Below are 91,300 nucleotides of genomic sequence, written 5' to 3' on the forward strand. Positions count from 1 at the left end.
ATCCTTGGAAGCTTGAAAAATGGCGAGAAAGTAACAATCCTAGGAAAAGCAAATGGATGGGCGAAGATTAATTACAAAGGAAGAGAAGGGTACATATCACTAGAGTTTGTTCAAATTGGAATGAATCCTACAAACCCAACTGATCCTGGACAAGTTATAGAGGAACGAGCAGTTGTAAATGCTTCTTTATTAAATGTTCGTAAAGGTCCATCTACAGGAACCACAATCATTGGTCATTTGAAAAATGGCGAGACCGTTACTATTGTTGCTAAAGAGAATGGCTGGGCAAAAGTTCGTTTTAGTGGAGGAGAAGGTTATGTTTCATTACAATTCTTAAAAATGACACAAGGTTCTTCTTCGTATGAAATTGTTACTTCATCTCAAAAGATCCAAAAGCCAAATGAAGTAGAAGCTGAGCAAATTATGAAAAATATGAAAGAAGATGCTTACATTACAAGCGGTGGCAAAATTGTGAATATGAAGCAAGGGTTTGTTCGAGCAAATGGTGTCATTAATATTTATGATATTGCAACAGGGAAGAAAGTTACATATGTAAAAGGTGGAGCAGACTTAGAGTTTATAAAAGCAGTAGGTAATCGTATTCATGTGAAAATTGATGGATTGACAGGATATGTGAATACAGATGATGTAACATTACATCCGAAAATGACAGGGGCAGCAACTTCGTATTATTCAGCAAAAAATGGAAAATTGTATCATTATGTGTACAATTCTTCTACTGGTAAATATGCAACGTATCAAATTGGAAATGCGCCAAAGCATTTAAAAGAAGGCGAACGCTATGAGGCATTCGATAAAACAAAAATCGGTGGACAAGATAGCTATCAATACTTTGAATATGTACCGTTACGTGTAACTTCTACGTATACAGGTGAAGAAATTGATAATTTCTTACGCGAATCTAATGCTAATAGTCCTCTGATTGGATTAGGCAAGTATTTTGTAAGTGCGGCAGAGAAATATAAGATGAATGCAGGATACTTGGTATCACATGCAATTTTAGAATCTGGTTGGGGTACGAGTCGCATTGCACAAGAAAAGAAAAATTTATTTGGATTTAGAGCAGTAGATTCGGATCCGTATAACGGAGCAACGGCATTTAAAACATGGGAAGAAGGCATTGATTTTTGTGCAGCATATATTGACAAGCATTACTTGACGCCAAGTGGAAACACGTATAACGGTGGAAACTTAGGAGATAAGGCACAAGGTATGAATGTCATGTATGCGAGTGATGAGAACTGGGGACAACAAATTGCATCGCTTATGTATAGAATAGATTCAATGAATGGTAGCAAAGATTTAAATAAATATCGTCTTGGAACATTGAAAGCAGGTTCTGAAGTGTTCAAAAACTTAGGAAGCGGACAAACTGGATCGACATCTCGCAATATTATGGTAGCTATTAAAAATACGGTTCATACTGCACAAGGAACTTACTATGAAATTGTTTCAGATAATAAAGCCTATAGCAGTGTTTATGTAAAAGCAGAATCAGTAAATCTTATAAACTCTTATTAAACATAGACCTTAAGATTTCATCATTTCAATGCAAGGGAATAAAAGTCATAATGTTAGAGGAAGTGACAGAATGAAACAATATATTGCATTTGATATTGGTGGCACAGAAATTAAGTATGGAATTGTTTCAGAAATAGGAACATTACTAGAGCACCAAACGGTTTCTACAGAGTCGCATTTAGGCGGTGAACAAATTGTTCAAAAGCTAATTTGCTTGTCTCAAGAGCTAATGAATCAACATGCCATTTCTGGAATTGGTATTAGTACAGCAGGAATAGTTGATATTCATAAAGGAATGATAACTGGCGGCGTGGATCATATTCCACGCTATGCCGGAATTCCTATTATTGATAGATTGCAAACTACGTTAACGGTCCCCGCCTCAATTGAGAATGATGTGAATTGTGCAGCATTAGGAGAGACGTGGCAAGGAGTGGGAAGACAAAAGGAAAATTGTATTATGCTTACTCTTGGAACGGGACTTGGTGGGGCTATTGTTATCAAAGAGGAATTATATCGAGGACATTCGTTTAGTGCTGGTGAATGGGGAAACATGTTAGTTGAAGGGAAACGCTTTGAAGAAATCGCATCTATTTCAGGGTTAGTTCATCTTGTGAAGCAATATAAAGGTGAGGGCAATTGGAATGGAAAAACAATTTTTGAGTTATACGATAAAAAGGATACAGAGGTTATACAAGCAGTTCAAGTGTTCTTGAAACATTTGGCAATTGGAATTAGCAATCTTGCCTATATTTTTAACCCGCAAACAATTATTATTGGTGGCGGTATCACAGCGAGAGGTACTAAGTTTTTAGAGGAAGTGAAAGAAGAGGTAAGAAAGTATTTGCAGCCAGAATTTTATAATACATGTGAAATTAGTCTGGCACAAAATCGCAATCATGCCGGAATGATTGGAGCAATTTACCACTTATTATATCGTCATGAATAAGTGACGTAAATGTTTTCGTATAATTGAAAATTTATTCTTTTTTTCAATTGACAAATAGTGCTACAATATAAGAGAAGAATACAATATTTTCCCATTTGGAAAATACCTTGTAGAAAGGAAGAAACTTCATGCCTATTATTTTAGAAAAAGGACAGAAGATTGATTTAACGAAGGGACAACCAAGAGTAGCAAAATTACAGGTCGGCTTAGGATGGGATCCAATTGGACAATCGGGTGGATTTCTATCTTCGTTATTTGGAAGCAAACCAAGCGTCGATTGTGATGCATCTGTTATTATGTTAGAAAAGGATCGTTTTTTAAATAAAAGTGATCTTGTTTACTTTGGGAATAAGCTATCTGCTTGTGGAAGCGTTATTCATTCAGGTGATAATTTAACTGGTGAAGGTGCTGGTGATGACGAAACGATTTTCGTAGAATTACATAAAGTTCCGAGCCGTATTAATCGTTTAGTATTTGTTGTAAATATTTATGATTGTGTGAATCGTCGTCAAGACTTTGGAATGATTCAAAATGCATATATTCGTATTCAAAATCCACAAACACGTGAAGAATTAGCACGTTATAATTTATCGGAAAATTACGGCGGGAAAACAACGTTAGTTGCAGGTGAAATGTATCGTCAAGGCAGTGAGTGGAAGTTTTCTGCAGTTGGAGAAGGTACACAAGATAAAAATTTAAGTGAAATTGTATCGCGTTATCAGTAATACAATTTAAGGAGGAATAATATATGGCATCGATCTCGTTAAAAAAAGGACAGAAGGTAGATTTAACAAAAACAAATCCAGGTCTTTCTAAAGCTCTTGTAGGCCTTGGTTGGGATACAAATCGTTATGATGGGCAAAATGATTTTGATTTAGATGTAAGTATTTTCTTAGTAGGTGCAAACGGTAAAGTATCAGGTCCAGAAGATTTTGTTTTCTATAATAATCCAAAGGGTGCAAACGGTTCTGTAGAGCATTTAGGAGATAATCGTACTGGTGAAGGTGAAGGCGATGATGAAACAATTAAGGTGGACTTAAAGAATGTTCCAGCACATATTGAGCGTATTTGTTTCACAATTACAATTTATGATGGAGAAAGTCGCAGCCAAAACTTTGGACAAGTATCTAATTCTTTCGTACGTATTATAGATGAAGAAAATGGCGCAGAGCTAATTCGTTATGATCTTGGTGAGGACTTCTCAATTGAAACAGCAGTAGTTGTCGGTGAATTATATCGTCATGCTGGTGAATGGAAGTTTAATGCAATTGGAAGTGGATTCCAAGGTGGATTAGGTGCTTTATGTAATAACTTTGGTTTAGATGTAGAGTAATAAGACAGATATACATGAGTGGACATGTGCTTCACTCATGTATATATTTTTAGAATCATAGCATAAGAGGTGAATATATATGGTTATTCAATTACAAAAAGGACAGAAAATTGATCTAGGTAAGACAAGTCCAGGTCTTACAAAAGCAGTTATCGGTCTTGGCTGGGATATTAAATCATATGATGGTGGATCCGATTATGATTTAGATGCATCTGCCTTTTTATTAGATGCAAATGGAAAATGTACGAAAGAAACAAATTTCATTTTCTATAACAACTTACAATCTCCATGTGAATCGGTTTTACATACAGGTGATAACCGCACGGGTGAAGGCGACGGCGACGATGAGCAACTTGTTGTGGATTTAACTAAAGTTCCAGCAGATGTGCACAAAATTGCAATTACAGTTACGATTTATGATGCAGAAGGGCGTAATCAAAACTTTGGACAAGTTGCAAATGCATTTGTTCGTTTAGCAAATGAAGAGACGAATGAAGAAGTTCTTCGTTTTGATTTAGGGGAAGATTTCTCAATTGAAACAGCAGTTGTCTTTTGTGAGTTATACCGTCATAATGGACAGTGGAAGTTTAATGCAGTAGGAAGTGGATTCCAAGGTGGATTAGGTGCGCTTGTAAGAGCGTATGGCTTGGATGCATAAGAAGGAAACGAACTTCGTTTCCTTTTTTTGACCTTTCTATAAATCTAGCAAAGAATAGGGGAAAACAGTAAGATGAGTATTTTACAGGGAATCCTTGATACGTATGCCCAATTTTTTGACTTGGACATGTGGATTAAAGTATTACAAGATCCTGTATCTTGGGGATTAATTGGTACACTTGTTGTACTTGAAGGATTATTATCTGCCGATAACGCTCTTGTGTTAGCCGTAATGGTAAAACATTTACCAGAAGAAAAGCGTAAAAAGGCATTATTTTATGGGTTAATCGGTGCATATGTATTCCGTTTTATTGCGATTGGAATCGGTATGTTCTTAATTAAATTATGGTGGGTAAAAGTATTAGGAGCATTGTACCTTGCATGGCTTTCTGTTAAATACTTCATTGATAAACGAAAAGAAAATGATGAAGAAGAAGAAGAGCATGGCTTGAACCAAAACGGTATTCTCTTTAGAATGTTTGGCGTATTCTGGGGAACAGTTGTAATGGTTGAGCTAATGGATATTGCATTTTCAGTAGATAGCGTTCTTGCAGCATTTGGTGTTTCCAATGAAGTTTGGATTCTACTATTAGGTGGAATGCTTGGTATTTTAATGATGCGTGGTATTGCAGGTGTATTCTTAAGATTACTAGAACGTATTCCAGAGCTTGAATCAACGGCATATATTTTAATTTTAATTATTGCAGCGAAGATGTTGTTATCTGTTATTCACATTGAAGTGCCACACTGGTTATTCTTTATGATTTTAGTTATCGCATTTGGCGTAACATTTATTTTACATTATATGCGACAAGGACAAGCCAGAGAAGAGATTGCAGCTACTAAGAAAGAAGATAAATAATTGAAATGGGTTTGCTCATTATACGAGCGCCCATTTTTTATAACCTAAAATAGTTTATAATAAAGAGATAAGATATTAATTCTTAAAAAGTAAATGTTTTTTGGAGGTGAACTGTCGTGTTTTCGCGTTTTACACTTCATCCACATGCATTAAAAGACGAAGCGGATTTAAAACAATTTGAAACGATTTTAGAAAAGCGCCCGCAGTATGAATTAACAGAGAATGAGATGAAATTTAGCTATATAGCTTGTCGTATTCTTGGTGTCCCAAACGATGTAGATGAATATTTTAATGAATTATTTGATTATAGTGAAGCAAAAGGAATTACTGTACTACACGAACAAAATTTAAATAAAGTGATCGATTCTGAGAAGCTCCGTCATATTCAAGAAGTATTCACACTGCATCAGGAAGCACCGAATGGTCTTACAGTAAATCGTCTTGTTGCGCATTTATCAGGAAAACAGTTGTTGCCTAAAGTTGATAATCCTGATTTACAACACTATATACATACAACATTTATTGCTATATTAACCTTGTATGAGAAACAACATAATCAATCTTTAAAAACAGAAGGTTTTCGTCGTTTCTTAATTGATATAATTAAATTAAGCGAAAATTATGTAGCACAATGGTTTTCGACAATTAATTATAAGAAACAAATGCCTCGCATCATTTGGTATGGGGATGCGAAGGAGAGTCGTATATATTTCTTATATTTCCTTATTATGCTCGGGTGTGATGTGTTATATTATCATCCGGAAGGAAAAGATGGCTTTGAAAGCATTGATAATGAAGAGAAGACCTTTGTTATTTCACATCCAGGTCGTATTTCATTAGAACCATTTCCAGATAGACGCCGGGAGCGAGTTGCAACAGTAGCTTATCAAGCGTCTAAAGAAATTGAACAAGTACTTCATCATGACAATTCCTTATTATATAAACCGTGGCAATTCCGTACGTACACACCCGTAGCACGCACGCTGAAAACAACATACGATGAACTCTTTTTAATTACGAAAGAAAAGGCATTTGTTCGTCCTACGTTCTTTGTAGAAAATAAACATATTTATATTCCATCTTTATTTGCGAAAGTGTCAGGTGTTTCCAAAAACGATAAAGAATATTTTCAGCGACTGAAGGCTGTGACATCATTTGATAATAGTTTATTAATTAATACATTCCCATTTACAAAAGAACAAAAAGCAAATTTTCAATTTCATTATCGTGATGCATTAGACCGCGGGGGGAACCTTCATCCAGATTTAATTATGAATAGTCATTGGTGGCCGCATAAACGCTTGCCAGAAGGCTTGCAACATGGAATTGCAGAAGCGATTATTCACACATGCGAAAGTGAACTTTGTAAACCAGTTGGGAAAGAAACAAAACAAGAGGTAGCTTTGTATGTTTTTGCACAACTTTCCCAAATTCCACCACATATTTTAGAGTTACTTGAGAAATTTGATTATTCGCAAGAAGTGCCAAAAATTGTTATATTTAATAATGAAAAGAGTGGGGAATTAAATCGTTCTGATGCTGTCTTATTATTATTTTTAAATCAAATTGGAATTGATGTACTACACTTTAATCCAACAGGAAGAAATGATATTGAACCATATATTGAAGGAGCAGCATTTGATTCACATTGGCTCGAGGAAGTGAATTTTGATCTTGAATTTCAGGGTCCGTCAGCCTATAAAAATTTATCACAAACAATTAAAGGACTATTTCGTCCATTTTTATAAGGAAAGGGAGAAACACATATGAATAATCCAGTTGTACTAGATTCGAAAACAGAATTGAATGAGCAAACTGCGCAAGATGTTCGTTTGCAGCTAAGACAAGATGCCGAAGTTCAGCGTATTTATAATGCTGTTGATATTAAAGACCAGTTAGAATTAATCGAACTTGGTAAAGAGCCTTCTATGGAGATTTCACGTTTTGCAGATCAGATTTTACATACGATGTCCTTATCCAAGATAGAGGATTCTGGTGAATTATTAAAGCAACTTGGTAAAATTATGGACAGATTTGATAGTAAAGATTTCGCGGAAGAGAAAAGCGGATTTTTCTCTCGTATGTTTAAAAAAGCAGATAAAATGATTGAACAAATCTTTAGTAAGTATCAAACAATGGGCCGTGAAATGGACAAAGTGTACGTGGAAATTACGAAATACCAAGATGAAATGAAAAAATCAATTGGTACGTTAGATGGCTTATATGAACAAAACTTAAAATATTATTTAGACTTAGAGAAATATGTAGTAGCGGGAGAAATGTTATTAGAACGTCTAAATACAGAATTAGTTCCAATGTATGAGGAACGTGTTCGTAATAATGATCAATTGGCAGGTATTGAATTAGAATCTTTGAGAAACTCTGTTGAAATTTTAGAGCAACGCATTGATGACCTAGAAAAGGCTCGTATGGTTGCATTATTAACAGCACCACAAATTCGTATGATACAGCGTGGTAATAACAAATTAATCGGTAAAATTAATACAGCGTTTATTACAACGATTCCTATCTTTAAAAATGGAATTATTCAAGCTGTGAATGCAAAACGTCAAAAGCTTGTTGCTGATTCTATGGCTGAGCTTGATCGTCGTACAAATGAGTTACTTAAGAAAAACGCACAAAATATCGCAACGCAAAGTGTAGAGGTAGCAAGACTTTCTGGCTCTTCTAGTATTAAAATGGAAACACTTGAAGAAACATGGAATATTATTTCAAGAGGTATGCAAGAAACGCAGCAAATTGAAGAGCAAAACAAACGTGAACGTGAAGAAAGTCGTAAACGTATGGCAGAACTAACAGAGAATATTAAAAAAGAATTACAAGGGTAACTAAAAGGCAATGAGGAGATTCCTCATTGCCTTTTAATTTCTTTTAAACACTTTTATAATCTCATTTACAACAAGTGGAATAATACTTAGTACTATAACAAATCCCCAATCTTTTAATGTTAAGGCATGTACCCCAAATATGTTGGCAATTGGCGGTATTGAGATAATACATATTTGCATAAGTACACCGATAAGTAGGGAGAAAACTAAGTATTTATTTGTGAATATTCCAATTGAAAAGATTGATTTCGTATTTGATCGTAAGTTGAATGAATGAACGAGCTGTGAAAAACTGAGTACAACAAACGCCATCGTTTGAGCGTGTAATAAAGCATCATCATCAATTTGCGACGGGAACAGTGGGAAGATATTTGTATCTCCTGTATAGAGCTTTGCTCCAAAGATAAAGGCGATTAAAGTGATGAGTCCTATTACAATCCCGTTTAGAATAAGAAAAGAAACACTACCTTTAAACAAGCTTTCTTTTGCACCACGTGGCTTGTCTTTCATCACATCTGGGTCTTCTGGATCAACACCTAGCGAAAGAGCTGGGAGTGTATCTGTGATCAAATTTACCCATAAAATATGAATAGGACGAAGTGGTGTAGCCCAGCCGAGTAAAATAGCTAAAAATAGTGCAATAATTTCTCCAAAGTTGCAAGAAAGTAAGAACAGAATTGATTTTTTTATGTTGCGATAAATGTTTCTGCCTTCTTCAACCGCTTTTACAATAGATGAGAAGTTATCGTCTGTTAAAACCATGTCAGCTGCTCCTTTAGCCACATCTGTTCCGGTAATCCCCATTGCAACTCCAATATCTGCTTGTTTCAAAGATGGAGCATCATTGACACCATCCCCAGTCATCGAAACAATATTTCCTTTTGCACGTAATGCTCCTACAATTTTCACTTTATGTTCAGGAGAAACACGCGCAAAAACATTTAAATGATCCATTTCATTTGCTAGTTTTTCGTCTGAAATACGATCTAATTCTGTTCCAATCATAACTTCGGATTCTTTTTCAGCAATACCAAGTTCTTTTGCAATGGCAAAAGCGGTATCTTTATGATCACCTGTAATCATAATAGTACGAATCCCCGCGCTCTTACATTCTGCAATAGATGTTTTTACTTCTGTTCGAGGTGGATCTATCATACCAACAAGCCCTATAAATATAAGATTTTCTTCCATGTGATCGGTGTTAACGTTTTGTGTATCATACTGTTTGAAAGCGAAAGATAGTACACGCAAAGCTTTTTGAGACATCATTTGGGCAGCTTCTAATATTTGTTCTTTTTCTGCCTCGGTTAAGATTTCTGCTCTACCATTTATAAAGATATGGGTACAGCGAGGTAAGAGTTTATCAATTGCTCCTTTTGTCATACTGTAATAGTTTTCACCATATTCATGTAGTGTTGACATCATTTTGCGTTCGGAGTCAAATGATAATTCGTTCACACGTCTATGTTGAGCTTCTACAGCAGCTTTTTGAAAGTCAAAGTTGCTACCGGCAACAAGAAGGGCAATTTCTGTTGGATCACCAGTCTGTGAGTCAGCTGTATAAGATGCGTCGTTACATAACATCATATTTTCTAATAATAAGCGTTGAGCATCATTGTTTACGTCTAACTTTTCTAATTTGTCATATGTACGGTCACTATAGAAATGAGTCACTGTCATTTTATTTTGTGTTAATGTACCAGTTTTATCTGAACAAATAATCGTAACAGAACCCAGTGCTTCTACGGCTGGAAGTTTGCGAATGATAACGTTTTGTTTAATCATACGCTGTACACCAATTGCGAGAACGATGGAAACTATTGCTGGTAATCCTTCTGGAATCGCAGCTACAGCTAAGCTAATAGCAGTCATAAACATTTCTAACGTATCTCGACCTTGGAAATATCCAATGAGGAACATAATGATACAAATTGCAACTGCTACAAAACCTAAATATTTTCCGACTTGTGCTAAGCTTTTTTGAAGTGGTGTTGCATCATCATCGGCTTCATGTAAGAGAGTTGCAATTTTTCCAATCTGTGAGTTCATTCCTGTTTCAACAGCAACACCAACGCCTCGGCCATAAGTAACGAGTGTTGACATAAATGCCATATTTTTTTGATCACCTAGTGGTACCTGCTCTCCATTTTGAAGAGAAGGATGATAAAGTGAATCTTTATCAACAGGAACGGACTCACCTGTTAACGCTGATTCTTCAATTTTTAAATTTGCAGTTTCAATAAGTCGTAAGTCACAAGGAATATAGCGCCCTGCATCAAGCATAACAATATCCCCTGGAACAACATCTTCTGATGGAATTTCTTTTTGTTCACCATCACGCTTAACAATTGCCTTTGGTGTTGCCATCTTTTTTAATGCTTCTAAAGCTTGTTCTGCTTTCGATTCTTGAATGACGCCAATTACAGCGTTTAAAACAACAACGAGAGCAATAATGCTAGCATCGGCCCATTCACCTACAAAGGCAGAGATAAGAGCGGCAATTAAAAGAACATAGACGAGAACATCATTAATTTGGGCGAAAATACGTTGCCATAAAGTCCGTCTTTGTTTGGTGGTGAGTTCATTTCGACCATATTTTTTTAACCGAATTTGTACCATATCTTCTGTTAAACCATGCTGTTCATTTGTTTCAAGTTCAAGTATTGTGTGATCTTTCGTTTTACTGTACCAATTGCTCATAGATAAACACCTCCGGTAAACACAGCTGGCAATGGTAATGTGGCGAGTATTAGATGTGGAGTCTATGATGAGGTTCTATTTTTATTGTACAGTATTTGGAAAATAAATGTTGGAAAGCGAAAGGATGTCATGAATTTGTTGGAAATAAAAAAGTCCCTTTGTATAAGGGACTCCTCTTTATTTTTTGATTAATGTACCTAATTCTTCTGTAATAGCTTGCATTTCACTAATGCTAAATGTTTCACGCTTCATTACATGATCATAAATGTCACGTAGATCTTCGTACATTTCTGCATTAAAGCTTTCAGCGCGCATTGCTCCTGCATTTACCATGCGTAACTTTTCCTTAATGGCTTCTACCATATATTCAACATTTTCTTGCGATTTTACGGATAAATCCACCGAAGTGTCCCCCTTTGAAATAACATAAGGATATCTTAACATTTTTTATCATTTTCGTTAATGTAACTTTTCAATCCAATTAAATTAGTAGGGATTTCCTTTATAATTAATAATTGGTTGTTTATACTATACGTATATATAAGAAATGCGCAAGAAAGGAAGAAACAAATATGATTCAAGTATTGTTTGTTTGTCTTGGGAACATTTGTCGTTCTCCGATGGCAGAAGCAATTTTTCGTGATCTTGTCGTGCAAGAGGGATTAGAAGATAAAATTCAAATTGATTCCGCTGGGACAGGCGATTGGCATATTGGTCATCGACCTCATGAAGGAACACAAAAAATTTTAAAAGAAAATGAAGTTTCTTTTGAAGGAATTAAAGCACGTCAAGTAGAAAAAGAAGATTTAACAAAGTTTGATTATATTATTGCCATGGACAACAAGAATATAGCGGATTTAGAAAGTTTAGGTAAAGCTGGAGGCTATATTGGTAGACTGTCCGATTTTGTTCCAGAAGGTGGCTGGACAGATGTTCCTGACCCTTATTTTACAGGGAACTTTCAAGAAGTATATGACCTTGTAACAGAAGGGTGTACAAAATTGTTAGCATTCATTCGAAATGAGCAAGGAATCTGAGAAAGCTTAGAAAGAAATACTTTCTAACATAAGAAACGGAAGGGTGAAGGAATATGGCAAAGAAGAATAAGATAGCTCGAAATATTGCAATTGGGGTAGCAGCAGGTGTAGCTGTTTCCATGCTTAAGAAAGAAAATCGCGAGAAAGTAAAAAATACAGCAGAAAAAGCAAAATCAAAAATGATTGAAATTGGCGAGAATGCAAAGATAAAAGAAAAGGTGCAAACTGTTACAGATAAAGGGCGCGAACTTGCAGATTTTAATGTAGTAAAGGCGAAGGTAGCGGAAATTAAAAAATTAACACCAGCTGTTGTTGAAACACTAAAAGAAACGAAAGAAATTTTTAGTAAGAAAAAAGCTGAGCCAGAAGGAAAAACAGAAACAATTGAAATTCAAACAATTTCTCCAACATTAGAAGAGGTAACGGGAGAAGAACCAGTGATTGCTGAGGAAAAAAAAACAGAAGCATATATTGAGTTGAAGCAAGATAAAGAAGAGAAGCAAAGTGTTTAGAGACATATGAAAAAATTTCTAGAGAAAGCAAGGGGAAATCGTGTCTTTTCGTTTGGGAAGGATTTATACGACCGAACGATGCGAGATGATGTAGCGGGCTTAGCAGCACAGCTCGCTTATTTCTTCTTGCTTGCTATTTTTCCTGGGCTTGTTTTTTTAATTACGCTTCTTGGATTTATTCCCATTCATACAGAGGATGTGCTCAGTTTATTAGAGAATTATGTGCCAGAAGATGCAATGAATTTAATTGAAGTGAACGTTGATAGCGTTGTAAACAAACAAAATGGTGGTCTGTTATCATTTGGTTTATTATCTATGCTATGGTTTGCATCAAATGGTGTAAATGCAGTGATGAATGCTTTTAATCGTGCTTATGACGTAAAAGAAACACGCTCTTACATTACAACGAGAGCGTTATCTATTGTACTTACACTAGCAATAATTTTTATGATTGTCTTTGCATTAATTGTCCCTGTTTTTGGACAGGTAATTGGAGCAGCTGTTTTTAAAGCGCTCGGTTTGTCAGAAAGCTTTTCTTTTGTATGGAGTATTACACGATTAGTAGCCAGCTTTTTAGTGTTATTTGCCTTATTTAGTTTCTTATATACATTTGCGCCTGATCGAAAGTTAAAGAGAAAAGAGGTTGTATCAGGAGCATTATTTGCAACAATTGGATGGATTGTGGTATCGTACTCATTTGCTTATTACGTAGACAAATTTGCAAATTATGCAAATACATATGGTGGTCTCGGTGGTATTATCATTTTAATGTTATGGTTCTATTTAACGGCCTGGGTTATTTTACTTGGTGGTGAAATTAACGGTCTCTTGTATTCTTATCGAGCAAGTGACAATAATTCCCGTGATGGAAAATAGGGTTCTGTTCCATAATAAAAAGGAACAGGGGGGATTTGATATGAGTAACAATAAAAAAAATCACAATAATAAAAACCAAGGTAAAAAAAATAGTAGTTCGCATCCAAAACATAAAACGAGCAGCAGTGCGAATGGGCATAATGGCTACCATTAAAAGTGCAAGCTGTTGAAACTAGATATTAAAAAACGGGTTCCCTTTGGGAACCCGTTAGTTATTTCCTTTTAATAATCGTAATCCATTTAGTATAACAAGGATTGTACTTCCCTCATGGCCGATAACACCAAATGGAAGTGCTAAAAATTGTAAAAAGTTAGAACAAATAAGCATTGCAATTACTGTTAAAGAAAAGATAATGTTTTGTTTCACAATACGATTCATTCGTTTTGATAAACGAATGGCCTGTGCAAGACGAGAGAGTTCATTTTTCATTAAAACAACATCTGCTGTTTCTAAGGCAACGTCTGTCCCCTCACCCATAGCAACGCCAATACTTGCTGTAGCGAGTGCAGGAGCATCGTTAATACCGTCGCCCACCATTGCTACTGTTCCGTATTTTTCTTTTAGTTGTTTCACTGTTTCTACTTTTGTTTCCGGCAAGCATGATGCGTAGTATTCTTTGATGTTGCTTTCATTTGCAATTGCTTTAGCTGTCTGTTCATTATCACCAGTAATCATGATGGCTTCGACACCAATGCTTTGTAAATCGCGAATGGCAGCAATTGTTTCTTGGCGTAACGTATCTTTTAAAGCGATAATCCCAAGAATTCCTTCTTCATCACTGATATAGACAACAGTTTTTCCTTCTTGTTCAAGTGCATTAGCGATACCATTATGAAATACTTTCGCTTCTTCACCAATAAAATCGGCCTTTCCAATTTTATAAGCTGTATTTTCTAAAATTCCTTTTAAGCCGAATCCAGTGATATCTTCTACACTTTCTGGTTTCGTTAATGTAATGTCGTATGCATGTTTTGCGTACTTGACGATAGCTTCTGCAAGCGGGTGTGTGGAGTGACTTTCGATAGAGGCTGTAATATACAACACCTGTTTTTCTGATATTTCATCACGTACGTAAACATCTGTTACAGTCGGCTTTCCTTGTGTTAATGTTCCTGTTTTATCAAAGGCAATTGCTTTCACTGAGGCAAGACGTTCTAGATGGATACCACCTTTAAATAAAATACCGCTTCGCGCACCGTTAGAGATGGCAGATAATATTGCTGGTGTAATCGAAGCAACGAGTGCACAAGGAGAAGCAACAACGAGTAAAATCATAGCGCGATAAAATGTTTCGTTCCAGCTCCAATCTAGTATAAAGTGGGGAACAAACAACATTAGAGCAACAATAATAAGTACACCTTTTACATATGTTCCTTCAAATCTTTCAATAAAAAGTTGTGATGGTGACTTTTCACTTTGCGCATTTTGAACGAGACGAATGATTTTTTGGAACAGTGTTTGATCACTGCGTTTTGTAATTTTAACTTCAATGGCTCCACGTAAGTTTACGGTTCCAGCGAATACTTCATCACCCAATCTTTTCTCATTTGGGATAGGTTCCCCAGTGATAGCTGCTTCATCGATATTCGTTTCACCGCTATGAATTGTACCATCCGCAGGTACGCGTTCACCTGGTTTAATTAAAATGATGTCATCAATTTCTAACTGACCTACCGGAATGCGTTCTTCTGTTCCATGTGAAATGCGTAAAGCTTCTTCAGGCTGTAAATCCAGCAATGCTGAAATTTCCTTTTGGCTTTTACTTAACGTATAAGATTCCATTGCGCCGCTTAGTGCAAAGATAAATATTAAGATTGCACCCTCTGCCCAGTAGCCGATAATAGCGGCACCGATGGCAGCGAAGAGCATTAACATTTCCACATTCAATTCCTTTTCTTCGATCGTATCTTGGATGCCTTCTTTGGCTTTTGCATATCCACCAATTATATAGGCGAGGATATAAAAAACTACTCCAGCAGTTGTTGCTTCGTTTTTTGTGAGTAACCAGCCGGATAAAATGAAAATCCCCGATAGGATTGCAAAGATTAGTTCATAATGTTTTTGAAATGACTGACTCCAAGATGGGCTAGACATATTATTTTTTGATGGTAATGTTTTTACTTCTGAGTTCATTATTACTCGCTCCTTCCAATTTCTTATTGAGAAAAAGAATCAAAATCGAAACCCCTATAAAACGACGAAAGCTGCCATCCGTAAGGATAGCAGCATTTCTATTGAAAAATTTTATCAGTTATTATCTTGTAATTATTACATATTATATCATATCATATGTTGCTACTTGAGGATATGTTTTTACGTATATGAAAAATTGAAAAACTTGTTTTTTTGCTCTTCCTTTGGTATATATGAATCTTGTTCATAAAAAGGTCGGAAAGGAAGACAGCAAGTGAAAACAGAGAAATTTTTTACTCATCCGATTGGTGTATTTGTTGCAGCACTAGCAGCGACATTTCTATGGGGAAGCGCATTTCCTTTTATTAAATTAAGTTATGTTGAGCTTGGAATTCAGCCACATGAAGTTGGCGAGCAAATCTTATTTGCTGGCTATCGCTTCTTCTTATCAGGTGTAATGCTCTTATTCTTTTTTAAAGCAATAGGAAAAGATATGCACTTCAAAAAAGAAACAGGAAAGCAATTAGTGCAAATTGGTTTGTTTCAAACATTCCTACAATATGTGTGTTTTTATATTGGTATGAGTTACAGTTCAGGAATTGAAGGTGCTATTATTTCTGGGACATCATCTTTTTTCCAAATCATACTCGCACATTTTTTGTATAAAGACGATTCATTAAATATTCGCAAAGTGATCGGTGTATCTATCGGTTTCTGTGGTGTGATTCTTGTGAATGTTCCAAGTGATGGGAGTATGGCGTTTCATTTTGGAATTGGTGAATTATTACTTTTGGTGGCCGCGATGATGTATTCATATGGAAATATATTAGCGAAAGAAGGAAGTAAAACATTAGATGTTGGGTATATGACAGCGTACCAGATGATTTTTGGATCTATCGGATTATTATGTATTGGTATTTTTCAAGTTGGATTTATGCCTTTTGTATTTAATACGAAAGCACTATTTATGTTACTGTACTTATCCTTCTTATCAGCGGCAGGTTTCTGTATTTGGAATACAGTTATGAAATATAACAAGGTTGGAAAAGTATCGATGTATATGTTCTTTATACCGGTATTTGGTGTCATGTTATCTAGCCTGATTTTAGGAGAAGCAATCCATTCATTCGTTTTATTTGGATTAGCATGTGTAGCAGCTGGTATTATCGTAGTAAATCGAACACCAAATGTAAAAAAAACGGAACAAGAGAAAAAAGTAGCTTAAAGGAAACGAATTATTCCTTTTAAAAAAGAAGTGTTCTTCTTTTTTTTTTTATTTGGTAAGATAAAAACAGGAAAAAGCAAGTTATATCACGAAGAAACATTATTATCTATTCATTAAGGAGTATATGTTATGAATGAAATTTACATATTATTAATTGGACAGATTATTTTATTTATTGTTGGTGCGCTTTTTGCCATGAAAAAGACAAAGCAAACTATGAAAAATGAGCCATTACCGTTGTTCATCCGTCTTATCCTTAGTTTTTCTTTAACAGGTGGTGCAATCTGGATTTGGTTACAAGATCCATCTGTAGAGTATCGTCAGTGGGCTGCAATTGGTATGACTTTATCTACGCTTGGTGATTTATTTATGGCGGGGCTCATTCCATTTGGGCATCGGTTAATCGGCGGTATGGTTGCCTTTGCAATTGCGCATTGTTTTTATGTAACAGCATTTTTGCAAACAGGTATTTCATGGAGCGGATTCTGGATTGGGGTAGCAGCATACGGTTTATTTTTAATAATTGGCTGGTTCTTTTTTATTCGGAATCAAAAACAAGATAGGCTATTTACAATTGGTGCGCTCGTATATGGTTTATGGGTTGGGGGAATGGCGTGCTTTGCCTTTGCATTATACTATGCACACAACGGAATGTGGTGGATTCCGGCAGTTGGTGGATTGTTATTTGTGATTTCTGATTTTATTATTGGTATAACGGATATTGGTGGTCGCAAAGTAAAGTATGATCCACTTTGGATCTGGGTAACGTATGTTGCTGCACAGATGTGTATTATTTATGCTGAAATATAGGAAATGAAGAACCGCTTGTGAGGGCGGTTCTTTTTTATTCATACTGGACATTGAGTTTGCAATTACCATTTGTTAATGTACGATAAATAATACAAATAATTGACAGATAATATAGAATTTATTTACAAATGAGTTCTATAATAGAAGGACAAGAGAAAGGGGAAATAAATGAAAAAGAAAAATCGCTTTCGTGAGCTTTTTGAAATACTAGCTATTGCGTGTTTGTTGTTTTTTTTAGTGAAGATTTTTGTGTTTTTTCCAACAACTGTGCAGGGAGCATCTATGAGGCCAACATTGCAAGATGGGGATAAAGTAATTATTAATAAGTTAGCAAAGAGATTTGAGACGTATGAGCGTGAAGATATAATTGTAGTAAAGACTGATAATTTTTATGTGAAGAGAATTATTGGGTTACCTGGAGATGTAATTGAGATGAAGAATGATCAATTATATGTAAATCATCAAGTGAAAAGTGAACCTTACCTGGATAAGAATAGAGGGCATGCGAAACAACTTCTTATTAATTTAACTGAAGACTTTGGTCCTATTACAATTCCAAAGGATAAGATTTTTGTTATGGGTGATAATCGGTTAGTAAGTAAAGATAGTCGTAATGGCTTAGGACTTATCGATAAAACAGAAGTGCTTGGAACGCTAAAAGCAATTTATTATCCGTTTGATCATATGAAAATTATAAACTAGAAAGAAGGGACAATATGGAGGATATTATCGGACATATTCTAGTAGGAGTTAGTCGCGGAGCAATTGCATTAGGTGAACTATGTGCTGATGCAGGGAAAGGAATTGTTAGAGGAACAGTCAGTATTGTAAAAGTAGCTGGGGACTTTATGTTAGATGAAGTAGTAGAGGGAGCGTTAGAAAGATTAGCTGAGCGAGAAGAACGGAAAAAGAAAAGGATACAGCGGCATATAGAAAAGCTGAAACAGTATACATGGTTTAAAGTTTTACATGAGAATAAGAGCTGCCAGGAAGTTTTAAATTATAATGAAGCATGTAGGAAGTTATTAAGTAAGCGCCGATATGTTCATAAGTTAATTCATAATGAAGCAGAGAGAAAGAACTTCATTAAGCGTGTGAGAATTGATGCGAAGGTTGATGATGTTATTTGGGATATGTGTGTGAAAGAGAAGAGAGGGAAAAAACCAAGCAATGATTAAGTTGCTTGGTTTTTTGCTTGTAACTCGTCTTAATGGCATGCATTTTGTTTAAACTATTGGTGTTTCGTCAATTATTAATCTTGATGAGGAAGTTGAGTCATTGTTACTATTTTTATTTAACATGAATTTGTATTGTAATAACTGTAATTTAAATAGTGTTAAAGGATCGTGATACGTTTCTGGGTTTGTTCTTAGTTTTGTTAATGTACTTTCGTCCTGCTCTATCTCTAAATGTGCTGCTTCTACAGTTTGTTTTAAGATACTAAGAGGTTCTTTAAAGAACATCATAATATCACGTTCTAATGCACTTTCGAATAATTCAAATTGAAGGAAGAACTGTTCAGAAATAGTTGTTGTTACCTCTGTATAGTCTTCGGTCTCAATATAATTTTTATATTTGTTATAGAGCATAGATTGATTCTTCTGCATGTTACCGAATAATTTCCCAGCACTTTTTAATAGAAATTGTGTTGGTGTAAAGCGTAGTAAAATATTTACGTCACCAACGTTGATTCGGTTTGTCATTCTTGCAACATCTCGGCGCCAATCATCAAGTAATTGAAAATCACACGGCAGTTTCATTCGCTCTTCTTCGTATAAGTTATTAAATGTTTCACTCATTTCATCTAAATAAGATTGACTTTGAATAAATTCATTATGTGCTTTTTCAATCCATTCCTGAATAGAATGCGTAAACTTAGGTAATATCATTTGTTGTAAATGCTTTTGGATTCTTTCATTCATTGCTGCATTTAGTTCTTCATGAACTTGTTTAAAGTCACTATCTTCCTGAATTAAATCAGAACAGCTCTGCAATAATTCAGGAATTTGATTATGAAGATCATGTATAATTTCATCTTTTGTTAAACGATATGAGTCTGTGATAGAACGAGTCTTATCTTTTTCAATAGCAGTCAGGTTATTAATAAAGCCCTTTAGTTTCACTAAAATGTGTTTGTTCCAACGGATTGACTTTACTAATGTATTTTCTAATTGTACGCGTTCATTTAAGAGATATGTAATGGTCTTTTGAATAAACCATAATAGTTTTTCTATGCGCTCTGTTTTTATATCTCTATTCGTAAAGCTTGAAGTAATAGATTCTGTTAAATCACTTAGTTGCCCGTTGTTCTCATCTAAAGATGAGTAAGGGAATACTCTTGCATTTGGGAAATGTACACGTATTTTAGACTCAGTTTCAGTTAGCGTTTTATTTGCTGTTTCATCAGTAAGAATTGTATCGATTGTATTTAAAACAAAATGAACTTGTAAAGTCGGTATTTGTTCACGTATGTACAATAGTGTATTGATTTCTTCATCAAGTAAAGGTGAGGAGACATTAAGAATATATAATAGATTATCGGATACATGTAAGTATTCAAGATTTGTAGTTTCTTTATTGTCATTTCCATCAAAACCTGGTGTAACGATAAATGAGAATTTGTTTTTCCGTAAAAATCTACTTGGTAGTTTAAATTCAATACATTTCTGTTCAGATTCTGATTTTGGAGGGACAGCTATCATCTCATAAAATTCATCTAAATTAGAAGTATTTCTTATTGTTAAATCTGTGAGTTCCGTAATTTCTGTCTGTGCATTATCCTTAAAAGCGATAGCAGCTCTAGAAGTATTTTTTAGTATCCTTTCCCCTAATATAGAATTGATAAAGGCTGATTTACTATCATCATTCGTACCCGTAACGAGAATTTGTTGTACGTTTATATCGGAAAGTTCTCGAACAAGCCATGTGTAAGAATGACCTAAGTCTACATCATTCTTTTCTGCCCATACAACAATAGTTTCAAAAAGATTTGCAGTCTTTTCTAGTTCAACTGTGTTATATATTGTTGAGCTAGAAAGTAGCGTTTCAGCGCTTTTTACAAGTAATGTATCAAGGCTCTTAGGTGAAATCTCATTCCATGCTAATGTCGCAGCGGAAACAAATAGAGAATGTTCTGCTTTTGTTAAGCTAAACCAATTCGTTAACAAGTCTGGAATAAGTTCCTGTAGTTCATGCATCAAGTATTTTCCTGTAATTAATTCACAGTATGTTTCTTGATAAAGAGTAACGATTTCATCCCATGAGTCGTAAGAATCTACCTCGATATGTAAAAATAGGTGATTGATTGTTTGAATCCATACTAAGTTGGTTGACTCATCTTGATAGATTTTCCAAAATGATGAGATAAGTTGCTTAAATTGGTCTGAATCGATTGTATATAAAACTTTTAGTGCCTCATAAAAATATTTTGGTTTCATTTGTTTTGTGAATCCTTGGTTCACATAACTTGTTAAAATTTCAAACCAATGTAATGATTTTGTTCGAATTCCTTCGTGAATAGCAAGATCAATAGCGTTGTTCCAATCCTGCTGTTTTTCATAAAAGGAGCGGGCAATGGCAGTAATATTTGGATAGTCTGGTTGGAATGCAACTGCTTCACTAATGACCTTAAAAGCAAGTCCTAAACGATTTTGTTCAATGTACAGAGAAAGAAGTTGTAATGACACTTCCATTGTCAGTGTTATATCGTCCGTTTGAATTGATGTATAGATTTCTTCTGCGATTGAAAGCAATCCTAATTCAAAATAAGCATCTGCTATATTTTTTTTTGCCCATAGAGAGAGGTCATTGTTTACTTTCTCCCACTTGAAGATAGCTGTTTCAAAATCTTTATGATGATAGTAAACTTCTCCTTGTGCGAAACGAATATTAGCGATATTGGAAAATTCATTTTCAGCTTCATTTACATATGCTTCCCCAAGCGTTTGAGGAGCTTGAACAGAACCCTGTTCAGTTAAGAATGTTTCGTAATATACCTTTTGAATCAATTGTTTTTCTATGGTCATGTTTTTTCCCCCTGTATGATTTAGAAAAATGATTATTATGTAAAAGGGTGCATAGTACTCTACATGGATAGAAGATGCATATTATTGTTTTAAATTATATTTTTTCCTACCTATATCATTTTTCTTGAGAGTCAAACCGATGCTAAATGTAACTTTTCTTTATTGTAACAAAAAACCTGCTTGTGAAGGCGGATTTTCTTATAATTATGAGGCAAAGTATGGATTTATCCCACTATTTACGGGCAGTAAGACTCCAACTTCAAGATTCGGTGAGAAGCAAGGAAGAGAGGCGAGGGTTTTATATAAGTGGAGGATGAAGAAAAAATATTTATGGAAGTTTTACGTTATTCCACTTTGTATAGACAATATGTATCCACATCTCAAGGTTCTGAAAAGTGAAGATTAAAAGCAGTGAAAAGTTTCATTACAGATCAGATGAATAGGAGTAGAGTTCATTATAAAAACGATGTATAGTGAATATGTATACCATGTTTGCTTAAAGGATAGAGAGGGCACAATATGGAATAACGATCGTGCATAGGATGTGTCATCCGAATGGAACAGCATATTGGTGAGTTAATCGCACATTATGGATATTTAGGAATTATTATAGCTCTTGCAGGCGGAATAGTTGGTCTACCGATACCAGATGAGTTTTTGCTGACGTTTGTTGGTTATAATATTTCGAAAGGAACTATGTCAGGGACAGCTGCTTTTCTAAGTGGAATGGCTGGTTCGGTACTTGGAATTACTTTAAGTTACATACTTGGGTTAAAACTTGGACTACCTGTATTAAGAAAGTATGGTCCAAAGATAGGAATTAAAGAACAGCAAATTGATAAAACGCATGTTTTATTTGAAAAATATGGCCCCTTTTTATTAATGATCGGATACTTTATACCAGGAGTTCGTCATTTAACTGCGTATTTTGCTGGTATGTCTAATTTAACGTTATGGAGATTTTGCTTATACGCATACGGTGGTGCTTTCATTTGGATTAGCGTTTTTATTGGGCTTGGATGGAAACTTGGAGAGAAGTGGCGTTTTGTTGAATATAGCCTGCATCATTATGGAATGTTGATTTTAATTATCTCAGTAGTAGTCATACTTATTGTATGGGTCTACATAAGAAGAAAAAAAACCGCTATTTAGCGGTTTTTTAGCTGAAAGCAATGAAGAAAACATCTGATTTAATACATATAACACTTAATTTATCTACAGGAGCAACTTGTGAAACATTTCCTGTTTTTAAGGAGAGAGAATAAAATAGCTGGTGCTTTTTTATTTAATAGAACGTCACTAATATTTTGAAACTTTCTTTGTATCATAATTACACCTATCATGAATAGTGCCGTGATGATGGAACGGGTAGTTGCCGCTACATTGGTATCGATCCCTTCCAATCCAACTTTCCCGAAAATGAACACAAGTGCTGCATCTATTATTCTGCAATTTCTTCATATAAAAAGTACGTTACATTATAAATATGTTCAACTTCATCATCTGTCATAAATAAAAGTTCTTCACGCTCCATTCCTTTTTTCTTTTCAATAAACTCGATCATATTCTTCCGTTCTTCTCTTTTCATCATTGTTATTTCTCCTCCCATTCTGTTTTAATACAGTTTATTTAAGTTGATACTATTATATAACAGAATCTTTAGAATGTTCCACCTTTTTTGTGTTTTTTTTGATGAGAACTTTTCGACAAAACAAGCCCTTTTGAAGGGGCTTGTTTTTGGATTACAGTCGTAAAAACTCTGGCTGAGTCGTACCAGCACTATCAATGTAGTAAATTGTATTGGGATTGATTTTTATAAGTATATAGTTAGGATCTTCGGGACCGAGTAACCAGCGTTTTAAGTTGTTGCTCCAAAATTTATTTTTTAATGTTTGATCTTCTTCAATTGAAGCGATGCCCTCTACTTCAATATAATCTTCATCCCATTTCTTTCCTTCTCTTCCAAGTAGTACGTGCACGTTTGAATTTTGTTCAATATCTGCTACCTTTTTTGAATTACGATCTGTTGGTGCGTATAATACAAAATCTTCATGAAAAAACATCATAAAACAGCTATGTGGCTTATTCTCACGAACGGTAGCTAATACACCTGTTCTTTGTCCTTGAATAATAGTTGCAATTTTTTCTTTTAAATGCATTTTTGATGCTCCTTTCAGTTATCCGTAATTTCACCTTGTAAAAACTTGCCCTTAAAATTTTTTACGATCTTTTATACTTTTTTCTTCAATCCCACTTTTTAAACGTATTTGTGATGAAATGGGACAAGTTAGGAGAAGAATAATAATAGTAGTAGAGAGAAATGCATACGATGGAAGGATGGAAAATATGTTTAATAAAATTTTCTTAATACTTGCACTGGTTGGAGTGCCGCTTTCGATTCTTGGAAATACGCTACATTGGCCACAAACAATCATGTTTGCTGTATATTGCATTACAATTATTGCTCTCGCTGCTTTTATGGGAAGAGCGACAGAAAGTTTAGCTATTGTTTCTGGGCCAAGAATTGGTGGGTTATTAAATGCAACCTTCGGGAATGCGGTTGAACTTATTATTTCAATTTTTGCATTGCAAGCAGGGTTAACTGAAGTTGTACTTGCTTCATTAACTGGTTCTGTTCTTGGAAACTTATTATTAGTTGGAGGTCTTTCCTTTTTTGTAGGAGGGCTTAAGTATAAAAGACAAAGTTTCAATGTGTACGATGCAAGACATAACTCTGCTCTTCTAATATTTGCAGTTGTTGTAGCATTTGTTATTCCAGAAGTTTTTTCAATGAAGATGGGTATAGAGAAGACATATCAATTAAGCATTGGGGTTTCAATCATCATGATTGTCATGTATTTAGCAGCACTATTTTTCAAACTGGTTACACATCGCGGTGTATATCAGCATAAAAGTGATGAAGTAGAACATGAGGAGGAACCTGAATGGTCAAAGAGAAAAGCGCTACTTATTTTAGCGATTGCAACAGCGGCTGTTGCTTACGTATCCGAGGCGCTTGTTCATACATTTGAAACGGTAGCGAAATCATTTGGATGGTCGGAACTATTTATCGGGGTTATCATTGTTGCGATCGTTGGTAATGCCGCGGAGCATGCCTCTGCAATTATTATGGCTTATAAAAATAAAGTGAATATTGCAGTTGAAATTGCAGTCGGTTCAACATTGCAGGTTGCTATGTTTGTTGCCCCTGTTCTCATCATACTTTCGATGTTTTTTACAGTGAAGATGCCCCTTGTATTTACAATGCCGGAACTTGTGTCGATGATTACGGCGGTATTTTTAACAATTGCAATTTCAAATGACGGAGATACGAACTGGTTTGAGGGAGGAACATTATTAGCTGCCTATTTCATTATGGGAATTGGCTTTTACTTGTTATAAAAAATGGGATAACAATGTCATGGAGGGAAAACAATAGGGATAGTTAATTGCTATTTAAATGGTTTATATACTTTTAAATTAGGAAGGGGTAAAGCAGATGAAACGAGTGTGCAGCATATGTTTTTCAACTATGGTCTCGTTTATTTTATTATTTCCTTATAGTAGTTTTGCAAAGACAACAATCAACGTAAAGATGCCGTCATCTGTTTTGAACATTTCAAAAGACAATACGTATCCGAATGCAACGCAAGATTTACCGCGTTTGCAGCCAAGTGAATTTGCGAAAGAACTACTGAAAACGTCAACGACTCGAATAGAAAACCCAGATTTAATTCGGATGTTTAACGAAACTTCGATTTCAAATGCGCCTCTTGCAGTCGGATATAGGGCGAAAATTTATTTAGGTCAATGGCCGTTGAATTATGAATCAACAGATACAACGATAAATTGGGAATATAAGCAAGTAAATCGTAATGTGTATGATAACCGCGGTGTGGAGAGGTTGTATCCGCTTCGGTACAAACAAGAATCACAAAAAACGATAGAAGGTGGTTTAACAGCTTATATTAAAGATGCAGATGATGTGAAAAAGATGATTCTTTTAAAGGCGATGGAGAAAGTACAGCTACCCCTGTCTTTTAAAACAACAATTGGTTATGGTACTGGGAATGAACGTATATATAATATCAGCCCGAAACAACTTGGGTATTTATATGCATATACACCAGCGGTAAATGAAAAAGGAAAAGTTACATTTGGAGAAGTATATCTTGTTTTAAAAGGGAATCAAAAGAGGCTTGTAATTAAAAATATTACTTCCCAAGGAATTGGAGCATCTATTCCTGTACAAGATTATGTATCCTTTAAATTTATTTCATCACCTTATCCGCGATAACATAAAAAACGTCAGCTAAATATGCTGACGTTTTTTGTTACAGTGTGATATTCGATTCTTTTGTTAAGAAGTCCTCAGTTGGATAATAACTGTTTTTTACAAGAATATTTGGTCCAAGGCATTTTACAGCAGGACAGTGACAGCTTAATGATTTCGCTGTTTTCGAGTTGCACCATTTGTCATATGCTTCTTGCAATGTATTTGTTTGAATGTTGCCAAGCAGTGGAATATCACCAAAGTCTGTTACGATAATGTTACCATCAAAAATATTTACATTTAGGCGAGAACGTCCATCTGGATCATTACGTACAGTTACGTTTTTACTTTCGTGTAGTTTTTTTAATGTAACTAAATCACGTTCATCATTACTGCATGCGTAAAATGGTAACGTACCAAATAACATCCACACATTTTCATTACGAATCTCTAATAAGTGCTCAATTGCACTGCGAATTTCATCTTTTGTTAAAATTTCAAGGTTGCTAGCAAAATCACTTGGGTACATCGGATGTACCTCATGACGCTTACAACCCATTTCTTCTACAATTTGGCGATGAATGTGTTCAATATGTGGCAATGTACGTTTGTTTAGCATGGTTTCTGCTGATACGAGAACACCAGCTTCTGATAAAGCTTTACTATTTGTAATCATCCGTTCAAATAGTTTTGCGCGCTGTTCATAAGTAGGTTTGCGCTCCATCATTGCAAAGCCACCCTCAACGAAATCATCAATTGTTCCCCAGTTATGTGAAATATGTAGCACGTCTAGATACGGAACAATTTGTTCATAGCGGGCTAAATCTATAGTTAGGTTTGAATTAATTTGAGTGCGAATGCCTCGTTCATGAGCATATTTTAAGAGTGGTGTTACATAGTTGTCGACGGATTTTTTTGAGAGCATTGGTTCTCCGCCAGTAATACTTAAAGAACGTAAATGAGGAATCTCATCTAATCGTTTTAATAAAAGTTCCATCGGAAGCGGATTTGGATCTTTCGGCTGTAATGTATAACCAACAGCACAATGCTCGCAGCGCATATTGCATAACGTTGTCGTTGTAAACTCAACGTTTGTTAATAGTAATTTGCCGTACTCTTCAAGGTCCATATACGCTTCCCATGGATCGTAAGAAGGAGTAATCGGCTTCATTGTTTGTGATATACTCATATGAAATACTCCTTTGACTATTGAAATAACAATTTGTCCATTCTCTATAATAGAAGAATATAGGCTATTTATAAAGTGAAACTTTTTGTAACAAAGATTTCTCTATCTATAAAATGTGGTAGGGAGTAGTAATTGCTTCAAGATAAAAGGTATGATAAATTTGCTAAAAATTCATGTTCGTGATGCTCATTTTTGCGGTATAATAAAAGTAACTCGAATAAAAAGGAGAGTGCCTTCGTGGGAAAAGCAATTCAAGATAAAGATTCACAACTAGTATATTTAAAAGAACGTTTAAATATGTTCATCGAAGTGATTGATACAATTGAACCGGAAGAAGTGGAATTAGAAGATGTAGATCGTCTTCTTTCAATGCTAGATGAGTTAGAACTAAAATGTGAGCAATTTAAAAAAGATCAATAATATATTTTTAAAGCGGCTGCCAATCCTGTCTTGGTAGCCGCTTTTTATATGGCCAAACTATCCTAACAGAGCGCTACAAACAATCTTTTGGGATAATCTTCAAGAAAGCCTGTTTCAGTTTGCTACTTTACAGTGTGAATAGACAGAAAATATAGTTTATAATATGAAGGTAGGGAGGAGGAATTATATGGAATATCATTTGGTGAAGCCTGTATTACAAGGAAAAAAAGCAAGAGAAACAAAAACGTACAATATTTATAATTTTTTCATAATCGGACTTATTTTTGGGATTATTCCGATTATGATTTTAGGAACTTGCAATGCGATTTGGTTAAAAGAGCCCAAAAAGAAAATATACATACTTCTTATGATAGGAATAATGACTTTATTAGCAATGTTCATCTGTGCCGCTCTAATTGGTGATATATATGTGCTAAAGATTGCTTCTCGAATAGCTGCTGCAGTTGTAACAGGTGTGTATATATATGCGCTGCGGGAACGGTTTCGAATTCATAATTTAGTAAATGAAAGTACGGAGTCATTACGGTGGATAGGTTTAATCATTGGAATAGTTGGGATCATGGCCCAAACGGCATTGTTGGTAGGAGGGGAGATGCTGTATGTCAACTTCACAGAGTGAAACGATGTTGTTACAAGAGGCACTGCATTATTACGGGATTGGTCATATTGAAACAGCACAGCAGAAATTAGAAACACTGCTTTCTTATAATCCACAGCATGCTGAAGCATTGTACAGTTTAGGATGCTGCTATGCAGATTCAGAACAATATGATGAAGCAAAAGAGCTTTGCATATCAGCGTTGCAGCATGGTTTTGAGCCAGAAGAAGTGTATTATACACTTGGACATATATATACATATACGAATGAACTTGAAAAAGCGGAGCAAAGCTTTTTGAGCGTTCTGTATTCAGATCCTTCCCATGCGCAAGCAATGGCGAAATATGCATTTATTTTATTAAAAACAGGTTATATTGAAAAAGCTAAGCAACTCATGCAAAAGGCAGTAGAAATTAACCCCAATCATCCTACCGTTCTTCATTATCAATTTGTTTTATTACTTGCAACAGGAACGAAACAAGAAATAGAGGAATCCTTAAAAGATAATTATTATGGATCAACTAACGAAGTTCACTTTTTAGTACAGTTAGGAATCCATGCAGCAACAAGGAAGAGGTATAGGGAAGCATACAAATATTACCGACAAGCGTTTTTGTTGGCACCTAATAATAAAGAATTACTTGAAATCTTAGAAGAAGCAGAAGAACTGATTCATCCGATTTTCTTTCCGAATGTTCTTGTGAATAAAGTGGGTGGTCCGCTTATCTTTTGGGCAATATCTTTTGGAACATTAGGTTTATTCTCTGCATTAGACTGGGGAAATATGGCTAGTTTTGCTATTTTATTTTATCTCATCATTTGTATATGGAGCTGGCTATCTACACCGATGTACAAATTGTATAAAAAAATAAAAAAATCATGAAGGGAGAGAATACGGTGAATAAAATAGATGTATTAAAGCAAGTGCTAGCACAAGATGAAGAAAATGGATCAATTTGGTATTTAATTGGAGTCGAGTACAAAGAACAGGGAGATATAGCAAATGCGCTGCAAGCTTTATCGAAAGCTCTTCAGTATGGTGATCAAGAATGGAAGAATAAAGTTGCGGCTGAACTGGAAGCTTTATCACAAGTGCTTACAAGTCCGAAAGAAACAATATATGTAACAGAAGAGGAAAGCCAGTGTGAAAACAATGAGGGTCACGTAATAGAGCAAGATCCAGAAAAGGAAAAACAGCTACATGCAGTCTATGCAAATGAAAATATGGAAGAAAATGTGGTTTCGATGAACGTGCTTCAAGGCGGAAGAAGCAAGCAAAAACGGGAACAAGAGCAGATTACATTTGAGGATGTCGGCGGTTTGCATGATGTGAAAAAAGCGATTCAAATGAAAATTATCAAACCGTTTACTTCACCAGGATTATTTGAGCGTTTTAAGAAAAAAGTTGGCGGCGGCATTTTATTATACGGTCCTCCTGGCTGCGGAAAAACATATATTGCCAAGGCAACTGCAGGGGAGTGCAGAGCACATTTTGCAACGATGAGCATTACCGATATTCTTGATCCGTATGTTGGAGTGAGTGAACAAAATGTACGGGAAATTTTTCGATATGCTCGTTCCAAAAAGCCATGTATTTTATTTTTAGATGAAATGGATGCGCTTGGATTTAATCGGAGCAAAGCGTCGGGAAATCCGACACTAAGAACAGTTATAGATCAATTGTTAACAGAGATTGAAGGTATTGATACGAATACAGACAAACTATTGTTAATTGGTGCGACTAATATGCCTTGGGACATTGATCCTGCATTTAAAAGACCGGGGCGCTTTGATAAAATGATTTTCGTTTCCCCACCTGATTTAGAAGCACGGAGCAGTATTTTTCAAATTAAGTTGGCAGGAAAACCGATTTCAACAATAGATTACGATATGTTAGCTAAAGAAACAGAACTGTATTCGGGTGCTGACATTGAAAATGTAGTAGAGCTGGCCGTAGAAAATGTTTTAGGAGAAATTATGACAACAGGTGTGGAGCGAGCGGTTACAATGAAGGACATAACCGATGCTATAGCAGAAACGAAGCCGTCTACGTTGGAGTGGTTTCGTACGATTAAAAATTATATTAAATATGCAAATGAGAGCGGCGCATACGATGATGTACAAGCATATTTAAAAAGATATAAAAAAATATAATCCCGTTCAGACGCTATTGAAATAGAAGGAATAAGAAAAAAAGAGTATAATCAATTGATGAAAGATTTTAAAGCGTTTTGGTAGCGTTCACAATTGAGGGGGAAGTAACAATGGAAAAGCTTCAAGAAAGTATGTATCAACTGATTGTTGAAACATCGACGAATTTACCGAAAGATGTTCGTCGTGCTATTCAACAAGCAAAGGAACGAGAAAATGCAGGGACTCGTTCTGCAATGGCACTTGGCACGATTACAAATAACATTAAAATGGCAGATGAAAACATCTCGCCAATTTGCCAAGATACAGGAATGCCAACTTTCAAAATCTATACACCAGTTGGCGTAAATCAATTACAAATGAAAGAAGCAATTTACAGTGCGCTTGAGCGGGCGACAAAGGACGGAAAACTTCGTCCAAACTCTGTTGATTCTCTTTTCGGGGACAATAGTGGTAACAACTTAGGACCAGGTACGCCTGTCATTAAGTTTGAGCAGTGGGAGAAAGATTATATTGATGCTCGTTTAATTTTAAAAGGAGGTGGCTGTGAGAATAAAAATATTCAGTACAGCTTACCTTGTGAATTGGAAGGACTTGGACGAGCTGGCCGTGATTTAGAAGGGATTCGTAAATGTCTTCTTCATGCGGTATATCAAGCACAAGGACAAGGGTGTAGTGCAGGAGTAATCGGCGTTGGTATCGGGGGAGACCGTACGTCAGGTTATGAATTGGCAAAAAATCAACTATTTCGTACATTAGATGATGTGAATCCAATTCCAGAATTACAAAAGCTTGAAGAATACGTATTAGAGAATGCGAACAAGCTTGGTATTGGTACGATGGGATTTGGCGGTGAAACAACTTTACTTGGTTGTAAAGTTGGTGTATACAATCGTCTGCCGGCGAGTTTCTATGTATCTGTTGCATATAATTGCTGGGCATATCGTCGTCTTGGTATAACAATTCATCCTGAAACGGGTGAGATTATTGATTGGTTATATCAAGAAGGTGAAAATACGCTTCAGCAAGAAGAGGAACAAGACAAAAGTGAACAACGCGAAATTGTACTGCAGGCGCCAATTACAGAAGAGCAAATTCGTGAACTTCGCGTTGGTGATGTTGTAACAATTAATGGCATGATGTACACAGGTCGTGATGCAATCCACAAGCATTTAATGGATAACGATTGTCCAGTAGACTTAAATGGACAAATCATTTATCATTGCGGACCAGTTGTAGTGAAGGATGAAAATGAAAATTGGGAAATTAAAGCGGCAGGCCCCACAACAAGTATTCGTGAAGAACCATATCAAGGGGACATTATGAAGAAATTTGGTATTCGGGCTGTCATCGGTAAAGGCGGTATGGGAGCGAAAACATTAGCAGCACTAGCTGAACATGGCGGCGTATATTTAAATGCAATCGGTGGTGCTGCGCAGTATTATGCAGAATGTATTAAAGAAGTGAAAGATGTTGACTTCTTACAATTTGGTATTCCAGAAGCGATGTGGCATTTACGTATTGATGGTTTTAAAGCTGTTGTAACAATGGATTCTCATGGAAACAGTCTACATGCAGATGTAGATAAAACATCACTTGAAAAATTAGCAAGCTTTAAAGAACCGGTATTTAAATAATAGGAAAAATGCATCTCAAATAATTTGAGATGCATTTTTTGTTGGTATATATGGAAAAACATGTTCAGCATGAAACAAGTATTGAGCACAGAAACTACAGGTACGATTATATATGGAAAGGAGACTATTTATGAAATATAAATGGTTATATATAGGTCTCATTTTTTCACTTATGATGGCACTTGTTCCGGTTTCAGCATTTGCTTATACAAATACACCACATAACTGGGGAATTCCGCGACCTAAAAATGAAACGGCGCCAGATGCAGGGAAATTATATACAGAATTACTACAAAAAAATGGTGGTTTTTACTTAGGCGATACGAAGAAGAAAGATATTTATTTAACATTTGATAATGGATATGAAAATGGGTATACAGGGAAAATCTTAGATGTACTGAAAGAGAAGAAAGTACCAGCGACCTTTTTTGTGACAGGGCATTATATAAAAACGCAAAAAGATTTATTATTAAGGATGAAAAATGAAGGGCATATTATTGGAAATCATTCTTGGAGTCATCCAGATTTTACAGCGGTAAATGATGCAAAACTTCGTGAAGAATTGACGAGTGTAACGGAAGAAATTAAAAAAGTAACTGGACAAAAAGAAGTAAAATATGTACGTCCTCCGCGAGGGGTGTTTAGTGAAAGAACGTTAGCACTTGCGAAAGAAATGGGATATTATAACGTATTTTGGTCCCTTGCATTTCTTGATTGGAAAGTAGATCAGCAAAGAGGATGGCAATACGCTCATAATAATGTCATGACTATGATTCATCCAGGATCTATTTTATTACTTCATGCGATATCAAAAGATAATGCAGAGGCGCTTGCAAAAATCATTGATGATTTGCGCGAGAAAGGGTATCATTTTAAAAGCCTAGATGATTTAGTAAAAAGCAATCAGCCGTAAGCATGTATGCTTACGGCTTTCTCATGCTATAATGATGTGTAAAAAGGATGGGGAAACGTATGTGGAGCGAACATGTTACGTTAAAGTATCCGTATCATTTTCAAGAAGTATTAAGGCGTTTATCTTTTGATCCGCTAAATGTTGTTCAGTTAGAAGAAAAGATTGTTTATGTTCCACTTTCCATAGATGAAGAACAGATTGTTGTTCGGGTACAAGGGATTGGTACGCTTCAAAATCCACAATTTTGGGTTTCAAGCCAGACTGGTGAACAAGAGAAAGTTATGAAACGCGTCTATTCGATTTTTCAATGGAATGAATCTTTTCAAGATATACAAACTCATTTTAGAAACACATCATTACGTCCACTTTTTGAAACATATGCCTATACACCACTTATTTTAGAGTTCGATTATTTTGCGTGTCTTCTTCGTTGTATTATTCATCAACAAGTACATTTGAAATTTGCTACTGCACTTACAGAACAATTTGTAAAACAGTATGGAACAGAGAAGAATAGCGTTTTCTTTTTTCCAACACCAGAAAGAGTGGTGAATATTTCAATAGAAGAGCTCAGAAATCAGAAGTTTAGTCAAAGAAAGGCCGAATATATGATAGGACTAGCAAAACGTATCGTGGAAGGAAAGCTGGATTTAGTGGAACTAGAAAAACAAACAGATGAAGAAGTTTCAGCACAATTGTTACCAGTGCGAGGTATTGGTGCATGGACAGTACAAAACTTTTTATTATTTGGACTTGGTCGGAAAAATATGTTTCCGAAAGCAGATATCGGGATTCAGCGTGCACTTCAAGGGTTATTTCAACTAGAGAATAAACCGGATGATGCGCTGTTAGAAAAAGTAAAACAAGAATGTGATCCATACTGCAGTTATGCAGCGTTATATTTATGGAAAAGTATAGAGTAGAGGTGTAACAATAATGCAAAAGCAACATGAGAGTAAGTTGGAAGTTGGTCAAACGTTTCCTGTGACAATTAAGCGTCTTGGGATTAACGGAGAAGGCGTTGGTTATTTTAAGAGACAAGTTGTTTTCATTCCAGGGGCATTACCAGGAGAGGAAGTTGTTGCGGAAGCAACGAAAATTAAGCGTGGCTTCGCTGAAGCAAAAGTGAAAAAAATTCGTAAAGCATCGCAGCATCGCGTAAAGCCACCATGCCCGGTATATGATGAATGCGGCGGCTGTCAACTGCAGCATTTAGATTATCAAGAACAGTTAAATCAAAAACGTGATATTGTTGTACAAGCGTTTGAAAAGTATATGAACGGAAGCATGGAAGTTGATATTCGTCCAACACTTGGTATGGGAAATCCATGGCATTATCGTAATAAAAGCCAATTACAAGTAGGGCGTAAAGACGAAAAAGTTATTACAGGATTATATAAACAAAATTCACATCAATTAATTGATATTTCCCATTGTATGATTCAACATAAGGCAACAAATGAAGCGACAAAGGTTGTAAAACGTATATTAGAAAAACTAAATGTTTCTATTTACAATGAGAAAAAACAAAAAGGTTTAGTACGTACAATTGTGACACGTACTGCGGTCCAAACAGGAGAAGTACAGGTTACACTCATTACAACAAAAGAAGAGTTACCAAATAAAGAGCAATTTATCGCAGAAGTACAAAAACAGATGCCAACTGTTAAATCGATTATGCAAAACGTGAACTGGCGTAAAACATCAGTTATCTTTGGTGATAAAACATTCCGCTTAGCTGGGAAAGAAGTTATTCAAGAGACACTTGGTGATTTATCATTTGAATTATCAGCACGTGCATTCTTCCAGCTGAACCCAGAACAGACGGTTGTTCTTTACAATGAAGCAAAAAAAGCAGCTGCGTTAACAGGTACAGAAAAAATCGTTGATGCCTATTGCGGTGTTGGTACTATTGGACTATGGCTTGCAAATGATGCCGATGAAGTTCGCGGTATGGATGTCATTCCAGAAGCGATTGCAGATGCAAGAAAAAATGCGAAGCGCCACGGATTTACAAATACGAAGTACGAAGCTGGTAAAGCAGAAGAATGGCTGCCAAAATGGGTGAAAGAAGGCTGGCGTCCAGATGAAATCGTTGTTGATCCGCCTCGTACAGGTTGTGACGATAAGCTACTCGAAACAATTTTAAAAGTACAACCAAAGCAAGTTGTTTATGTTTCTTGCAACCCTTCATCATTAGCGCGTGATGTGAAAGCATTAATGAAGAGTTATGAAGTGGAATATGTACAACCGGTTGATATGTTCCCGCATACAGCGCATGTGGAGAATGTAGTGAAGCTTGTTAGAAAAGTAAAGTAAAGATGTGACAGTGATAGGCCTTATCGAAAAATCGATAAGGCCTAATTTTTATGATGAATTACCCTAAACCGCGTCATAAGTAAACCGATAGTGATTTGATTTTAAAAATGAATTGTTTATTTTAGGTTTATCAAAATAATTTTAAATAAAAATTGGAATTAAGAAATTAGCACTAATCTTTGTATGATGGAGTGCTTTTTTATTGCTATATCAATTCCGATCACTTTTAATTCGCATGTAATTAAATAGTGGGATAATTATACAAATATTGGGTGAAACGAAGTATACTCAATAAAGATGAATATAATTAATTTAATTAGGAGTGATTTTTATATTTAGGCAAAATGCAAAAAGGATACTTATATTATTATTAACAAACCCAATATTAATAATCGGATACTGGATTTTTTGCTATGAGTTAGCTTTGTACTGTAAGTATGGAAGAATGAATTATAATATTTATATTTTATTATTATGTGTAGTGTTTTTTGTAGCTATAACTACATTTACTACAATGAGAGTGATAAAAGATAGAGAATATGAATCTAAAAAATTAATTAATTCAACTGCATGGAAATACATTTCTATTATCATTATTGTTGTAATCACATCATTTTATGGTGTGAAGATTTATAAAAGTGCAATAAATTATGATGGCAAACTGGCATGGTTTATAGAAAAGTTAAAACATGAAAGATCAGTTAAATTTAAACATAATAACATATATGAATATGGAGTAGAAGGTATTTTTGAAGATATAAATAAAAAATATACTTTGCCAAAGAAATTATATATGGCAACTGATTTTGATCTTACATTTCGTTCAGATGGAACAATCACAGCGTTTGATACATTTGTTTATGGGAAAAATGCTGATGGGAAAGAGGAAACTTATTTAATATCTTATAATAAGAAGAAATCAGAAGATATTACTGTAATACGAGATGGGTATGCAAATCCCGATTATGATGAGGATAAACTAGTAGAACCTCTAATTAAAACGGTTAAGGCTATTCCAGTTAAGCGAACGGTTAGTAAGTGGAATGAAAGTAAGTATGGGTTGATCTATTATGGGAAAAGGAATTGGGGATACAATACAGAGGGAATTATTAATATTACTGAGGATGGTAAGGAGCAAAATCTTAAAGAAGCAGCTTCTGAAATCATTGGATATACTGTATCTATATTTGTTCCTGGAAAAGAGAAAGAGCTAGTACCTGCTAGATATAATTTAATATGTGACGCAAGTTGGAGTAAATCAAAGACTCCTCCAAATAAAGATAAGTTTAAAGAGAAGAGACAAGATTCAACGAATGAAAAGGAGCAGTTTTTCCTATCAAAAGAAGTTGGTTATAAACTAAATATGACAGAAAAAGCATTAGGGAGTGCTTTTTATTCACTAAGCAAGACTAGTGATGGAGGTAAAACATGGGAGGTTATCAATACGGACCCATTTAATAGAGGGATTGGTAGTGTATCAGGAGTAACCTTTCTAAATGATAAACTTGGGTTTTTAGGAGCAATTAGACCTTCTGGTAATGAGGGAGAGTTATATCGTACAGATGATGGGGGCTTATCTTTCAAACAGGTAAATTATCCCCCGCATGAAGTGAAATTGGATCATACACAGTCTACCATAAGTCCTTTTGATTCTCCTGGTATGCCTTATGAGAAAGATGGAGTCTTTAATATGTTAGTTGGACAAGGGGCAGATGGAGACTACAATGGCGATAGTAGTGCACTTTATCAGTCAAAAGATCAAGGAGAGACGTGGGAATTTATAGAGGAGGTTAAAAAAAGTTAGAGTTAGTACTAAAGTTAAATAAATAATAAAAACAAAGAAGCAGAAAATCACTTGGGATTTCCTGCTTCTTTGTTTTTATAAAGAAAATACTTGATATGCTAGTACACGATAACCGGTTCATAAGTGCTGAGATTATCATACACAGTTTTCGCAACACTAGGATGAAGGTTAACACATCCGCCTGAACCTCCAGTTAAATAGGCATTATTGGCCCAGTTTGTCCGCCAGCCGGCATCATGGAACCCTTGTCCGCTATTTGTGAACGGAGCCCAGTAATCTACCTTAACGGAATAATCAGGTTTACCTACTGCGCTGCCTTTGAGTGTGTACGGTGATCGTTTATAGAGGATATACCACACACCTGGTGATGTATCTTCACTCGTGCTATGTTTACCTGTTACTACATTCGTTGAAACTGCCAATTTTCCATCTTTGTAAATCCAAATTTGTTGTTCCGCAATCGACACTTCCGCATACGTGTCTCCAATGCCATTATTCGCTGTTGTTTCATAACCGATGCCTTCGTTATTCCAACCATTTCCGTAAATGTTAGAAGCAGAAAGCGATTTTTCCCCTTTTTCGAAGGCTTCTTGGATTCGTTTTGTTTCTTTTTCAACATTTATTGCCCAGCCATAGCCTTGTCCTTTTACTGATATAACTGAACCAGAATGGGTTTTAAATGTGAAGTCTTTATTTAATGTCGATTGAGAATTGTTAATTTCAGTAATCTTGTTCTTAATGTCGCTCGAGTCGATTGTAGCCTTCATATCTTTTGACATAGAGGCGTTTTTAATTAGATCTTTAGCTTTTAAAGAGTAAACTTCATTCTGTACCTTATAATCAATGGTTTGTTGGAGAAGATTCTGTAGTGCTTTCTCTTCTTTTTTTATAATCGGATTGTTTTCTTTAATAGGCTGTATGTATACAGGCTTCAGATGGATTTCACTTTTATACTTCTGCTTGTCGTAATCCTTTAATAGATTAGCAACATCATACTGTTTTCCATCAATGCTTTTTGAGATAACAACTTTTCCCTGTTCGAGCTTCGCCATAGCATCTTGAGGCGCTTTTAAACCTTTATTCATAGAGATGAGCTTTTCTTCTACAAGTTTTTTCATTGTTTCACTTCGGTACTGATCCGCCTTTTCTGGTAGCAATGAATAATTTTTTTCCTTTGAGGAAGGGAAAAACGTCCACTGGCTTTTTAATAGTTTTTTAACTTGAGGCAAATCTTTTTCCGTAAGTTCAGTTTGTGTATCTTCTTCATCTAAAATTTGTTGTTGGCCGACATAGACTTTATTTTCTAATCCAGATGTTTTTAATTTCTGCATTGCCTGATCAGCAGTCAGACCGCCGACCTTTGTATCATTAATCGTAACCTGTGAATTGAAACGAGTTGCCTGATAATAACTCATTCCCCCAATTAGAAGTGCAATTATAACGCCGCCACCCGCTGTGATAAGCTTCCAATTTTTAAAACGTTTGCTTGAGTGTGCTCGTTTTCTATCAACTTCTTCAACTGCTTCATTTATTGTGTTGTTATTCATAAATATTTCCTCCACATACCTAATATAGCCCCGGTATCAACGACAACGGACTTTAAACTAATGTTTTTGTATCTAAAACCATTGATTAGTTTACCTTATTATTCTTAAATTTTCACTATTTTTTTACCAAATTTTACAGTGTTGAGTCAGTTAAATTTGGATTTGTGTCAATAGAATGAACGTGTTAATAACCAGTAGATAGAGAAGTTTCTAAAGGAGTGCGAAGAGTGGAAGAAAAATATACAGCCTGAAGAAGAGTTGCAGAATTTCCTGCAGGAACATGGATGGCGTACGTGAACTGGATTGTAAATGATTGGTTTAACATGTATAGTCTATTGGCAGAAGTAGACACTAAATGGGCTCTCTTGTGTTACTATGGGAAGAAGATTACGAAAAATATCATAGAATGCTTACAATTTTTGTTTTATGTAACGGAAAAAGAAAGGTGGTGAGTCTGTTAATAAAAACATGAATAGGCAAATGTCTATGTTTTTAATAGCAGAAAACAATGAACAACTATAAATTAACAATTCAATATGACGGCGGCCGCTATAAAGGCTGGCAACGTCTTGGAAATAATGATAATACGATTCAAGGGAAAATCGAAAGTGTATTATCAGAAATGGTCGGACATGAAATAGAAATCATCGGATGTAGCAGGACAGATGCCGGTGTACACGCTTTGAATCAAATAGCGAATTTCAAGGTCGATGAAAAATTAGCAGAACCGAAAATTAAAAAGTATTTAAATCAATACTTATCAAATGATATTAGTATTAAGGATGTGGAGTTAGTCTCTGAACGTTTCCATGCTCGTTACAATTCGAAAGCAAAGACGTATGTATATAAGATTTGGAATGAAGAACATACGAATCCCTTTATGCGTAAATACAGCATGCACGTTCAGAAAAAGTTAAATATTGAAAGTATGAAAAAGGCAGCTCAATACTTAATTGGTTCACATGATTTTACAGCTTTTTCAAACGCTAAATCTAAGAAAAAGTCTATGGTACGAGAAGTATATATGCTTGATATTGTGGAAAGTGAAGGTTTTATTCAAATTAGAGTGAGCGGAAATGGATTTCTTCATAATATGGTAAGAAAGATTGTTGGGGCGTTAATCGAAGTGGGATTAGGGCAGTTAGACTCTGAAGTAATACCACAAATTTTAAAAGAAAAACAACGAAACCAAATTAATTGTCTCGCGGATGCAAGTGGATTGTATTTGGAGAAGGTAGATTTTTAGGCAACTGGATGTGTAAATTCACTAGTTCCTATACACTTGAGATATGTGGGGATTATTGTGTAGTTGATATAACTATAAATCAAAAGGGGAAGAGTTGATAATTCTTCCTCTTTTGATTGTACTAATAGAAACGAAAAAGAAATCAAAATAATGTATAGATTTTTCAACGGTTTAAATTAAATTTTTTAAGTCGATATTGCAAGTTTTGTCTACTCAGCCCTAAAAATTTTGCGGTTTGTGAGATATTACCTTTATTTTCTTTAAGAATTTGATTGATGTATTCTTTTTCCATTTCTTTTATTGTGTGCTTTAAAGGTTGTGGGATATCATCTGTATTCCGAATAGTTAACGGTAGTTGGAAGTCATATTCTCTTTTAGTTAGTTCATAAAAGCGTGTAGGTATATGGAACGTTGTAATGATTTCTTCATCTTCTATTAAGTTCATAGAGCCTTCAATCATATGTTCTAACTCCCTTACATTACCAGGCCATTCGTAGTTATAAAAACATTCTTTCACACTAGAATCGATCCCCTTTACTTTTAAGTCAAATTGGATATTATACTTTTCAATAAAGTGATGAACAAGAATGGAGATATCTTCTTTTCGCTCTCTTAAAGGTGGTAAAAATAAAGTCACAACGCCTAACCGATAATATAGGTCTTTCCTTAATCGATTATGTGTTATGGCTTCAATAGGGTCTTCATTAATGGTTGCTATGATTCGGACATCCACTTCTTTTTCTTGTGCGCCTCCAACTCTTCGTATTGTTTTATCTTGGATAGCACGCAATAATTTTGCTTGAAGAGCTGGATTTAATGAGTTGATTTCGTCTAATAACAAAGTCCCACCATTCGCTTCTTCAAATAAACCAGGTTTATCTATTGCACCTGTAAAAGCCCCTTTGTTCGTTCCAAATAATAGGCTTTCCATTAGGGTTTCTGGTATAGCAGCGCAGTTTTGTGAAATAAAAGGCTTTGCGGAACGGTGACTTTCATTATGAATGCTTTGTGCAAACAATTCTTTACCAGTTCCCGTTTCTCCCACGATAAGTATGGAGGACGATGTACGTGTTACTTTTTTTGCTTCTGTAATAATAGATTGGGCCGCCCTAGAATTACCTATTATATGATTAAAGGTAAATTTAGTATTTTGTTTTCGAGGAAGACTTGTTTTAATCGTTTGCTTTAATTGAGTAATGTCTTTTGAAATTTCAATCGCACCTTTGATTTTTCCATTTTCTATTATAGGGAAGGTATCATTAATTGTTGTAATCTCTTTTCCTTTATTATTAAAATAAGTTTGTTTTATGTTTCTTTTTGTTTTTCCTAGTTTTAGTGCCTCTATGAGTGTACTACTTCGGTTTTCCTCAAATACAAATACCTCTAAAGGATTTTTATGTAATATATCTTTAGGATCCATGGATTCAATTTCCATCATTTTACGATTGTAGATTATTGTTTTACTTTCTTCATTAATAATATGAATTCCAATATCAAGTTCATTTAGCAAAGTTTCATATAGCATATTCATTTCAATTAATTTTTTGAAATTGATTTCTTCTGTATGCATGTATCATCTTCTCCTTGTTATACCCTATGAAGACTGACTTTTTTTAATTTTATTAAAATTCGATTAAAAGCGCAAAACTTTTTGCGCTTTTTTGATTAAAAATGATAGAAAAAATTTTGCGCTTATTAAGTTTTTTTGCAAGCATTTCTAATTTTACAGGGGGAATTGAAGTTGGTATGCATTTTGCATTCATAGTAAGTGAAAGCTCTAAATTTAAAGACTAGAGGTGAGTTGGAAACTTTATAGGGTGTATAACTTTTCTTAATAAAAAAGAGGAGGTTACAAAATGAAGGCAGTTATAGAAGACGTGTACAGTCCTTGCTATGGGAAAGTAGAAAAATTATTTATTACTGAAAGCTCTTATGTATATGAGTGGGAGAAATTAGCATTAATTGAAACGATAGATAAACAGAAAGTAGAAATTAAAGTGGGAATTAGTGGATATATTGAATTGCTAGAAGTGGAAGAGGGACAAGTTATCACTGATAAAACACGATTAATAACAGTAAGGGATGACCTGTTAATAACAGGTAGTGATTAATATAAACTGTATGGAGTATGTACCGTTTTCTAGCGTGCTTTTAAATAATCATGTTTATTTATGCTAATGCCAATTAAGTCATAGGAAAGGTTAAGGGTGGGTTATCGTGTTATGGTTTATCCCACATTAACGGGCAGTAAGACCACCACCTCAAGATTTAGAGAGCAACAGGGAAGATAGGTGGGGACAACTGCCCATAAAAGCCCGATTCGTTCAACTAACCATCAGTGAGAATGGAGACAAAAGCCACACTGATGGAAGTTTCACCTTATTTTCTTGGATTGGGAGATTGACTTTCGAAAGATCTCCCTCCTATTGTGAATCTTTAATAAAAATACAAGCTATTATCTTTTTATAGTTTAACTTTCTTTTTTAACTTATTTTTAAAGCGTTTACATTCATGAGGATTTGCAAACAAAAAGGGGGATTTATATGGCAACTCAAAACCAGGAGTTAAAACGAGAGCTGAAAAGTCGACACATATTTATGATTGCACTTGGGGGAGTTATTGGTACCGGACTTTTCTTAGGATCAGGTTATACAATTCATGAGGCGGGACCTGGAGGAGCGATTGTAGCTTATCTTGTTGGAGGATTTGTTATGTATTTAACGATGCTCTGTCTTGGAGAGCTAGCAGTTGCCATGCCTGATGCAGGGTCTTATCAAACATATGCTACAAAGCAGATTTCACCTGCAGTAGGTTACGTAGTGGGATGGATGTCATGGTTAAACTGGTCGGCTACGATAGGGATTGAGTTGATTGCAGTTAGTATCTTAATGAAACGTTGGTTTCCAGATGTATCTTCTTGGATTTGGTGCATAGTTTTTGCTGTTCTACTTTTTGCTATTAATGCATTATCTTCAAGAAGTTTTGCAGAGGTCGAGTTTTGGTTTGCGAGCATTAAAGTTATTACGATTATTGCATTTATTATTTTAGGCGGGGCAGCTATGTTTGGTTTCCTTGATATGAAAGGGAATGAGCCAGCACCAATGCTTTCTAGTTTTACTGATTACGGAGGACTGTTTCCAAATGGGCTGACAGCTATTTTAGTTACAATGATTGCAGTTAATTTTTCCTTTCAGGGAACAGAACTAGTTGGTATTGCGGCTGGAGAGAGCGAAAATCCAGAGAAAACCATTCCGAAAGCTATTAATAATACAGTTTGGCGTATCCTTGTTTTCTTTGTACTTTCCATTTTTATACTTGCTGGGCTATTCCCTTGGCAACAAGCTGGAGTGATAGAAAGTCCATTCGTAGTTGTATTTGATAAAATTGGTATCCCTTATGCGGCAGATATTATAAATTTCGTTATTATTACAGCGGTACTATCAGTGGCGAATTCTGGATTATATGCAACTTCTCGTATGTTATGGTCTATGTCTAATCAAGGGATGATTAGTCCGATTTTTGGTAAGTTATCTAAAAATGGTGTTCCAATTTATGCATTGATTGCAAGTACTATTGTTGGTTGTCTCTCTTTATTATGTGGTATATATGCAGAGGATACAGTTTATTTATGGCTTCTTTCCATTGCAGGATTCGGTGCAATATTGGTTTGGGCATCTATCGCTTTATCTAATTTCTTGTTTAGAAGAACATACTTAAAGCAAGGTGGGGATATTAAGGATCTACAATTTAAAACTCCATTGTATCCGCTTGTCCCTCTTCTTGCTTTGGTATTAAATATAACGGTAATTGTTGGTATGGCGTTTATTCCGGAACAACGCATGGCATTGTATTGCGGGATTCCATTTATGTTTGTTTGTTTACTGTTTTACCGTGTTACAAAAAATAAGAAGAGTAAAATGGAACATATCGAAAAGGCCAACACAACAGGGGCACAAAGTTTATGATGAATATTTAGGTATGATTTTTATCCTGCTATTCGCTGGCAGTAACACGCCCACCTCCAAATTCAGCGAAAGAAAAGTAGGTAGGCGGAGGATGAACTACCGGTAAAAGCTTGATTAGTGAGGGCTCATAATCAGTAAAGTCCTCACTAATTAACGTTTTACTTTACGTATGCGAGTAATTGCGTTATACGAGGTCATATATGTAGAGAATGGTAGGATAAAATCAAAAGAAAAAACGAGCTCTAATCTAATAGATAGCTCGTTTTTTTCTGAAAAATACATCTTGGCTAAGAGGATTGCTCTCTTTTTATTTTTAGTTTCACCGTCCAAAAAGCAGCAAGCATAATGGCTGCGATACAGCCGCTAATTGTACCTATTAATTTAGCGTACGGAAGGCTATTCATGTCGCTATTGAGAAAAAACATTATGCATAGGATTGCAGGGAAAAGATATAGATAATATAGGCGCTTTAGTCGTTTATCTTTCATCATGTACTCAGCCCTCTCTATTATTTAATACCCTTATTGTAGCACAAAATTACCATTTTTTGTAATATACTAATTTAAAAATTAGCCAGTTAGTTGAGTTTACGAAAGTTATTACTGTTTTTAAATACGAATGGCGTCATACACAAAAATAAGAAAAATTAAGGTTTTCATCAGAAAAAGATAAGATTCATCGTGTAATATAAAAAGTACCTGTCGTGGAATCGTACAAACTTTGATGTTTGTACGATTTTTTTTTTAGAAAAGAACTATTTCAAATACTAGTGAAACTAGAAATTTTGGAATAGCCCTTTTGTCTTCAATAAAGCCATCTAAGTTTTCGTCTTTATATCAGCTAATTTTTCTTTTGCTAAATTCAATGCAATTGCATCGTCTAAATAGCTAATTGGATTGCATTATTCATTTCAGATTTTATCATATTTAGCGAGAAGACCCTTACCTCAAGCGTGTAACGGTAGGTGGGGGTAGTTCAATGCAAATCTAATTGGAGCAATTGTACTTAGTGTAATTGTACTTAGTGTAATTGGAGTATTTGCCTTATGTCAGCCAGTATTAAATAAACAAGATGATACGCATAAGAAGAAAGGGAATATGTTTATGAGGGTACTGCGTAATCCGGAGAATGCTGATTTCGATGGTTCTAAAACAATTAGCCTTTCCGAAGCACTTGTATTAGGGGCGCATTATCAATTAATAATATTGCAGGAGGATTTGATGCAGGAATAACAAATTTGAATCTTTGGTGGACTGCAATTGTTTCTGGAGTTTTTAGCTTCGCTTGTATTAGTGGTTTTTCATATGTAGGGAAGAGGTTTTTAGCGGAATACTTAGGAAAATGGGCAACGATTATTGCTGGCATTTTACTCATTCTTATCGGAATTGATCAATTGATGTGAGAGGAGATTGGAAAACAATATTCGCATATTTCCTCGGAAATACAACAAAATACTGCATATATCGATATGTTTTTCTTCATACTAACATTGATTTCTTTTAAAGAAAGGGGGATAAGTATGGGACGTGGTAAAGCATTTGATCATAAGAAAAAAGGTCATGATCATCAGCCGCCTAAAGGGGCATTTATTCATAAGGATGTAAATGAGCATACGTTAGAAGAGGAAGAATTACCAGTTAATATTGAAACGTACAAAAATAGTTTGAAAAAACATTAAAGCACCTATATAGGTGCTTTTTAGCGTATGTCCTCAATTAATTGCTTTGATTCTTCATACATGCCATATTCCCCTAGAACTTGGATACAACGCCATTTTAATTCCTCAATACTTGGTTCAAGTTCTTCCGGGAGGACATGATGAATGTCTTCAAGCCCCATTCCAAAATGAATAAGCTCTAGCACTTGATCATCAATATTTCGATCCATTAGTAATTCTAATACTTCTAAATTGAATATGTATCGATAAGCTTCATCGGGGGAAACAACTTTTAACTTTAAGCTTTCTACAATACTGAGTATAAAAAGAAGAATGGTTTTTTCTAGGACAGGCTGGTCCTCCATTTGAAAAATAAGTTTCATTTTTTTACACCTCCACCGAATAGCGTTAGGTTGTACTATATTATTCGGGAGGGGGGAAGAAATATGCATAATAAAAAAAGTTATCCTGCCAAAAGCGAACAGGATAACTTCGTATTTAAAAAATACTCCAGCCTTCTTGAGCGGAAAGAAGCTCAAGAATTTTAAAACCAGCGATACTATTTCCATTTGCATCTAAAGCCGGTCCAAAAATACCGATTCCCATTTCGTCTTTTACGCAGCCGAAAATACCACCAGCTACACCACTTTTTGCAGGAATACCAACGCGAATTGCAAATTCACCAGATTCGTTATACATGCCACATGTTACCATAAATGTTTTGCAAATCTTTGTTATATGTTTTGGAATAATTTGTTTTTTCTTATATGGATCGTAGCCATCCATTGCGAAGATTAAACCAATACGTGCTAAATCAATACAGTTTACCTGGATAGCACATTGACGTGTATATAAATCCATTAATTCTTCGATATTACCATCAATGATGCCGTTTTGCTTCATGTAGTAGCAAAGAGAACGATTTAAGTAAGCTGTTTCTAGTTCAGAGATGGCTACTTTTGAAGAGTAATTAATTGTAGGATTATCTGTAATATCACGTACAAAGCGGAGAATCCGTTCCATCTTTTCTTCGTTACTATCTCCTGTAAGCATACTTGTAATAGCTAATGCACCCGCGTTAATCATTGGATTAAGAGGTTTAGAAGGGCTAGTTGTTTCTAGCTTAATAATAGAATTAAATGGGTCCCCAGTGGGTTCCATCCCAACTTTAGAGAATACATATTCTTCACCACGATCTAGAAGAGCAAGTGTAAGTGTGATTACTTTTGAAATACTTTGAAGGGTGAAGAGTGTTTGTGAGTTACCAGCATGGATATATTCTGTCTCTCTATGGTAGATAGCAATCCCTAAATCATCTGGATTTGCATTTCCTAGTTCGGGGATATAAGTAGCAAGTTTACCTTTTTTTGTATATGGTTTTACTTGATCTAACAGTTGTTGTAAGTTATTTGTCTCGATACACTGCATAATACCAACGCTCCTGTTCCTTTTTCAATAAGTTTACTGTTCCCTATAGACTTGGAAATAAATAATAACATGAAAAAGTGGAATGATAAAATGAAACTTCCATTTTAATAAAAATTGCAAAACAGGAATAAAATCTTTCTTTTTAGATGGTAGAGAAGCAGTTAGAGCCTCTGAGAACGAGTGCAGGTCATCATTTGTTCTACATAGCAACGGCTTATATATTAAACAATCAAAATGGATACATAGGTTCCGGCTACCTAGTTTTTAATCATATTCGTTATTAGAACGGAGAATTTTCCTTTTATATAACAGTTTGGAAATAGAAAAGATATCTATAAAAAGCTCAAAAATAAAAACTACACATCTATACAACTATATGTTATCATGATTATGTAATAGAAAGCGTTTTCTAAATCATACTTATTAATGATAACGATTTCATAAATTGAATAGGGGGAATTACAATGTTGCAGTTTTTACAACGTATTGGTAAAGCGTTAATGCTTCCAATCGCAGTACTGCCAGCAGCAGGACTGTTGCTTCGTTTAGGTCAACCAGACGTATTTGATATTCCTGTTATGGCACAGGCCGGTGCAGCAATCTTTGATAACTTAGCACTTATTTTTGCAATTGGTGTTGCAATCGGTTTGTCTGTTGATGGTAGTGGTGCCGCAGGTCTTGCAGGTGCGATTGGTTATCTAGTTATGAAGAATACAACGAATACTTTAAGTATTGGTTATTCAACAGCAGAATTAAATGATAAATTAAAAAGTGTTCAAGATTTATTAGGAACAGTTGATCCAAGTAAGTTAGCGGATACAATGACAAAAGTTTCAAAAGCAGCGACTTTAACGCCGAAGATAAATATGGCTATACTTGGCGGTATTATTGCTGGGGTTGTTGCCGGGTTATTATATAACAAATTCCATAAAATTAAATTGCCAGAATGGTTAGGGTTCTTTGCGGGAAAACGTTTTGTACCAATTATTACTTCTGTTGTCATGCTTCTTTTAGGATTAGTATTCGGTCAAATTTGGCCAACAATTCAAAGTGGTATTGATGCGGTAGCACACGGTATTGTAAACTTAGGTGCGATTGGCGCTGGACTATTCGGTTTATTAAACCGTCTATTGATTCCAATTGGTTTACACCACGTAATGAACACATATTTCTGGTTTGTACTTGGTGACTTTACAAATGCAGCAGGTGATGTTGTTCATGGTGATATTGCACGTTTCTTTGCGCAAGATCCATCAGCAGGTATGTTTATGACAGGTTTCTTCCCAATCATGATGTTTGGTTTACCAGCAGCATGTTTTGCAATGATTGCAGCTGCGAAACCGGAAAAACGTAAAATGGTTACAGGTATGTTAGGTGGACTTGCATTAACTTCATTCTTAACTGGTATTACAGAACCAATTGAATTTTCATTCATGTTCTTATCACCAGTATTATATGGTATCCATGCTATATTAACGGGTATTTCTTTATTTGTTACAACAACACTTGGCATTCATGATGGTTTCTCATTTAGCGCCGGTGCGATTGATTATTTCTTAAACTTAGGTATTGCAACAAAACCGTTATTATTAGCGGGAATTGGTTTAATTTATGCAGTAATTTACTTCGTGGTATTCTATTTCCTAATCAAGAAATTTAATTTGAAAACTCCAGGTCGTGAAGACGATGAAGAGTTAGTGACAGAAGATGATGCACCAGTTGCAGGATCGATTGGTGAAACTTACGTAGCAGCTTTAGGTGGAAAAGACAATTTAACAGTCATTGATAACTGTGCGACTCGTTTACGCCTACAAGTAAAAGATGCAAACTTAGTAAATGAACCAGCATTAAAACGTGCCGGTGCAAAAGGTGTTATGAAGTTAAGTAATACAAGCGTACAGGTTATCGTAGGTACAAACGTTGAGTCTGTAGCTGATGATATGAAAAAACACGTATAAATGATTGTGAAAGAGGATGTTCAAAAAGATCGGTAAAATTGATTTTTTTGAGGACATCCTCTTTTTTTTATGAGAAGTTTATCTGGAATCTTACCTTTGAAAATATTCTTTTTCTTTTTTGTACATATTGGTTGGTAATACGTTCGGCACATGATAAAGTAAGGATGATATAAAATGAAATTTCCATTAGTTAGAGAAAACTAGGGAACATATTTTTATAAATTGATTAAATTATTGGTAAATAAGGGGAAAGCAACCATGAATGAAGAAAAGGATAGTGTCAGTATGGTGGCTCGTCGTAGACGTAGACGTGGACCGATTACATATATAAAAAGAACAGCCATTTTCTTTGTATTGTTTTCACTTGTATATTTAGGGTATACAAAAATCACTTCACATAGTAAGAAAGAGAATGCCTCAAAAGCAACTACAGAAGTAAAGAAAGAAACGGTACAAAAACAGCCAGAACAGCTTCCAAAAGTACCGGAGCAAGCTAAGGCGGCGGAACAATCAGCCGAAGGCCCCCCACAAGAAATTAATGAGAATGCTGAGTTAGATGAGTATTTAAAGAGCAAAGGTTTTAGTGGAACAGCAGTTGTTGTAAAAAATGGAAAAGTACTCCTGAATAAAGGGTATGGGTTGGCAAATCGAGAGAAAAATATACCAAATAATGCAGAAACAACATTTTACATCGGTTCGATTTCAAAAGCATTTGTAGCAACAGCAATTATGCAGCTGAAAGATCAAAAGAAAATTCAACCAGAGGATACGGTAGCGAAATATATTCCTGATTTTCCAAGAGGTGGAGAAATCAAGCTGGTTCATCTATTGACACACACATCTGGAATTCCTGAATATGAGACAGGGACAGATGATATTTCTCATGAGGAATTGTTGAAGCGAATTGGACAGCAAAAACGTTTGTTTAACCCAGGTGAAAAATGGAAGTATTCGGATTCAAACTATTCAATACTTGGTTACATCGTTGAGAAAGTTAGTGGGCAACCGTTAGAAGAATACATTAAACAACATATTTTTGATGTTGTGGGCATGAAAAATTCAGGCTTTGGTACTGAATTAGAGAAAACAAAGTATCCTTCTACGGGTTATAAGGTTGTAAATAATAATATGACAGTACCTCCTATTCCTAGCATGTCACAATTATATGGGAATGGCGATATATATACGAGTGCAAATGATTTATATTTATTTAATGAAGCACTATTTTCTGGTAAGCTAATATCCAAAGAGAGCTATGATCAAATGTTTACAACATTTAAAAAAGATTATGGATTTGGATGGTATGTAAACCCTGGAAGCTACTCTAATCACGGTGTAATGCCAGGGTGGAATTGTTTAAATGGATTTAGTAGAAGTGGCAATGTATATGTTATTTTATTATCTAATATTCAAAATAACATTAAATCATTTGGCTCTTTGAATAATGATATTTATACGATGTTACAGCATATTGAAGTGTAAAAGACTATCTTTTGAGATGGTCTTTTTTTCATGTGAATCGAGAAAGAAGATATTTATAGAAAAAGTAGATGATTCCTCATCTACTTTTTTCTATAAAATGTACTATTTATCTATCACAATAAAATGGTAATTGTATATATTGAAATATATATATTTAATACCTATAAAATCTAACATTAGTAGGAGGAAAGAAATATGTGTCTATTTACAGGATATTGGAAGAGGTTAGAGACGATTTTTAATAGACAATTGGATTACTTTTTAGATCGCAAGCTAGTGCCTGCCCTTGAAAAGATTTTATTTTCGAGAAAATTTTCGGAATTTATTCAGAGAAGCTCTAAGCAAGCTACGGAAGAAATAATAGAATCAAATAAATTTCAATCTATTATTTGCGCGATTTTAAAAGAATGTGCGACTTCACCTTTTAAAGAAATCGCTGAACAACTCTTAGGAAAAGAGGTAGAAATAGTGACAACGGTTGGTCAGTTAACGGGTGTGATTATAGAAGTAGGGGATGATTTCCTGACGCTTCAAGAAAGTATAGGGACGACAGTTTTATTACCATTTACAAGTATTATCTCAATTTATGAAATATAAGAAAGGAGAGCTCTTTATGTTATTTGTCAATGAGTTACGTAAACATGTTGGAGAACTTGTGCAAGTTGTAACAGTTGTAGAAGTGGTAGCGGGAATTCTTTTATCAGTAACAGATGGGGTGGTAATTGTACGTACGTCTCCATCTTATGGTCCACCAGAAGATGTGCTTGTACGGATTCCAGTTATTGCGTATGTTCGTTTGGAGAGCTAAGGAGGACAAATTATGAGGATATCGGTTATTATTCCTACGCATAATGAAGCTGAAACGCTTGGGGCAGTTTTAGAAGAAGTAAAGAAATTGCATCCATATGAGATTATTGTCGTAGATAATGGGTCAACAGATCGGACGAAGGAAATTGCATTAGATTATGAATGTCATGTAATTCATTATAAACATTCATTAGGTAATGATGTAGGACGAGCAATTGGCGCTAGAGAAGCAATAGGAGAAATTGTATTGTTTTTAGATGGTGACATTGTAATCAGTAATTATGATTTACAGTGTTTTGTGAAAGGAATTAAGCAGGGACATCAAATCATCGTGAACAATTTAAACTGGTCTGTGTATTTAAAGATGCGTCCTCATTATACAACAGTTGGAAAATATATGCTTAATCGTTATTTAAATCGAAAAGAGTTAGTTATAGGTTCTTTAATTGCAATCCCTCATGCAATGAAGCGAGAAGTAATAGAACAAATTGGATGGTGGAATTTAGCGGACCCAGCATTATTTCAAGCAATGGTTGTATCGAAAGGGATCTGTATTGTTGATACTGCATCAGTCGATGTTATTCATACAAATAAAATTCGTCCTGTTCATACTGGGGCTTCTCCGAGTTCTCCTTTTCCAAAAGCTACAAGTCGTATTATGGGAGATCATTTACGGGCATTACAATATGTAATTGAAATGTATGGTGCACGTGGAGGTTTTTCTGAAGGAAAGCGGGATAGAGATTTTATAAAGAACTATGAACCTATGATATTAAAAAATAAGAAAGCAAAATATAGTGCAATAATACCCGTCGTAGAAGAAAAAATGACGATACGATCAGTTATAAAAGAAGTGAAAAAAGCCGGCGTTGATGAAATTATTGTTGTTGCAAATGGAGCAGATCAGGAGACGATTAGGCAAGCGGAATTGGAACATGCTACGGTGATTCAATTTCCAAATGCGCTTGGGCATAATGTTGCACGAGCGATTGGGGCGATGCATGCTACAGCTGATATTTGTTTATTTGTAGATGGTGACTTTGCTATTCCCGCAAAAAAACTCGTTCCTTTTTTAGAGGCTGTTGAAGCTGGTACTGATGTTGCATTAAATGATTTGCAAATCTTGTTAGATACCTTTTATCCAGCTGACCCAATTAGTATGGGGAAATATTTTGTGAATTTGGTCGCAAAGCGTCCGGATTTGTGGAATAGTTCACTAACTGCAGTACCGCATGCTATGCATAAAAAGGTAATAGAAGAGATTGGGTATGATTCCTTAATTATTCCACCGTTGGCTCAAATGAAGGCAATTTTAGCGGGATTTACTATGAAAGCAGTGCAATTTGTAGATGTAATAAAAACAAACCGTATTCGTCCTGATCAGCATGAAATTGTGAACGGTCGCATTCAGGCGTTTGATCGTATTTTTGGTGACCAGTTGGAGGCGATTTCTTATTTATTACAAAATACAAATGAGCGAGGCAGTTTTACCGATGGAGAAAGAAATAGAAAGATTATACAGCAACTGAGAAAGGAAGAAGAAAATACAAATGGATGATAGTAGCATTGTAACAATCATTGGCTTAGGATACGTAGGTCTTCCTTTGGCAATTCATTTTGCTGAAAGAGGATATACGGTAATCGGATTAGATAAAGATGAACAAAAAATAGAATTAATTACAAAAGGGGAAAGTTATATTCCCGACGTCCCTTCAAGTGTGTTAAAGAGTTTAATACAAAATAATCAACTAGTAGCATATACACCGAATAACGGTATAAAAGATTTTCAAAACAGTACCTATGTCATTGTTACTGTACCAACACCTATTAGTGAAAATAAAGAACCAGATTTGACTGCCCTCATCGCTGCCTCACATTATATAAAAGAAAATCTTCAAGCAGGACAAACCTTCATTTTTGAAAGCTCCACATATCCAGGTACGTTAGAAGAAGTTATTATTCCTATTATCTCTCAAACAGGTAAACAGGCCGGCGTAGATTATTATATTGGCTATTCTCCTGAGCGAATAGATCCAGCAAATGATCAATATACAGTACAAACAATTCCAAAAGTAATTAGTGGTCAAACAGAAAAGTGTAGAGAAAAAATACAAAATTTGTATAGCCACGTATTTGATACAGTGATTCCAGTTAGTTCTCCAAAGGTAGCGGAGATGTGCAAGTTATTTGAGAATATTCAACGTTTGGTTAATATTTCGCTTGTGAATGAACTGGATATATTATGTGGGAATTTGAAAGTGGATTTTCGTGAAGCACTTGAAGCAGCTGCGACAAAACCGTTCGGTTTCACACCATATTGGCCTGGGCCAGGAATTGGTGGACATTGTATTCCTATTGATCCGTTATATTTTCAATGGAAAATAAACCAACTGGGATTATCAAGTCAATTGATTGAAGCAGCCCATGTTATTAATGAAGAGATGCCGGGAGAAATTGTAAAAAAAGTGAAAGATGTGACGGAGCCTCCTGCGACAGTTTTTGTTGTTGGCGTTGCTTATAAGAAAGATGTGAATGATTTAAGAGAATCTCCTGCACTTCCGATTATCCAGTTATTAACAAAAGAGGGGTATAAGGTGCAATATTATGATCCTCATATTTCATCTGCAGAAATTGGAGAGATCATCTATCAGTCTGTTCCATTAGAAGAAAAAGTATTAAAAGAAGCTGATTGTGTTTTAATTTTAACAGATCATTCTAGTATTGATTGGAAGTTATTTGAAGGATTACATCATGTAGTAGACACACGAGGTACTGTAAAGAAGGTGAATTTATGAGTAAGCGTTGTTTAATTACAGGTGGAGCAGGGTTTATTGGATCTCATTTAGCAGAAGAACTTCTTAAAAGAGGGCATCAAGTAACAATAGTTGATAATTTTTATAAAGGAAAAAATAAATATCATATAGAGCTAATGAAGTCTATTCCAATTATTCCAATTAGCATTTTAGCTAAAAGTGAAATTTATGAATTGGTAGGTCAACATGATGTTGTATTTCATTTAGCAGCCATTTTAGGTGTGAAAGCGACAATGGAAAAAAGTATAGAATTGATTGAAACGAATTTTGATGGAACGCGTAATATTTTACAAGCTGCATTAAAAGGAAAAAAGAAAGTTATTTTTGCATCTACTTCTGAAGTATACGGAAAAGGACAACCACCTTTTTTAGAAGAAGGTGATCGCTTATATGGTTCAACATCAAAAATACGTTGGAGTTATGCACTTTGTAAAACATTAGAAGAAACGCTGTGTTTAGGGTATGCGTTACAAGGGCTCCCTGTCACAATCGTTCGCTATTTTAATATTTATGGTCCAAGAGCAAAGGATGGCCCATATGCTGGAGTAATTCCACGATTTGTTCGTGCGGCATTGCAAGGTGAGGATATTCTTGTTTATGGGGACGGAAAGCAGACACGCTGTTTTACGTATGTAAGTGATGCGGTAGAAGCAACAATTTGTGCAATGGATGAGAAAGTAAATGGAGAAATCATTAATATCGGCTCCGAAAATGAAAAAAGTATACAGGAAGTAGCACAAGATGTTCAAAGATTCACGAATTCTTCTTCAAAAATCTTGCATGTTCCATTTGAAAAAGTATATCCACATGGCTTTGAGGAGATCCCGAATAGAAAACCGGATGTAACAAAATTAAAAGAAGTATTACAATTCCAACCTAGTGTGTCATGGGAACAAGGATTGGAGAAAACCATTGAGTGGTTTCGTGAGGGATATCATGGCTAAATCACTATCTGTTATTATTCCGGTTCATAATGAAATTGATAGTATTACTGATGTTATTCATTCTGTCCAACTTTTACAACCATTAGAAATTATTGTAGTAGCGAATGGGTGTACAGATGGTACGGATAAAATAGCTGAAAACCTAGGGTGTACAGTTCTTGTATATAAAGAAGCGCTTGGAAATGATGTTGGACGTGCGATTGGTGCGAAATGTGCAAAGGGCGATGTCTTATTATTTTTAGATGGGGATTTTGTGATAAAAACTTCCCAATTACAATTATTTCTCAATCCAATTTTGTATGATCAAACAGATGTGGTGTTAAATAATTTTGATGCATTATTTTCAAAAAAACAAAGGCCACACTCTATTACTGTATGGCGTCAAATCTTGAATGCAATGTTGGAGAGAGAAGATTTAAAAATTGATTCCATTTTATCGGTTCCTCATGCATTTACAAGAGAGGTAGCACAGAGCATAGGGTATGATGCTTTTGTAAATCCGATTGTAGCCCATGTTCGTTTATTGCAGAACAAATGGAGGATTAGCCGTCATCATCAAATAGATGTAATTACCCCAAATAAGTTTCGGCCAGTTGAGCATGATGCGTACGGAACAAATCTTTCTCATTCAGAACAAAGAATGATAGGTGATCATATAGAGGCAATAGCAGAGTGGATGGAAACACGAGATAAACGTGGTGGGTATTGTGATGGGAAAAGACGAAGAGAGAGCATTTATCATACTTTAGAGTTTGCAAAGTTTTATCAGGGATGGGGAGTACAATCGAAATTATATAAAGGAAAACAGTTATCTATTGTTATTCCTGTACAAAATGAGGAAAGCACGATAAGTAAGGTTATAGAGGAAGTGCGTAAAATTGAGCCATTAGAAATTATTGTTGTTGTCAATGGATCTTCAGATGAGACGGCAAACATTGCTAGAAAAAATGGTGCAAAGACAATTGTGTATGAAGAGGCGCTTGGGAATGATGTAGGTCGTTCGATGGGAGCATATTTTGCTAAGGGCGATATTGTTCTATTTATAGATGGAGATTTTATTATCCCGGCACGTGATTTATATCCCTTTGCTAAAGCAATTGCAGATGGAAAAGATGTTACATTAAATGATTTAAATCATTATTTAGATTTACGAATTCCACTTCATCTTGTAACAGCATTTAAATATGCAATAAATCTTGCATGTAATCGAAAGGATTTAGGTGTGGGTTCTCTTATTGCTGTTCCGAATGCATTTAGTCGTAAGTGTTTAGAAGGTATTGGATATGATTCTTTATTATCCCCATGTGTAGCACAAATAAAAGTAATTCTCTCTGGTTTTGAGATTTCATGTGTAAGCCGCATAGATGTAGATGGAATGAATCGTATTCGTCCCAATCAACATTTCTCATCAATAGGACATCCTCCAGCTGTATTACGAATCATAGGTGATCATATAGAAGGGATAGATCAATTGGTGGAGGTAAAAGGTATTAGAGGAGGATTCCATGATGGAGGAAGAAACAGAAAGGTACTATAATTTGGGGCATCTTTTTCGGGTAGAAAAATTGTAGGAGAGAGTCTTTTCCATCTTGATGTTGTTATTATTGTAAATTAGGCATTAAAAGTAATGCATATTTATTACGAAAAAAAGTGTACCAAACAGGTACACTTTTTTCTATTCTGTTTTAAAAAAACTATAACAGAATAGGAGGTAAGGGTATTACAGTTTAAAACGGGTATGATTCTTTATACTACAGAATAGGATTCGTTTATAAGAGTACCAAAAAAATACAGTTAAGGAAAGACTTAATTTAAAAGAGTTTAAATCGTACTTAACACTGTGTACATAGTAATATGCTCAATGTTTCACAAATGTGTCACAAGTATTCCGTTCGCTTTTTAAAAAAAGTAGTATTCTAAATGTGTAAGCTGTTATATAAAAAATCTTAGTCCTGTACTAATCAAAAAATGGAGGAGATTAGGATGACTGAAGTATTAGAAAATGTAAAAAATGCATGGGAAAACTTTAAAGGTGAAAAGTGGAGAGCAGAGATTGATGTTCGCGACTTCATTTTAAATAACATAAACGTTTATGAAGGTGATGATTCCTTCTTAACTGAAGCAACAGAAGCGACGAAACAACTTTGGGATCAAGTAATGGAGTTAACGAAACAAGAACGTGACAATGGCGGCGTCCTTGACATGGATACAGAAATTGTTTCTACTATTACATCACATGGTCCAGGATATTTAAATAAAGATATTGAAAAAGTAGTTGGTTTCCAAACTGACAAACCATTCAAACGTTCATTACAACCATTCGGTGGTGTTCGTATGGCAGAACTATCTTGTGAAGCTTACGGATATGAAATGGACAAAGAACTAAGCCGTATTTTCAGAGACTATCGTAAAACGCATAACCAAGGTGTATTCGATGCTTATACTCCAGAAATGAGAGCAGCTCGTAAATCAGGCGTTATTACAGGTCTTCCAGATGCATATGGCCGTGGTCGTATTATTGGTGACTATCGCCGTGTTGCATTATACGGTATTGATCGTTTAATCGAAATGAAAAAAGCAGATTTAAACTTAACAAGCAGTGTAATGAGCGAAGAGACAATTCGTTTACGCGAGGAGTTATCTGAGCAAATTCGTGCCCTTCAAGAATTAAAACAAATGGCAGCTTCTCATGGTTTTGATATTTCTAAACCAGCAACAAATACACAAGAAGCATTCCAATGGTTATATTTTGGTTACCTTGCAGCAATTAAAGAGCAAAACGGTGCAGCAATGAGTCTTGGCCGTACATCTACTTTCTTAGATATCTATGTTGAAAGAGATTTAGCAAACGGTACATTAACAGAAGAAGAAGTACAAGAAATTGTTGACCACTTCATTATGAAATTACGTCTTGTGAAATTCGCAAGAACACCTGATTATAATGAATTATTCTCTGGTGATCCAACTTGGGTAACAGAATCTATCGGTGGTATTTCACTTGATGGTCGTCCATTAGTAACGAAAAACTCATTCCGCTTCTTGCATACATTAGACAACTTAGGACCAGCTCCAGAACCAAACTTAACAGTTCTTTGGTCTAAACAATTACCAGAGGGCTTTAAAAACTACTGTGCGAAAATGTCTATCAAAACATCTGCAATTCAATATGAAAATGATGACATTATGCGTCCAGAATATGGTGATGACTACGGTATTGCTTGCTGTGTATCTGCAATGAGAATTGGTAAACAAATGCAATTCTTCGGAGCACGTGCAAACTTAGCGAAAGCATTATTATATGCGATCAACGGTGGTAAAGACGAAAAAACAAAAGCACAAGTTGGACCTGAATATGCACCAATTACTTCTGAAGTATTAGATTATGAAGAAGTTATGCGTAAATTCGATGTGACAATGGAATGGTTAGCAGGCCTTTACTTAAATACTTTAAATGTAATTCATTACATGCATGATAAATACAGCTATGAGCGTATCGAAATGGCACTTCATGATACAGAAGTTCTTCGTACAATGGCAACAGGTATCGCAGGATTATCTGTAGTAGCTGACTCTTTAAGTGCAATTAAATATGCGAAAGTAAAACCAATTCGTGATGAAAATGGTATTGCTGTTGATTTTGAAATCGAAGGCGATTTCCCTAAATACGGTAATAACGATGACCTTGTAGATGAAATGGCAGTAAGCCTTGTAAAAACATTTATGAACAAGCTTCGTAAACATAAAACATATCGTAACTCTGTTCATACAATGTCAATCTTAACAATCACATCTAACGTTGTATACGGTAAGAAAACTGGTAACACACCAGATGGCCGCCGCGCTGGCGAACCATTCGCACCAGGTGCAAACCCAATGCACGGACGTGATACAAAAGGTGCACTAGCATCATTATTATCTGTTGCGAAATTACCATATGAAGATGCACAAGATGGTATTTCTAATACATTCTCAATTATTCCAAAAGCACTTGGTAAAGAAGAAGATGTACAAGTTCGAAACTTAGTATCTATGTTAGATGGATATGCAGTAAAAGAAGGACATCACTTAAATATTAACGTATTTAACCGTGAAACATTAATGGATGCAATGGAACATCCTGAAAAATATCCACAATTAACAATTCGTGTATCTGGTTACGCTGTTAACTTCATTAAATTAACTCGTGAACAACAAATTGATGTAATTAACCGTACAATGCATGAAAGCATGTAAGTAAAAAAGTTTCCCTCTGTTTTTCGTAGGGCGGAGGGGAGCTGTTTTAATAGAGGAGGAAGTAACATGGTAAAAGGAAGAATTCATTCTGTTGAGTCTTGTGGAACTGTTGACGGCCCAGGGATTCGTTATATCATCTTTACGCAAGGGTGTTTACTACGTTGTCAATATTGTCATAATGCGGATACGTGGGAAATTGGTAAAGGGAAAGAAATAACAGTCGAAGAAGTGATGCAGGATGTTACATGTTACATTCCTTTTATGGAAGCTTCCGGCGGTGGTATTACTGTAAGTGGCGGTGAGCCGCTATTACAGTTAGACTTTTTGATTGAACTGTTTAAGAAATGTAAAGAGATCGGCATTCATACGACAATTGATTCTTCGGGTGGTTGCTACTCTGAAGAGCCAGAATTCCAAAGGAAATTAGATATTTTAATGGACTATACAGATTTAGTATTATTAGATTTAAAACATATCGATCCTAAAAAGCACCGTAAATTAACTGGTAAAACGAATGAACACATTCTACAATTTGCTCGTTATTTATCTGATAAACAAAAACCAATTTGGGTAAGACACGTATTAGTTCCAGGTGTTACTGATAGTGAAGAAGATTTGCAGAGATTATCTAATTTCATTCAAAGCCTTTCTAACGTAAAGAAAGTAGAAGTCTTACCATATCACAAACTTGGTGTATATAAATGGGAAGCGCTTGGACATAAGTATCCTCTTGAAGGGGTAGAACCTCCAACAGAAGAAAGTGTTCAAAATGCAAAAAATATTTTACAAGCAGTCTAATCCATTTGGATTAGACTTTTTGCTTTCTTTTAATAAAATCTAGAGTATATCTGAAGAAAAGAGTATACTGAAAGTAGAATATCCATATTTTTGTAAAGAAATAAGAGGATAAATTTACATAATTGTAAAGGGAAAACCAAATAGTACCAAGAATTAAGAAGTAGCAGGGCGAGTATCATGAAATGTGATCATTTGTAAGTTATTGCGAAAGCCCTTATAGGAAAGTATAATATAAAGATATGAGCACAGATAGGATTAAGGGGTCAATCTTATATGCTTTGCATATCCACGACAGGTACATAGCTAACATGAAAGTGTTGGAATCCAAACATGTAATTTTTTTTAGGAAAATGTTTTTCCTATTGTCGTATATGCAATATGGGAAAGCGAAAAAGCTAGGAGTGGATTTGTTTGATAAAAAACCCCAAGGTTTTAATATTAACTGCACATTACGGTAATGGTCATGTGCAAGTAGCAAAAACATTAGCACAAACATTTCGTCAAAAAGGAATTGAAGATGTGATTGTGTGTGATCTATTCGGAGAGTCACATCCGGTCATAACAGATATTACAAAATATTTATACTTAAAAAGCTATACAATAGGAAAAGAGCTATATCGCTTATTTTATTATGGTGTAGAAAAGATTTACGATAAGAAGATTGCATCGTGGTATGCGAATTTTGGAAGAAAACGTTTAAAAGCATTATTACATGCAGAAAAACCAGACATCGTTATTAATACATTTCCAATTATTGCAGTGCCAGAATTGAAAAAACAAACAGGTTTTTCAATTCCTGTTTATAATGTGTTAACGGATTTTTGTTTACACAAAATATGGATTCATCGTGAAGTAGATCGTTATTTTGTAGCGACAGATCAGGTGAAAAAAGTAATGGTTGAAATTGGTGTACCTTCAGAGCAAATCGTAGAAACTGGGATTCCAATTCGTAAAAACTTTGAGTTAACCATTAACCCAGAAATCCTATATAGTAAATATCAGTTATCTCGTGAGAAAAAGATTTTACTTATTGTAGCAGGTGCTCACGGTGTATTAGGAAATGTAAAAGAATTATGTCAATCATTTATGACAGTCCCTAATCTTCAAGTAGCTGTTGTTTGTGGAAAAAATGAAACTTTAAAACAAGAGTTACTAGGAATTAAGGAACAAAATCCTGAGGCATTAAAAGTATTTGGCTATGTAGAGAATATAGATGAACTATTCCGTATTACCTCTTGTATGATTACAAAACCAGGAGGCATTACGTTAAGTGAAGCAGCAGCTTTACAAGTACCTGTCATTTTATATAAACCAGTACCAGGACAAGAAAATGAAAATGCAATGTATTTTGAAAAAAAAGGAGCTGCACTTGTCATTCGCGAAGATGAGGATGTTTTTGCGAAAACAAAGGCACTATTAGAAGATGATATGAAGCTTCTGCAAATGAAAGAAGCGATGAAAAGTATCTACCATCCAGAACCGGCTTGTCACATTGTAGATACAATTTTAGAAGAAAATCATGTGCAGCCTAATCATATACCAATTAAGTCACCGGCTCTTGCTCAATCTTTTACGTAGAATGAAACCCTCTTTTTATTTTGGAAGGGGGTTTTTGTTTTGTGTGAATTCCGTATAGTAAATAGAGTTAGTAAGAATGTATCCATCCATTGATGGTTAATAAAGTTGTATGTTATCCACAAAAGAAAAAGATTTTAATAGCCGGTAAAATCGGAATATTAACAATGATATCCACATTATCCACAATTTTCAGAAAAAATATCCACAAATTAAACATCATATATGTGATTACTTTTATCCGGTCTTAACAGGCAGTAAGACCCTACGTCTCAAGATTCAGAGAGAAATAAAAAAGATAGGGGGGAGATCAACTGCCCGTAAAGGCCCGATTGGTGAGGGCTAATAATCAGCGGGGGATGAAGAACCCCCACTGATTAAAGTTTCACGTTATAGTAATCCAAAAGAATTACTTAATTTATGCACAATTCCATTAATTCTGTGGATAAAGTTTTCCACAAAAAATACTCCTTATAGTATAAGGAGTAAATCTTTACTTTGTTATCCATAAAGTAAATGGTATGGATTGGTATGGGAGAGTTGGAGATCTCCTCAATTTTCACTTTATGATTATACACCTTTAGGACGGTACCCAGCTGCACGATCTGCTCTTCGAAACTCTCGCTGATAAAGGACCTCTTGTGTACTATTTAATGTATTTCTTGCTTTCTCACGTTTCTTTCTATCCATTACAGATCACCTCGTGTCATAAAGTTATTACCTATCGTTTCCAATGACACAAGGAGATATACATAATAAACAAGTATATTCATTTTATAATTCGTTATATATTACGCTTCTTTTAAATGATGTGTATCTTGAAATGCAGTATCACGCATTGTAGTAAGTGTATATTGATCTTTAACAATTTCATATAAATTATACACTTCTTCATTTGCATTAATTTGATCATAAACAGCTTTTCTAGTTTCATTCGCTAGGTTTATATATGGTAGTTTTTCAGCTGCTTTAATCGAACGAATATTCACTTTACGAATGCGCATAAAAATTGTTTCAACATCCAATTCATAGAACAGCTCGCTGAAAAACGCATCTTTTGCTAATTTATTATAACCCTGTCCGTGATAAGGTTTCCCAAGCCATGTGCCAAGAAAACCAGCTTTTTCTTGCACATCAAATAAAGTAATCGTGCCAATAGGGTTTCCCCATTCATCTAAAATTGTGCGTGAAATTAATTCACCACGCTCTTCAGCTTCTATTGTTTGCTTTGTTAAAAATAAAAATTCTTCGTATGAATAAGCTTTTTGACGCACAAAAGGGAAGACAGCAGGATCCACCATCAAATCGTATAGAACGTGGCTGTCGTGTAAGTCGCGTTTTTTTAACATACTAACTCCTCCTCACATGAGGGTAGCATGACGAAAAAACACCCCACCCTCGAAATTTTTATATCAAACTTTAAAAAATTTCGGGGTGGGAATCGAACCCACTAGAACCAGTCTATAACGCTGGTGGCGCACCATTTGCCTTCCCCATTCATCAATTTGAAATGAATATCACGACACAAATTGATTATGGTTTCATTCAGTTTATAATCGTATAATACTTTATCTAGTCAAAAAAATAAACTAGTTTTTTTTATTTTTTCTATAAATTATTTTTCCATCAATCATAGTTAATACGGGCTTGGCTAAATAATGAAATGGATGATGTGTCCATAACACAAGATCAGCATCTTTTCCAGTTTCGATACTTCCAATTCTTTCCTCTAAACGTAGATTTCGAGCAGGGAGGATTGTAATGCCTTCTAATGCAATTTTTTCATCTAACCCTTCCCTGACAGCGATGGCTGCACAAACATTTAAATATTGAATGGGAGTATAGGGATGGTCTGTTGTAATGGAAACTTCTATCCCATATTTTGATAAAGTATGGTACGTATCCCATGATTTATTTTTTAGTTCAATTTTTGAGCGGCGTGTTAATGTCGGACCAACAGAGATTTTTAAGTTTTGGTTGGCAAGCTCATTTACAATGAAGTGTCCTTCCGTACAATGCTCAATGCGTAAATCAAGATTGAATTCTTTTGCAAAGCGAAGAGCGGAAAGAATGTCGTCCGCCCGATGAGCGTGCATACGTACTGGGATTTCTCGGCGCAGTGCTTTTAGAATAGGAAGCATTCGAAAATCGGCTTCGTTTCCATAATGTTGTGCTTCGTAGAAAGATTCTCGAAGCAAGCCCATAATCCCCATACGGGTAATCGATTCTTTTGTGCCATTACTATGAACTCGTTTTGGATTTTCTCCAAATGCAATTTTTAACCCTGCAGGTTCTTGAATGATCATATGATCGATACAGGTTCCGGCAGTTTTAATTACACATGTTGTCCCGCCAATAATATTTTGGCTTCCAGGCATAACGTGGGCAGTTGTAACACCATTTTGAACCGCATCTTGAAAAGCAATATCAAAAGGGTGGATGCCATCTAAAGAACGGATATGTGGTGTTAATACTTCGGATGTTTCATTAGCATCATTTCCAGCCCATCCAGTCCCTTCATCGTATAGGCCAAGATGAGTATGCACATCGATAAATCCTGGTAAGAGGTGAAGGGCTCTTGCATCGATAACGGTCATATCTTGAGTTGGTTCAATATGTGGCTTTATCGCAGCGATTTTATTGTGTTTAACCAATACATCTCCTTGAAATTTAGAAGAAGTAATGGGATATACAATGGCTTGCTTAAATAGGGTTTTCATAGATACCTCTTTTCCATTGGCTAATAACCTTTAAATAATTAGTAAATAGAACAATTTTAATGGACGTATTTTAGAAGTACTACAGTGTATGCGATAGTATATTTTGTAATGCATGGTTTAATGTAGGAAAAGAATACTGATATCCATACTGTATTGCTTTGTTAGGCAATACATGTTGTCCTTGCAAAACAAGCATACTCATTTCTCCAAGTAAAGCGTGTAGTGCAAATGCTGGGACGGGAAGCCAGTGTGGGCGATGCATGACAATTGAAAGTGCCTTTCCAAACTCTTTCATTGTTGTAGGATTTGGAGACGTAATATTAAGAGGTCCTTCTATTTCTTTTGTATTTATTGCAAAATCAATCATGCGGATGGCATCATCTAGATGAATCCAAGATAGCCATTGATTGCCCGAGCCGATTGTTCCACCAATAAATAATTGATAGGGAAGCAACATTTTTGGAAGGGCACCACCATCTTTTCCTAAAACAATTCCAAAGCGTGTATAGACGGTTCGAATCCCGAGAGAGGTTGCGTGAGCGGCTGCTTCTTCCCATAGTTTTACTGTGGCTGCTAAAAAATCACTGCCATTTTCTTTGTTCTGTTCTGTGAAAATTTTTGTTTCAGAAGTCCCGTAATAACCAATTGCGCTAGCGTTAATAAAAGTATGGGGTTTCTTCTGTAATGTTTGTAATTGTTTAATGAGACTATTTGTTGTATGAAGACGACTCGCTATAATGCTTTCTTTCTGCTTTTTTGTCCATCGACCGTTATTAATGGATTCTCCAGCTAGATTCACAAGCACATCAATAGAAGAAAGAGGGAATTTATGTGAATGTGCATCCCATTGGATGTATTGAATGTTAGAATTGAGAGGATTCTCTCTTTTTTTTCGGGTAAGAATGTAAATTGTGTATCCTTCTTTTAGGCTTAAAAAATTAGCTAATGCTTTACCGATAAAACCAGTTCCCCCAGAAATTGCGATTTTCAACTGAACTTCCTCCTCATTATATATATTCATGAAAAGCAAAATTGTTCCACAACTATGTTAAAATAGTAGCGAGGTGAAGAATATGGCTGTCATTACAAAAATAGAAGTACAAAAACGAATGAAAGAACGATTTAATATTTATATTGATAAAGGTCAAGGTGAAGAATACGGATTTAGTGTGAATCAAGTCACCTTAATCAAGCATGGTTTGCAAAAGGGGTTAGAAATTGATGAAGTAGAGTTAGCAAATATTTTGTACAATGAAGAAGTGCAAAAAGCATATTTACAAGCAATTTCTTATTTATCCTATCAAATGCGGACGAAACAGGAAGTAGAAGAATACTTACGAAAAAAAGAAATTGGACAAGCCATCATCTCTGAAGTTATTTCGAAGTTATTACATGATCGCTATATTAACGATAAAGAGTATGCCATTTCATATGTACGAACTCATAGCAATGTGAATCAAAAAGGACCGACTACTATTAGACGGGAACTTCTTGGTAAAGGTATTCAAGATATAATTATTACTCATAGTTTACAAGAATATCCGAAAGAGAAGCAAATTGAAAATGCCTTTGAGCTTGTAGAGAAAAAGAAAAAGTCCTATCAAAAGCATTCTTTTTTACAAATGAAACTGAAGCTAGAAGAAATGTTAGTCCGTAAAGGATATAATCGTGATGTGATTCAAATTTGTCTAGAAGAATTAAAAGAGGAAAAGGATAGCGCACAGCAACAAGAGGCGTTGTTATATCATGGGAATAAGTATCATGAGAAGCATAAAAAACATGATGGATGGACATATGAAAATAAGATGAAACAAGCATTATATCGAAAAGGTTTTTCCATTGATGAGATAGACACATTTTTACAAATGAAACGTGAAGAGGGATGAGAGAATATGATGAATGTGCCAAAACGCTATAGTGAAATGACAAAACATGAGCTAAGAGAGGAAATTGGCATTTTAAAAGAAAAGGCTGTGAAGGCAGAACAACTGGGTATAGTAAATGAGTTTGATGTATTAATGAGAAAAATAGCAATGGCTCGTGCTTACATGCTAGATATAAACGCATTTCAGATTGGCGAAACGTATGAACTGATAGAGGAACCGGGGGTATTATTTACGATTACGTATTTCAATGGAGTATTTGCTTGGGGACGTAAACAAAATGACACAGAGGAGATTGGTATTCCTATTTCGCTATTACAAGAGAGATAAAAAACCAGAGAGCCTTGGCTGCTCTGGTTTTCATTTTTGGTAGTTGTTAAAGGAGATAGGCATTTAAATTTGGCGTTTTCTCATTTCATTCGCTAAAATAATGAGAGACTGGGTTTGTTGCGTTTGTCCGTTTACTTGCGCTTTTGCATGTTTCGGACGCGCCCAGGTAGGGTTGAATAATTCAGAACGACGATCTAAATGATTACGGTAGCTCATCTTTATCACCTCATATAGGAAGTTAATTGCAATAACTCTTTAGAAATTACTATTGTTTTTACTCTTCCTGATGATTTGCGGCACGCATACGCTCTTGTGGGTGCGTGTTAATTGTGCCATTAGGTCTTTTCGAAGCAAAACGAGCTTTTGCTTTCGTTGGACCATCGATTTTGCTGTTGTTTTTTGATTCAGACCAAAATTCAGCTTGTCTACCCAAGAAGAACGCCCCCTCATTATTAATGATACTTGTTAAGAAGTATCGTTAATAGAATGTGCAAAATAGAGAAAATTATGCTTGAACATAAAATGAAACTTCTGTTGGCGATGGGAGAAGTTCATGAATGAGTGTATGCTTTTATTTATAATTTTGCTGTGGCAGTGAGGCTGCAGGGGAAAGTAGGAAATTAATTAAAGGAGAAATAAATAATGAATGATAAATATGAAGTATTAACAAAAGAATTACTTGAAAAAAATAGCTTTCTGTCTTATTCTCAGGCACGCGCATGGATTGAGCTATTGTGGGAGGACTTCCAAGTCACGTATGCAAAGTCTGGTCGTTATCAAGGTGAAGAAATGACGGAACAAATTGTAAGAGCATGGATTAATAATCATGGCGAACGTCTTCATGAAATTCGTACGAATAATCCGAAATACAGTCATTTGATTAATCAAGATGATCATTTAAAGCATTAAAAAAAGCGACCGAAGTTGGTCGCTTTTTTTAATGCGGAATCAATTCTAATTTTTTACGAAGTTTTTCTTCACTAAAAATCCATCCAGTGTAGGAATTAATGATGTTTAAATTTTGATCCAGTTGGACGATTGCAACGAATGGGTAATAGTCTTTACTACGGTACCGTAAATCGATAAAACGCACTTCATAATAGTTGTCGTAATCAAAAATATCCCAGCGATATACAGGTGAAAAAGATAAAAAAGCAGAAATGTTTTCATCTTTTTGTGCAGCCTGCATAATTTTATTATCTGGAAGTGGAATACGATTAAATTTATCATGTACCATAATATGGCCGCGGTGCCAACGCGCGACATAGTATTTGTCTCTTGTAGTAATTGCCAAATGATAATGATAAAAACGATAGGAAGGAGAAATGATGACTTCCTCTACATTTTCAAATCGTTTGTAAACGACACTTTTGATATTTTGTCTCATTACAATCCGACCAATATAGTAGACAAACATTAAAACATATGCAGCTAAAGCAGTATATCCTTTATGTGAGCCGACGAGCATGCAGGCGATAGCGAGTATGTGGATAAAGAAGATTACGGCATCGAATGTATTAATTACACCTAATGCAACCCACTTTTTTGTGAAAGGCCGTAATGCTTGTGTACCATAAGCATTAAAAATATCAACAAACACATGAAGAAAGACGGCAATAAATGACCAAAGTAGTAGATGGATATATGGAGCTTCTGTAAAGAAGGTAAAGGCAATTCCACTTATAAGGAAAGACCAAATAATAACAGCAGGAATGGAATGAGTAATTCCACGATGGTTTCGTATATATTTTGCGTTATTACGTAATTTTAAGACGGTATCAATATCAGGAATATTGGAACCGGCAATCGTTGCAAGCATAACAGCTTGTGGTCCGAAATCACTCTGGCTAATGGCCGGATCTAACGTTGCTAAACCACCTAATGTGACGCCCATAACAAGGTGAGTGGCTGTGTCCATGAAAACACACCTCCGTTTTTTATTAATGTAACTCTTTTTATTCGATATCTCAAGGCATTTGCCTTCAATTTCCTATATCATCTTACTTAAATTTTTTCCTAAAATCTTTATAATAGTACGTATATGCAAAAAAATGAGGGGGATCAAGTTTGACACTTGAAATATTAGATAATTTTAACATAGAGAAGTTTCAACATGATTTAATTAGTTGGTTTGAGAAAGAACAGCGTGACTTACCGTGGCGTAAAAATAAAGATCCGTATCGTGTGTGGGTTTCTGAGATTATGCTGCAACAAACAAGAGTAGAAGCTGTAAAACCATATTACGCAAATTTTATGAGAAAGTTCCCGACATTAGAAGCATTGGCATCGGCAGAGGATGAAAAGGTATTAAAAGCATGGGAAGGCCTCGGTTATTATTCTAGAGCTCGCAATTTACATGCAGCAGTTAAGGAAGTAAAGGAAGTATATGGCGGGAAAGTACCAAGTGATGTAAAGAAAATTGAAAAATTAAAAGGCGTTGGTCCATACACAAAAGGTGCGATTTTAAGTATTGCATACGGTATACCAGAGCCAGCTGTAGATGGGAATGTAATGCGCGTTTTATCCCGTATATTATCGGTTTGGGATGATATTGCGAAACCTAAGACACGAAAAGTATTTGAAGAAATTGTACGTGAAATTATTTCAAAGGAAAATCCATCCTATTTTAATCAAGGATTAATGGAGTTAGGTGCGCTCATTTGTATTCCAAAAAATCCAGCTTGTTTACTTTGTCCAGTTCGGGAACACTGTCGTGGTTATGCAGAAGGTGTACAGAAAGAGTTGCCAGTCAAAAGTAAGGCGAAAGCTCCTAAAATGGTACCACTTGTTGCGGGGGTATTGCAAACAGAGGATGGAAATTATGTAATTAACAAAAGACCAAGTACAGGATTACTTGCGAACATGTGGGAATTTCCGAATGTTGAAATCAATGGCGGGATTCGGAATCAAAAACAACAACTCATTGATTACATGAGGGAACAATTTGCCTTATCTATTTCCATTGATGAATATGCAATGAATGTCCAACATACGTTCACACATCGTACATGGGATGTATTTGTATTTTATGGAAAAGTAACAAGTACTATTAAAGAAACAGATACATTAAAAGTTGTATCTAAAGAAGAATTTGAGAAATTACCTTTTTCTAAATCGCATCGTACGATTTATGAAGAATGTGTGGAAAAACTTCAACCTTAATGGTTGAAGTTTTTTCGACATAAACATAACAATTACTTACAAATATTTCATATCCCCTTAACAAATGACAAATACAATGGAAGTTGTAATGAAAAAATTTAAAGGGGGATAGGAAATGCTAAAAAAAGTAATCAGTTCAGCAGTTATAGCGACCTTTTTGCTTCAAACAGTAGCTGGGTCAGGCTATATCACTTTTGCTGAGGAGAAGGAACAAAATCAGCAAGTTCTCATTTCAGAAGTGCATTATACAGATGATCTACGCTATATCGAATTGTATAACTCATCAGAGAAAGTTATGGACATGAGGAATGTTCAACTGAAGGTCAATGGAAAAGTGCTAAAATTTAAAGATGAAAATGAAAAGCAATCTGTACAACCAAAAGAAACGAAGTTAATCTTATTTGGAAATAATACAGTTAATAAGATTAATGAGCGTTATAAGACAGAAATAAAAGAAGATCAAGTTTTGTTTGCTACTGAGGATTTAAGTGATGAACAAATTAGAATTGAAGTAACGAATGAGACAAATAAAACGGTAGATGTCATTGAGACAAGAAAAGAGAATAAGGATATATCCATTCATTCTTTTTGGAATGAAACAAAGAAAGAAATAAAAAATGAAATACCATCGCCAGGAACTTATACTACATTCCAATCGCAGGGAAAAGAACCAGCATCTACAGAATCTCCACAAAAAAAGGCAGTTCAGTCAGATCCAAAACAACTAGAGCCAGTACCACCGAAAGCTGCACCTACAGAACCTACACAACCTAACTCTAAAGAAACGATAGAAAAGCAACCCACACAAAAAGAAAAGCTGTTACAAGAAACAGCGCATGTACCTAAAACGAAAATTAATGCACATGAAGATTTACCGATTGAACTTCAGTTAGCAAGTGTATACGATGCAGCAAAAGTAAACCTAGTATATCGTAGTGCTAACGGTTTGTTAATGAAAAAACTGGAAATGAACAAAGGTGAGAATAATTTGTATTCTACTGTTGTTCCAAATCTAGATGTTTGGTCTGATACGTTTACATATTGGTTTGAGATTGAACAGGATGGGAAAATGATCACATTTCCAGAAAAAGAACAATTTAAGAGTACTATTGAACATCAAACTGAAGATTACACCAAAAATGGGACAGTTATGATTACTGAGCTCATGCCAGATACGATAAATGTGAATGGGAAAGATGGATATGAATTTATAGAGATATACAATAATTCAAGTGAAGCAATGCAACTGAAAGACTATAAACTTATTTATAAGTACTCAGAAGCAGGAAGTGAAGATTGGCATTTTACAGAAAATGCGACAATCCCATCAAAAGAAACGAAAGTGTTTTGGATTAAAAATGAAGGAAATGTAGAGTTATCAAAACAAGATTTTATTCAAGCATACGGTGGAAATATAACGGAAGAACAAGTGCTTCAAATTGAATCAGACGGAATGTCTAATAGCGCTGGAAGAACCATTCAATTGGTTGATCAGTATGGAACAGTTTTATCATCTGCAACATATGAGAAATCGGATGTAAAGGTTGGGCAGAGTGTTACTTATACATACAAGCCCGAAAGTGTTGGAATGCAAAAAGTAGGTTTGTTTGAAAAAGGAACACCTGGTGTGCAAATACCATTTCAAGTACCGTTAGAGCCAGTAAAACAAACAGATCAAGTTGGCGTTACGATTGAGCATACGGCATCACCTACTCATACAGAGGCGGAAGATTTAACTATTACTGCAACGATTAAAGGTGGGGAAAATGTAGCTGTTTTGTATACTCAAGATGGCAAATTAACACACAAAAAATTGCAGATGAACAAAGAAGGAAATAGTGATATTTATAAGGTGACAATTCCTCAAAAAGAGCTATGGGGGAACTCATTATTCTATAAAATTGTCGTGCAAGGGAATCAAGAAACAATTGAAAAATCCTATGAAACAAAAGTAGAACATAAAAAAATAGATCCGCAAAGCGCATCGCCATTTTTGATTACCGAAGTGACGCCAGATACGACGAATGTTGGGAAAGCAGATGGATATGAATTTATTGAAGTGTATAACAATAGCGAGCAGGATCTTAATTTTAAGGATTATACAATTCGATATCGTTATCCATCTGAAGGACCAGAGGGGGATCTCATTTGGGGATCCACTCCCGATGATGTTGTAATTCCATCGGGGCAGTCTCTCGTATTTTGGGTTATAAATGGTGAAAATAATGAGAAGAATGTAGCCGATTTTAATAAACAATTTGGAGCGAACTTAGTAGAAAATAAAAATATTGTTAGAGTATATTCAAATGGAATGGCGAATGGAAGTGCCCGTGGCATTGTCGTTGCAACAAAGACGGGGAAAGAAATAGCAGCTGCTTATTACAATGATCAAGCAAACCAAGCTGATGTGAAAGCGAATAAGGGGATTTTATATCGCTATCCTCAAGATGGCTCACAAATTATGCAAAAGATTAGTAGTGCAGAGCATAATGCATCTCCTGGAACTGTATTCGAAGGGCAAGTACCGACTGAGCGGGTTGCTTTGAAGGCAGATGCAATTCCCCCGACAATTTCACATAAACCGGCAGAAGGGCTAATTTCTGAATTTCAAGATCATAAATTGAGTTTTTCTGTTCTTGATAACGAACAAGTAAAAAGTGTGAAACTATATTACAAAATGAATTCTAATGCAGAATATAAAGTAGAAAATTTAGTAGAGAATCATGTAGATAAACAATATCATTATACCGTTTACTCACCTGAACTAATTGGAAAAGAGAAAATAACATATTACTTGGAAGCCTCTGATGGCTTAAATGTGGTAAAAAGTGATATGTACTCAGTGCAAATAGATGGTGAGAAAGATAAAGGCCCTCTTCGTCTTAATGTAAAAGATGATGAGGTAGTTGCAAAGCAAGTCTTATTAAAAGGAACTTCATCGTCGGTTGGATCTGAACAACTTTCTCTTTTGGTGGATGGACAGAAAGTAGAGACGAATACATATCGCGCTTTAGAGAAGCCTGCCTATTTTGCTTTCGATGTAAAACAAACTGATTTGTATTTTAAAAACGCGGTTACGATTGGGAAGGACGTATTGCGTGTATTTGACGATACGTATAGTGACTATGTCACATTAACTGTAAAAATTGATCAATCAAAAATTAAATATAATGAACCGTTCAAAATTGATATTCGCTCTGGCACAAAAACGTCTCCATTTGATGATCGAGTTCAAGAGAACAAAGATGATTTTTATTTAAAAAATGTTCGCCTTGTATTAGCAGATGGAACGACTTTATATGATCCGAACTTTGCAAATCCAACTCAGGAGTTATCAGTTGGTGATGGAGATACATCAACACCAGTATTTACGTTTGAATTCAAAGTTCCAGAAGAAAAATTTATTTCGAATGCGTACTTATGGGATACAAAGCAAGTGAAGGACGGGAAACATCGAATTGCAGTGCAAGATGGTGTGAATAAAGAAACTGTTGCGAATGTAAAAGTTGATAATACACCGCCACAGATTTCTACTACAATACAGAATAAGAAATATAAAGGGAAAATTCCAATTGATGTAACAGTTACAGATGATATAGCAGGAATAAAGAGTAAAAAAGTGATTTTAGATGGGAAAGAGATTGAAACTCCATATGAAACGTCCTCTGGGAAATTAGCAGCAGGAAAGCATGAGCTGCATATGGAGGCGGAGGATCAAGTGGGAAATCGTCAAGAAAAAACAGTTATGTTTGAAACTTGGGCAGAAAATCCAACCGACCCTACTCCGATTGCACCTAAAGACGGAGAGGAAAATGTGAGTACGAGTCCGACACTTGAAGCAAAAGTAACCGATCCAACAAACGATGCAATGAAAGCAACATTTTATAAGGGATATGCGTATAAGCCGAATGATACGGAACATATGAAAATTACCGAAAATTCGATAGAACAAGAACCACCACAAGCTTTTGCTGTAAATGGTGAGAAAAGTTTCGATCAAGAGAAGTTAAGTAAAGTTAGTAAAAAAGATGGGGAATATTATACAACGGAATCAACAGAGAAATTTCCATATCATCGCTTTGACGTAACTGTTGCAGATGATGTGAAAAATGATGATACGGTAGAAATAAAATGGTATGGACATTCTCTAGAAGGAAGAAAAGTTACGATGTATGCTTGGAACTACATGACAAATAAGTGGACAGAACTTACATCGAAAATTGCTGGGGATAAGGACTTTGAATTAAAAGGTGCTGTAATAGCGAAAGAATATGTAAAAGATCAAAAAGTAAGTGTAATTGTGCAAGACCAAATCCCAAGTTCGCCAAACAAGTTTGATTACACATTTGTCTGGATGTCGGATACACAGTATTACTCTGAAAGTTATCCCTATATTTACAAAAGTCAGGTTGACTGGATTGCTGCACAAAAAGATCCATTAAATATTAAATATGTATTCCATACGGGAGACCTTGTTGATAAATCATATCAAGAATTTCAATGGCAGCGTGCAGATGAATATATGAAAGTGCTTGAGAATGCGAAAGTACCATATGGTGTGTTGGCTGGAAATCATGATGTAAATCATAAAGACGAAGACTATACAGCATACTCGAAATATTTTGGAGACTGGCGTTTTAAAGATAAGCCATTTTACGGTGAAAGTTATAAGAATAACCGTGGACACTATGATTTGATTTCAGCAAAGGGAAACGACTTTATTATGCTGTATATGGGATGGGGCGTCACAGATGAAGATATTCAATGGATGAAGGAAGTGTTACAGAAATATCCGAATCGAAAAGCGATTTTATCATTCCATGAATATTTACTTGTATCAGGTAATCGTAGTCCAATCGGCGATAAAATTTATAATGAGGTAGTTAAACCAAATAAAAATGTGTTAGCTGTGTTAAGTGGACATTATCATGATAGTGAGACACTAGTTGATGAAATTGATGATAATGGAGACGGCATCGCAGATCGTAAAGTATATCAAATGCTGGCGGATTATCAAGGAGGACCAGAGGGTGGACAAGGATATATGCGACTTTTACAATTTGATACAACTGCGAACAAAATGTATGTCAAAACGTATTCTCCATATTTAAATGAATATAATTTTTATAAACCAGAAGAGTATCCAGGAAAAGATGAATTTGAATTAGACGTTGATTTAAAACCTGCGATAAAACAAGTTGCAACAGACTATGTAGAAGTAAACGTATACACGAATGAAGTAATTGGTAAAGATGATTTTGTGGCAAATTGGCGCAACGCAAAAGTAAAATGGGAGAACTTAAAGGAAAATACGACGTATCACTGGTATATAAAAGCTGAAGATCGATATGGCGGTCGAGTAACTTCACCCGTTTGGTCTTTTACAACAGGTAAAAAGGGGTGGAGATGGAGCGTGTTCCCGAGTTAGGGAACACGTTTTTTAATCATAAGAAATTTTTGTACCGTGTGTCCAATCCGCCTCGTTTTTTTGAAGACCGCCTCGTGATTGAATTTCTTTTATGATTTCTTTATAAATCGTTTGGCCTTCTACATTTAAATAAGGCATGATTTGTTGCAAGGAATGGTGAAAATAAGCCAATTCATCTTGTTTCCATTTTTCTTTCGAAATCATAGATAGTTCCGTCATATCGCGTCCAACGTACATGTGTACACCTCCATCATATGTAGTTTGAATGAGCCAAGGAAGATATATGCGCCAATAAAAAAATAATTTTACGGATATCTTTTAGAAGGGTTGGTTACATTATTGGTTGTGGAGGTGAGAAAGATGAGTAAAAAACAACAAGGTTATAACAAAGCAACTTCTGGTGCTAGTATTCAAAGTACAAATGCTAGCTATGGTACAGAGTTCGCAACTGAGACAAACGTACAAGCAGTAAAGCAACAAAATGCGCAATCAGAAGCAAAAAAAGCACAGGCTTCTAGTGCTGGCGTTCAAAGTGCAAATGCTAGCTACGGTACAGAGTTTGCTACTGATACGGATGTACAAGCAGTAAAACAACAAAACGCAAAATCAGCAGCGAAAAAATCACAATCTTCTAGCACGAATCAATAACAAAGAAAAACACTTCTCGATTCAAGAGAAGTGTTTTCTTTATTTGCAGTGTAGTGACGAAAGACAAAGTTTTGTTACTAGTGAAGGTCTCATACTATTCAAATCGATTGCTTTGAGAATTTTGTTGAGAGAGGCGACATAACTTCTAATAAGTCAACAAATGTAGTCAAAGGAGAAGGAGTTGGGAAATTAGAAAATAGTTAATAGAGATATATCCCGTATTAATAGATAGTGAGAATTTATTTGAAACAGGGGGGAAATAATGAATTCATTTGATAAGTTAGTAGGAGAGCAGTTACAGACAATGGATGAGTTATTGAAATTACAAGCGCATTTAGAGAAGTACCAACAGATCGAAACAAATGAGCAGGATACGTATGATAAAAAAGATTTACATTTTATTCGTCAAGAAATACACAAAACGGAAGAAGCTTTGAAGCTTTTGCATGAAAAATTTGAGCGACAAACAAATGAAGTGATTCATTCTTTTGAAGCTGAAAAAATAATTTCTAACTAAAGAAGTGACGTGTTCTAATATTTTAGATGGAGAAGTCCTTTTTAAATTCATGAAAAAGGGCTTTTTGGTACATCCTGATTTGCCAATGAAGAGCAATTCATTGGCGCTTACGAAAGTTGGATTGTATCGGTTTAGTTTTAAAATTTTGACAAAAAAGTTATAATAGAAAAAAAGTGAATTCGGCTCAATACGTTTTTAACAGGAACGATAAGAGTTAAGACAACTTTAGAAGAGCGTTCACAGTGAAAGAAGGGAGCACGTATGGGATTTCCCAAAGAAGGAGAAAAAGTACAAATACATAGTTATAAACATAATGGCTCCATTCATAGAATGTGGGAAGAGACTACAATTTTAAAAGGTACACAAAGTCTTGTAATTGGTGCAAATGATCGGACTGTAGTAACCGAATCAGATGGTCGGACATGGATTACGCGTGAACCTGCAATCTGTTATTTTCATTCAAATTATTGGTTTAATGTAATCGGTATGTTAAGAGAAGAGGGAGTATACTACTATTGTAATTTAAGTTCTCCATTTGCATATGATTCTGAAGCATTAAAGTATATTGATTATGATTTGGATATTAAGGTGTATCCAGATATGACATATACACTTTTAGATGAAGATGAGTATGAAAAACATAGTCAGATTATGAACTACCCTCCAGTCATTGATACAATTCTAAAGAGAAACGTAGAGTATTTAACGCAGTGGATTCATCAAAGAAAAGGACCTTTTGCGCCAGATTTTGTAGACATGTGGTATGAGCGGTATTTAATGTATAGAGATTAGAACAAACCTGCAGGGATTTTCCCGGCAGGTTTGTCCTATTGAGGGGGGATTACATGCAGGGAATAAAAAGATATTTACAATTTGTAAAACCATATCGGTGGCTTATTACGATTACAATTATTATTGGACTCATTAAGTTTGGTATTCCGCTTATTATGCCGTGGTTATTAAAGTATATTATTGATGATGTCATTCAAGGTGGTGGATCACTTAGTGAAAAAACATCCCAATTGATAACGGCAATCGGGATTGCCTTTTTCATTTTTGGTGTACTGAGACCACCTGTTGAATATTATCGTCAATACTTTGCGCAACGTATTGGTAATACGGTACTTTATGACTTACGAAAACATATTTTTGGGCATCTGCAAAAGTTGAGTTTACGTTACTATTCAAATACAAAAACAGGTGAAATTATTTCGCGTGTGATCCATGATGTAGAGCAAACGAAGGATTTTGTTATTACAGGGCTTATGAACGTCTGGCTTGATACAGCTACGATTTTTATTGCAATCGTAGTTATGTTTTCTATGAATATAAAATTAACGCTCGTTGCATTGTTAATTTTGCCAATTTATGCAGTTGCGGTGAAATATTTTTTTGGGCGTCTTCGTAAATTGACGAGGGAGCGCTCACAAGCATTGGCAACGATGCAAGGTTACTTACATGAGCGTATTCAAGGGATGCAAGTGACGCGTAGTTTTGCGTTAGAAGAGTATGAAAAGGGACAGTTTGATAAGAAAAATAATGATTTTTTAACTAAAGCATTAACACATACAAGCTGGACAGCGCGAACATTTTCTGCGGTGAATACGTTAACGGATTTGGGACCATTACTTGTTATTGCGTTTGCGGCGTATGAAGTGATTCAAGGTTCCTTAACACTTGGAACGATGGTTGCTTTTATTGGCTATATGGATAGCTTATATAGTCCGTTACGCCGCCTTGTTAACTCTTCTACAACACTCACACAATCATTTGCATCAATGGATCGGGTATTTGAACTTTTAGACGAAAAGTATGATATTGTAAATACGCCAAATGCGCTTGAACAAAAAAAGCTTTTTGGTGAAATTGTATTTGATCAAGTTTCGTTTCGGTATAATACTGATGAAAAAGATGTACTACACCATCTTTCTTTCTCAATTCGTCCTGGAGAAAAAATCGCTCTTGTTGGAGCGAGTGGAGGTGGAAAGTCATCCCTAGCTAGCTTAATTCCAAGATTTTATGATGTTTCTAGTGGTGCAATTTATGTAGATGGTGTGAATGTGAAAGATTATAATGTAAGAAATTTACGTAGTCATATTGGTATTGTCTTACAAGATAATTTGTTATTTAGTGATACGATTCAATCTAATATTTTATATGGAAATCCAAAAGCAACGAAAGAGGAAGTCATTGCGGCTGCAAAAGCAGCACAGATTCACAATTTCATTATGAAATTACCAGACGGCTACGATACAGTTGTTGGAGAGAGAGGCGTAAAATTGTCTGGTGGGCAAAGGCAGCGTGTAGCGATAGCGCGTGTGTTTTTAAAGAATCCTTCTTTACTTATATTAGACGAAGCAACTTCGGCTTTAGACTTAGAGAATGAAAGGTATATTCAAGAGGCGCTTCAAATATTAGCTGCGGATCGTACAACAATTATTATTGCTCATAGGTTAGCTACCATTACACACGTGGATACAATTATATATATCGAAGATGGTGAAATAAAAGAAAAAGGTTCTCATGAACAATTAATGCAAAAACGAGGATTTTATTATAATTTATATCAAATTCAACATATAGAAGAAACAGCCCATTCGAAATAAATGGGCTGTTTCTTTATTCATCATCTTTTTTTTCATCGATTTGTAGTTCATTCTCTGGTTTGTGATACGTATAAAAACTATCTACAAGTAAATCAAGATGCTCAACTTCTTCACTGTAATTGATAATGGAAGAAATAAGAGGGAAGAGATGTAACCATATTTTATACGATTCTTCATCATCCTTATTTTGATAGTCCATAAATATATCAATTAATTCTTGCTTACCAGTTTCTACTTCATCAAGCATTTCAACAGACTGTTGTTTTTTTGCTTTACCGATAAATTTTAACAAAACTTGTTCATGATAGTGTGTTAATGAATCTAATTCATTTTGAATGGATTCCTGAAATGACTCAGGCATATACCTCAATTCATTTTCCGTGCGATGTAATGCTTTTAGTGTACTTAATGCACGGCTGGTTGTTGCTAACATTTGTCTAAATAAAACGAGCTTACGAATTTTTGCAAATTGTACTTTTTTCGTATAGCTTCTTTCTTCTTTGTAAAGCAAGTAGTAATGATTTAATTTAATCATTTTTTCTTTCATACGATCAATATCTGTTTTTAGTGTTGTAAAATCAGAAGCTTGCCTGCTATTCATACGAATCCATTTTACAATTTCTTCTGTATCATCAACGATGCGATGATATAGTTTTGTTTCGTATTTTGGTGGCATAAAGATTAAGTTTACAAGTGAAGCTGCAATAATCCCGACCATAATAGTTGCAAAGCGAAGCAAGGCGAAATCAAAGAAGTTTGCTCCTTGATATTCCATAATAGCAATAACCGTTACTAAAGCAATGGATATTGTATTTTCTAAACGTAATTGTAGTGTAATCGCAATAACTAATATACAAGTTAATCCAATGATAAAAGGATTGTGTCCAAAAGTAAATGCAAATCCGATAGCGAATACTGCACCAATTACGTTTGCTTGAATTTGTTCCAGTGCTGTCAAATACGAACGGTATACAGATGGTTGGACAGCAAAAATTGCTGAAATTCCCGCGAATACGGGACTCGGTAGTTGGAGCAAAGTACAAGCAAATAAAGCTAATGTAATGGCAATACCCGTTTTTAAAATGCGAGCACCAAGTTTCATACCCTACTTAATATCCTTTCTCTCTTGTCATAATGAATGTACAACATGATACTATACATTCATTACAATATGTTAGCAAGTGATATTTTAGTGATATTTTAGTCATATTCAAAAATCTGAGTAAAAATAGCCTTCGCATTTCTTCGTTGCTTCGCTAGTAGGGTAAGTTATGTATCCTTCCTTTTGAATCTGCACTTTAGTGAAAAAAGCCCGCTGAAATTTAGCAGGCTTTTAAATGATTATAGATACTACGGAATACTCACCTCATCGGTTTTAAACGAATGTAATTGAAATTGTATCATTCAGTTGAAATAGATGGATCTGCTTGTTCTTTTTTCGGAATGATTTCATAAAAGTGAAGCTGAATGTTATCTAATAACGGTGTTAAGAGAGCAACTTCTTCATATTGTTCATGCTCATTTAATACGCGAATGTAGTCTAATAATAATTCTGTAATGTCTGTTTCTCCATTTTTGCTAAGTGGACGTAATGTTACGTTTGCTCCTTTTGCGATTCTTCTTCGCAAAGCAGATTCTGTTAAACCGAGTTTAGGCTGATGGCGTAAATAAACGACACCACCGGTCATGCCTGCACAAATCCATGGACCAGGATCGCCAAGAACGAGAGCGCGACCATTTGTCATATATTCAAAAGCGAAGCCTTTAATATTTGCATGAACGCCAAGATTCCCATGTTCTTTTTCTCGAATTGGTTTTGTGATTCTCCCACCGATAATCATATCCGCTCCAGATAAGCGGATGCCAGCACGTGCATCGGCGTTACCTTGCACATATAAAGTTCCTTTTTGTGCACCGTATCCAAATCCTTTTCCGACAGAACCGTTATAATATGCTCCATCTTTTCCTTTTGCTTTTGTAATATAAATGCCGCCACCGAATGATGTTTTTCCGATGCCATCTTGCGCCCCTCCATTTACATGGATAAATAAGTTTTCACTATTGTAGGCACCTAACCCGTTTCCAGGAACAGAGCCATTTGTATATTTTAATGTAATTGGTTCAAGCGTATGATTGTCATATAATTTACTGCGAACGCGGTAGCATGATTCCAGACCACCCATTACACGTTGATCTACCCCAACACCAACTAGCTCTTTTGATTGGGAAGAGTCAGTTGTTACATAATCTTGTTGCTGTACTCTGTCTGTTATCGTGTGAGACGTACTTTCCAATGTTTGTAATAAATGTTGTAAGTCTAATAGTTCTATTCCTCGCGTTTGTTCTAGTAAATCAGAACGACCAACAATTTCTTGTAAGTTCGTATAGCCGAGCTCACTTGTTAAACGTTTAAGTTCTGTTCCGAAAGTAGTAAATAGGTGTAATAAACCTTCTACAGCTTTTTCCAATTGACGTGGAACAAAACGGCGTAGTCCATGTTCTTTTGCTTGTGCTTCTGATTCAATTTGTGTTGCAATACCAACATGACAAGTATCTAAGTGACAGCCCCGGCACGTTGTACAGCCAATTGCAATCATGGATAAAGTACCGAAGCCAATACGGTTTGCACCAAGAAGCATAACTTTTAGTGCATCGTTTACACTCCGAATACCACCATCTGCCCAAATTTCTACGTTCTGTCTCATATTTGCTTCTAATAGAGCGTTATGAGCAGCTTTTACTCCAATTTCAACTGGAAGGCCTACATGCTGAAGGGCATGAATACGTGCAGCACCCGTGCCGCCATCAAATCCGCTAATATTAATAAAATCAGCACCAGCCTTTGCGATTCCTACAGCGATTGTTCCAATGTTAGGGACAACTGGAACTTTGACAGCGACTTTTGCAAGTTGATTGGCTGTCTTAATTTCCGTAATAATTTGCGCCAAGTCTTCAATCGAGTAAATATCATGATTATTGGACGGAGAAATTAAGTCTGAACCAATTGTTGCGTTACGTGCTTCTGCAATTTTGGAAGTTACTTTTGAACCCGGCAAATGTCCACCCTCACCAGGTTTTGCTCCTTGCCCAATCTTAATCTCAATTAAATTTGATGAGTTTAACAGTTCGGCATTCACACCAAAACGTCCTGACGCAATTTGTTGACCACGTGTATGTGGATATTTACCAATCATATCTTTAATTTCGCCGCCTTCACCGTTTAAACTAATCATATTGAGACGGTCTGCTGCTTCTGCATAGGCGCGGAATGCAATTTCATTTTGAGAGCCAAATGACATGGAACTAATAATAAATGGTAAGTCATGATTTTTTACGCTAATTGAAACGTGCTCAGTTGACACTGGTTGCTCCGCTGCTTTCATTTGGATAAGATGGCGAATTGCAATTGGGTTCTTATCTTCTACTTCCGCTAATTTCTCACGATAATTATCGTAAGCATTCCCTTTTGCGACATCACCAATTGTTTTCCAAATGCGAGGGAATACATGAAATGTTTTTCGCATTCTAACTTTTGGATTGTTATAATCAAGTGCCCGGACTTTCGCATCTTCTGCTAAAGATTCAAGTGAAAACGCTACAGTACGTGATCCTAAAAAGTTTGTAATTTGCAGTATGTTTGCAATTTCTTCGTGTAAACCAATTGAAGAGAAGAGACGGCCATAACCGCGCAGTTCATGAATGCCGATAGTTGAAATCACTTTTTCAAGTCCTTTGTTTAGCGCTTTATATAAATTAGAAATTGGTATCGTTGTCCCATCGTTTACGGTTGCAAACATTAAATATGGATTAATAACATCAGCACCTAATCCATATAGTGTAACAATGTCATGTAAAGAACGAAGAGCACCGGATCTTACAACAATGGAGCATTTGCGTCGTAATTTATGTTCAGTAAGTTCTTGGTGTACTTTAGCTGTAACTAAATGTGGATCAATCCATAATTGTTCATTTTGATGAGCTTTTGCATCATCAAGTAATAATAGTGAAGCTCCTTTTTTGATAGCAGCTGTAGCTTCGGCGCTAATTCGATTTAATGCATCATGTAAAGTTTCCGATGCTGGAAAGGTAACGGATAACTTGTAGACTGTGCTATGAGTTGCAAATAGATGTATCAATTGTTCATATGAGGTGATTTCTAAATCTTCTGATACAGATTGTGCTAAAGCGCCTTCTATTATAATTGGTGACAAAAGTTCAGTAACAAAGGTTTGTTGTCCACCGCTAAATAAGCTAGGCCGCTTCCCCAGTACTGTACGTGTAGAGAAGTGTTCAACCTCCCTGTCACGGTCGATCGCTGGGTTTGTAACAACAGCAACACTCTCTTTTATAAAATCAGCGATGTTTCGTCTGTCTGGATCAAGTGCAGCTAGAGGGGCATCATGTCCGAGTGAACGAATTGGTTCAACGCCTTTTGTTGCCATCTGCTCAAGAAGTTGGATATGTTCACGATCCCATCCAAAAGCTACATATTGCTCTGTTTCAACTTGAGAAAGGTTAGATAACCCTTCAATTTTTTCCACAGCTGGAGTAGATAAGTTGAAATGATAATCTGAAAAATGAATGTGTTGTTTCATTCGTTTATATACTTCTTCTTGATATGTTTCATATTCGTAGAGAATAAGGTCACCTTGGGAGTTCCACTTTAAACCTACTTTTTCTCCAGGGGCAAGTGACTTTGGTTCTGCTACGTATTCAGATGGTGATACAACACCTGGTTCGGAAGAAAAGACATAGGAACTTTCTGTTTCAACTTTCCAAACAGGTCTTAAACCAAGTGAATCTACACTAAAAACGGCTTCATCTTTATAACGTGAAATAATGCCGGCTGGTCCTTGGGCGAAATGTCCCCATGCTTCACGAATATACGTATATAAATCTTGCATATGTGGCTCGTATAATTTAATCTCATTAATAATTGGTGGAAATAATATATCCATTGCTTCAAATAGACTGTAGTTGTAGCGAACGAGAAGAGTTTCTAAGGTGCGGTTTAAATCTTGAGAATCACTGCCTCCAGCAGTAAGTGGTACATCAATCATTTCGGCTTGATCACGTAACTTGGAAATTGTATTAATTTCACCATTATGCCCAAGGATGCTAAATGGTTGTACGCGAAAAAAATTAGATAATGTATTTGTAGAATAGCGATTATGTCCAAGGGTCATCGTTGATGCAATAAGTGGATGTTGCAAATCGTCATAATAGGCAACAAGTGTATCGCCAGCACCAAGAACTTTATACACAACATGGTCGTGGCTTAACGATGCAACATGAATTGCTGTATTTTTCTCTATATCGATCGTTAAAGCGAATAGTACTTGATTGATGTCTTCAGTTGGTGTTTCTGAAAGAATGGCAATTTGCCAAAATAAAGGTTCTTCTTGTTTACCAAGAGGACCAAGGGCATCAGAGTTTATCACATCATCACTTTCGAAAATAACAGTGAGATTTTTCTTGTTTAATTTATTATGAATACTGTTTTTTAAGAGTGTAGGATCTTCTTTTTTGTTTAGAAAAAAATGTCCAACGATAAAGTGGGGATGATCCACAATCGCTGGATTATATCCGCTATTTTTTAATTTTTCTTTCCAAAGGGCTTTCGGTAAGTCGATATGAACGCCAATACCATCGCCTTCACCATTAATAAAGCCAGCGCGATGATTCATTTTTACAAGTGATTGTATACACAGATCGATGTTTTCTTTTGTTGGCACATTATGTTTTTCCATAACGGAAACGATTCCACACGCATCGTGTTCTGCATTTACGTAATCTCGAAATAAAGACGGTGACCATTTATTTGTATTGTTAGGCATCCGTCAATCCCCCCTCTGTTGTGAAGTTGTGAATAATCTGATTTTTAAAAGGCATATATTGCCTTATAGACAACAAATGAATATAAAATTCGAAATAAAACAGATAATTATGAATAATTATACTATTGATGTGCGATTTATGAAATAGAAAAAAGAAAAAAATAGAGGGCATCCTCTATTTTTTTCTTTTGAATGTGTATTTTTTATGCGTTTGCTAAGGCAGCAAATGCCTTGCCGACAGCTTCGACTGTATATTCGATATCCTCTTTTGTATGTTCTGTTGTTAAGAACCATGCTTCATATTTAGATGGAGCTAAGTTAATTCCTTCATTAAGCATAAGTTTGAAGAATTTGCCGAACATTTCTCCATCTGTATTTTGAGCAGCGTCATAGTCTTCAATTGTATCTGTTGTGAAGTAAACAGTTAATGCGCCTTTTAGACGGTTTACTGTAATATCGATATTATGTTTTGTAGCTTGTTCTAAAATACCTTTTTCAAGCATTGCTCCAAGCTCATCTAGTTTTTCGTATACACCTTCTTGTTTTAGTACTTCTAGGCATGCGATACCAGCCGCCATAGAAGCTGGATTTCCAGCCATTGTACCAGCTTGGTAAGCAGGACCGAGCGGTGCAACTTGTTCCATAATTTCCTTCTTACCACCATATGCGCCAATTGGAAGACCGCCGCCGATTACTTTACCAAGTGCTGTTAAATCCGGTGTTACGCCAAGTAAATCTTGGGCACCGCCGTACATAAAGCGGAAAGCTGTGATTACTTCATCATAAATAACAAGTGCGCCAGCTTCGTGGACAAGCTCATTTACTTTTTCTAGGAAGCCAGGTTTAGGCTCTACAATTCCGAAATTCCCAACGATTGGTTCTACAAGAATAGCTGCTACTTCATGTCCCCATTTATCTAGTGCCTCTTTTAATGTTTCCACGTTATTAAATGGAACGGTAATAACTTCCTGTGCAATGCTTTGTGGTACACCAGCAGAATCAGGAGTACCAAGAGTAGAAGGGCCAGAACCAGCTGCTACAAGAACTAAGTCTGAATGACCGTGGTAGCAACCAGCAAATTTCATAATTTTTGTACGACCTGTATAAGCACGAGCTACGCGAATTGTTGTCATAACAGATTCCGTACCAGAGTTTACGAAACGAACTTTATCTAAAGCTGGCATTGCTTCTTTTAACATTTTCGCAAATTTTACTTCTAGAGCTGTTGGTGTTCCGTATAATACACCATTTTCAGCTGCGATTTTGATTGCTTCTGTTACGTGAGGATGGGCGTGACCTGTAATGATCGGACCGTATGCTGCTAAATAATCGATATATTTGTTACCATCTACATCCCAAAAATAAGCACCCTTTCCGCGTTCCATTGCAACAGGTGCCCCACCACCAACTGCTTTAAAAGAACGAGAAGGACTGTTAACACCACCAACGATATGTTCTAACGCTTCTTTATGTAATGCTTCTGATTTTGTGAATTTCACTACAATTCATCTCCTTACAAAAATCTATGTATTATTCTAACATGTTTTTCAAAAAGACGTATTGTTTGTGATAGGAATGGGAGTTGGGTAAACTATTCGTTGTGGTATCGAGGAAGGGAGGGGCCGATTATGAAATCGGTAATTGAAGTACAAGGATTACGCAAAGAATTTACAGCGTATTCAAGTCGTTCTGGTTTAAAAGGTGCATTTCGCGATTTATTAAATCGTAATTATAAAATCGTACCAGCAGTTAATGATGTTTCCTTTACTGTAAAACAAGGAGAAATGGTTGGTTATATCGGTGAGAATGGCGCGGGTAAATCTACCACTATTAAAATGTTAACTGGAATTTTAACACCGACGTCTGGTCAGATTATAGTAAATGGTATGAACCCACATAAACAGCGAGAAGAATTTGTAAGAACAATTGGTGTTGTATTTGGTCAACGTTCGCAACTTTGGTGGGATATTGCAGTACAAGAATCATTTCGTTTATTAAAGAAAGTGTATGGTGTATCGGACGCGCAATATAATGAACATATGGAGCACGTTATTGAAACGTTGGATATTGGGCCTTTGTTAGATAAGCCAGTAAGAAAGTTATCGCTTGGTCAAAGAATGCGTTGTGAATTAGCAGCGGCATTAATTCATAATCCACCGCTTTTATTTTTAGACGAGCCAACCATTGGACTAGATGTTCTTGTAAAGTTAAAAATCCGTGAGTTTTTAAAGGAAATGAATGAACGTTATAAAACAACAATTTTATTAACGACGCATGATATTACTGACATTGAAGCTTTATGTGAACGTGTGATTATGCTGGATGAAGGAAGCATTATGTATGATGGATCATTAGAAAAACTTCGTTCGCAGTGGGGAGCAGAAAAAGAGATACATTTTCAATTTACTGCACCTGTTTCATATCAACAATTATCAGCGCTAATGCCTGATGATCATGTAGTTTGGTCGCAGGGGAAAGAAGAATATACATGGATTGCGAAAATACCGAATGAAGAAGTTGTAATTTCTATGCTCATTTCCAAAGTGGTCCAAGCTTTTCAAATTAAAGATTTGAAAATTAATGAAGTGTCGACAGAAGAAATTATCCGTAATATTTATGAAGAGGGTATGATTCATGGGTAAGTATATTGAAATGATTCGGATTCGTTTTTTAATGATGCTTGCTTACCGAACGAATTACTATAGTGGAATTTTAATTTATACAATTAATATCGGAGCATATTATTTTTTATGGCAAGCCATCTACAGTGGGAAAGAGAATATTGAAAGCTTATCAATTTCTCAGATGACAACCTATATTGCTATTGCATGGATGGCTCGAGCTTTTTACTTTAATAACATTGACAGAGAAATTGCGATGGAAATTCAAGAGGGACGTGTAGCTGTTGAATTAATTCGTCCATACAATTATTTAGGAATGAAAGTTATGCAAGGTCTTGGAGAGGGAATCTTCCGTTTTGCCTTCTTTTCTATTCCCGGCATGATTATTGTTACACTGTTATTCTCATTGCAAATTACAACAAATTTTCAAACCTGGCTGTGGTTTTTCCTATCGTTAATATTCAGTTTTATTATTAATACGCAAATTAATTTAATGACAGGCATGCTTACTTTTTTCTTATTTAATAATAGTGGGATTATGTATGCAAAACGTGTGGTTATCGATTTATTTTCAGGTTTATTACTACCCATTAGCTTTTATCCTTTATGGGCACAAAAAGCAATGGTATTTTTACCATTTCAAGCAATCAGTTATATTCCGAGTATGATTTTCTCTGAGGGAATACAGGGAAGTAAGTTGTATCAGGCTTTATTATTTCAAATGATTTGGGCAGTTGTACTTATTGTTCCAATTGTGCTGATGTGGAAAACGGCGAGAAAACGCCTAATTGTACAAGGGGGATGATGGGATGCTGTATATAAAACTGTTTTTGCAATATGCAAGCCAATATATAAAAACGAAACTCGAGTATCGTGGTGATTTTATTGTTGGATTATTATCTGATTTACTATTACAAGCTGTTAATTTAATTTTTATTCTTGTTGTTTTCGGACATACACAAGCGTTAAAAGGATGGAACCGAGAAGAAGTTATCTTTATTTATGGCTTTTTCTTAGTACCGTTTGCTATCTTTTCTGCTTTCTTTAATATATGGGATTTTAATGATCGTTACATTATTAAGGGAGAAATGGATCGTGTTTTAACAAGACCGATTCATAGTTTATTCCAAATTATATTAGAGCGAATGGAACTGGAGTCTTTAATTGGTGCAGTTACTGGGATCATTGTAATGGGATATGGGGCAGTAGAGCTGCATTTATCCTTTTATTGGTATGATTACTTTTTGTTCTTGTTCATGGTAACAGGAGGTGCTCTTGTGTATGGTGGGATATTTGTAACGCTTGCAAGTATTGGCTTTTGGTCAGATGCGAAAAGCTCTATTATGCCGCTTATGTATAACATTGGGAATTATGGGCGATATCCTGTAAATATTTATAATCGTGTGATTCGATTTGTGTTAACGTTTGTATTGCCATTTGCATTTGTGGGTGTGTATCCAGCGGCGTATTTTCTTAGAAAGACAGAATGGAATAGTTATGCGTTTGCGACACCATTTGTTGGTGTGATTTGTTTTGCGATTGCAATCACACTTTGGAATCAAGGTGTGAAAAGATACCGTGGTGCCGGGAACTAAATAGAGGATTATCGGTTTCCATGGGATAAATTATGTATTGTCCTCATACATATAAGATGAGGTGGAGGACATGTTATGGGGACTTATTTTATTCATTGCAGCAATGGCTGTGTTAAGAAGTATTCAAATATTATGGAGCTCATACCCAGATTCGAAGCGTTTCTTTTCTTTGTATAATCTGACTGTATTATTTCTAATTTATACAACAGTACTTATCGCATTTGGATTAAGTTATGTTGTATTAGAGGAAAGTGGATTTTCCGTCTTAAGAGAAGACGGGAAAAGTTTAAATGTTCATTCTTTCCAGCTGGTAGAAGTATGCTTATATTTTAGTGCGGTTACTTTATTATCAGTTGGATATGGTGATGTAACCCCTATTGGAATTGGGCGCTGGATTGCAATTGTTGAAGCGCTGATTGGATATACTTTGCCGTTTGCATTCGTAGTTCGAACCGTGATCGACAATGAAAAATAAGATAACATTTGTTATAGTAGAAGGAAAAGACAAGGAGTGATAAAGATGGTCGCAGTAGGAGAAATGGCACCGGATTTTACACTAGAAGGAAGTAATGGAGAACAGATTAAACTATCTGATTTTCACGGCAAAAATGTAGTATTATATTTTTATCCGAAAGATATGACACCAGGATGTACAACAGAGGCATGCGATTTCCGTGACGCATACGGGTTGTTTCAAGAAAAAGATACAATTATACTGGGGGTAAGTCCAGACCCAGCAAATAGACATTTGAAATTTATTGAAAAACATGATTTGCCATTCTTACTTTTAGTGGATGAAGATCATAAAGTGGCAGAGTTATATGCTGTATGGAAGCTGAAAAAGAATTTTGGAAAAGAGTACATGGGAATCGAAAGATCTACGTTTCTTATCAATAAAAATGGTGAACTTGTAAAAGAGTGGCGCAAAGTAAAAGTGAAAGGGCATATTGAGGACATCCTTTCTTATTTAAATTAAGGTTTTGTATAAGAAGGAACTGAAAAAATTATTATGGTGTAAGTGCTGTGAGGCATGTGTCTATACACTTTTGCTAATGCCTCATACATTAAAAGAGTAGGGCATACCTCCTCAGAAGATAGTATTCCAAGTGCGATTATTTCGCACTTTTTTCTATGTGAATGTATAAAGGATGGACAAACATACATAAAAATAAGGTTAGGTGAAAAATAAACCACATAGTTACAGTTGAAATATTGACGATTGACAAGAAAAGGAGTACACTCTTTATAAGAATTATAAAATAATAATCCGTATAGAATCGGGGTGCATGACGGTGGTCAAAGAAGAATTAAAAGAAGCGCTAGAAATGCTGAAAAATACGGGTGTACGCATTACTCCACAGCGTCATGCTATTTTAGAGTACCTTGTGGAATCTATGACGCACCCAACAGCGGATGAAATTTATAAAGCGCTAGAAGGTAAGTTTCCGAATATGAGTGTTGCAACTGTCTATAATAATTTACGTGTATTTAAAGAGGTAGGGCTTGTAAAGGAACTAACTTATGGAGACGCTTCAAGTAGATTTGATTATGTTACAAGTCAGCATTACCATGTGATTTGTGAAAAGTGTGGTAAGATTGTTGATTTTCCTTATGGAGGTTTGGAAAAACTTGAAGATGAAGCTGCACAAGCAACAGGCTTCGTTATTAATAGTCATCGTCTAGAGATTTATGGCGTATGTCCAGAGTGTCATAAGGCGTAATATATAATGAAAAAAGAGACTGACGGTTACGTCGGCCTCTTTTTTCATTATATGCACCCATTTTATGCCTTGTAGTTCTTTTTATTGTACTTCTCATCAAACTCTTTTCCTTCTAGAGTACGATCAAGCGTTAAGGGTTGATTGCAGTGCATACATGCATCTACTCGTCCGAGCATTTTTGTAGGTTTGTTACAACTTGGGCACATGATTTGCACAGTTTTTGTAGATAACATACCAATCCAAAAGTAAACGACGGTGCTAGCGATAACTGCGAAAAAGCCAACCATCATAAGAATGGTCATAATAATAATATTTTCCCGGAAAAATACACCTAAGTATGCAATGAAGAGTCCAATAAATACTAAACTTAATGCGAAAGTCCGAATTTTATTGATCTTGTTCGAATATTTAATCCCCATTCCCATCACGCTCCTATAGCAATAATATAACATACAATTTTGAATTTTTCGTTTAAAAGAAGTGGCGGTCAGTAAAAAGATGAAAAGGAAAAGAGATAAGCGGGATGTGAAATTTTTTTATAAAAAGTATTGACCGTATATAACCTGCATGATATATTAATAACCGTCGCTGATGCGAAACAGCAGGAAGCGAAAAAGAAATTGAAAAACTTAGTTGACATCGAAATACAAAGATGTTAACATGAGGAAGTCGCAAATGAGCGACAAACGAGTTCTTTGAAAACTGAACGAAACAAACAACGTGAAACGTCAATTTTTATTTTAGATGCTAGACAAACTAACTTTATTGGAGAGTTTGATCCTGGCTCAGGATGAACGCTGGCGGCGTGCCTAATACATGCAAGTCGAGCGAACCGATTAAGAGCTTGCTCTTATGAAGTTAGCGGCGGACGGGTGAGTAACACGTGGGTAACCTGCCCATAAGACTGGGATAACTCCGGGAAACCGGGGCTAATACCGGATAA

82 protein-coding genes, 1 rRNA gene and 2 pseudogenes are annotated in these 91,300 nt (G+C 35.5%); 60 read left to right on the forward strand and 25 right to left on the reverse strand.

The genetic code is table 11. The features are described from left to right. The 8 genes from BLV40_RS20930 to BLV40_RS20965 form a co-directional block, all read left to right on the forward strand. Positions 1-1,542 (forward strand): SH3 domain-containing protein (locus BLV40_RS20930; protein ID WP_170833686.1); only part of this gene is annotated, 1,542 nt, incomplete at its 5' end. 70 nt (positions 1,543-1,612) lie between these two features. After that, positions 1,613-2,491, forward strand: a complete 879-nt coding sequence (locus tag BLV40_RS20935) for an ROK family protein (protein ID WP_090693556.1) — start codon at positions 1,613-1,615, stop codon at positions 2,489-2,491. A gap of 128 nt (positions 2,492-2,619) precedes the next feature. Then, the gene (locus BLV40_RS20940; RefSeq protein ID WP_090693560.1) at positions 2,620-3,216 is read left to right on the forward strand and encodes a TerD family protein; all 597 of its coding nucleotides are present in this window, start codon (positions 2,620-2,622) and stop codon (positions 3,214-3,216) included. A 23-nt stretch (positions 3,217-3,239) separates the two neighbouring features. Continuing rightward, a complete protein-coding gene (locus BLV40_RS20945; RefSeq protein ID WP_026592469.1) occupies positions 3,240-3,824 on the forward strand; it encodes a TerD family protein in 585 nt (194 codons plus the stop codon). Positions 3,825-3,903: 79 nt separating this feature from the next. Beyond that, complete coding sequence (locus tag BLV40_RS20950) at positions 3,904-4,482, forward strand: TerD family protein (protein WP_026592470.1); 579 nt, start codon at positions 3,904-3,906, stop codon at positions 4,480-4,482. 72 nt (positions 4,483-4,554) lie between these two features. Continuing rightward, positions 4,555-5,343: a TerC family protein gene (locus BLV40_RS20955; protein ID WP_026592471.1), complete on the forward strand. Its 789-nt coding sequence runs from the start codon at positions 4,555-4,557 to the stop codon at positions 5,341-5,343. A 116-nt stretch (positions 5,344-5,459) separates the two neighbouring features. Beyond that, a complete protein-coding gene (locus BLV40_RS20960) occupies positions 5,460-7,091 on the forward strand; it encodes a YceG family protein (RefSeq protein ID WP_090693564.1) in 1,632 nt (543 codons plus the stop codon). Between the two features lie 18 nt (positions 7,092-7,109). Continuing rightward, complete coding sequence (locus tag BLV40_RS20965; protein ID WP_026592473.1) at positions 7,110-8,192, forward strand: toxic anion resistance protein; 1,083 nt, start codon at positions 7,110-7,112, stop codon at positions 8,190-8,192. A gap of 33 nt (positions 8,193-8,225) precedes the next feature. Here the strand turns inward: BLV40_RS20965 and BLV40_RS20970 are convergent, their stop codons facing one another. Next, positions 8,226-10,892: a cation-translocating P-type ATPase gene (locus BLV40_RS20970; protein ID WP_026592474.1), complete on the reverse strand. Its 2,667-nt coding sequence runs from the start codon at positions 10,890-10,892 to the stop codon at positions 8,226-8,228. A 177-nt stretch (positions 10,893-11,069) separates the two neighbouring features. Then, positions 11,070-11,294, reverse strand: a complete 225-nt coding sequence (locus BLV40_RS20975; RefSeq protein WP_026592475.1) for a DUF1128 domain-containing protein — start codon at positions 11,292-11,294, stop codon at positions 11,070-11,072. 170 nt (positions 11,295-11,464) lie between these two features. Here BLV40_RS20975 and BLV40_RS20980 point away from each other — a divergent pair, with 170 nt between their 5' ends. The 3 genes from BLV40_RS20980 to BLV40_RS20990 are packed head-to-tail and all read left to right on the forward strand — an operon-like array spanning position 11,465 to position 13,317. Next, positions 11,465-11,929, forward strand: a complete 465-nt coding sequence (locus BLV40_RS20980) for a low molecular weight protein-tyrosine-phosphatase (RefSeq protein WP_026592476.1) — start codon at positions 11,465-11,467, stop codon at positions 11,927-11,929. A gap of 53 nt (positions 11,930-11,982) precedes the next feature. After that, positions 11,983-12,441 carry a DUF4075 domain-containing protein gene (locus BLV40_RS20985; protein WP_026592477.1) on the forward strand — a complete coding sequence of 153 codons (459 nt, stop codon included), beginning with the start codon at positions 11,983-11,985 and terminating at the stop codon, positions 12,439-12,441. Between the two features lie 6 nt (positions 12,442-12,447). After that, positions 12,448-13,317, forward strand: a complete 870-nt coding sequence (locus BLV40_RS20990; RefSeq protein WP_026592478.1) for a YihY/virulence factor BrkB family protein — start codon at positions 12,448-12,450, stop codon at positions 13,315-13,317. Between the two features lie 208 nt (positions 13,318-13,525). Here the strand turns inward: BLV40_RS20990 and BLV40_RS20995 are convergent, their stop codons facing one another. Then, complete coding sequence (locus BLV40_RS20995) at positions 13,526-15,451, reverse strand: heavy metal translocating P-type ATPase (protein ID WP_090693571.1); 1,926 nt, start codon at positions 15,449-15,451, stop codon at positions 13,526-13,528. 274 nt (positions 15,452-15,725) lie between these two features. Between BLV40_RS20995 and BLV40_RS21000 the strand changes: the two genes are divergently transcribed. The 4 genes from BLV40_RS21000 to BLV40_RS21015 all read left to right on the forward strand — a co-directional run bounded on the left by BLV40_RS21000 (position 15,726) and on the right by BLV40_RS21015 (position 18,664). Continuing rightward, positions 15,726-16,676, forward strand: coding sequence for a DMT family transporter (locus BLV40_RS21000; RefSeq protein WP_090693574.1), 951 nt, complete (start codon positions 15,726-15,728; stop codon positions 16,674-16,676). Positions 16,677-16,805: 129 nt separating this feature from the next. Beyond that, a complete protein-coding gene (locus BLV40_RS21005) occupies positions 16,806-17,486 on the forward strand; it encodes a lysoplasmalogenase (RefSeq protein WP_026592481.1) in 681 nt (226 codons plus the stop codon). Between the two features lie 168 nt (positions 17,487-17,654). Next, positions 17,655-18,188 (forward strand): signal peptidase I, encoded by a 534-nt coding sequence (lepB, locus tag BLV40_RS21010; RefSeq protein WP_026592482.1) that lies wholly within the window; start codon positions 17,655-17,657, stop codon positions 18,186-18,188. Between the two features lie 14 nt (positions 18,189-18,202). Then, positions 18,203-18,664 carry a hypothetical protein gene (locus BLV40_RS21015; protein WP_051588586.1) on the forward strand — a complete coding sequence of 154 codons (462 nt, stop codon included), beginning with the start codon at positions 18,203-18,205 and terminating at the stop codon, positions 18,662-18,664. 48 nt (positions 18,665-18,712) lie between these two features. Here the strand turns inward: BLV40_RS21015 and BLV40_RS21020 are convergent, their stop codons facing one another. Then, positions 18,713-21,511, reverse strand: a complete 2,799-nt coding sequence (locus BLV40_RS21020; protein WP_090693576.1) for a P-loop NTPase family protein — start codon at positions 21,509-21,511, stop codon at positions 18,713-18,715. 555 nt (positions 21,512-22,066) lie between these two features. Between BLV40_RS21020 and BLV40_RS21030 the strand changes: the two genes are divergently transcribed. Beyond that, the gene (locus tag BLV40_RS21030) at positions 22,067-22,663 is read left to right on the forward strand and encodes a DedA family protein (RefSeq protein ID WP_090693582.1); all 597 of its coding nucleotides are present in this window, start codon (positions 22,067-22,069) and stop codon (positions 22,661-22,663) included. Between the two features lie 7 nt (positions 22,664-22,670). On the opposite strand, the pseudogene BLV40_RS21035 reads toward BLV40_RS21030, so the two are convergent. The 3 genes and pseudogenes from BLV40_RS21035 to BLV40_RS21045 all read right to left on the reverse strand — a co-directional run bounded on the left by BLV40_RS21035 (position 22,671) and on the right by BLV40_RS21045 (position 23,670). Next, a pseudogene (locus tag BLV40_RS21035) lies at positions 22,671-22,956 on the reverse strand (hypothetical protein). Then, entirely contained in the window at positions 22,953-23,099 is a 147-nt protein-coding gene (locus BLV40_RS21040) for a BH0509 family protein (protein ID WP_026592486.1), read from the reverse strand. The pseudogene BLV40_RS21035 and the gene BLV40_RS21040 overlap by 4 nt, the downstream one beginning before the upstream one ends. 154 nt (positions 23,100-23,253) lie before the next feature. Further along, complete coding sequence (locus BLV40_RS21045; protein WP_026592487.1) at positions 23,254-23,670, reverse strand: pyridoxamine 5'-phosphate oxidase family protein; 417 nt, start codon at positions 23,668-23,670, stop codon at positions 23,254-23,256. 187 nt (positions 23,671-23,857) lie between these two features. Here BLV40_RS21045 and cax point away from each other — a divergent pair, with 187 nt between their 5' ends. Both cax and BLV40_RS21060 read left to right on the forward strand, forming a co-directional pair. Further along, complete coding sequence (cax, locus tag BLV40_RS21055; protein ID WP_026592488.1) at positions 23,858-24,913, forward strand: calcium/proton exchanger; 1,056 nt, start codon at positions 23,858-23,860, stop codon at positions 24,911-24,913. Between the two features lie 97 nt (positions 24,914-25,010). After that, positions 25,011-25,808: a YfkD famly protein gene (locus BLV40_RS21060; protein WP_026592489.1), complete on the forward strand. Its 798-nt coding sequence runs from the start codon at positions 25,011-25,013 to the stop codon at positions 25,806-25,808. A 37-nt stretch (positions 25,809-25,845) separates the two neighbouring features. Here BLV40_RS21060 and yfkAB read toward each other — a convergent pair whose 3' ends face one another. Further along, positions 25,846-26,973: a radical SAM/CxCxxxxC motif protein YfkAB gene (gene yfkAB, locus BLV40_RS21065; RefSeq protein ID WP_090693593.1), complete on the reverse strand. Its 1,128-nt coding sequence runs from the start codon at positions 26,971-26,973 to the stop codon at positions 25,846-25,848. Between the two features lie 237 nt (positions 26,974-27,210). On the opposite strand from yfkAB, the gene BLV40_RS21070 reads away from it, so the two are divergent. The 9 genes from BLV40_RS21070 to BLV40_RS21110 all read left to right on the forward strand — a co-directional run bounded on the left by BLV40_RS21070 (position 27,211) and on the right by BLV40_RS21110 (position 36,836). Beyond that, positions 27,211-27,393, forward strand: coding sequence for an SE1561 family protein (locus BLV40_RS21070; protein ID WP_026592491.1), 183 nt, complete (start codon positions 27,211-27,213; stop codon positions 27,391-27,393). Between the two features lie 187 nt (positions 27,394-27,580). Further along, on the forward strand, positions 27,581-28,033 hold the full coding sequence (locus BLV40_RS21075; protein ID WP_090693596.1) for a hypothetical protein: 453 nt from the start codon (positions 27,581-27,583) through the stop codon (positions 28,031-28,033). After that, positions 28,014-28,895, forward strand: coding sequence for a tetratricopeptide repeat protein (locus BLV40_RS21080; protein ID WP_026592493.1), 882 nt, complete (start codon positions 28,014-28,016; stop codon positions 28,893-28,895). The genes BLV40_RS21075 and BLV40_RS21080 overlap by 20 nt, the downstream gene beginning before the upstream one ends. A 14-nt stretch (positions 28,896-28,909) precedes the next feature. Then, a complete protein-coding gene (locus BLV40_RS21085) occupies positions 28,910-30,166 on the forward strand; it encodes an ATP-binding protein (protein WP_090693600.1) in 1,257 nt (418 codons plus the stop codon). Between the two features lie 110 nt (positions 30,167-30,276). After that, complete coding sequence (gene fumA / locus BLV40_RS21090) at positions 30,277-31,800, forward strand: class I fumarate hydratase (protein ID WP_035415155.1); 1,524 nt, start codon at positions 30,277-30,279, stop codon at positions 31,798-31,800. A 130-nt stretch (positions 31,801-31,930) separates the two neighbouring features. Next, positions 31,931-32,713, forward strand: a complete 783-nt coding sequence (gene pdaA / locus BLV40_RS21095) for a delta-lactam-biosynthetic de-N-acetylase (protein ID WP_090693602.1) — start codon at positions 31,931-31,933, stop codon at positions 32,711-32,713. 59 nt (positions 32,714-32,772) lie between these two features. Further along, the gene (locus tag BLV40_RS21100) at positions 32,773-33,636 is read left to right on the forward strand and encodes a DNA-3-methyladenine glycosylase family protein (RefSeq protein ID WP_026592497.1); all 864 of its coding nucleotides are present in this window, start codon (positions 32,773-32,775) and stop codon (positions 33,634-33,636) included. Positions 33,637-33,646: 10 nt separating this feature from the next. Beyond that, positions 33,647-35,032 (forward strand): 23S rRNA (uracil(1939)-C(5))-methyltransferase RlmD, encoded by a 1,386-nt coding sequence (rlmD, locus tag BLV40_RS21105; RefSeq protein ID WP_090693605.1) that lies wholly within the window; start codon positions 33,647-33,649, stop codon positions 35,030-35,032. Positions 35,033-35,354: 322 nt separating this feature from the next. After that, positions 35,355-36,836 carry a WD40/YVTN/BNR-like repeat-containing protein gene (locus tag BLV40_RS21110; RefSeq protein WP_035415158.1) on the forward strand — a complete coding sequence of 494 codons (1,482 nt, stop codon included), beginning with the start codon at positions 35,355-35,357 and terminating at the stop codon, positions 36,834-36,836. 98 nt (positions 36,837-36,934) lie between these two features. On the opposite strand, the gene BLV40_RS21115 is transcribed toward BLV40_RS21110, so the two are convergent. After that, the gene (locus BLV40_RS21115) at positions 36,935-38,383 is read right to left on the reverse strand and encodes a L,D-transpeptidase family protein (RefSeq protein WP_090693609.1); all 1,449 of its coding nucleotides are present in this window, start codon (positions 38,381-38,383) and stop codon (positions 36,935-36,937) included. A gap of 284 nt (positions 38,384-38,667) precedes the next feature. Between BLV40_RS21115 and BLV40_RS28950 the strand changes: the two genes are divergently transcribed. Together BLV40_RS28950 and truA are read left to right on the forward strand one after the other, a co-directional pair. Then, positions 38,668-38,835 (forward strand): hypothetical protein, encoded by a 168-nt coding sequence (locus BLV40_RS28950; protein ID WP_211482133.1) that lies wholly within the window; start codon positions 38,668-38,670, stop codon positions 38,833-38,835. 56 nt (positions 38,836-38,891) lie between these two features. Next, positions 38,892-39,629 (forward strand): tRNA pseudouridine(38-40) synthase TruA, encoded by a 738-nt coding sequence (truA, locus tag BLV40_RS21120; RefSeq protein WP_090693613.1) that lies wholly within the window; start codon positions 38,892-38,894, stop codon positions 39,627-39,629. A 163-nt stretch (positions 39,630-39,792) separates the two neighbouring features. On the opposite strand, the gene BLV40_RS21125 is transcribed toward truA, so the two are convergent. After that, entirely contained in the window at positions 39,793-41,199 is a 1,407-nt protein-coding gene (locus tag BLV40_RS21125) for a sigma-54 interaction domain-containing protein (protein WP_090693616.1), read from the reverse strand. Positions 41,200-41,485: 286 nt separating this feature from the next. Between BLV40_RS21125 and BLV40_RS21130 the strand changes: the two genes are divergently transcribed. Together BLV40_RS21130 and BLV40_RS21135 are read left to right on the forward strand one after the other, a co-directional pair. Continuing rightward, positions 41,486-41,740 (forward strand): biotin/lipoyl-containing protein, encoded by a 255-nt coding sequence (locus BLV40_RS21130; RefSeq protein ID WP_026592503.1) that lies wholly within the window; start codon positions 41,486-41,488, stop codon positions 41,738-41,740. A 432-nt stretch (positions 41,741-42,172) separates the two neighbouring features. Then, on the forward strand, positions 42,173-43,594 hold the full coding sequence (locus BLV40_RS21135) for an amino acid permease (RefSeq protein ID WP_090693620.1): 1,422 nt from the start codon (positions 42,173-42,175) through the stop codon (positions 43,592-43,594). Positions 43,595-43,881: 287 nt separating this feature from the next. Here the strand turns inward: BLV40_RS21135 and BLV40_RS21140 are convergent, their stop codons facing one another. Next, positions 43,882-44,085: a hypothetical protein gene (locus BLV40_RS21140; RefSeq protein ID WP_090693626.1), complete on the reverse strand. Its 204-nt coding sequence runs from the start codon at positions 44,083-44,085 to the stop codon at positions 43,882-43,884. Between the two features lie 483 nt (positions 44,086-44,568). Here BLV40_RS21140 and BLV40_RS21145 point away from each other — a divergent pair. After that, a pseudogene (locus tag BLV40_RS21145) lies at positions 44,569-44,996 on the forward strand (manganese efflux pump); the annotation flags it as partial. Between the two features lie 117 nt (positions 44,997-45,113). Then, positions 45,114-45,272 carry a hypothetical protein gene (locus tag BLV40_RS28700; RefSeq protein WP_000532411.1) on the forward strand — a complete coding sequence of 53 codons (159 nt, stop codon included), beginning with the start codon at positions 45,114-45,116 and terminating at the stop codon, positions 45,270-45,272. Between the two features lie 20 nt (positions 45,273-45,292). Here the strand turns inward: BLV40_RS28700 and BLV40_RS21155 are convergent, their stop codons facing one another. Continuing rightward, complete coding sequence (locus BLV40_RS21155) at positions 45,293-45,634, reverse strand: DUF3969 family protein (protein ID WP_026592506.1); 342 nt, start codon at positions 45,632-45,634, stop codon at positions 45,293-45,295. 115 nt (positions 45,635-45,749) lie between these two features. Beyond that, positions 45,750-46,679 carry a glutaminase A gene (glsA, locus tag BLV40_RS21160; protein ID WP_090693630.1) on the reverse strand — a complete coding sequence of 310 codons (930 nt, stop codon included), beginning with the start codon at positions 46,677-46,679 and terminating at the stop codon, positions 45,750-45,752. A 464-nt stretch (positions 46,680-47,143) separates the two neighbouring features. On the opposite strand from glsA, the gene nagE reads away from it, so the two are divergent. The 11 genes from nagE to BLV40_RS21220 all read left to right on the forward strand — a co-directional run bounded on the left by nagE (position 47,144) and on the right by BLV40_RS21220 (position 61,292). Continuing rightward, positions 47,144-48,637 (forward strand): N-acetylglucosamine-specific PTS transporter subunit IIBC, encoded by a 1,494-nt coding sequence (gene nagE, locus BLV40_RS21165; protein WP_090693633.1) that lies wholly within the window; start codon positions 47,144-47,146, stop codon positions 48,635-48,637. A gap of 258 nt (positions 48,638-48,895) precedes the next feature. Then, on the forward strand, positions 48,896-50,119 hold the full coding sequence (locus BLV40_RS21170; RefSeq protein WP_090693636.1) for a serine hydrolase domain-containing protein: 1,224 nt from the start codon (positions 48,896-48,898) through the stop codon (positions 50,117-50,119). A gap of 195 nt (positions 50,120-50,314) precedes the next feature. Further along, complete coding sequence (locus BLV40_RS21175) at positions 50,315-50,716, forward strand: hypothetical protein (RefSeq protein WP_026592510.1); 402 nt, start codon at positions 50,315-50,317, stop codon at positions 50,714-50,716. 16 nt (positions 50,717-50,732) lie between these two features. Next, positions 50,733-50,927 (forward strand): hypothetical protein, encoded by a 195-nt coding sequence (locus tag BLV40_RS21180; RefSeq protein WP_026592511.1) that lies wholly within the window; start codon positions 50,733-50,735, stop codon positions 50,925-50,927. Between the two features lie 12 nt (positions 50,928-50,939). Further along, positions 50,940-52,484, forward strand: a complete 1,545-nt coding sequence (locus BLV40_RS21185; protein WP_026592512.1) for a glycosyltransferase family 2 protein — start codon at positions 50,940-50,942, stop codon at positions 52,482-52,484. Beyond that, positions 52,477-53,721, forward strand: coding sequence for a nucleotide sugar dehydrogenase (locus tag BLV40_RS21190; protein WP_090693640.1), 1,245 nt, complete (start codon positions 52,477-52,479; stop codon positions 53,719-53,721). Before BLV40_RS21185 ends, BLV40_RS21190 begins: the two co-directional genes overlap by 8 nt. Next, positions 53,718-54,683 (forward strand): NAD-dependent epimerase/dehydratase family protein, encoded by a 966-nt coding sequence (locus BLV40_RS21195; protein ID WP_026592514.1) that lies wholly within the window; start codon positions 53,718-53,720, stop codon positions 54,681-54,683. The genes BLV40_RS21190 and BLV40_RS21195 overlap by 4 nt, the downstream gene beginning before the upstream one ends. Further along, a complete protein-coding gene (locus BLV40_RS21200) occupies positions 54,676-56,220 on the forward strand; it encodes a glycosyltransferase family 2 protein (RefSeq protein WP_090693642.1) in 1,545 nt (514 codons plus the stop codon). The genes BLV40_RS21195 and BLV40_RS21200 overlap by 8 nt, the downstream gene beginning before the upstream one ends. 446 nt (positions 56,221-56,666) lie before the next feature. Beyond that, the gene (gene pflB, locus BLV40_RS21210; protein ID WP_026592516.1) at positions 56,667-58,916 is read left to right on the forward strand and encodes a formate C-acetyltransferase; all 2,250 of its coding nucleotides are present in this window, start codon (positions 56,667-56,669) and stop codon (positions 58,914-58,916) included. Positions 58,917-58,982: 66 nt separating this feature from the next. Beyond that, positions 58,983-59,714: a pyruvate formate-lyase-activating protein gene (gene pflA / locus BLV40_RS21215; protein ID WP_090693645.1), complete on the forward strand. Its 732-nt coding sequence runs from the start codon at positions 58,983-58,985 to the stop codon at positions 59,712-59,714. Positions 59,715-60,125: 411 nt separating this feature from the next. Further along, on the forward strand, positions 60,126-61,292 hold the full coding sequence (locus BLV40_RS21220) for a diglucosyl diacylglycerol synthase (RefSeq protein WP_090693649.1): 1,167 nt from the start codon (positions 60,126-60,128) through the stop codon (positions 61,290-61,292). A 567-nt stretch (positions 61,293-61,859) separates the two neighbouring features. Here BLV40_RS21220 and BLV40_RS21225 read toward each other — a convergent pair. The 4 genes from BLV40_RS21225 to BLV40_RS21240 form a co-directional block, all read right to left on the reverse strand. After that, entirely contained in the window at positions 61,860-61,979 is a 120-nt protein-coding gene (locus tag BLV40_RS21225; protein ID WP_003194890.1) for a YfhE family protein, read from the reverse strand. 101 nt (positions 61,980-62,080) lie between these two features. Next, positions 62,081-62,638: a GNAT family N-acetyltransferase gene (locus BLV40_RS21230; protein ID WP_026592519.1), complete on the reverse strand. Its 558-nt coding sequence runs from the start codon at positions 62,636-62,638 to the stop codon at positions 62,081-62,083. 240 nt (positions 62,639-62,878) lie between these two features. Beyond that, complete coding sequence (locus BLV40_RS21235) at positions 62,879-64,009, reverse strand: amidohydrolase (protein ID WP_026592520.1); 1,131 nt, start codon at positions 64,007-64,009, stop codon at positions 62,879-62,881. Between the two features lie 79 nt (positions 64,010-64,088). After that, positions 64,089-65,000: a TIGR01777 family oxidoreductase gene (locus tag BLV40_RS21240; RefSeq protein WP_026592521.1), complete on the reverse strand. Its 912-nt coding sequence runs from the start codon at positions 64,998-65,000 to the stop codon at positions 64,089-64,091. A gap of 82 nt (positions 65,001-65,082) precedes the next feature. On the opposite strand from BLV40_RS21240, the gene recX reads away from it, so the two are divergent. Together recX and BLV40_RS21250 are read left to right on the forward strand one after the other, a co-directional pair. Beyond that, a complete protein-coding gene (gene recX, locus BLV40_RS21245) occupies positions 65,083-65,895 on the forward strand; it encodes a recombination regulator RecX (RefSeq protein ID WP_026592522.1) in 813 nt (270 codons plus the stop codon). Between the two features lie 9 nt (positions 65,896-65,904). After that, on the forward strand, positions 65,905-66,222 hold the full coding sequence (locus BLV40_RS21250; RefSeq protein WP_090693694.1) for a YfhH family protein: 318 nt from the start codon (positions 65,905-65,907) through the stop codon (positions 66,220-66,222). A 63-nt stretch (positions 66,223-66,285) separates the two neighbouring features. Here the strand turns inward: BLV40_RS21250 and BLV40_RS21255 are convergent, their stop codons facing one another. Beyond that, on the reverse strand, positions 66,286-66,438 hold the full coding sequence (locus tag BLV40_RS21255; protein WP_000122139.1) for a YpzG family protein: 153 nt from the start codon (positions 66,436-66,438) through the stop codon (positions 66,286-66,288). A gap of 58 nt (positions 66,439-66,496) precedes the next feature. Then, a complete protein-coding gene (locus BLV40_RS21260; protein WP_018767248.1) occupies positions 66,497-66,655 on the reverse strand; it encodes a small, acid-soluble spore protein K in 159 nt (52 codons plus the stop codon). A gap of 209 nt (positions 66,656-66,864) precedes the next feature. Between BLV40_RS21260 and BLV40_RS21265 the strand changes: the two genes are divergently transcribed. Beyond that, positions 66,865-67,131 (forward strand): YfhJ family protein, encoded by a 267-nt coding sequence (locus BLV40_RS21265; RefSeq protein ID WP_090693653.1) that lies wholly within the window; start codon positions 66,865-66,867, stop codon positions 67,129-67,131. Between the two features lie 28 nt (positions 67,132-67,159). Here BLV40_RS21265 and BLV40_RS21270 read toward each other — a convergent pair whose 3' ends face one another. Beyond that, positions 67,160-68,140, reverse strand: coding sequence for a metal-dependent hydrolase (locus BLV40_RS21270; protein ID WP_090693656.1), 981 nt, complete (start codon positions 68,138-68,140; stop codon positions 67,160-67,162). A 149-nt stretch (positions 68,141-68,289) separates the two neighbouring features. On the opposite strand from BLV40_RS21270, the gene mutY reads away from it, so the two are divergent. Then, entirely contained in the window at positions 68,290-69,384 is a 1,095-nt protein-coding gene (gene mutY / locus BLV40_RS21275) for an A/G-specific adenine glycosylase (protein WP_090693659.1), read from the forward strand. 115 nt (positions 69,385-69,499) lie between these two features. Next, positions 69,500-74,812: a lamin tail domain-containing metallophosphoesterase family protein gene (locus BLV40_RS21280; protein ID WP_090693663.1), complete on the forward strand. Its 5,313-nt coding sequence runs from the start codon at positions 69,500-69,502 to the stop codon at positions 74,810-74,812. A gap of 12 nt (positions 74,813-74,824) precedes the next feature. Here the strand turns inward: BLV40_RS21280 and BLV40_RS21285 are convergent, their stop codons facing one another. Further along, a complete protein-coding gene (locus BLV40_RS21285) occupies positions 74,825-75,049 on the reverse strand; it encodes a hypothetical protein (protein WP_090693666.1) in 225 nt (74 codons plus the stop codon). A 123-nt stretch (positions 75,050-75,172) separates the two neighbouring features. Between BLV40_RS21285 and BLV40_RS21290 the strand changes: the two genes are divergently transcribed. The 4 genes from BLV40_RS21290 to BLV40_RS21305 all read left to right on the forward strand — a co-directional run bounded on the left by BLV40_RS21290 (position 75,173) and on the right by BLV40_RS21305 (position 78,583). After that, the gene (locus tag BLV40_RS21290; protein WP_090693670.1) at positions 75,173-75,460 is read left to right on the forward strand and encodes a gamma-type small acid-soluble spore protein; all 288 of its coding nucleotides are present in this window, start codon (positions 75,173-75,175) and stop codon (positions 75,458-75,460) included. 262 nt (positions 75,461-75,722) lie between these two features. Continuing rightward, complete coding sequence (locus BLV40_RS21295; RefSeq protein WP_026592529.1) at positions 75,723-75,977, forward strand: YgaB family protein; 255 nt, start codon at positions 75,723-75,725, stop codon at positions 75,975-75,977. Positions 75,978-76,238: 261 nt separating this feature from the next. Beyond that, positions 76,239-76,769 (forward strand): nucleoside tri-diphosphate phosphatase, encoded by a 531-nt coding sequence (locus BLV40_RS21300; RefSeq protein WP_026592530.1) that lies wholly within the window; start codon positions 76,239-76,241, stop codon positions 76,767-76,769. A gap of 53 nt (positions 76,770-76,822) precedes the next feature. Continuing rightward, complete coding sequence (locus BLV40_RS21305) at positions 76,823-78,583, forward strand: ABC transporter ATP-binding protein (protein WP_090693674.1); 1,761 nt, start codon at positions 76,823-76,825, stop codon at positions 78,581-78,583. A gap of 13 nt (positions 78,584-78,596) precedes the next feature. Here BLV40_RS21305 and BLV40_RS21310 read toward each other — a convergent pair whose 3' ends face one another. The 3 genes from BLV40_RS21310 to hemL form a co-directional block, all read right to left on the reverse strand. Beyond that, complete coding sequence (locus BLV40_RS21310; RefSeq protein WP_090693676.1) at positions 78,597-79,685, reverse strand: aromatic acid exporter family protein; 1,089 nt, start codon at positions 79,683-79,685, stop codon at positions 78,597-78,599. 298 nt (positions 79,686-79,983) lie between these two features. Then, complete coding sequence (locus BLV40_RS21315; RefSeq protein WP_090693679.1) at positions 79,984-84,420, reverse strand: glutamate synthase-related protein; 4,437 nt, start codon at positions 84,418-84,420, stop codon at positions 79,984-79,986. Between the two features lie 203 nt (positions 84,421-84,623). Continuing rightward, positions 84,624-85,919 (reverse strand): glutamate-1-semialdehyde-2,1-aminomutase, encoded by a 1,296-nt coding sequence (gene hemL, locus BLV40_RS21320; RefSeq protein ID WP_139265591.1) that lies wholly within the window; start codon positions 85,917-85,919, stop codon positions 84,624-84,626. A 129-nt stretch (positions 85,920-86,048) separates the two neighbouring features. Between hemL and BLV40_RS21325 the strand changes: the two genes are divergently transcribed. From BLV40_RS21325 to perR, 6 genes are all read left to right on the forward strand, one after another. Continuing rightward, entirely contained in the window at positions 86,049-87,062 is a 1,014-nt protein-coding gene (locus tag BLV40_RS21325; protein WP_026592535.1) for an ABC transporter ATP-binding protein, read from the forward strand. After that, positions 87,055-87,846 carry an ABC transporter permease gene (locus tag BLV40_RS21330; RefSeq protein WP_026592536.1) on the forward strand — a complete coding sequence of 264 codons (792 nt, stop codon included), beginning with the start codon at positions 87,055-87,057 and terminating at the stop codon, positions 87,844-87,846. Before BLV40_RS21325 ends, BLV40_RS21330 begins: the two co-directional genes overlap by 8 nt. Before the next feature lie 4 nt (positions 87,847-87,850). Continuing rightward, the gene (locus BLV40_RS21335; RefSeq protein ID WP_090693687.1) at positions 87,851-88,636 is read left to right on the forward strand and encodes an ABC transporter permease; all 786 of its coding nucleotides are present in this window, start codon (positions 87,851-87,853) and stop codon (positions 88,634-88,636) included. A 70-nt stretch (positions 88,637-88,706) separates the two neighbouring features. Next, the gene (locus tag BLV40_RS21340; RefSeq protein ID WP_026592538.1) at positions 88,707-89,111 is read left to right on the forward strand and encodes a potassium channel family protein; all 405 of its coding nucleotides are present in this window, start codon (positions 88,707-88,709) and stop codon (positions 89,109-89,111) included. A gap of 45 nt (positions 89,112-89,156) precedes the next feature. Then, positions 89,157-89,612, forward strand: a complete 456-nt coding sequence (bcp, locus tag BLV40_RS21345) for a thioredoxin-dependent thiol peroxidase (RefSeq protein WP_026592539.1) — start codon at positions 89,157-89,159, stop codon at positions 89,610-89,612. Between the two features lie 316 nt (positions 89,613-89,928). Then, complete coding sequence (gene perR / locus BLV40_RS21350; protein WP_170833688.1) at positions 89,929-90,357, forward strand: peroxide-responsive transcriptional repressor PerR; 429 nt, start codon at positions 89,929-89,931, stop codon at positions 90,355-90,357. A gap of 62 nt (positions 90,358-90,419) precedes the next feature. On the opposite strand, the gene BLV40_RS21355 is transcribed toward perR, so the two are convergent. After that, positions 90,420-90,776, reverse strand: coding sequence for a YgzB family protein (locus tag BLV40_RS21355; protein ID WP_026592541.1), 357 nt, complete (start codon positions 90,774-90,776; stop codon positions 90,420-90,422). Positions 90,777-91,119: 343 nt separating this feature from the next. On the opposite strand from BLV40_RS21355, the gene BLV40_RS21365 reads away from it, so the two are divergent. Further along, positions 91,120-91,300, forward strand: a 16S ribosomal RNA gene (locus BLV40_RS21365); the annotation flags it as partial.

Origin of the sequence: Bacillus sp. 166amftsu, from assembly GCF_900107445.1 — a bacterium.
Classification (GTDB): domain Bacteria; phylum Bacillota; class Bacilli; order Bacillales; family Bacillaceae_G; genus Bacillus_A; species Bacillus_A arachidis.

Coding starts and splice junctions, on each gene's coding strand:
- BLV40_RS20935 (WP_090693556.1), top strand. CDS start 1,613: ATGAAACAATATATTGCATTTGATATTGGTGGCACAGAAATTAAGTAT.
- BLV40_RS20940 (WP_090693560.1), top strand. CDS start 2,620: ATGCCTATTATTTTAGAAAAAGGACAGAAGATTGATTTAACGAAGGGA.
- BLV40_RS20945 (WP_026592469.1), top strand. CDS start 3,240: ATGGCATCGATCTCGTTAAAAAAAGGACAGAAGGTAGATTTAACAAAA.
- BLV40_RS20950 (WP_026592470.1), top strand. CDS start 3,904: ATGGTTATTCAATTACAAAAAGGACAGAAAATTGATCTAGGTAAGACA.
- BLV40_RS20955 (WP_026592471.1), top strand. CDS start 4,555: ATGAGTATTTTACAGGGAATCCTTGATACGTATGCCCAATTTTTTGAC.
- BLV40_RS20965 (WP_026592473.1), top strand. CDS start 7,110: ATGAATAATCCAGTTGTACTAGATTCGAAAACAGAATTGAATGAGCAA.
- BLV40_RS20970 (WP_026592474.1), bottom strand. CDS start 10,892: ATGAGCAATTGGTACAGTAAAACGAAAGATCACACAATACTTGAACTT.
- BLV40_RS20980 (WP_026592476.1), top strand. CDS start 11,465: ATGATTCAAGTATTGTTTGTTTGTCTTGGGAACATTTGTCGTTCTCCG.
- BLV40_RS20985 (WP_026592477.1), top strand. CDS start 11,983: ATGGCAAAGAAGAATAAGATAGCTCGAAATATTGCAATTGGGGTAGCA.
- BLV40_RS20990 (WP_026592478.1), top strand. CDS start 12,448: ATGAAAAAATTTCTAGAGAAAGCAAGGGGAAATCGTGTCTTTTCGTTT.
- BLV40_RS20995 (WP_090693571.1), bottom strand. CDS start 15,451: ATGAACTCAGAAGTAAAAACATTACCATCAAAAAATAATATGTCTAGC.
- BLV40_RS21005 (WP_026592481.1), top strand. CDS start 16,806: ATGAATGAAATTTACATATTATTAATTGGACAGATTATTTTATTTATT.
- lepB (WP_026592482.1), top strand. CDS start 17,655: ATGAAAAAGAAAAATCGCTTTCGTGAGCTTTTTGAAATACTAGCTATT.
- BLV40_RS21015 (WP_051588586.1), top strand. CDS start 18,203: ATGGAGGATATTATCGGACATATTCTAGTAGGAGTTAGTCGCGGAGCA.
- BLV40_RS21020 (WP_090693576.1), bottom strand. CDS start 21,511: ATGACCATAGAAAAACAATTGATTCAAAAGGTATATTACGAAACATTC.
- BLV40_RS21030 (WP_090693582.1), top strand. CDS start 22,067: ATGGAACAGCATATTGGTGAGTTAATCGCACATTATGGATATTTAGGA.
- BLV40_RS21040 (WP_026592486.1), bottom strand. CDS start 23,099: ATGAAAAGAGAAGAACGGAAGAATATGATCGAGTTTATTGAAAAGAAA.
- BLV40_RS21045 (WP_026592487.1), bottom strand. CDS start 23,670: ATGCATTTAAAAGAAAAAATTGCAACTATTATTCAAGGACAAAGAACA.
- cax (WP_026592488.1), top strand. CDS start 23,858: ATGTTTAATAAAATTTTCTTAATACTTGCACTGGTTGGAGTGCCGCTT.
- BLV40_RS21060 (WP_026592489.1), top strand. CDS start 25,011: ATGAAACGAGTGTGCAGCATATGTTTTTCAACTATGGTCTCGTTTATT.
- yfkAB (WP_090693593.1), bottom strand. CDS start 26,973: ATGAGTATATCACAAACAATGAAGCCGATTACTCCTTCTTACGATCCA.
- BLV40_RS21075 (WP_090693596.1), top strand. CDS start 27,581: ATGGAATATCATTTGGTGAAGCCTGTATTACAAGGAAAAAAAGCAAGA.
- BLV40_RS21080 (WP_026592493.1), top strand. CDS start 28,014: ATGTCAACTTCACAGAGTGAAACGATGTTGTTACAAGAGGCACTGCAT.
- fumA (WP_035415155.1), top strand. CDS start 30,277: ATGGAAAAGCTTCAAGAAAGTATGTATCAACTGATTGTTGAAACATCG.
- pdaA (WP_090693602.1), top strand. CDS start 31,931: ATGAAATATAAATGGTTATATATAGGTCTCATTTTTTCACTTATGATG.
- BLV40_RS21100 (WP_026592497.1), top strand. CDS start 32,773: ATGTGGAGCGAACATGTTACGTTAAAGTATCCGTATCATTTTCAAGAA.
- BLV40_RS21115 (WP_090693609.1), bottom strand. CDS start 38,383: ATGAATAACAACACAATAAATGAAGCAGTTGAAGAAGTTGATAGAAAA.
- BLV40_RS28950 (WP_211482133.1), top strand. CDS start 38,668: ATGGCGTACGTGAACTGGATTGTAAATGATTGGTTTAACATGTATAGT.
- truA (WP_090693613.1), top strand. CDS start 38,892: ATGAACAACTATAAATTAACAATTCAATATGACGGCGGCCGCTATAAA.
- BLV40_RS21125 (WP_090693616.1), bottom strand. CDS start 41,199: ATGCATACAGAAGAAATCAATTTCAAAAAATTAATTGAAATGAATATG.
- BLV40_RS21130 (WP_026592503.1), top strand. CDS start 41,486: ATGAAGGCAGTTATAGAAGACGTGTACAGTCCTTGCTATGGGAAAGTA.
- BLV40_RS21135 (WP_090693620.1), top strand. CDS start 42,173: ATGGCAACTCAAAACCAGGAGTTAAAACGAGAGCTGAAAAGTCGACAC.
- BLV40_RS21140 (WP_090693626.1), bottom strand. CDS start 44,085: ATGATGAAAGATAAACGACTAAAGCGCCTATATTATCTATATCTTTTC.
- BLV40_RS28700 (WP_000532411.1), top strand. CDS start 45,114: ATGGGACGTGGTAAAGCATTTGATCATAAGAAAAAAGGTCATGATCAT.
- BLV40_RS21155 (WP_026592506.1), bottom strand. CDS start 45,634: ATGAAACTTATTTTTCAAATGGAGGACCAGCCTGTCCTAGAAAAAACC.
- glsA (WP_090693630.1), bottom strand. CDS start 46,679: ATGCAGTGTATCGAGACAAATAACTTACAACAACTGTTAGATCAAGTA.
- nagE (WP_090693633.1), top strand. CDS start 47,144: ATGTTGCAGTTTTTACAACGTATTGGTAAAGCGTTAATGCTTCCAATC.
- BLV40_RS21170 (WP_090693636.1), top strand. CDS start 48,896: ATGAATGAAGAAAAGGATAGTGTCAGTATGGTGGCTCGTCGTAGACGT.
- BLV40_RS21175 (WP_026592510.1), top strand. CDS start 50,315: ATGTGTCTATTTACAGGATATTGGAAGAGGTTAGAGACGATTTTTAAT.
- BLV40_RS21180 (WP_026592511.1), top strand. CDS start 50,733: ATGTTATTTGTCAATGAGTTACGTAAACATGTTGGAGAACTTGTGCAA.
- BLV40_RS21185 (WP_026592512.1), top strand. CDS start 50,940: ATGAGGATATCGGTTATTATTCCTACGCATAATGAAGCTGAAACGCTT.
- BLV40_RS21190 (WP_090693640.1), top strand. CDS start 52,477: ATGGATGATAGTAGCATTGTAACAATCATTGGCTTAGGATACGTAGGT.
- BLV40_RS21195 (WP_026592514.1), top strand. CDS start 53,718: ATGAGTAAGCGTTGTTTAATTACAGGTGGAGCAGGGTTTATTGGATCT.
- BLV40_RS21200 (WP_090693642.1), top strand. CDS start 54,676: ATGGCTAAATCACTATCTGTTATTATTCCGGTTCATAATGAAATTGAT.
- pflB (WP_026592516.1), top strand. CDS start 56,667: ATGACTGAAGTATTAGAAAATGTAAAAAATGCATGGGAAAACTTTAAA.
- pflA (WP_090693645.1), top strand. CDS start 58,983: ATGGTAAAAGGAAGAATTCATTCTGTTGAGTCTTGTGGAACTGTTGAC.
- BLV40_RS21225 (WP_003194890.1), bottom strand. CDS start 61,979: ATGGATAGAAAGAAACGTGAGAAAGCAAGAAATACATTAAATAGTACA.
- BLV40_RS21230 (WP_026592519.1), bottom strand. CDS start 62,638: ATGTTAAAAAAACGCGACTTACACGACAGCCACGTTCTATACGATTTG.
- BLV40_RS21235 (WP_026592520.1), bottom strand. CDS start 64,009: ATGAAAACCCTATTTAAGCAAGCCATTGTATATCCCATTACTTCTTCT.
- recX (WP_026592522.1), top strand. CDS start 65,083: ATGGCTGTCATTACAAAAATAGAAGTACAAAAACGAATGAAAGAACGA.
- BLV40_RS21250 (WP_090693694.1), top strand. CDS start 65,905: ATGAATGTGCCAAAACGCTATAGTGAAATGACAAAACATGAGCTAAGA.
- BLV40_RS21255 (WP_000122139.1), bottom strand. CDS start 66,438: ATGAGCTACCGTAATCATTTAGATCGTCGTTCTGAATTATTCAACCCT.
- BLV40_RS21265 (WP_090693653.1), top strand. CDS start 66,865: ATGAATGATAAATATGAAGTATTAACAAAAGAATTACTTGAAAAAAAT.
- BLV40_RS21270 (WP_090693656.1), bottom strand. CDS start 68,140: ATGGACACAGCCACTCACCTTGTTATGGGCGTCACATTAGGTGGTTTA.
- BLV40_RS21280 (WP_090693663.1), top strand. CDS start 69,500: ATGCTAAAAAAAGTAATCAGTTCAGCAGTTATAGCGACCTTTTTGCTT.
- BLV40_RS21285 (WP_090693666.1), bottom strand. CDS start 75,049: ATGTACGTTGGACGCGATATGACGGAACTATCTATGATTTCGAAAGAA.
- BLV40_RS21290 (WP_090693670.1), top strand. CDS start 75,173: ATGAGTAAAAAACAACAAGGTTATAACAAAGCAACTTCTGGTGCTAGT.
- BLV40_RS21295 (WP_026592529.1), top strand. CDS start 75,723: ATGAATTCATTTGATAAGTTAGTAGGAGAGCAGTTACAGACAATGGAT.
- BLV40_RS21300 (WP_026592530.1), top strand. CDS start 76,239: ATGGGATTTCCCAAAGAAGGAGAAAAAGTACAAATACATAGTTATAAA.
- BLV40_RS21305 (WP_090693674.1), top strand. CDS start 76,823: ATGCAGGGAATAAAAAGATATTTACAATTTGTAAAACCATATCGGTGG.
- BLV40_RS21310 (WP_090693676.1), bottom strand. CDS start 79,685: ATGAAACTTGGTGCTCGCATTTTAAAAACGGGTATTGCCATTACATTA.
- BLV40_RS21315 (WP_090693679.1), bottom strand. CDS start 84,420: ATGCCTAACAATACAAATAAATGGTCACCGTCTTTATTTCGAGATTAC.
- BLV40_RS21325 (WP_026592535.1), top strand. CDS start 86,049: ATGAAATCGGTAATTGAAGTACAAGGATTACGCAAAGAATTTACAGCG.
- BLV40_RS21330 (WP_026592536.1), top strand. CDS start 87,055: ATGGGTAAGTATATTGAAATGATTCGGATTCGTTTTTTAATGATGCTT.
- BLV40_RS21335 (WP_090693687.1), top strand. CDS start 87,851: ATGCTGTATATAAAACTGTTTTTGCAATATGCAAGCCAATATATAAAA.
- BLV40_RS21340 (WP_026592538.1), top strand. CDS start 88,707: ATGTTATGGGGACTTATTTTATTCATTGCAGCAATGGCTGTGTTAAGA.
- bcp (WP_026592539.1), top strand. CDS start 89,157: ATGGTCGCAGTAGGAGAAATGGCACCGGATTTTACACTAGAAGGAAGT.
- BLV40_RS21355 (WP_026592541.1), bottom strand. CDS start 90,776: ATGGGGATTAAATATTCGAACAAGATCAATAAAATTCGGACTTTCGCA.